At 69.5% G+C, this 115,343-nt stretch carries 93 protein-coding genes and 1 riboswitch (1 of these 94 only partly in view); of the genes, 37 read left to right on the plus strand and 56 right to left on the minus strand.

Translation table 11 applies throughout. The annotated features are described in order from the left end of the window. The first annotated feature begins 128 nt into the window (after nt 1-128). The 3 genes from DMC64_RS28855 to DMC64_RS28865 all read left to right on the plus strand — a co-directional run bounded on the left by DMC64_RS28855 (nt 129) and on the right by DMC64_RS28865 (nt 3,921). A complete protein-coding gene (locus DMC64_RS28855) occupies nt 129-1,118 on the plus strand; it encodes an alpha/beta fold hydrolase (RefSeq protein ID WP_125736071.1) in 990 nt (329 codons plus the stop codon). Between the two features lie 339 nt (nt 1,119-1,457). Further along, a complete protein-coding gene (locus DMC64_RS28860; RefSeq protein WP_016335166.1) occupies nt 1,458-2,648 on the plus strand; it encodes a helix-turn-helix domain-containing protein in 1,191 nt (396 codons plus the stop codon). 37 nt (nt 2,649-2,685) lie between these two features. Next, a complete protein-coding gene (locus tag DMC64_RS28865) occupies nt 2,686-3,921 on the plus strand; it encodes a CdaR family transcriptional regulator (RefSeq protein ID WP_125736072.1) in 1,236 nt (411 codons plus the stop codon). Nucleotides 3,922-4,162: 241 nt separating this feature from the next. Here DMC64_RS28865 and DMC64_RS28875 read toward each other — a convergent pair whose 3' ends face one another. The 10 genes from DMC64_RS28875 to DMC64_RS28920 are packed head-to-tail and all read right to left on the minus strand — an operon-like array spanning nt 4,163 to nt 13,284. Then, entirely contained in the window at nt 4,163-4,801 is a 639-nt protein-coding gene (locus tag DMC64_RS28875) for a hypothetical protein (protein ID WP_125736073.1), read from the minus strand. Nucleotides 4,802-4,812: 11 nt separating this feature from the next. Continuing rightward, nucleotides 4,813-5,316, minus strand: a complete 504-nt coding sequence (locus DMC64_RS28880; protein ID WP_125736074.1) for a hypothetical protein — start codon at nt 5,314-5,316, stop codon at nt 4,813-4,815. 5 nt (nt 5,317-5,321) lie between these two features. Further along, the gene (locus DMC64_RS28885) at nt 5,322-6,422 is read right to left on the minus strand and encodes an MCE family protein (protein WP_073844181.1); all 1,101 of its coding nucleotides are present in this window, start codon (nt 6,420-6,422) and stop codon (nt 5,322-5,324) included. Beyond that, complete coding sequence (locus DMC64_RS28890; protein ID WP_125736075.1) at nt 6,422-7,399, minus strand: MCE family protein; 978 nt, start codon at nt 7,397-7,399, stop codon at nt 6,422-6,424. Before DMC64_RS28890 ends, DMC64_RS28885 begins: the two co-directional genes overlap by 1 nt. Further along, on the minus strand, nt 7,396-8,400 hold the full coding sequence (locus DMC64_RS28895) for an MCE family protein (protein WP_125736076.1): 1,005 nt from the start codon (nt 8,398-8,400) through the stop codon (nt 7,396-7,398). Before DMC64_RS28895 ends, DMC64_RS28890 begins: the two co-directional genes overlap by 4 nt. Then, nucleotides 8,400-9,410 carry an MCE family protein gene (locus DMC64_RS28900; protein WP_199755131.1) on the minus strand — a complete coding sequence of 337 codons (1,011 nt, stop codon included), beginning with the start codon at nt 9,408-9,410 and terminating at the stop codon, nt 8,400-8,402. Before DMC64_RS28900 ends, DMC64_RS28895 begins: the two co-directional genes overlap by 1 nt. Then, nucleotides 9,407-10,420, minus strand: coding sequence for an MCE family protein (locus DMC64_RS28905; RefSeq protein WP_125736077.1), 1,014 nt, complete (start codon nt 10,418-10,420; stop codon nt 9,407-9,409). The genes DMC64_RS28900 and DMC64_RS28905 overlap by 4 nt, the downstream gene beginning before the upstream one ends. Beyond that, on the minus strand, nt 10,417-11,640 hold the full coding sequence (locus DMC64_RS28910) for an MCE family protein (RefSeq protein WP_125736078.1): 1,224 nt from the start codon (nt 11,638-11,640) through the stop codon (nt 10,417-10,419). Before DMC64_RS28910 ends, DMC64_RS28905 begins: the two co-directional genes overlap by 4 nt. Further along, nucleotides 11,637-12,476, minus strand: coding sequence for an ABC transporter permease (locus DMC64_RS28915; protein ID WP_007033208.1), 840 nt, complete (start codon nt 12,474-12,476; stop codon nt 11,637-11,639). The genes DMC64_RS28910 and DMC64_RS28915 overlap by 4 nt, the downstream gene beginning before the upstream one ends. A gap of 4 nt (nt 12,477-12,480) precedes the next feature. Further along, entirely contained in the window at nt 12,481-13,284 is an 804-nt protein-coding gene (locus tag DMC64_RS28920; RefSeq protein ID WP_037340326.1) for an ABC transporter permease, read from the minus strand. Nucleotides 13,285-13,699: 415 nt separating this feature from the next. Between DMC64_RS28920 and DMC64_RS28925 the strand changes: the two genes are divergently transcribed. Together DMC64_RS28925 and DMC64_RS28930 are read left to right on the plus strand one after the other, a co-directional pair. After that, nucleotides 13,700-14,644 (plus strand): ATP-binding cassette domain-containing protein, encoded by a 945-nt coding sequence (locus DMC64_RS28925; protein ID WP_125736079.1) that lies wholly within the window; start codon nt 13,700-13,702, stop codon nt 14,642-14,644. Then, nucleotides 14,641-15,495, plus strand: coding sequence for an ABC transporter permease (locus DMC64_RS28930; protein WP_037339489.1), 855 nt, complete (start codon nt 14,641-14,643; stop codon nt 15,493-15,495). Before DMC64_RS28925 ends, DMC64_RS28930 begins: the two co-directional genes overlap by 4 nt. 118 nt (nt 15,496-15,613) lie before the next feature. Here DMC64_RS28930 and DMC64_RS28935 read toward each other — a convergent pair whose 3' ends face one another. Genes DMC64_RS28935 through DMC64_RS28955 form a run of 5 tightly spaced genes read right to left on the minus strand, consistent with a single transcriptional unit; the run spans nt 15,614 to nt 28,168 of the window. Beyond that, complete coding sequence (locus DMC64_RS28935) at nt 15,614-16,747, minus strand: glycosyltransferase (protein ID WP_125736080.1); 1,134 nt, start codon at nt 16,745-16,747, stop codon at nt 15,614-15,616. Next, nucleotides 16,744-17,529 carry an alpha/beta fold hydrolase gene (locus DMC64_RS28940; RefSeq protein WP_125736081.1) on the minus strand — a complete coding sequence of 262 codons (786 nt, stop codon included), beginning with the start codon at nt 17,527-17,529 and terminating at the stop codon, nt 16,744-16,746. Before DMC64_RS28940 ends, DMC64_RS28935 begins: the two co-directional genes overlap by 4 nt. A gap of 4 nt (nt 17,530-17,533) precedes the next feature. Next, nucleotides 17,534-17,833, minus strand: coding sequence for a phosphopantetheine-binding protein (locus DMC64_RS28945; RefSeq protein ID WP_125736082.1), 300 nt, complete (start codon nt 17,831-17,833; stop codon nt 17,534-17,536). A 16-nt stretch (nt 17,834-17,849) separates the two neighbouring features. Beyond that, nucleotides 17,850-21,878, minus strand: coding sequence for a beta-ketoacyl synthase N-terminal-like domain-containing protein (locus DMC64_RS28950; protein WP_125736083.1), 4,029 nt, complete (start codon nt 21,876-21,878; stop codon nt 17,850-17,852). Continuing rightward, entirely contained in the window at nt 21,872-28,168 is a 6,297-nt protein-coding gene (locus tag DMC64_RS28955; protein ID WP_125736084.1) for a type I polyketide synthase, read from the minus strand. Before DMC64_RS28955 ends, DMC64_RS28950 begins: the two co-directional genes overlap by 7 nt. Nucleotides 28,169-28,471: 303 nt before the next feature. Between DMC64_RS28955 and DMC64_RS28960 the strand changes: the two genes are divergently transcribed. Further along, nucleotides 28,472-29,272 (plus strand): SDR family oxidoreductase, encoded by an 801-nt coding sequence (locus DMC64_RS28960; RefSeq protein ID WP_125736085.1) that lies wholly within the window; start codon nt 28,472-28,474, stop codon nt 29,270-29,272. 2 nt (nt 29,273-29,274) lie between these two features. Continuing rightward, nucleotides 29,275-30,240 (plus strand): aldo/keto reductase, encoded by a 966-nt coding sequence (locus tag DMC64_RS28965; RefSeq protein ID WP_125736086.1) that lies wholly within the window; start codon nt 29,275-29,277, stop codon nt 30,238-30,240. 185 nt (nt 30,241-30,425) lie between these two features. Here the strand turns inward: DMC64_RS28965 and DMC64_RS28970 are convergent, their stop codons facing one another. Together DMC64_RS28970 and DMC64_RS28975 are read right to left on the minus strand one after the other, a co-directional pair. Continuing rightward, nucleotides 30,426-33,002 carry an exo 1,3/1,4-beta-D-glucan glucohydrolase gene (locus DMC64_RS28970; RefSeq protein ID WP_125736270.1) on the minus strand — a complete coding sequence of 859 codons (2,577 nt, stop codon included), beginning with the start codon at nt 33,000-33,002 and terminating at the stop codon, nt 30,426-30,428. Between the two features lie 159 nt (nt 33,003-33,161). Beyond that, nucleotides 33,162-33,377 (minus strand): hypothetical protein, encoded by a 216-nt coding sequence (locus DMC64_RS28975; protein WP_073844200.1) that lies wholly within the window; start codon nt 33,375-33,377, stop codon nt 33,162-33,164. Nucleotides 33,378-33,518: 141 nt separating this feature from the next. Between DMC64_RS28975 and DMC64_RS28980 the strand changes: the two genes are divergently transcribed. Further along, nucleotides 33,519-34,325 (plus strand): NmrA family NAD(P)-binding protein, encoded by an 807-nt coding sequence (locus DMC64_RS28980; RefSeq protein ID WP_125736087.1) that lies wholly within the window; start codon nt 33,519-33,521, stop codon nt 34,323-34,325. A 189-nt stretch (nt 34,326-34,514) separates the two neighbouring features. On the opposite strand, the gene DMC64_RS28985 is transcribed toward DMC64_RS28980, so the two are convergent. Then, nucleotides 34,515-34,991 (minus strand): Rrf2 family transcriptional regulator, encoded by a 477-nt coding sequence (locus DMC64_RS28985; protein ID WP_125736271.1) that lies wholly within the window; start codon nt 34,989-34,991, stop codon nt 34,515-34,517. 113 nt (nt 34,992-35,104) lie between these two features. Between DMC64_RS28985 and DMC64_RS28990 the strand changes: the two genes are divergently transcribed. Continuing rightward, nucleotides 35,105-35,836 carry an SDR family oxidoreductase gene (locus DMC64_RS28990; protein ID WP_125736088.1) on the plus strand — a complete coding sequence of 244 codons (732 nt, stop codon included), beginning with the start codon at nt 35,105-35,107 and terminating at the stop codon, nt 35,834-35,836. Nucleotides 35,837-35,906: 70 nt separating this feature from the next. Here the strand turns inward: DMC64_RS28990 and glpD are convergent, their stop codons facing one another. From glpD to DMC64_RS29005, 3 genes are read right to left on the minus strand one after another with little or no spacing between them, the layout of a single operon-like run. After that, a complete protein-coding gene (gene glpD, locus DMC64_RS28995; protein ID WP_037339522.1) occupies nt 35,907-37,619 on the minus strand; it encodes a glycerol-3-phosphate dehydrogenase in 1,713 nt (570 codons plus the stop codon). Nucleotides 37,620-37,624: 5 nt separating this feature from the next. Next, entirely contained in the window at nt 37,625-39,142 is a 1,518-nt protein-coding gene (gene glpK / locus DMC64_RS29000; protein ID WP_125736089.1) for a glycerol kinase GlpK, read from the minus strand. Between the two features lie 11 nt (nt 39,143-39,153). Beyond that, entirely contained in the window at nt 39,154-39,975 is an 822-nt protein-coding gene (locus DMC64_RS29005) for an MIP/aquaporin family protein (protein ID WP_125736090.1), read from the minus strand. 151 nt (nt 39,976-40,126) lie between these two features. Between DMC64_RS29005 and DMC64_RS29010 the strand changes: the two genes are divergently transcribed. The 5 genes from DMC64_RS29010 to DMC64_RS29030 all read left to right on the plus strand — a co-directional run bounded on the left by DMC64_RS29010 (nt 40,127) and on the right by DMC64_RS29030 (nt 46,013). Next, nucleotides 40,127-40,894: an IclR family transcriptional regulator gene (locus DMC64_RS29010; protein WP_016335197.1), complete on the plus strand. Its 768-nt coding sequence runs from the start codon at nt 40,127-40,129 to the stop codon at nt 40,892-40,894. Between the two features lie 13 nt (nt 40,895-40,907). Then, the gene (gene glpK, locus DMC64_RS29015; protein ID WP_125736091.1) at nt 40,908-42,860 is read left to right on the plus strand and encodes a glycerol kinase GlpK; all 1,953 of its coding nucleotides are present in this window, start codon (nt 40,908-40,910) and stop codon (nt 42,858-42,860) included. A gap of 160 nt (nt 42,861-43,020) precedes the next feature. After that, nucleotides 43,021-43,290 (plus strand): hypothetical protein, encoded by a 270-nt coding sequence (locus tag DMC64_RS29020; protein ID WP_125736092.1) that lies wholly within the window; start codon nt 43,021-43,023, stop codon nt 43,288-43,290. A 301-nt stretch (nt 43,291-43,591) separates the two neighbouring features. Then, on the plus strand, nt 43,592-45,139 hold the full coding sequence (locus DMC64_RS29025) for a metallophosphoesterase family protein (protein ID WP_233629851.1): 1,548 nt from the start codon (nt 43,592-43,594) through the stop codon (nt 45,137-45,139). A gap of 67 nt (nt 45,140-45,206) precedes the next feature. Then, nucleotides 45,207-46,013, plus strand: coding sequence for a serine hydrolase (locus DMC64_RS29030; RefSeq protein ID WP_199755132.1), 807 nt, complete (start codon nt 45,207-45,209; stop codon nt 46,011-46,013). On the opposite strand, the gene DMC64_RS29035 is transcribed toward DMC64_RS29030, so the two are convergent. After that, nucleotides 45,970-46,605 (minus strand): MerR family transcriptional regulator, encoded by a 636-nt coding sequence (locus DMC64_RS29035; RefSeq protein ID WP_125736094.1) that lies wholly within the window; start codon nt 46,603-46,605, stop codon nt 45,970-45,972. The two genes, DMC64_RS29030 and DMC64_RS29035, sit on opposite strands and share 44 nt — an antisense overlap. Before the next feature lie 344 nt (nt 46,606-46,949). On the opposite strand from DMC64_RS29035, the gene DMC64_RS29040 reads away from it, so the two are divergent. The 5 genes from DMC64_RS29040 (at nt 46,950) to DMC64_RS29060 (ending at nt 51,196) form a co-directional block, all read left to right on the plus strand. Then, nucleotides 46,950-47,813 carry an alkaline phosphatase family protein gene (locus DMC64_RS29040; RefSeq protein WP_037339543.1) on the plus strand — a complete coding sequence of 288 codons (864 nt, stop codon included), beginning with the start codon at nt 46,950-46,952 and terminating at the stop codon, nt 47,811-47,813. A gap of 66 nt (nt 47,814-47,879) precedes the next feature. Beyond that, nucleotides 47,880-49,139, plus strand: a complete 1,260-nt coding sequence (locus DMC64_RS29045; protein WP_199755145.1) for an MFS transporter — start codon at nt 47,880-47,882, stop codon at nt 49,137-49,139. Further along, complete coding sequence (locus tag DMC64_RS29050) at nt 49,136-50,125, plus strand: PD40 domain-containing protein (protein WP_125736095.1); 990 nt, start codon at nt 49,136-49,138, stop codon at nt 50,123-50,125. The genes DMC64_RS29045 and DMC64_RS29050 overlap by 4 nt, the downstream gene beginning before the upstream one ends. Nucleotides 50,126-50,134: 9 nt before the next feature. Then, nucleotides 50,135-50,683, plus strand: a complete 549-nt coding sequence (locus DMC64_RS29055) for a cysteine hydrolase family protein (protein WP_125736096.1) — start codon at nt 50,135-50,137, stop codon at nt 50,681-50,683. A gap of 12 nt (nt 50,684-50,695) precedes the next feature. Further along, nucleotides 50,696-51,196 carry a VanZ family protein gene (locus DMC64_RS29060; RefSeq protein ID WP_125736097.1) on the plus strand — a complete coding sequence of 167 codons (501 nt, stop codon included), beginning with the start codon at nt 50,696-50,698 and terminating at the stop codon, nt 51,194-51,196. Here DMC64_RS29060 and DMC64_RS29065 read toward each other — a convergent pair. From DMC64_RS29065 to DMC64_RS29080, 4 genes are all read right to left on the minus strand, one after another. After that, nucleotides 51,160-52,851 carry an NAD(P)/FAD-dependent oxidoreductase gene (locus tag DMC64_RS29065; RefSeq protein ID WP_125736098.1) on the minus strand — a complete coding sequence of 564 codons (1,692 nt, stop codon included), beginning with the start codon at nt 52,849-52,851 and terminating at the stop codon, nt 51,160-51,162. The genes DMC64_RS29060 and DMC64_RS29065 overlap by 37 nt on opposite strands. Beyond that, nucleotides 52,848-53,603 carry a carbon-nitrogen hydrolase family protein gene (locus DMC64_RS29070; RefSeq protein WP_125736099.1) on the minus strand — a complete coding sequence of 252 codons (756 nt, stop codon included), beginning with the start codon at nt 53,601-53,603 and terminating at the stop codon, nt 52,848-52,850. The genes DMC64_RS29065 and DMC64_RS29070 overlap by 4 nt, the downstream gene beginning before the upstream one ends. 118 nt (nt 53,604-53,721) lie before the next feature. After that, complete coding sequence (locus DMC64_RS29075) at nt 53,722-55,758, minus strand: acyltransferase family protein (RefSeq protein WP_125736100.1); 2,037 nt, start codon at nt 55,756-55,758, stop codon at nt 53,722-53,724. A gap of 223 nt (nt 55,759-55,981) precedes the next feature. Continuing rightward, nucleotides 55,982-56,545, minus strand: a complete 564-nt coding sequence (locus tag DMC64_RS29080) for a DinB family protein (RefSeq protein WP_125736274.1) — start codon at nt 56,543-56,545, stop codon at nt 55,982-55,984. Nucleotides 56,546-56,637: 92 nt separating this feature from the next. On the opposite strand from DMC64_RS29080, the gene DMC64_RS29085 reads away from it, so the two are divergent. Beyond that, nucleotides 56,638-57,585: a YafY family protein gene (locus tag DMC64_RS29085; RefSeq protein ID WP_125736101.1), complete on the plus strand. Its 948-nt coding sequence runs from the start codon at nt 56,638-56,640 to the stop codon at nt 57,583-57,585. A gap of 130 nt (nt 57,586-57,715) precedes the next feature. Here the strand turns inward: DMC64_RS29085 and DMC64_RS29090 are convergent, their stop codons facing one another. Then, nucleotides 57,716-59,533, minus strand: coding sequence for an NAD(P)/FAD-dependent oxidoreductase (locus tag DMC64_RS29090; protein WP_125736102.1), 1,818 nt, complete (start codon nt 59,531-59,533; stop codon nt 57,716-57,718). Between the two features lie 157 nt (nt 59,534-59,690). Between DMC64_RS29090 and DMC64_RS29095 the strand changes: the two genes are divergently transcribed. Both DMC64_RS29095 and DMC64_RS29100 read left to right on the plus strand, forming a co-directional pair. Beyond that, a complete protein-coding gene (locus DMC64_RS29095) occupies nt 59,691-60,893 on the plus strand; it encodes a GAF domain-containing protein (protein WP_038511905.1) in 1,203 nt (400 codons plus the stop codon). A gap of 44 nt (nt 60,894-60,937) precedes the next feature. Then, nucleotides 60,938-62,209 carry a sodium:proton antiporter gene (locus tag DMC64_RS29100; RefSeq protein WP_233629852.1) on the plus strand — a complete coding sequence of 424 codons (1,272 nt, stop codon included), beginning with the start codon at nt 60,938-60,940 and terminating at the stop codon, nt 62,207-62,209. On the opposite strand, the gene DMC64_RS29105 is transcribed toward DMC64_RS29100, so the two are convergent. The 4 genes from DMC64_RS29105 to DMC64_RS29120 all read right to left on the minus strand — a co-directional run bounded on the left by DMC64_RS29105 (nt 62,206) and on the right by DMC64_RS29120 (nt 66,299). Then, nucleotides 62,206-62,715 carry an SRPBCC family protein gene (locus DMC64_RS29105; protein ID WP_125736104.1) on the minus strand — a complete coding sequence of 170 codons (510 nt, stop codon included), beginning with the start codon at nt 62,713-62,715 and terminating at the stop codon, nt 62,206-62,208. The genes DMC64_RS29100 and DMC64_RS29105 overlap by 4 nt on opposite strands. Nucleotides 62,716-62,800: 85 nt before the next feature. After that, nucleotides 62,801-63,259, minus strand: a complete 459-nt coding sequence (locus tag DMC64_RS29110) for a hypothetical protein (protein WP_125736105.1) — start codon at nt 63,257-63,259, stop codon at nt 62,801-62,803. Between the two features lie 3 nt (nt 63,260-63,262). Then, complete coding sequence (locus DMC64_RS29115; RefSeq protein WP_125736106.1) at nt 63,263-65,605, minus strand: molybdopterin oxidoreductase family protein; 2,343 nt, start codon at nt 65,603-65,605, stop codon at nt 63,263-63,265. A gap of 58 nt (nt 65,606-65,663) precedes the next feature. After that, complete coding sequence (locus DMC64_RS29120; RefSeq protein ID WP_125736275.1) at nt 65,664-66,299, minus strand: DUF4230 domain-containing protein; 636 nt, start codon at nt 66,297-66,299, stop codon at nt 65,664-65,666. A 111-nt stretch (nt 66,300-66,410) separates the two neighbouring features. Between DMC64_RS29120 and mptB the strand changes: the two genes are divergently transcribed. Then, a complete protein-coding gene (gene mptB, locus DMC64_RS29125; protein ID WP_125736107.1) occupies nt 66,411-67,850 on the plus strand; it encodes a polyprenol phosphomannose-dependent alpha 1,6 mannosyltransferase MptB in 1,440 nt (479 codons plus the stop codon). On the opposite strand, the gene DMC64_RS42770 is transcribed toward mptB, so the two are convergent. After that, nucleotides 67,754-68,299 carry an SRPBCC family protein gene (locus DMC64_RS42770; protein WP_158634270.1) on the minus strand — a complete coding sequence of 182 codons (546 nt, stop codon included), beginning with the start codon at nt 68,297-68,299 and terminating at the stop codon, nt 67,754-67,756. The two genes, mptB and DMC64_RS42770, sit on opposite strands and share 97 nt — an antisense overlap. Nucleotides 68,300-68,358: 59 nt before the next feature. Between DMC64_RS42770 and DMC64_RS29135 the strand changes: the two genes are divergently transcribed. Then, nucleotides 68,359-68,940 (plus strand): TetR/AcrR family transcriptional regulator, encoded by a 582-nt coding sequence (locus DMC64_RS29135; RefSeq protein ID WP_125736109.1) that lies wholly within the window; start codon nt 68,359-68,361, stop codon nt 68,938-68,940. Nucleotides 68,941-68,942: 2 nt separating this feature from the next. Here DMC64_RS29135 and DMC64_RS29140 read toward each other — a convergent pair whose 3' ends face one another. Continuing rightward, entirely contained in the window at nt 68,943-69,845 is a 903-nt protein-coding gene (locus DMC64_RS29140; protein ID WP_125736110.1) for a LysR family transcriptional regulator, read from the minus strand. A gap of 82 nt (nt 69,846-69,927) precedes the next feature. Here DMC64_RS29140 and DMC64_RS29145 point away from each other — a divergent pair, with 82 nt between their 5' ends. Together DMC64_RS29145 and DMC64_RS29150 are read left to right on the plus strand one after the other, a co-directional pair. Next, nucleotides 69,928-71,139: an MFS transporter gene (locus tag DMC64_RS29145; protein ID WP_125736111.1), complete on the plus strand. Its 1,212-nt coding sequence runs from the start codon at nt 69,928-69,930 to the stop codon at nt 71,137-71,139. Between the two features lie 79 nt (nt 71,140-71,218). Further along, a riboswitch (guanidine-III (ykkC-III) riboswitch) is annotated at nt 71,219-71,287 on the plus strand. Nucleotides 71,288-71,298: 11 nt separating this feature from the next. Then, nucleotides 71,299-71,613, plus strand: coding sequence for a multidrug efflux SMR transporter (locus DMC64_RS29150; protein WP_125736112.1), 315 nt, complete (start codon nt 71,299-71,301; stop codon nt 71,611-71,613). Nucleotides 71,614-71,828: 215 nt separating this feature from the next. Here the strand turns inward: DMC64_RS29150 and DMC64_RS29155 are convergent, their stop codons facing one another. Then, the gene (locus tag DMC64_RS29155; RefSeq protein WP_125736113.1) at nt 71,829-73,154 is read right to left on the minus strand and encodes an alpha-lytic protease prodomain-containing protein; all 1,326 of its coding nucleotides are present in this window, start codon (nt 73,152-73,154) and stop codon (nt 71,829-71,831) included. Between the two features lie 133 nt (nt 73,155-73,287). Then, nucleotides 73,288-74,271 carry a LysR family transcriptional regulator gene (locus DMC64_RS29160; protein WP_037339585.1) on the minus strand — a complete coding sequence of 328 codons (984 nt, stop codon included), beginning with the start codon at nt 74,269-74,271 and terminating at the stop codon, nt 73,288-73,290. Between the two features lie 162 nt (nt 74,272-74,433). Here DMC64_RS29160 and DMC64_RS43350 point away from each other — a divergent pair, with 162 nt between their 5' ends. Then, on the plus strand, nt 74,434-75,744 hold the full coding sequence (locus DMC64_RS43350) for a hypothetical protein (RefSeq protein ID WP_233629853.1): 1,311 nt from the start codon (nt 74,434-74,436) through the stop codon (nt 75,742-75,744). Nucleotides 75,745-75,831: 87 nt separating this feature from the next. Here the strand turns inward: DMC64_RS43350 and DMC64_RS29170 are convergent, their stop codons facing one another. From DMC64_RS29170 to DMC64_RS29185, 4 genes are all read right to left on the minus strand, one after another. Continuing rightward, nucleotides 75,832-77,025 (minus strand): sodium:proton antiporter, encoded by a 1,194-nt coding sequence (locus tag DMC64_RS29170; protein ID WP_125736114.1) that lies wholly within the window; start codon nt 77,023-77,025, stop codon nt 75,832-75,834. 91 nt (nt 77,026-77,116) lie between these two features. Further along, on the minus strand, nt 77,117-79,387 hold the full coding sequence (secD, locus tag DMC64_RS29175) for a protein translocase subunit SecD (protein WP_125736115.1): 2,271 nt from the start codon (nt 79,385-79,387) through the stop codon (nt 77,117-77,119). Nucleotides 79,388-79,442: 55 nt separating this feature from the next. Further along, complete coding sequence (locus DMC64_RS29180; protein WP_233629854.1) at nt 79,443-79,829, minus strand: hypothetical protein; 387 nt, start codon at nt 79,827-79,829, stop codon at nt 79,443-79,445. 30 nt (nt 79,830-79,859) lie between these two features. Beyond that, nucleotides 79,860-80,435 carry a TetR/AcrR family transcriptional regulator gene (locus DMC64_RS29185; protein WP_072026550.1) on the minus strand — a complete coding sequence of 192 codons (576 nt, stop codon included), beginning with the start codon at nt 80,433-80,435 and terminating at the stop codon, nt 79,860-79,862. 81 nt (nt 80,436-80,516) lie between these two features. On the opposite strand from DMC64_RS29185, the gene DMC64_RS29190 reads away from it, so the two are divergent. Then, nucleotides 80,517-80,846, plus strand: a complete 330-nt coding sequence (locus tag DMC64_RS29190) for a rhodanese-like domain-containing protein (RefSeq protein WP_016335231.1) — start codon at nt 80,517-80,519, stop codon at nt 80,844-80,846. Here DMC64_RS29190 and DMC64_RS29195 read toward each other — a convergent pair. Beyond that, a complete protein-coding gene (locus DMC64_RS29195) occupies nt 80,837-81,487 on the minus strand; it encodes a maleylpyruvate isomerase family mycothiol-dependent enzyme (protein WP_125736116.1) in 651 nt (216 codons plus the stop codon). The genes DMC64_RS29190 and DMC64_RS29195 overlap by 10 nt on opposite strands. A 106-nt stretch (nt 81,488-81,593) precedes the next feature. Here DMC64_RS29195 and DMC64_RS29200 point away from each other — a divergent pair, with 106 nt between their 5' ends. Then, nucleotides 81,594-82,007 (plus strand): RidA family protein, encoded by a 414-nt coding sequence (locus DMC64_RS29200; protein WP_125736117.1) that lies wholly within the window; start codon nt 81,594-81,596, stop codon nt 82,005-82,007. An 18-nt stretch (nt 82,008-82,025) separates the two neighbouring features. Here DMC64_RS29200 and DMC64_RS29205 read toward each other — a convergent pair whose 3' ends face one another. Continuing rightward, on the minus strand, nt 82,026-88,406 hold the full coding sequence (locus DMC64_RS29205) for a DUF11 domain-containing protein (RefSeq protein WP_125736118.1): 6,381 nt from the start codon (nt 88,404-88,406) through the stop codon (nt 82,026-82,028). A 237-nt stretch (nt 88,407-88,643) separates the two neighbouring features. Between DMC64_RS29205 and DMC64_RS29210 the strand changes: the two genes are divergently transcribed. After that, entirely contained in the window at nt 88,644-89,570 is a 927-nt protein-coding gene (locus DMC64_RS29210) for a hypothetical protein (protein ID WP_233629855.1), read from the plus strand. On the opposite strand, the gene DMC64_RS29215 is transcribed toward DMC64_RS29210, so the two are convergent. The 5 genes from DMC64_RS29215 to DMC64_RS29235 all read right to left on the minus strand — a co-directional run bounded on the left by DMC64_RS29215 (nt 89,557) and on the right by DMC64_RS29235 (nt 96,494). Then, a complete protein-coding gene (locus tag DMC64_RS29215; protein ID WP_125736119.1) occupies nt 89,557-90,411 on the minus strand; it encodes an alpha/beta fold hydrolase in 855 nt (284 codons plus the stop codon). The genes DMC64_RS29210 and DMC64_RS29215 overlap by 14 nt on opposite strands. After that, nucleotides 90,408-92,111, minus strand: a complete 1,704-nt coding sequence (locus tag DMC64_RS29220) for an ABC transporter ATP-binding protein (RefSeq protein ID WP_125736120.1) — start codon at nt 92,109-92,111, stop codon at nt 90,408-90,410. Before DMC64_RS29220 ends, DMC64_RS29215 begins: the two co-directional genes overlap by 4 nt. Beyond that, on the minus strand, nt 92,108-94,630 hold the full coding sequence (locus tag DMC64_RS29225; RefSeq protein ID WP_125736121.1) for an ABC transporter ATP-binding protein/permease: 2,523 nt from the start codon (nt 94,628-94,630) through the stop codon (nt 92,108-92,110). The genes DMC64_RS29220 and DMC64_RS29225 overlap by 4 nt, the downstream gene beginning before the upstream one ends. Next, nucleotides 94,630-95,328: a TetR/AcrR family transcriptional regulator gene (locus tag DMC64_RS29230; protein ID WP_125736122.1), complete on the minus strand. Its 699-nt coding sequence runs from the start codon at nt 95,326-95,328 to the stop codon at nt 94,630-94,632. Before DMC64_RS29230 ends, DMC64_RS29225 begins: the two co-directional genes overlap by 1 nt. A gap of 614 nt (nt 95,329-95,942) precedes the next feature. Next, nucleotides 95,943-96,494: a TetR/AcrR family transcriptional regulator gene (locus DMC64_RS29235; RefSeq protein ID WP_125736123.1), complete on the minus strand. Its 552-nt coding sequence runs from the start codon at nt 96,492-96,494 to the stop codon at nt 95,943-95,945. A 98-nt stretch (nt 96,495-96,592) separates the two neighbouring features. Between DMC64_RS29235 and DMC64_RS29240 the strand changes: the two genes are divergently transcribed. Continuing rightward, the gene (locus DMC64_RS29240) at nt 96,593-97,105 is read left to right on the plus strand and encodes a carboxymuconolactone decarboxylase family protein (RefSeq protein WP_199755134.1); all 513 of its coding nucleotides are present in this window, start codon (nt 96,593-96,595) and stop codon (nt 97,103-97,105) included. Then, on the plus strand, nt 97,102-97,587 hold the full coding sequence (locus DMC64_RS29245) for an HPP family protein (protein WP_125736124.1): 486 nt from the start codon (nt 97,102-97,104) through the stop codon (nt 97,585-97,587). The genes DMC64_RS29240 and DMC64_RS29245 overlap by 4 nt, the downstream gene beginning before the upstream one ends. A 2-nt stretch (nt 97,588-97,589) precedes the next feature. Here DMC64_RS29245 and DMC64_RS29250 read toward each other — a convergent pair whose 3' ends face one another. The 3 genes from DMC64_RS29250 to DMC64_RS29260 all read right to left on the minus strand — a co-directional run bounded on the left by DMC64_RS29250 (nt 97,590) and on the right by DMC64_RS29260 (nt 103,587). Beyond that, complete coding sequence (locus tag DMC64_RS29250; protein WP_125736125.1) at nt 97,590-99,128, minus strand: S8 family serine peptidase; 1,539 nt, start codon at nt 99,126-99,128, stop codon at nt 97,590-97,592. A 27-nt stretch (nt 99,129-99,155) separates the two neighbouring features. Then, entirely contained in the window at nt 99,156-100,613 is a 1,458-nt protein-coding gene (locus DMC64_RS29255) for a serine protease (protein WP_125736126.1), read from the minus strand. Between the two features lie 160 nt (nt 100,614-100,773). Beyond that, a complete protein-coding gene (locus DMC64_RS29260) occupies nt 100,774-103,587 on the minus strand; it encodes a LuxR C-terminal-related transcriptional regulator (protein WP_233629856.1) in 2,814 nt (937 codons plus the stop codon). Nucleotides 103,588-103,972: 385 nt separating this feature from the next. Between DMC64_RS29260 and DMC64_RS29265 the strand changes: the two genes are divergently transcribed. Further along, nucleotides 103,973-104,563 (plus strand): papain-like cysteine protease family protein, encoded by a 591-nt coding sequence (locus DMC64_RS29265; protein WP_125736128.1) that lies wholly within the window; start codon nt 103,973-103,975, stop codon nt 104,561-104,563. Between the two features lie 4 nt (nt 104,564-104,567). Beyond that, nucleotides 104,568-105,320 carry a hypothetical protein gene (locus tag DMC64_RS29270; RefSeq protein WP_125736129.1) on the plus strand — a complete coding sequence of 251 codons (753 nt, stop codon included), beginning with the start codon at nt 104,568-104,570 and terminating at the stop codon, nt 105,318-105,320. Nucleotides 105,321-105,366: 46 nt separating this feature from the next. Here DMC64_RS29270 and DMC64_RS29275 read toward each other — a convergent pair whose 3' ends face one another. The 3 genes from DMC64_RS29275 to DMC64_RS29285 are packed head-to-tail and all read right to left on the minus strand — an operon-like array spanning nt 105,367 to nt 108,637. Further along, on the minus strand, nt 105,367-106,848 hold the full coding sequence (locus DMC64_RS29275) for an NAD(P)/FAD-dependent oxidoreductase (protein ID WP_125736130.1): 1,482 nt from the start codon (nt 106,846-106,848) through the stop codon (nt 105,367-105,369). Further along, entirely contained in the window at nt 106,845-107,693 is an 849-nt protein-coding gene (locus DMC64_RS29280; protein ID WP_125736131.1) for an SDR family oxidoreductase, read from the minus strand. The genes DMC64_RS29275 and DMC64_RS29280 overlap by 4 nt, the downstream gene beginning before the upstream one ends. Beyond that, a complete protein-coding gene (locus tag DMC64_RS29285) occupies nt 107,690-108,637 on the minus strand; it encodes a patatin-like phospholipase family protein (RefSeq protein ID WP_233629857.1) in 948 nt (315 codons plus the stop codon). The genes DMC64_RS29280 and DMC64_RS29285 overlap by 4 nt, the downstream gene beginning before the upstream one ends. A 48-nt stretch (nt 108,638-108,685) precedes the next feature. Here DMC64_RS29285 and DMC64_RS29290 point away from each other — a divergent pair, with 48 nt between their 5' ends. Beyond that, nucleotides 108,686-109,318 carry a TetR/AcrR family transcriptional regulator gene (locus DMC64_RS29290; RefSeq protein ID WP_037339640.1) on the plus strand — a complete coding sequence of 211 codons (633 nt, stop codon included), beginning with the start codon at nt 108,686-108,688 and terminating at the stop codon, nt 109,316-109,318. Nucleotides 109,319-109,417: 99 nt separating this feature from the next. On the opposite strand, the gene DMC64_RS29295 is transcribed toward DMC64_RS29290, so the two are convergent. After that, nucleotides 109,418-110,362, minus strand: a complete 945-nt coding sequence (locus DMC64_RS29295; protein WP_125736132.1) for an AraC family transcriptional regulator — start codon at nt 110,360-110,362, stop codon at nt 109,418-109,420. Nucleotides 110,363-110,660: 298 nt separating this feature from the next. Between DMC64_RS29295 and DMC64_RS29300 the strand changes: the two genes are divergently transcribed. Next, nucleotides 110,661-111,443, plus strand: coding sequence for an alpha/beta fold hydrolase (locus DMC64_RS29300; protein WP_125736133.1), 783 nt, complete (start codon nt 110,661-110,663; stop codon nt 111,441-111,443). A gap of 377 nt (nt 111,444-111,820) precedes the next feature. Here the strand turns inward: DMC64_RS29300 and DMC64_RS29305 are convergent, their stop codons facing one another. Further along, complete coding sequence (locus tag DMC64_RS29305) at nt 111,821-113,056, minus strand: DUF222 domain-containing protein (protein ID WP_370325003.1); 1,236 nt, start codon at nt 113,054-113,056, stop codon at nt 111,821-111,823. A 54-nt stretch (nt 113,057-113,110) separates the two neighbouring features. Further along, nucleotides 113,111-114,163, minus strand: coding sequence for an NAD(P)/FAD-dependent oxidoreductase (locus tag DMC64_RS29310; RefSeq protein ID WP_125736134.1), 1,053 nt, complete (start codon nt 114,161-114,163; stop codon nt 113,111-113,113). A gap of 82 nt (nt 114,164-114,245) precedes the next feature. Here DMC64_RS29310 and DMC64_RS29315 point away from each other — a divergent pair, with 82 nt between their 5' ends. Then, nucleotides 114,246-114,809, plus strand: coding sequence for a TetR/AcrR family transcriptional regulator (locus DMC64_RS29315; RefSeq protein WP_125736135.1), 564 nt, complete (start codon nt 114,246-114,248; stop codon nt 114,807-114,809). On the opposite strand, the gene DMC64_RS29320 is transcribed toward DMC64_RS29315, so the two are convergent. Further along, nucleotides 114,806-115,343, minus strand: partial view of a TerC/Alx family metal homeostasis membrane protein gene (locus DMC64_RS29320; RefSeq protein WP_037339647.1) — the 3' portion only. It continues 458 nt past the right edge of the window; only the last 538 of its 996 coding nucleotides appear in the window; its start codon lies beyond the right edge, outside the window; the stop codon is at nt 114,806-114,808. The genes DMC64_RS29315 and DMC64_RS29320 overlap by 4 nt on opposite strands.

The raw sequence follows: 115,343 nt of genomic DNA on the forward strand, positions 1-115,343 counted from the left end.
CATCCGCCTCGGGGTCGGTCCCGGCATTCTTGTCATCCGGGTCGCAATCGCCGGACGTGTCCGGCGACACGCTGACGAACCCGGCGTTCCACACGTTATTTTGACGCCTGACAACGGAAAGGCGGGACATGGCCCTCCAAGCGCGCACACTGACCCTGCACGGCCGGGAAATCCGGCTGCGGGAATACGTTCCGTCCACAAAGGACGCAGCGGGCGAGCCGCTCGTGCTGCTGCACGGGATCTCGGGCAGCGGCGAGACCTGGGTCCCGTTGCTCGACCACTTCGAGCGAAGCGGGTTCGGGCGCCGCGTCCTCGTCCCGGACCTTCCCGGACACGGCGATTCGGCCGCCCCGCGGGCCGACTATGGCCTCGGCGCGATGGCGAGCGTGGTCCGCGACGTCCTCGCGCTCACCGGGAACCGGCACGCCACCATCGTCGGGCATTCCCTCGGCGGCGGGATCGCGATGCAGTTCGCCTACCAATTCCCCGAGATGTGCGCCCGGCTGGTTCTCGTGGGCAGTGCCGGGCTCGGCCCGCAGGTGACCCCGGTGCTGCGCGCGACGGCGCTGCCAGGGGCCAACGCGACGCTTTCCCTGGCGGTCAATCCCGCCACCGTCGCGATCGCGCGCGGGCTCGCCGCGGCCTGCCGGTCCCTCGGCGGGAAACTTTCCCCCGAGACCCGCGAGCTGACCCGTCACCTTGCGTCACTGGCCGACCCGGGCAGGCGGCGCGCGTTCCTGTTCATCGCCCGCAGCCTGATCGACCTCCGCGGCCAGCGCGCGAGCGCGATCGACAAGCTCTATCTCGCCAAGGAGGTGCCGACGCTCGTCGTCTGGGGCGCGCACGATCCGCTCATCCCGGTCGCGCACGGCCGGAAGACCGCCGAAGTGCTGCCGGACAGCCGATTGACCGTGTTCGAAAATGCGAAACACTTTCCACATGTGGCCGACCCGGCCCGGTTCGCCGGCGAGCTCGAACGCTTCCTCGCCGCGACCTCGCCCGCCAGGCTGAGCCTGGACGAGGTCGTCGAGGTGCTCATCCGCGCCAGCGAGGCGGCGGAAGCGCCCGAAAACGGCCCGGAAAAGTTGTCATCCGGACGCCATCTCAAGCCCGCCTAAATGTCACTCGCCGCCGGATCCGACCACCCGTTCGGGTGTAGTCCATCCAGGTGGCCGATCAAGCTCCCGCCAGCCGTTGACAGTCCTCTCGGCCGGATTTTATGTTGCGTGAGCCACAAAATCTGGATCGGCTTCACCGTTGAAGAGGCTGATTTTGTTGCCAGCAAGGATAAAAACATGACCGACTTGGATACCGGATTCTCGCGGCACGATCTGCGGACCGCACGACCCGACCCCGACGTGCGCCACCCCGCCACCCCGCACCGCCAGCCACCGGGTCCGGTCCAGCGACCGCGCGCCTTCACGCCGGCACCGAGAACCCCAGTGGAGAACCGACCTGTGCGCAGCACCGGTGCGAATGGACTGTGGGCGTCACTGCCCAGAGACCTGGGCGAGCGGTTCCGGCCGCGGGCCGACCCCTTGGCACGAGCGATCCTGCAGGAGGTGCAACGAGCCGTTCCCGAATACGCGCAGCCGTTGGAAGGCGCGTTCGGACAGATGATCACGCAGGGTATCCGGCAGGCGATCCTGCACTGCCTCGATACCGTCGGTCAGGGGACGGCACCGCTCGACAAGTGGTCGGCGGTGTTCCGCAACCTCGGGAAGGTCGAATTCAGCGAGGGCCGCAGTCTCGACTGCCTGCAGACGGCCTACCGCGTCGGCGGCCGCGTCGCGTGGCGGCACGTATCGGAATTCGGGCAGGCGATCGGAGCGGACGCCGATCTCCTGTGCACCGCGGCCGAAGCGATTTTCGCTTACGTGGACGAGATTTCCGCACTGTCCATCGAGGGCTACACGGCCGCTCAGGAACGGGCCGCGGGCACCAGGGCGAGACGTAGGCGCCGGTTGCTCGAACTGATGCTCTCCGATCCCCCCTCCTCACCGCAGTCGATCGCGTCGCACGCCGCGAACGCCCAGTGGGCACTGCCCACCGAAGTCACGGTCGTCGCACTGGAACGACGGCTCGGCCCGCTGGACCCCGACAGCGCCGATCTGGACGCCGACGTCCTGGTCGACTTCGAAGGTCCGAAGCCCTGTTTGGTGACCGGCGACCCGGACAAGCACCTGAAGGATCTCGCCGAACGGCTTCCCGGCTGGCGCGCGGTGATCGGCCCGGCCGTGCGGCTCACCGAAGCGCCGCGGTCCCTGCTGTGGGCGCGCCGCACCCTGCGGCTGGTCCAGCGCGGGGTCCTGCCGGACAATCCGGTCACGCGGTACAGCGATCACCTGTCCACCCTGTGGCTGCTCGCCGACGAGTTCCTGGTCCGTGAGCTGTGCACGCGCAGCCTCGCCCCGTTCGACGACCTCACGCCCAAACAGCGGGCGCGGCTCGGGGAGACGTTGCTGATCTGGCTCCAGTCCCGAGGCAGCGCTCCGGAGATCGCGAAGAAGCTCAAGGTCCACCCGCAGACCGTCCGGTACCGCATGCACCAGCTCATCGATCTCTTCGGCGACCGGTTGAACAACGCCGACGACCGGCTCGACATGGAGATCGCCCTGCGCGCGGAGGCCCTGCTCGCCGACGACTGACCAGCTCAGCGTTTCCCACTCACAACGAGGTGACGAGGTGACCCGACCGCAGGACGCCCGCAGCGGGGTCGAGGCGACGTACGGACCGCTGCTCACGCCCGCCCGGCCGGGTGGGCCGAGCGGGCGTCCGGTCCAGCTCTGGGCGCTGCTGCCGAGAGAACTGGCGACCGTGTTCCGGCCGGGGCTGGGCGATACGGCCGGGGAGGTGGTCCGCGAGATCCAGCGGACCATCCCCGAGTACGCGCGGCCACTGGACGGAGCGTTCGGGAAGGCGCTCAAGACCGGCGTGCAGATGGCGTTCGTGCAGTTCCTGGAACGCCTCGGAAACCCCGAGGCGCCATCGGAGGACCGGCGGAGCGTCTTCGTGAGTCTGGGCGTCCAGGAGTTCCATCAGGGCCGCAACGTCGATGTCCTCCAGGCGGCCTACCGGGTGGGCGCCAGGGTGACCTGGCGGCGGATGGCCGAAATCGGACGCCGCGCCGGGGTGCCTTCCGCGACGCTGTGCCTGCTCGCGGAGGCCATCTTCGCCTACATCGACGAACTTTCGGCGCTGTCGGTCGAGGGTCACGCGGAGGCACGGGAAAAGGCCGCCGGCGCACTGGAGCGCCGGCGGCACCGGCTCATGGAGCTCCTGCTCGCCGAACCCCCGTCGCCTCCCGAAGTCGTCAAACACGCCGCCGACCTGGGCCGCTGGCAACTGCCGGACCTGCTTGTCGCCGTCGCCCTCGACCAGCCGCCGGACGAGGCCCCGCCGGCCGCGCTCACCGACTTCGAAAGCACCTCACCCTGTCTGCTGCTGCCCGCGCCGGAAGCGGACGAACGGGAGCGATTCGCCGAAGCCCTGGCGGGCACACGGGCCGCGATCGGCCCCGCGGTCCCGCCCGCCTTCGCCGCCCGTTCCTTGCGGGCCGCCCGAGAGGCCCTGCGACTCGTCGACTCCGGCGCGCTCGTGGACGAACCCGTCACGTGGTGCGTCGACCATCTTTCGCGCCTGTGGCTGCTCAAGGAGCCGTTCCTGGCCGCCGAGCTCGTCCGGGAACGGCTCGGGCCGCTGGCCGGATTGACCGGTAAGCAGCATTCGCGGCTGGCCGGGACGCTGCTGGCGTGGCTGGAGACCTGCGGGAACGTGCGCGAGGTGGCCGAACGGCTGGCGGTGCATCCGCAGACGGTGCGTTCTCGCGCTCAGGAACTGGAGGCGCTGTTCGCGGACGGGCTGCGGGATCCTGAGCGGCGGTTCGAGATGATCCTGGCTTTGCGGGCTGCTCCTTCTTGACGGTTTGCGCGGCCGCGGCCGACGTTGCGAAAGCCACTTTCGCAACGTTGAAGGTTGCGAAAGTGGCTTTCGCAACCCCTCCAGCCAGCCACGACACCCGGCCGCGGGATGCCGGCAGGACGGGAATGTCACTCACGGAAGCGGTTGGGGACCTTGGTTGCGTTGAGTGAGGGGTGTGTGGAAATAGGGACGTTGAATGTCCCTATTTCCACACACCCCTCACCGAGGTGGCTCCCCGACCTCAGGCAGCCGCCAAAGCGGTCACCCGCCACTTCCCCTCGACCCGTTCCGCACTCACACTCAACTGAGCCGCCCCCGTACTCCGCTGCCCGTCCCCCCGAACACCGGTCTGGTCCAGGAACACCAGCAGCGAAGCCCGATCCCCGTCGAGGACCTTGACGCCCGAGACCACCGCGGTCGAGGTCACGACCAGCTTCTGCTCCGCCGCGAGACCCCGCACCTGCGCGAACAGCTGGTCGTACTGCCCCAGCGCCGGCCCGGTGAGGACCGCCTTCGCGGCTTGCTCGCTCTTGGCGGGATCGTCGTAGCGGTAGGAGAAGACCGTGCCGAGTGCCTTGCCGATCTGATCGCTCACCTCCGCGGTGGTGGCGACATCGGTCAGCGCGGTGTTGTGCGCCAGCGGTGCCGTCGCGTCCCGCGCCTCGATGGCGAACCACCCCGCGAGGCCCGCCATCACCAGCGCGACCGCACCGAACACCACCGCGCCCCGCCGCCGCACCGGAGCGGCGACGGGAGCAGCGGTGGGAGCATCGACAGGGGTCTCCTCGACAGGAGGTTCAAGAACCCGGGTGCTCCCGCCCATCTTCCCGGCCACCTTCACCGCGCGCCGCGCCGGTTTGTCGGCTCGTTTCGTGGTCATCGCGTCCTCCGTCAGGGCTTTCCGGTGTCGGTCACCGGCACCTGGCCGAGTGACGTGACGCGCCACCCGTCCGGCGTCCGGTTCAGGCCGGCGCGGAACCGGTTGTGTTTGGTCACGGCTTCCCCACCTTCGGGCCGCACCTCGAGTTCGACCGAAGCGATCACTTCGGCCGTCCCACCGCCACTGTCCACTTCGGTCACCGCGGCGTCGACGACCCGGCCGGTGGTGACGGTCTTCGCCTGGCCGATCCGGCCGAGGCCGCCTTCCCTGTCCCGCGCGAGCTCTTCGTGCAACGCGCCACCCGACAGGTTCAGCCAGTTCTGGTAGCCCTGTTCCGCCTGTCGATAGTCCAAAGTGGTCAGTGCGGCGACGGACTGCCTGCCCACCTGCAAGGCTTCGTCGCGGACCGTGGCCCGCGCGACACCGTCGTCGCGGCTCGCGTCCCACCACGAGTAGCCGAACCAGGCCGCGGCCGCGGTGGCGACGGCTGCGAGGAATGCGGCGATCCGAGTCATGGCCTTCACCTCCTGGGCACGTTCTGCGAGCCGCGCACGTTGGTCGGGTTACCCTTCGGCAGGGCACAGCGCGCCGCGGTGTTCAGCGGACGCGGCGAAGTGTCGAGTCCGTCGCGATAGCCGGTCCCGTAACCGGTGACGCACGGCGGCGGGTCGAAGAACGTCAGAGAGAGGCCGACGTGCGCGCCGTCCGGCCCCATGATCGCGTGTCCGGCGGCGACCGCTTTCGGTGCGGTGACCAGCAGCTGCTCGATGCCGTCCTGACGCGTCTCCAGTACGTCCGCGGTGGTCAGCAGGTTCGCCAGCAGGATGCCGAGGCTCGGGCCTGTTTCCCGCAGCAGCGTGCTGACCTCGTTCGCGGCCGCCGGGACGGCCGGGATCAGCCGGCGCAGATCGCCGTCGGAGCTCTTCAACGTCGCGGCGAGCAGTTTCGCGTTCGCACCGAACGAGCGGATCGCGTCCGCCTGCGAGACCTGGGTGTCGAGCACGGTCTGCGCGTCGGTCACGAACCTCGTCAGCGGGCCGACGTGCGCGCTCGCCGCCTGCACGAACTCGATCCCCCTGCCGACGAGCTGGTCCAGCGCCGGGCCAGCGTCGGACGTCGCGTTGTACAGCTCGTCGACCACGGTCCGCAGCGCCGGCTTCGGCACCGAGTTCGCGAAAGAGTCCACACTGGACAGGACGACGTCCACCGGCAGCGGGATCTTCGTATCCGCCTCGGCGATCACCGAACCGTCCCGCAGCATGGCTCCGTTGTCGCGGCGCGGCCGCAGGTCGACGTACTGCTCGCCGACGGCGGACCGGTTGGCGACGACGGCTTCGGTGTCCGCGGGCACCTCCGGGCCGCCGGGCTCGATTTCGAGGTCCACCTCCATACCGGAGGCGGTCAGCCGCAAGTCCCCGACCCGGCCGATCGGCACGCCCCGATAGGTGACCTCGGCGTTGCTGAAGATGCCGCCGCCGGTCGCGAGCCGCACTTTGACGGTGTATCCGCGATCGAGGACCAGTTTGTCCAGCCCCGCGTACGTCGCGCCGACGTACGCGACGCCGAGGACCGCGATGGTCACGAAGACCACCAGCTGCACGCGGACGAACTTGGTCAACATCAGCGGCCACCATTGTTCTTGAAGGTCAGGAACGTGTTCAGGTAATCACCGCGGATGGCTTCGAGCGCGGCGTCGGGGAACGGGAAGGTGAAGATCATCTCCATCGCCTTCGGCAGTTTGTCCCCGGACTCGGCCAGCTTCCGCAGCAACGGTTCGAGCGCCTTGAGGTCGGCGACGAGGTCGTCCTTGCTGCGATTCACCGTCTCGACCGCGACCGAAGTGAGCCCGTCCAACGACTTCAGCATCCCGACCAACGCCTGACGCTGCTGGTTCAGGACCTCGATCCCGGGGGTGAGCCCGTTCAACGTCGCCTTGATCTCTTCTGTGTTCGCGTTCAGCGTCGCCGCGAGCTTGTTGACGCTCTCGATGGCACGGGTGATCTCCGCCTTGTGTTCGTCGAGCCCGCGGACGAACACGTCCAAATTGGACAGCAGGCTGCGTGCCGCGCTCTCCTTGCCGCCGAGCGCGTCGTTGAGTTCACGGGTGATGTTCTGCACCTGCGCGACACCGCCGCCGTTGAGCAGCAGGGAAAGCGCGCCGAAGACCTCTTCGATCTCCGGGGTCAGCGAAGAACTGGCCAGCGGGATCACCGCGCCGTCGGCCAGCCGTCCGCTCGGCGTGCCCTCGGGCGGCGGCGCGAGCTCGACGAACTTCTCGCCGAGGATGCTCGCCTGCCGCAGCCTCGCGACGGCGTTGGCCGGCAGGTTCACGTCCCCGTTGATCAGCAGGCCGACCACCGCGCTGCGGCCGTCCGGCGCCAGATCGACGGTCCGCACCTGGCCGACCGGGACGTCGTTGACCTTCACCCCGGACTGCGGCACGAGGTCCAGCACGTTGGTGAAACTCGCCGTGACGTGGATCGGGCGCTGCCCCAGCGCGGCCCCGCCCGGAAGCGGGATGTCGTAGACGTCGACACCGTCGCTGCAGCCGGTGGCGGCCAGCACGAGGACGAGCACGGCGGCGATCCGGATCTTCATTTCGCCCCCGAGAATTCGGTGATGTTCCCTCGCCCGTCCAGCGTTCCAGCGCCCTGGTTGTACGCGCCGAGCACGTTCGCCAGCGCGTTCGGCGCGGCGTCGAGTGCCTCGCTCAACGACGCCTTCTGCTGGGTGAGGAGTTTGGTGATCTCGGCGAGTTTGTCCACATCGGACTTGACCTTGCCCCGGTTGTCCTTGATGAAGCCCTGCACCACGCTGAGCGCCTCGGTGAGTTCGGTCATCGCGCCGGAGAACTGGTCCCGCTGATCGGCCAAGATCTTGCTGAGCGAGGAGATCTGCTGGATCGCCTGTTTCACCTTGCCGTCGTTCGCGGCGAGCATCGCGGTGAACTTGCTGATGTTGTCGACCGAAGTGAACAGGTCGTTCTTGGAGTCGCTCGCCGTCCTGGCGAACTCGCCGAGGTTCTTGATCGCCTCGCCGAGCTTGCCGCCGTTGCCGTCGAGGTAGGTCGCGGCCTTGGTGAGGACGTCGCTGACGGCGCCGTCCCGGTTGGCGCCCTTCGGTCCCAGCGCGGTCATCAGCTGGTTGAGACTGCCCAGGAGTTCGTCGACCTCGACCGGGGTGACGGTGCGCTCAGGCGGGATCCGTGCGTCGCCGCCCAGCTCCGGTCCGCCGAGGTACACCGGGGTGAGCTGCACGTACCGGTCGGCGACCAGGCTCGGCGTGATCACGACGGCACCGACGTCCGCGGGCAACTTGACTCCCGCCCGCACCGTCATGGTCACTTCGACGTTCGTGCCGCGCGGTTCGACCTTGGTGACCGAACCGATCGGGACGCCGAGCACCCGCACCTCGGTGTTCGGGTACACGCCGACGGTCGCGGTGAAGAACCCGGTCACGACGCGGTCGGCCTGCCGGGTGAGCAGCGGCCAGGCCGCCGTCACCAGCAGGCCCGCGACGACGGCGACCGCGAGCCGCCGCAGCCAGGCCCGCCGCCGGGCGTGGGCGCCGAGATCCGTCAGCGTGAAGTGGCGTCCCATCAGCGTCCTCCCTGCCTCGAAGGCATGCAGCTGCCCGGCGTGCCGCCGGTCGGGACGAGCCCGCAGATGTAGGTGTCGATCCACCGGCCGTTGCCGACCGCGTTGCCGAGCAGCCGGTAGAAGGGACCGGCCAGCCGCAGGCTCTCGTTGAGCTTGTCCTGGTTGCGCAGCAGTACGGTGGCGACGTGATCGAGCTGGTCGAGCGCGGGCCCGAGGGTCTTCTGGTTGTCCGCCACCAGCCCCTTGAGCTGGATCGACAGGTTCTTCACCCCGCTGAACAGTTTCGCGATCGCGTCCTTGCGCGCGTTCAGCTCCGTGAGCAGCGTGTTGCCGTCGCGGATCAGCGCCTCGATCTGCTGCGAGCGGTCACCGAGGGTCTTGGACACCTTGTTCGTGTTCGCGAACAGTTTCACCAATTCCTGGTCCCGCGAGGCGAGCGTCTTGGACAGCGCGGTGATGCCGTCGAATGCGGTCCGGACGTCCTGCGGGGTGGAAGCGCCGAGGGTTTCCGACAGGGTGCCGAACGCCTTCGCCAGCTGATCGGTGTCGATCGCGCCCACCGTGTTCGCGAGGTCGTTGAAGACCGTGGTGACGTCGTACGGGGAGCTCGTGCGCTGCACCGGGATCGGCTCGTCCGGGTCCAGTTCCGCGTTGCCGACCGGATCGAGGACGAGATTCTTCTGCCCCAGCAGGGTTTTGATCTTGATCGCCGCGGTGGTGCGGTTGCCGACCCAGGTGTCCTTGACCCGGAACAGGACCTTGACCTTGGCGCCGTCCAGCAGGACGTCGGAGACCTCGCCGACCTTCACCCCGGCGACCCGGACCTCGTCGTTGCGTTTGAGCCCGGCCGCTTCGGTGAATTCCGCCGCGTACGTGGTGCCGCCGCCGATCAGCGGGAGATCGTCGGAGAAGAACACCGCCGAACCCGTGACGGTCATCAGCAGGGCCGTGACGGCGCCGACGACGATGGGGTTGCGGCTGCGGAACGGTTTGATCCTCGGCGCTTTCATCGGCACCGTCCCTGGGTCAGCGGGATACCGACCGGCGGGCCGCCGGGCGCGGGCGGCGCGTCCGACTTCACCGAACACAGGTAGAAGTTGAACCAGGAACCGTACGAGACCATCGCGCCCATCCGGTCCAGCTTCTTGGGCAGGTTCGCCAAGAACTGCTCGAACACGGGGGTGTTGTCCGCGAGATTCTTCGACAGGTCGCCGAGCGTGTTGATGCTGTCCTTCAACGGCTTGCGGCCGTCCTGGAGCAGATCCGCGGTGGCCGTGGTGAGTTCGCCGAGCCCGCCGATCGCCTGTCCGATCGGTTTCGCGTCACCGGCGAGCCCGGAGACCAGCTGCGCGGTGACGTCGACGAGCTTGTCGAACTGGTCGCCCTGCGAATTGAGCGTGTCGAGCACCGTGTTGAGGTTCCCGATCACCTGGCCGATCACCTGGTCCTTGCCCGCCAAGGTGTTCGTGAGCGACGCGGTGTGCTCGATGAGGCTGTCGATGGTGCTCCCCTCGCCCTGCAGCACCTGGACGATCTCGAACGACAACTGGTTGACGTCGCTCGGCGAAAGCGCCTGGAACAGCGGTTTGAACCCGTTGAACAACGCGGTGAGATCGAGCGCGGGATGAGTCCGTTCCGGCGGGATCAGCGCGCCTTCGTCCAGCGCGGCCGGGCCGTCCGGGCCAGGGTCGATCGAGAGATACCGCTGGCCGACGAGGTTGCGGTACCGGATGGTGACCGTGGCACCGGCCGTGAGACGGCGTTTGTTCTCGACCGAGAACCGCACGTCCGCCAGCCGCCGCTCGACCACGCCGACCGAATCGACCTGGCCGATGCGGACACCCGACATCCGGACCTCGTCGCCGGGGTTGACCGACGTCGCGTCGGTGAACCGCGCGGTGTAGCCGACCGTCGTGCCGACCCCGGAGTTGGCGATGGTGATGGCCAGGATCCCGGTCGCCACCGCGGTGATCACGAAGAAGATCAGGCCCTTGATCGCCGGGCCCGCGACACTCCTCATCGGACGGTCACCTCCGTACCGCGCAACGCCGGGCCCACGAGCACACTGCTCCAGTCCGGGACCTCGGCCGGCTTCATCCCGAGCGACGGCGCCAGGATCTCGGCGACCAGCCCCCGCTCCCCCTTCGAATTGGCCGGACCGAGGTCCCCATCGGCGGCGAACGCGACCGCCGCCGAAGACCCGCCGCCGCCATAGCAGCGCGGCCCGCCCTTCTGGTCGAACCGCGGATCGTCCCGGCCCGGCACGTATTTGTCGCGCGGGTCGTGGACGGACAGCGTCACGTGCAGCCCGGGTTCACCGGTGCCCTTGCCCAAGGCCTTCTCCATCACCGGTTTGAGCCGGTTGACCGCGTCGAACAGGCAGGGGAACTCGGGCGAGTACCGGGACAGCAGTTCCAGGGTCGGCCTGCTCTTCACACTGACACCGATGATGTTGTCCTTGTTCTGCACGAGGAACTTGTTCATGTCGCCGCTCGCGGTGGTGACGCTCGTGTACAGCTTGTCGAGGTCCGCGCGAGTGTCCACAATGGTCTTCGCGGTCGTCGAGAGATCCGAGAGGGCCTTGAGGATGTCCGGCGCCGCGCCGGTGTACAGATCCGCCACGTCGGCGAGACCGCTGATGTCGGCCTTGAACTGCGGCATGAGCGGGTTCACCTGGTTGAGCAGGTCGTTGAGCTGGACGATGCTGCCCCCCAAGGACTTCCCGCGGTTGTCGAGCGCGAGCGAGATCGCGCCCAGCGAACTGTTCAGCTTCTGCGGCTGCACCGCCCGCAGCAGAGGCAGCAGGTCGCCGAGCACGCGTTCCAGTTCGATCGCGTTGGCCGACCGGTCCTGCCCGATGACGTCGCCGTCCCGCAGCGATCCGCCGGCGGGCCGCTCCGGGAGCACGAGGTTGACGTAGCGCTCGCCGAACACCGTCTTCGGCAGCAGCCGGGCGGAGACGTTGCGCGGCAGCTGATCGATCTTCGCCGGGTCGATCGCCAGATCGATCTCCGCGCCTTCCGCGGTGCCCCGGACCGCCCTGACCTCGCCGAACGGGACGCCCCGGACCTTGACCTCGGCGGGCGGGGCCAGCTGGTTGCCGACCCGGTCGGCCTTGAGCGTGACCATTTCCGCCCGCTCGAAGTCCTTGTTGAAGATCGCGACGGCGAGCCAACCGAGTAGCACCAGGATGACGAGGAAGATCACTCCCGCCGCCTGTGTCCGTGCCCGCGCGCTCATCCGGAGACCTTCACCGTCGTCGTCGCGCCCCAGATCGCCAGGCTGAGAAAGAGATCGAGCACGCTGATCAGCACGATCGACGTCCGCACGGCGCGGCCGACCGCGACCCCGACACCGGCCGGGCCGCCGGCGGCGCGATAGCCGTAGAAGCAGTGCGTGAGGATGACTCCGACGCTGAACACGAGCACCTTGCCGAACGACCACAACACGTCTTCAGGAGGCAAGAACAGGGAGAAGTAGTGGTCGTAGGTTCCGCCGGACTGTCCGAAGAAGACCACCGTCGTCACCCGCGAGCCCAGGTACGAGATCAGCAGGCCGATCACGTAGAGCGGGATGATCGCGATGAACCCGGCCACGATCCGGGTGGTGACCAGATAGGGCATGCTGCGCACGGCCATCACTTCGAGCGCGTCGATCTCTTCGGAGATCCGCATGGCGCCCAGTTGCGCGGTGAATCCGGCGCCGACTGTGGCGGACAACGCGAGCCCGGCCGAGAGCGGCGCGATCTCGCGGGTGTTGAAGTACGCGGTGAGGAAGCCGGTCATCGCGGAGATGTTGATCTGGTTCAGTGCGCTGAAACCCTGCAACCCCACCGTGATCCCGGTGAACACGCACAGGCCGACCATCACCCCGACGGTGCCGCCGATCACCGCGAGCGCTCCGCTGCCGAAGGTCACTTCGGCGAGGAGGCGCACCACTTCGCGGAAGTAGCGGGTGACGGCCATCGGGATCGCCGCGAGCGCGCGGATGTAGAACAGCAACTGGTCGCCCAGCTCGAAAAGACTGTTGCCGGGGCGTTTGAACGCCTCGCGGGCCCGTTCGGGGACGCTGGTCACGGGATCAGGTTCCCTTCGCGGGGACGAGCTGCAGGTACAGCGCGGTCAGGATCGTGTTGACGAAGAACAAAAGCAGGAACGTGATCACCACCGACTGGTTGACGACGTCGCCGACCCCCTTGGGGCCGCCTCTGGGGTTCAGTCCCCGGTAGGCCGCGACGACACCGGCGAGGAAACCGAAGATGAACGCCTTGATCGAGCTGACGACGAGGTCGGGCAGCTGGGCCAGCGCGTTGAAGCTCGCGAGGTACGCACCCGGGGTGCCGCCCTGCACGATGACGTTGAAGAAATAGCCGCCGAGCACGCCGACGACGCTGACCAAACCGTTCAGCAGTACCGAAACGCCGATGGCCGCTTGCACGCGGGGCACGATCAGCCGGTGGATCGGCGAGACGCCGAGCACCTCCATCGCGTCGATCTCCTCGCGGATGGAGCGGGCGCCCAGATCCGCGCAGATCGCCGACCCGCCCGCGCCCGCGATGATCAGCGTGGTCACGATCGGGCTGGCCTGCTGCACCACCGCGAGAACGCTCGCGGCGCCGTTGAACTGCTGCGCGCCGATCTGGCTCGTGAGCGATCCCAGTTGCAGCGAGATGACCGCACCGAACGGAATCGACACGAGGATCGCGGGGGTGATCGACACACTCGCGATGAACCAGAACTGCTGGATGAACTCGCGAACCTGCACGGGACGGCGGAACATCGCGAGGACGACGTCGATCCCCATGGCGCACATGCGGCCGAATTCGCGCAGTCCCGCGGCGGCCTTCTCCGGCGCGCGGGCGAGCAGGGCGACTGGATTGGCCATCGTCAGGCTCCGCATCCGTCGACGGAAGCCGAGGAAAGCCCCTCCGGTCCCGGCATCGCCGGGCGCGGGAAGGCGCGCGGAACGCGCCCGGTCAGCACTGACATTCGGGCTTCCTCACTTCTACTTCTCCGGCCGAACGGCCAACTCTGGCTGCACGCTACTGGCGGAAGATCGGCGAGACAAGTAATTCGACAATGGCGCGGCGGTGAGGGGCCAAGGTTGTTATGGCGGTAACTGTTTTGCGTTGTGTCTCATGAGTGTCAATGACGGTTCTAACCGTCCTTTCCGCTCTTGAGACCGCAGGTGATCACTTTTGTCACCCCCGTCAGCCGCCGTGGTCGTGGAATTGTCACGCGCATCCTGAGTCCTCTTGCTTTCATTGCGGCCGTACCGAAAACCCCGCTACGTTCGGCGAATGGAGCAGGCTGCCATCGAGGTGACCGGCCTCGCCAAGCACTACGGTGAAGTGACGGCCCTCGCCGGCGTCAGTCTCCGGGTCGGCCGCGGCACCGTGCTCGCGGTGCTCGGCCACAACGGCGCGGGCAAGACGACGTTGATCGACATCCTCAGCACCCGCGTCAAGCCGACCGGCGGAAGTGCGAAGGTGTGCGGTTTCGACGTCGTCCGCGCTGGGCATCACGTCCGGCGGCGGATCGGCGTCACCGGCCAGTTCGCGGCGGTCGACGACGCGCTCTCCGGCCGCGGCAACCTCGAACTCGTCGCCAGGCTGCTGGGCGCGAACCGGCGCCAGGCCAGGGCCCGCGCGGCCGAACTGCTCGCCATGTTCGGCCTCGACGATGCGGCGGATCGCCCCGCACGGACGTATTCCGGCGGGATGCGGCGGCGGCTCGATCTGGCCGCCGGCCTGGTCGGCTCCCCCGACGTCCTCTTCCTCGACGAACCGACCACCGGGCTCGACCCGCTCAGCCGGGCGGGGCTCTGGGACGGCGTCGAACGGCTCGCCGCGCGCGGCACCACCGTCGTGCTCACCACGCAGTACCTCGAGGAGGCGGACAGACTGGCGGATCACGTAATCGTGCTGGGGCTGGGGCATGTCACGGTGTCCGGGCGGCCGTCGGAACTGAAGGCGCGGCTCGGGGAAAGGACCGCGACGCTGACCTTCGGCACCGACCTGGCCGCCCGCCGGGCGCTGGCCGCGCTGCACCGGCTCGGCATGGGCTGCACGACGTCGGCCTCAGGGCTCGTGGTCGGTGTCGCGCTGTCCGGGCCCGCCGACATCACCGTGCTGGTCCGCGCGCTCGACGCGGCGGGCGCGCCCATGAAGGACCTCACCGTCGCCGAGCCGACCCTCGACGACGTCTACCTTTCGCTGCACCGGAATCCGGCGGCCGCGCCATGACCGAGGCACGGCACCGCGCACCGTCGCAGCCGGTGCTGACCGATCCGGCGACCTGGCCGCCGAGCACTTTCACCACCCAGGTCCGGGTGCTCGCGGTCCGCTCGCTGAAGACGGCGTTCGGCGACCGCAGGCTGGTGTTCTTCGGGCTGTTGCAACCGATCGTGCTGCTCCTGTTGTTCAGCCAGGTCTTCACCGGGGTCAGCACGCTGCCCGGAGTCGCGGCGTACGAGGGATACGTGAACTTCCTCGTCCCGGCGACGCTGGTGAACATCGCGATGACCACGGCGATGAGTTCGGGCGCCGGCCTGCTCGCGGAGATCTACAGCGGTTTCACCGGACGTCTGCGGTGCATGCCCATCAGCCTGTCCGCCGTCCTGGTGGCGCGCACCATTTCGGATTCCGCCCGGCTCGGCGTGCAACTGCTGGTGACCACGCTCGCCAGCGTGGTGCTGCTGGGTTTCCGGCCGACCGGCGGCGTTTTCGGGATCACCGCGGCGCTACTGCTCACGCTCGTCGTCGGCTGGTGCCTGAGCTGGATCTTCGTCGCCATCACGACCTGGCTGCGCAAGGCCGAGACCCTGCAGATGGCGTCGTTCGTGGTGATGTTCCCGCTGATGTTCTCGTCCAGCGCGTACATGCCGCTGGAGACGATGCCGTCCTGGCTGCGGGTGGTCTCGGCGCTCAACCCGCTCACCTACGCGATCGACGCGACGCGGGCACTCGCGCTGGGACGGCCGTCGGGCTGGTCGATCCCGGTGTCGCTGGCGATCGCCGCCGTCGCCGCGGCCGCCGGTGGGTGGATCGCGGCCCGCACCTTCCGGACCCCGCGCGACGTCACCCCGATGACCTGACCCGAACCCGTCACTCGCGTGTTCAGGGGCGAAACTCACGTGATTGAAGGCGTAACTCGTGAGTTTCGCCTTCAATCACGCGAGTTACGCCTTCAATCACGCGAGATGCGGCTAGCCGTCAGTGCGGCAGGGACTCGAGGTGGTCCGCGGCGGCCACGACTCCCCCGGCCGCCGCGAACGAGGCCCGCACCCGTTCGGCCGCCGCGGCGTAGGCGGGATCGGTCAGTACTTCGGTGACCGTGCGGCGGATGTCGGGCGCCTTCACGCGGTCGAAGCGCAGACGCAGCCCGGCACCGGCCGCCTCGACCTGCTGAGCCAGCATCGACTGGTCGTCCCGGATCGGCGCGATGACCAGCGGCAGGCCGGAGGCCAGGGTCTCGCTGACGGTGTTGTGCCCGCCGTGGCAGAGGACCGCCGCCGCTTTCCGCACCACTTCGGCCTGCGGGATCCGCTTGACGATCAGCACGTCGTCGCTGAGCAGTTCACCGGTCGGGTCGACGACGAGGCCCTGGACTTCCGGCATCCCGGCGAGGGCCTCGACGCATTCGGACAGGAACCGGCGGCCCAGGGCGGCGTTGGCGGTGCCGAGGGTGGCGATGACGAGCGGGCGGCCGTCGAGCCGGTCCCACGAGAAACCCACCGGCGGCGCGGGAGCCAGCGCGGGTCCGACGAACCGGACCGCGCCGACGTCGGCGATCGGGCCCGTCAGGGACACGGTGGTGAACGCGAGGATGAGGTCCGGCGAGAAGCGCAGGTCCCCGCACGACACCTTGTGCCGGGCGCGCAGGCCCTCCTGCAATCCGTCCACCCAGGCGGCGATCTTCGGCATGGCGCCCAGCGGATCGCCGAGTTCGGTGGACGTCGACGCCGACGTCACCCACGGCACGGAACGGCGGCTCGCCACGAGAGCGCCCGCGAAGGCCTGCTGGTCGGCGAGCACGACGTCGGGCCGGAAAGCCTCCACCGCCTTCTCGACACCCGGGACCATCGCGTCCGCCAGCGGAACCAGGTACTGCTCCCACAGGTACTTCAGCGCCGCGAACCCACGCAGGCCCTCAGGACGTCGCTCGACGGCGAACTCCAGCGCGTCCCCCGCCGCGTACACCCGGCCCGCCCGGGTCAGTTCGGACGTCGTGGGTTCCGGACCGCACCAGGCGACGTCGTGACCGCGGCCCACCAGCTCGGCGGCCACCGCGCGCAACGGCGCCACATGTCCGGTGAGCGGCGGGACGACCAGCAGGAACCGGCTCATCCGCGTGGCCTCCCGTGCCGGTCGATCCAGTTCAGCAGCAGCTCCCGGACCTCGCGGTGCTGCTCGACGAGCACCGAATGCCCTTGGCCCTCGAACACGTGCAGCTCGCCGCGGGGCAGCAACGAGGTGAGCGCGGTGAGATCGTCGGCCTGGTAGCCGTGACTGCCCAAAATGGACAGTACGGGACAGCCGATCCCCGCGACCTGGTCCAGCGTCAGCAAGGGACCGAGCGGGACCTCCTCGGCCATCGACGTCGACATGATCCGCTCGGCGGCCATTCTCGCCAGCCGCCGGTGATGCGCGCTGTAGTTGGCCTCGATCCAGTCGAAGCTCTCCTCGACCTTCAAGAACCGCACGGTGTGTTCGAGGATCTGCGACATCTTGCCCGCCCACAGTTCGGTGGCGGGCTCCGACTCGATGCACACGATGCTGCGCACCCGTTCCGGTTTCGCGACGGCGTAGCTGTAGGCGAGGGTGCCGCCGAAACTGTTGCCGACCAGGTGCACGGGCCGGTCGAGGTCGAGCTGGTCGAGCAGGTCGTCGAGATCGGCGACGAAATCCGCGATCGTGTACCCGCGTTCGGGACGTTCGGTCTTGCCGTGGCCGCGCAGGTCGTAGCTGATCACGTCCACCCCGGCGGCGGCGACCGGTGGGGCGAGCGTGAGGTAGAAACTCGCGAGGCTGTCGGTGCCCATCCCGTGCAGGAACACCACGGTCTCCGTGCCCCCGCCGGGGACGAGCTGCACGTTGGTGCGCAGCCCGTTGACGGTCATGGTCGGCACCGGCTCAGCCCCGTTCGGCGAGGCGGGCGGCCACGTAGTCGGCGATGTCGCCGACCCGCAGCTCGATCACGTCGTCGAGATCCTTCTCCGCCAGGAACTCCGCGAGGTTGACGTCCGCGCCGAAGAACTCGGCGAGGATGCTCGCGAAGGTCACCAGATCGATGCTCTCGAGCTGGAGATCCTCGTGGAAGGTGGTCTGCGGGGTGATCTCGATGCCGAGGATGTCGGTGTCCCCGACCAGTTCCTTCAGCAACTCGGCCACGGTGCCGAAGACCGACGCCGGACTCTGCTGTTCGATGGTCATTGCTCTGCTCCTGTTCCTACCCGCGGTTCCAGGCCACCACGTGCCCGGGGATTCCGGCGAATTCCGCCCCGATACCGATCTCCTCGGCCAGCCCCGCCAGCTCGCCTTCGGCCCGGACCGCGATCCGGGGAGGCGTCGCGGACTCTTCCCGCACCAGTGCGACCGCGACCTCGCCCGCCGACGCGACGGCCACCGCCAGCGGCGGCACGACCAGGCCGTGCTGCCCGGTCACCTTGGTCCCGTCGGCGCTCACGCGGAGTTCCGCCGGATAGACGCCGTCCAGGCCGAGCTTCGCGCGGACCGCGTCCTTGATCGCGATCCGTTCCAGCAGCCAGCCGCGCTGCCGTCGCGGCGCGCAGGCGGCGAACTCGGCGCGTTCCTCGGTCCCGAGGTAGACGCCGGCGTAGATGTCCCGTGCGGCCGGGCTCGGCCACCGGTCCGTGACCACCGTCCAGCCGCCGTGGTGATCCTCGGAAAGCCGATTCCGGTCCGGGAAGGCGTAGACGCGGTGTGCGGGCCGGTCGCACGGGAACCGGATGTCCCGCCACTGTTCGATCCTGGCCAGCACGGCGCCGTCCAGCACCAGTTCCGCGTCCATCTCCAGCACGTCCGGCCGCGGCAGCCGGACCCTGACGACACAGCGCAGCTTGGTGCCCGGCGCCGGTTCCGGCCCGAACCAGGTGACCCGGCCCATCGACGTCGGGAACGCCAGCAACGCGTCCGCCTTGGTCGCCATCAGCCAGCAGCCCAGCAGCTGGCCGACGTTGTCCAGCAGCGCGCCGGGCGCCGGCGGTACGACGAGGTCGCCGCGGATGTGTCGCTCGCCGAGCCCGATCAGTTTGTCGAGCCCCTGGTACGCGGGGCCGTGGAACATCTCGCGGCGGGTGTAGATCTCGGCGGCGCTCAGCGGCGGCGCCGTTTCCGGACCCGGAGGCGGAGACGGCCGAGGAGCCGTGGGATAACGCTGCGCCAGGTGGACGTCCATACTGGCGTGCGGTCCGATTTGGACACTGATCCGGTCGCCCTCGCGGGTCATCGAAAGCGGTACGCGCACCGCCGGGGCGGCGATCAGCCATCTGGAGAACGCCGCGTTGCTCACCCCCGTCGCGATCGTGCCCGGCCAGGCCCGTTCCGCTTCCCGGCAGGCCAGGTCCACCAGAGTCGTCGCGGGCACGGTGGGACGGAAGTCCGCCTCCTCCGGCCAGTCCTCGCGCTGGCGGAAGAACCGGTGATCGACCAGATACGGCATCGTCGCGAGCGAGAAGTCCACAGTGGACTCGACCGTCCGCCTTGCCGCCGCGTTGGCGACACTCGCCGCGGCTTCCCGGGTTTCGGCCAGCAGCGCGGTGAACTCCGCGACGATCGCGTCCGGGATCCCGTCGGCCAGTTCGGGCAGGTCACCGGCGCCCGCGAACATGCCCTTGACGTCGCCCTCGACCGAGAGCAGCGTGCCCGCCGTGTCGATCCGGGTCCGGCGCGGCTCCAGCGCGTCGAACGCGGGGCGCCCGCCCTCCACCCAGACCGCGGTCGCGACCCGCCGCAACTGGGCGAGGCCCGCCCGCGTACCGGAGGACGCCGGGATGACCAGATGCGGCCGCGAGCCCAGCGTGTCCGACACGAACGAACCCAGCTGACCGGCACCCGCCTGCACGAAGACCCGGGCGCCGTCGGCGTAGAGCGCGTCGACGAGTTCCCGGAACCGGACCTTGCGCACCAGGTGGGCCAGGTAAAGCTCCCGGACCTCGACCGGATCCGCGGGATACGGCCGGGCCGTGGTCGCCGACCACACCGGGACGCGCGGGGGCTTCAGGTCCAGTTCCGCCGCGAGCCGGGTGAACGGGCCGAGCCGCGACCGCATCAGCGGGGTGTGGAACCCGGACCGGAACGGCAGCGTCCTGGCGACGACGCCGTGCTGGGCGCACAGTTTGGCGAGCCGCGCCGCGGCGGCCGGGTCACCGCAGACGATCGTCTGCCGCGGCGCGTTCTCGTGGGAGATCATCAGCTCCGGCTCGGCGGTGAGCAGCGCCTCGGCCCGCTCCGCCGAACAGCCGAGCACGAGGAACTCGGCGTCCGGCAGGGTGAATCCCTGCGGCCAGTACCGGTTCAACATGTCCTCTGTGGACTGTCCGGGGTACATCCCCGCCGCCTGCATCGCGGTCCATTCGCCGACGCTGTGCCCGGCGAGCAGATCCGGTTTGATCGCGAGCCGCCGCAGCGCGGTGTCGAGCAGCAACCCGACCTGGGACACACTGGAAGCGCGGGCGAGCACACTCGCCGTCGACCATTCCGGCCGCTCCAGGCCGAAATGCCGGGCGACGTCCGCGCAGCGCGGTTCCGCGTCCGCTTCGAGTCCCGGGTAGACGAACGCGGTCTTCGCCCCGTCCTGCTCCAGCAAGGGCGCCGTCGTGCACCAGATGTCGTTGGGCCCGTGCCAGGAACCGCCCTCGGCCGCGATCTTCGCCAGCACCCTCCGCGCGACTTCGAGCCGTTTCCCGGTCGGCCCGACGATCCCCATCCGGCACGGGCCGTGCCCGCCGGATTCCGGTTCCGGGCGATCGAGCAGGGTGCGCAATCCGTCGAGCGTGGGCGCCGCGAGCAGGAGGACCCGCTCGGGTTCCCCGGTCACCTTGGCCCGCCTCGGCCGCGACGGCGCGGGGTCGGCCTCCTCCAGCACCACGTGGGCGTTGACCCCGCCGAAACCGAAGGCGTTGACCGCCGCCCGCCGCGGGACGTCACCCGACCGCCACCGCTCGGCGTCGGACAGGGTACGGAAGCGGGTCTTGTCCAGCAGCGGACTCGGGTCGGCGCAGTTCAGCGTCGGTGGCAGGACCGCGTGATGCAGTGCGAGCGCCACCTTGACCAGACCGGCGGCGCCGGCGGTCGGCATGGTGTGCCCGATCATCGCCTTCACCGCGCCGATCGCCGCTCGAGGACCGTCCGGCGGGCCGAACACCTCGGCGAGGGTGGCCAGTTCGGCGGCGTCCCCGGTCGGGGTCGCGGTCCCGTGCGCCTCCAGCAGACCGAGCGCGCCGGGTGCGGTGGGATCGAGGCCCGCCGAGGCCCACGCGCGCCGCAGGGCCAGCGTTTGCCCCGCGACGGCCGGGCTGAGCAGGCTCGCGCCCTTCCCATCGCTCGATGTCCCCGAGCCGCGCAGCACCGCGTAGACCCGGTCGCCGTCGCGACGCGCGTCGTAGAACCGTTTCAGCACGACCATCGCGGTGCCCTCGCCGATCAGGAGACCGTCCGCGTCGCGCGAGAACGGGCTGATCCGCTGGCTCGGCGAGAGGGCGCCGAGCTGCGTGAACATCGACCACAACGTGTCGTCGTGGCAGTGGTGCACACCGCCGGCCAGCACGACGTCACAGCGGCGACGGGCGAGTTCGCCGATCGCCTGGTCCACGGCGAGCAGCGAAGACGCGCAGGCGGCGTCCACCGTGTACGCGGGCCCGCCGAAGTCCAGCCGGTTGGCGACCCGCGACGCAGCGAGGTTCGGCACCAGCCCGATCGCGGTGTCCGGCCGGAACTCGCCGAGCGGTTCCAGCAACGCGTCCCGGAGCCGGTCGAGCATCTCCGGACGCGCCGACGGCAGGAGATCCCGGACGGCGCCGGTGATCTGGCGGACCGACCGGACCCGCTGGTCGAACCGCTGGAGCCCCGGCGAGAGATAACCGCCCCTGCCCAGGATGACGCCCACGCGTTCGAGATCGCCCAGCCGCCGGAGACCGCCCGCGTCGTCGACCGCGGCGGCCGCCACGGCCAGCGCGACCAGCTGGTCCGGCTCCATCCCGGCGACCGTGCTCGGCGCGATACCGAGCGCCGTCGCGTCGAAGTCCAGGCTCTCGGCGACGAATCCGCCGCGCCTGCCGTAGGTGCGGTCCGGCGTGCGGCCGTCGCCGTCGTGGAAGCTCGGATCCCAGCGGTGCGGCGGGATCTCGGTGATCGCGTCGGTACCCGAAACGATGTTCTGCCAGTATTCGTCCACAGTGGACGAGCCGGGAAGGAAGACGCCCATCCCGACGATCGCGACCGGCTCCTGGTTCACCACAGCGACGCCGTGTACAGCACCGAGCGGACGTCGGCCGGGCCGTAGGCCAGCTCGCGCAGGAGCGCGGCGGTGCCTTCGTCCGGATCGATCAGCGCCACCTCGCGGCGCTCGTATTCGCGCGCGAGCTCCGGTGACACCATGCCCGCGTGATCGTCCGAGGGCGCCCATGGTCCCCAATGGACGGTCAGCGCCCGGCAGCCGGTGCGGTCCGCCCATTGCCCACCCAGGGTTTCGAGCGCGTCGTTCGCCGCCGCGTAGTCGGTCTGGCCCCGGTTTCCCAGCACCGCCGCGATGCTGCCGAAGAAGGTCACGAAACCGGGTCGCACGCCGAAATGCTCCAGCGCGTCGAGCAGTGCCCGCGCACCGTCCACTTTGGTCCCGTAGACCGTGCGGAACGACTGTTCGTCCTTGTCGGCCATCAGCTTGTCGTCGATCACCCCCGCCGCGTGGACGACGCCGTCGATGCGGCCGTAGCGGGTGTGCAGATCCTTGACCACCTGCCGAACGGCGGCGGCGTCGCGCACGTCGAGCGACCGGTACGCCGCCGTACCGCCCGCCGCGGCGATCTGGTCGAGCGTCCGCGCGATCTCACGCTGGGCCAGCACGGTACGCACCCGGCGTTCGATGTCCGCGAGCGAACCGCCCCGCGCGGCCAGCGCGGAACGCATGGCCGGCGCGTCACCGGGCAGGTCCTCATCGCCCGGTTCGGCGGGCCACGGGGTGCGGCCCGCCAGCTCGATCCGGCAGCCGCTCGCCGCCAGCGCGACCGCCGCCCGCGCGGTGATCCCGCGGGCGCCGCCGATCAGCAGCAGCACGGAATCCGCGTCGAGGCCGAGCGCCTTGACCTCTCCGCCACCGGGACCCGCGCCCGCATACGCGACAGAACCGAGGGAGCCCGCGGAAGGCTCGAACGCCGCGCGTCCCGCCGTGTCGTAGCGGACGGCGGACGGCCCGTCGGCGATCGCCTCCTCCAGCACGATCCTCCCGAGGTCCACAGTGGACTCCAGCTCGACCAGCCTGGTCGGCTCGCTCCGTTCCCGCGCGGCGGCGCGGACCAGACCGCGCAGCCCGGCGGTGTGCCCGGCACCCGTCTCCGCCACCACGACCACCGCGCCCTTGGCGCTCTTGACGAGGCCGAACACCTGCGCCGCGACGGGTTCTTCGGCGTCCGACAACGGATTCAGCACGACGAGGACGTCGGCCTCCTGCTCGGCGGGCAGGGCACCCGCGTCGGCGAACACCGCGCGGACCGACTCGGCCAAGTCCTCTTGGCCGGGCTCGAAGCTCACCGATACCGTTTTGCCCGCCACCTTGGCGAGGTCGGGCGTGCCGAGCGGCGCGGACACGCGATCGAGCAGGTACCGGCCTGGCGCGGTTCCGGCGGGGGCCTCGTCCGGCGTCGCCGCCACGGTGACCGGGGCGGCCGGTTCGAGCCACTTCCGCAGCCGCGCGGCCAGCGCGCTCGCCGTCCGGTCGCGGCTGAGCTGATCCTGGGCGTCGTCGTGCACCCGGCCGGAGAGGCCGAGTTTCGCGAGCAGCGAGCCCGCGATCTCGGTGCGTTTGATCGAGTCGATGGAGAGATCCGCTTCCAGATCCAGATCGGCGTCGATCATCTCGGCCGGATAGCCGGTGCGTTCGCTGATCGCGCCGATCACGGTGGCGAGGACATCCGTCACAGGGGCCTCCGCGACCGGTTCCGGCTCGGGCACGACGACCGGGGCTTCGACCGGCGGCAGCAACGCGGGCACGACCGGCGCCTGCACCGGAGCGGGGGCGAGCGGCGCGGTGCCGAGGTACCCCAGCATCACGTCCCGTTGCGCCGCCAGCAGTTCGCGGCTGGTGCGGAGGAATTCGACGACGGCCTGGTCACGACCGGGCGCGGGCTGGTTCATGGTCGTCCTCGGGATTCGTCGGGCGGGCACGAGCCCATGGGCGGGGACCTCTCCGCCGGGCGCGCGGACGGTCTGGCCGTCCACGGTCCAGGCGGGTTTCGGAAGCGGGCCGACGCGGACACGGCCGCGGAAGAGCCGTTCGGTACGCACATCGACGCCAGTGACCGCCAAGCGCGCGAGCGCGGTGAGGAACCCGCGCATCCCCGGACCGCCGGGGTCGCAGGCGATCACGGTATGCGGCCGGTCGCCGAGGATCTCCTTGGCCAGCCGGGAAAGCACCTGTCCCGGGCCCGCCTCGACGAACGTGCGCGCGCCCGCCGCGTACATGTCCTCGATCAGCTCCACGAAGCGCACCGGCGAGCCGATCTGCGCGGCGAGTTCGGTGCGCACGGCGCCGGCTTCGTACGGCCGCGCGGTGCGGTTAGACCACACCGGCGCCCCCGGCTCGCCGATCTCGGCGTTGTCGAGGTCGACGGCGAACACGTCGCTCGCCCCGGCCACCAGCGGACTGTGGAACGCGCACGCGACCGGGATGCGTTTGGCGCCGATCCCCTGTGCCCGCAGGTCGCGGACCGCCTCTTCGATGGCGGCCGTCGGTCCGGAAAGGACGGTCTGACCGGGTGCGTTGTGGTTGGCCAGTACGACATCCGGGTGGTCGAGGGCGGCGGCCAGTTCCTCACGGGACGTCTTGACCGCGGCCATCGCGCCCGGGTCGGCGCCCGCGACTTCGGCGATGGAGCGGGCCCTGGCCCGGCTGAGCGCCACCAACGTCGCGGTGTCGAACGCGCCCGCCACCGACAGCGCGGTCAGTTCGCCGTAGCTGTGCCCCGCCAGCAGATCCGGCCGGACGCCGAGGTCGGCGAGCAACCGGCAGACCGCCGATTCGACGAGGCCGAGCGCGGGCTGCGCGACCCGCGTGTCCTTGAGCGCCTCATCCTGCGCGGTACGGGCTTCCTCGGTGAAGGCGCGCGGCGGGAACGTGGTCGCGGCGACGTCGGGAGCGAGCCCCAGGACGTCCGCCAGTTCGGGGAAGTGCACGAACAGCTCCGCCAGCATCCCCGTCCGCTGGCTGCCCTGACCGGGGAACAGGAACGCGACCGCACCCGCTTCGGTGTCGTCCGCGACGATCCCACCGTTCGCGGCGGCCTCCCGCAGTTCGGCGAGATCGCTCGCGACGATCGCGAGCCGCACGGGCTCAGATCCGCCTCGTTCGGCGGCGAGGGCGGCGATCTCCCGCAGCGGACGTCCTTCGTTGGCCGCCAGCAGATCCCGCAGCGCGGCACGAGCGGACTCCACGTCGGCGCCGCGAAGCAGGAGCAGCTCGGCGTCCCAGTCGCGCGGGCCGTGCCGCCGTCCCGGCGGGATCCCCGGGGCGGCGAGCACCGCGTGGAAGTTGGTCCCACCGAACCCGAACGCGCTCACTCCGGCGAACTCTCGGCCGCGCGGCACCGGCGTCGGCCGGGCTCCGGTGGAGAAGGTGAAGGGACTGCTCTCGGCGTCCCAGGCGGGGTTCGGCCTGCTCAGGTGCAGCGTGGGCGGCACGACCTCGTGCCACAGCGCCAGCGCCGCCTTCATCAGGCCCGCCAGCCCCGCGGCGCATTTCGTGTGCCCGATCTGGCTCTTCACCGAACCCAGCGCGCAGGTGCCCGGCCCGGCACCCGCGGCGAGGAAGAACTCGGTGAGCGTGGTCAGTTCCGTGGCGTCGCCGACGACCGTGCCGGTGCCGTGCGCCTCCACCAGCGAGACGTCCGCCGGCGACACCCCGGCGTCGCGATAGGCCCGCTCCAGGGCCCGCCGCTGCCCCTCGGGGCGCGGCGCGGTGAGGCCGAGCGCCTTGCCGTCGCTGGCTGCGCCGACACCCTTGACCACGGCATACACCCGGTCGCCGTCGCGTTCGGCGTCGGACCGCCGCTTGAGCACGAGGCACGCGACGCCCTCGCCGAGCGCGATCCCGTCCGCCGACGCGTCGAACGGACGGCATCGCCCGGTCGGCGACAGCGCACCGGCCGAGGTGAACATGAGGTAGTCGTTGACCCCGTTGTGCAGGTCGACGGCGCCACACAGGACCATCGAGCTCGTGCCCGCCCGGAGTTCCTTCACCGCGAGGTCGAGCGCGGCCAGCGACGAGCCGCACGCGGCGTCCACGGTGTAGTTGGTGCCGCCGAGGTCGAGCCGGTTGGCGATCCGGCCGGAGATGACGTTGGCGAGCGTGCCGGGGAACGAGTCCTCGGTCAGTTCCGGCAACTGCGCGAGGAGCTCCTCCGGGACGTCTTCGAGGTAGCTGGGGAGCAGCGCGCGCAGGACACCGGCGTTGGCCAGGTCTCCCCCGGCCTCGGCGCCGAAGATGACGCTGGTGCGCTCGCGGTCGAAGCCACCTTCGCCGTAGCCCGCGTCTTCGAGGGCTCGCCGCGCCGTCTGCAGGGAGACCAGCTGGGCCGGGTCGATACTGCCCATCGACTTGGGCGGGATGCCGTACGCGAGCGGGTCGAAGTCCACCGGAGGCAGGAAGCCGCCCCATTTCGACGTCGACTGGTCGGCGTAGACCTCCTTGTCCCAGCGCTGATCCGGCACCTCGGTGACGGCGTCCGCGCCGTGCAGGATGTTCGACCAGAAGGCCGGGAGGTCGGGTGCGCCGGGGAACACGCACGCCATTCCGACGATCGCGATGTCACTGTCCACAACGGACTCTTCGGCGCGAACGCGGGCGGCGAGCAGCTCCGCCGCGCCTTCGGTGACTTCCCGGTGCAGGGCGGCGATGTCGGTGCGGTCCTCGCGCAGGACGGTCACCTGTCCCGCCATGTACATCCCCTCGGCGAGCTGGCCGAGCGTGTCGACCTCGACGAGCGCGTCGCCCTCCCGTTTGATTCCCTTGCTGGCGATCCGCAGCCGTCCGGTGTTCAGCTCCTCCAGCCGTTGCCACGTCTCCTGCGGTGGGACGCCGTCCGCGCGGAGCCCGACCTTCAGCGCGGCGAACTCGTCGGTGTACGGACTGGGCAGGCAGCGGGTGAGATGGCCGGGCGCGGTCTCCAGGGTGACCGTGGACCCGGCGTCGAGCACGCGATCCTGGAACGTTTCGGTGATGGCGCCGTGGGTCACGGCTTCTTCGGTGAACAGGTACGCGGTGCCCATCAGGACGCCGACTCCGCCGCTCAGGGGCTCCGCCATCGCCGAGACCATGGCGGCGGAGCGGGCGTCGTGGATCCCGCCCGCGAACAGGACCTCGACGTCGTCGGCGCCGTGTTCGCGCAGGACGTCCAGCTGCTGCTCCCACAGCACGAAACTCGACCGCGGGCCGATATGCCCGCCGCATTCGGCGCCCTCGAAGACGAACCGGCGGATCCCGGCGTCGAGGAACTGACGCAGCAGGATCGGCGACGGCACGTGGAGGAAGGTCGCGATGCCCTCGGCCTCCAGCGCCTTGGCCTGTGCGGGTTTCCCGCCCGCGATCAGCACGCAGCGCGGGCGCGCGGCCCGGATCGCCGCGAGCTGCTCGGTGCGCAGGGCCTCCGGGACGAACCCGAGGATGCCCGCTCCCCACGGCCGTTCACCGAGCGCTTCGGCGGTGCGGGCGAGCAGTTCGGCGGTCTTGGCGCCGTTCGCGGTGGCCACCGCGACGAACGGGAAGCCGTCGTGCGCGGCGACCGCGGCGGCGAAACCGGGCTGGTCGCTCACCCGCGTCATCGGCCCCTGCACGACCGGCAGCCGGGTCCCCAACGTGCGGCACAGCCGTGCGCCCTGGTCCGAGGAAATCGCCGACGGCGCCGCGAGCGAACGCACGACCGAGCGGACAGCGCTTTCCGCGTCCTCGAAGCGTTTCGCGAGCAACGCGCTGAGCCCGTCGTCCGCCCTGGCGAGCTCGGTCCGGGCCGCCGCGGGTACGTCGGCGTCGGGGAACAGGCCGAGCCCGTCGAGCACCACGCCCGCCGCGCCGCCCGCGATCGCGGCCACCGCCGTGCGCGGCCCGATGCCCCCGTACGCCCACACGGGGACGTCCTCGCCGAACCGCTCCAGCAACCGCTGCAGCAGGACGAACGTGGTGAGATCGGAGCCGCCCGCTTCGGCTCCCTTCGCCACCAGACCGGAGGCGCCGGCGTCGAGCATGCGGACGGCCTGGTCGACACCGGTCACCTCGGCCAGCACGGGGAGGCCGGCCCTGCCCCGCCAGACCGCCCCCTCGGCCAGCAGCACGAGCCCCGCGCCGCTTTCCCGCACTTCTTCGTCCCGCACGGTGCGACCGGCCGGGATCCGGACACCGAACGGGAAACGTCCGTCTACTGTGGACCCGATCTCCACGATCCCGAGGCCGCCGCCCCTGGCGACGGCGGCCGCCAGCCCCGGATCGGGCCGTCCGAGCGGGTTGACGCCGAGTACCCGCGTGCGCGCCGTCGCATGACTCACCGGCGGTCCTCCTGTTCGGCTGGGGCTGGTCGAACCTCGCCGGGTTCGGCGATCTTTCAGCGGGATTCCCAAGAAATAACCTACTTGCCGCAGAGAGCGCAATACTCTCGTGCGAAAACTCGGAAAACAAGGGAACACATGCTAAAGTCCGGCGCCGGAAACAAATATGTCGACACATCCAGAACGAGCCTCTGACCTGCACTTTTATCACACTCGTCGGCGATTTGAAGAAATCATTGCTCACCGGCATGACAAAACAGAAGAATTGTCATAGAACGCAGAATCGATAACCATGGAGCGCATGTGGAAGTGACAGGACGGGTCGTCGTGCTGACCGGCGCGGCACACGGTATCGGCGCCGCCATGGCCAGGAGGTTCGCTGCCGAGGGCGCCGCCGGGGTGGTGGTCTCGGATCTCGATCTCGAGGGCGCGGAGAAGGTGGTCGCCGAGATCACCGCCGCGGGCGGCACCGCGATCGCGCGCCACGCCGACGCGTCGTCCAAAGAGGACTTGAAGATGCTGGTGACCGAGGCCCGCGCGGTGTTCGGCCCGGTGGACCTCTTCTGCTCCAACGCCGGTGCCGCGTTCGGGACGGGAGTGCACGCCGCGGACGAGCAGTGGACGCGGTCGTGGGCGATCAACGTCATGCAGCATGTGCACGCCGCGCAGGTCGCGCTCCCCTCGATGCTGAGCCGTGGCCACGGATATCTGCTGATCACGGCGTCGGGCGCGGGCCTGCTGGGCACTCCCGGCGACGCGCCGTACTCGGTGACCAAGCACGCGGCCGTCGGGCTCGCCGAATGGCTGGCCATCACCTACCGGCCACGCGGGGTGCGGGTCAGCGCCCTGTGCCCGCTCGGCGTGCGGACCGCGTTGCTGGAGCCCGGCATCGCCGCCGGTCACCCCGCCGCGCTCGCGATCGCCGCCGCCGCGCCGCTGCTGGAACCGGAGGACGTCGCGGAGTCCGTCGTGCACGGGCTGGCGTCGGAGGAGTTCCTGATCCTGCCGCACGAGTCGGTGCGGGAGACCTACGCCCGCAAGGCGGCCGGGCTCGACGAATGGATCGACCGCACCATCCTCGAAACCGGCGCGCGGAAGAGGTGACCATGGAATACCGCAGGCTCGGCGCGAGCGGGCTGTCCGTCAGCGAGATCTCCTACGGCAACTGGCTCACTCACCCCGACGGCGCGGAATGCGTGCAGGCCGCGCTCGACGCGGGCGTCACGACGTTCCACACCGCGGCCGCCTGGGACGGCGGTGCCGCCGAAGAGAACCTCGCCGCGGCGCTGAGCCACGCGCGTCGCGACGATCTCGTCCTGTGCACCGGTGTCTTCTGGCCGGAAGGCCCGGGTGCCAACGACGCGGGCCTCAGCCGCAAGCACCTGGTGACCTCGGTGAACGGCTCGCTGCGGCGGCTGCGCACCGACTACATCGACGTCTACCAGTTGCTGCGGTTCGACTACCGCACGCCGTTGGAGGAGACGTTCCTCGCGCTGTCGGATCTGGTGCGGCAGGGGAAGATCCTCTACGCCGGTACCGCGGAATGGACGGCGGAACAGCTGCTGGAAGCGCGGCCGATCGCCGAACGGCACGGCGTCCCGCTGGTGGCGAACCAGCCGCATTACTCGATGCTCTGGCGGGTCGCCGAGGCCCAGGTGATGCCGGTGTGCGAACGGTCCGGCATCGGCCAGTTCGCGTCGGTCCCCCTCGCGCAGGGCGTGCTGACCGGCAAGTACCGGCCGGGCGAGATCCCGCCGGGCTCACGGGGCGCGAAGGCGGTCGAGACGCGGCCGCTGCTCCTGCCGGACCTCCTCGAACGCGTCGGCATGCTGCGCGGCGTCGCCGACGAAGCCGGGTTGACCATGGCCCAGCTGGCGCTCGCGTGGACGTTGCAGCACAACACCGTCGCTTCGGTGGTGATGGGCGCGAGCACCGCCGCCCAGGTGACCGAGAACGCGAAGGCGGCCGGGGTGGTGCTGGACCTCGACGCGCTGACGCGGATCGATCACCTGCTGGGCAGCTTCGTGCAGACGGATCCGCGGCTTACCTGGTCACCTCCGGCGACCACCTGACTCCCCGCTTCCCAAGTCCGTGAAGGCCTCCTTGCCTACCCTGAAGGTAGGGAAGGAGGCCTTCACGGACTACGCGATCGCCAGCTGCAGCCTCAGCAACAACACCGGCCCCAGCAGCCACAGCGACAGCGCGTGAAGGCCCCCCTTCCCTCGGCTGAGCCGAGGGAAGGGGGCCTTCACGTACTTCAGTTCAGGCTCGAGCAGGGTCTCGCGTCTGGATCCTGCGCCCCCTTGGGCACCCACCGCACATTCGCGAACGAAGCCGAGAACCGGCCGTCGGTGTACACCAGGAACGGCGTGTTGACGTTCTCCAGATCCAGCCCGTTCGCGAAGCACGACACCGGGATCTTCACCGTCGACTTCGGCGCGCCCGCGAGATCGGTGAACAGCTTGGTCGCGTTCACCTCGGAGAAGCACGGGTAGACGCAATGCATGCTGATCACCGTCCGGTTCGCCGGCGCCTCGTGCACCACCGTGTCGAACTCCAGCGCCGCGTCGGCGTTGAGGTAACCGCGCAGATCGTTGGTACCGGCCGGGTTCTGAAAGTAGATCTGCGCCGGGCCGGTGCCGGTCCAGGTCGACTTGAGCCCGTCCTGCTGCACGTTCACGTCCGACTGCACGACGTTGATCTCGGCGTGCGAAGCGGTGCCGTCGGGGCCGATCTCGGTACCGCCCCAGTTCTCCGCGGAACCGATGAAACCCTTGTACGGCGCGACATCGGTGCGGTTGAACACCTCGAGATCCTCAGTCGCGGTACCGCCGCCACCGGTCGAGCCACACGTCACCGGCCCGGCCGTCTCGTCGAGCTGCCCGACCGTGACGCGCTGCCCGGTCTTGAGCCCGTAGCCGAGTTTGAACAGCGGGTCGTAGTCCGCCGAACCCGCGTTCAGCGGAGTCTGGCACGCGCTCTTCGGCCACGAGTACGGCAGCGTGCCCTTGAAACCACCCTTGACCAGGACATCCGCGACTCCGCCGCCTTCGGTGCCCGGCAGCCAGGCCGCGACGAACGCGTCGGAGCGGTTGATCTCCTTGTTCATGTACAGCGGGCGGCCGCCGACGTAGACGGTGACGACCGGAGCACCCTTCCCGTGGACCTTGTCCAGCACGGCCAGGTCCTCGGGGTAGAGCTTCGAAGCCTCCAGCGTCTTGCGCGTCAGGTCGCCGACGCCTTCCGCGTACGGGGTTTCGCCGATGACGGCGATGACCGCGTCGTAGCCCTTCGGGTCGGTGTCGCCCTTCTCGTCGAAGGTGACGTTGACGTCGCCGAGCTGCTGCTTGAGCCCGGCGAGGATCGACGTGGCGTTCGGGAAGTCGGCGTTGGTGTTGCCGGTCCCCTGCCAGCTCAGCGTCCAGCCGCCGGTCTGGTTCTGGATGCTGTCCGCGCTCTTGCCGACCACGAGCACCTTCGACTTCGGCTTGAGCGGCAGCACGTTGCCGTTGTTCTTCAGCAACGTCTGCGAGGAGCGGACCGCGTCACGCGCCAGCCAGGTCTCCTTCAGCGCTTCGTCGGAGTTGGCGTAGGACCGGTCCGACGGCTTCTGCGACTCGAAAAGCCCGGAGCGCAGCTTGACGCGCAGGATGCGGGTCACCGCGTCGTCGATCCGCGAGACCGGGATCTGGCCGGAATTCACCTGGGCGACGGTGTTGGTGATGAACGCCTTCCAGTCGTTCGGCACCATCACGATGTCGATGCCGGCGTTGATCGCCTGCGGGCAGGAAGCGTTGGTACAGCCCGGAACCTGGCCGATACCGTTCCAGTCGGACACGACGAGGCCGTCGAAGCCCATCTTGCCCTTGAGGATCTGATTCAGCGCCTTGTCGCTGCCGTGCAGCTTGCCCTCGTCGATGCCCAGCTCGGCGTTGGTCCAGCTGTTGAACGACACCATCACCGTCTGGGAGCCCGCGGCGAGCGCGCCGTAGTAGCCCTGGCCGTGGACGTTGATCATCTCGGCCTCGGACGACGGGTTGACGCCCTGATCCTGTCCCTTGAGGGTGCCGCCGTCACCGATGAAGTGCTTGGCGGTGCCGATCACGCCGTTGTAGCCGATGCGTTTGGTCGAGCCGTCCTGGAGACCGTTGATCGCCTCGTAGCCGTAGGCCCTGGTGATCCGCGGGTCCTCGGAGAACCCTTCGTAGGTGCGTCCCCAGCGGTCGTCCTTCACGACGGCCAGCGTCGGCGCGAAGGCCCAGTCCTGGCCGGTGGCGCGGATCTGCCGGGCCGTCGCCGCGGAGATGTCGCGCACCAGGCACGGGTCGTGCGCCGCGCCGAGCCCGATGTTGTGCGGGAAGACGGTGGCGCCGTACACGTTGTTGTTGCCGTGCACGGCGTCGATGCCCCAGATCACCGGGATCTTCGTCCTGCTGCCCTTCGCGGCGTCCCAATAGGAATCGGCGAGTTTCAGCCAGTCCTGCTGGGAGGCGTGCTTGTCCTTGTTCGGCCACGAGCCGCCGCCGTTGAGGACCGAGCCGATCGAGTACTGCCGGACCTCGTCCGGGGTGATCGCGGCGATCTCGGGCTGCGTCATCTGCCCGACCTTCTCCTCCAGGGTCATTCCCTCGAGGATCCTGGCGATCCGCTGTTCGTCGCCGGCCTTGCCCTTGAACCGGCTCTCGACCTTCGGCCAGTCGGCGAGCGTCGGCAGGCTCTTCTCGATGCGGGCGCAGCCGTCCCGGTCGAGCGCGGGCTTCCCGATCACCGGCTGCTCGGCGGCGACGGCGGCGGGCGTGGCCACCACGGCCCCGCCGAGCAGGGTGAGACTCATCAAGGCGATCAGCGGACTTCGGCGCGCGCGAGCACGTCTTGCCATGGTCTGGTCCATTCTGCGGGAGGCGGGGACCGGCCGATCCTCACCGGCCCCGGCGGCGGCGTCAAGGGTTTCCGGCCGATAAGCCGCCTGTTAATTTTTGCCGTGAACTAAGAGTCACCCGGCCACCCGTCGCCGATTCCGCCGCTTGGCGGTGTACGGCAGCGCGAACAGGTACAGCCCGCTGAACATCAGCAGGAAGAGCGGCGGCAGCGGGGTGTAGAGCACCCACTGCGCCGGGTCGCCCTGCGCCACCACGACGAAGCAGACGATGACGGTGGCGACGAAGACGAGCGACGTCCACCGGTGGAACGTCCGGATCCGCTTGCTCACGAGAACCTCCTGGAGTCGTTTTGCCTGTGGCGAAGACGCTAGGGATCCCCTGGGCACCGATGCTTCTCGATTCCTGATCGGTCCGCTTGACCTCCACATTACTTGAGCTTTTACCTTCGCGGAAAACGAAGGGAATCACTCATGACCGTCTTGGTAACCGGAGCTACCGGGAACACCGGCCGCCACGTGGTGGCCGAACTCCTCCGCCGTGGGGAGCAGGTCCGGGCGCTCACCAGGAACCCCGCCGAAGCCCGGCTCCCGGCGGGTGTCGAACTCGTGAAAGGCACCCACACCGCGCCGGAGACGTTGACCGAGGCCTTGGCAGGTGTCACCAAACTGCACATCACCGTCACGGCGGGACTCGCCGACGTCGGCGCCGATCTGGTCAAACGCGCCGTGGACGCGGGCGTGCGCCGGATGACCGTCGTATGGGGCGGTTACGTCGGGCCGACGGAACAGGCCATGGTCGAGTCCGGGGTGGAATGGACGCGCCTGGAGCCGCAGGAGTTCATGTCCAACGCCCTGACCTGGGTCGACTCGGTCCGCGCCGAAGGCGTGATCCGCGAGCCGTTCGACCTTCCGAGCGCCGTGGTGCACGAGGGCGACATCGGCGCCGTCGCCGCCACCGCACTCGTGGAGGACGGGCATTCGGGCAAGGTCTACAACCTCACCGGGCCGCAGGCCCTGACCACGAGCGAACGGATCGCGATCCTCGGCTCCGCGGTCGGCCGTGACATCACGCTGGAGCCGATCACGCGGCAACAGGCGATCGACCGGCTGCTGGCCGAAGGCGTCTCGGTCGCGGACGCCGAGTACGTCGTCGGCTGGCACAGCGATCCGCCTGTCGAGGCGCGCACCGTCGTCGACACGATCGAGAAGGTGACCGGACGGCCCGCCCGCACCTTCGCGCAGTGGGTCGCCGAGCACGCCGACCGTTTCAGGCCGTGAGCGGTCCGACCGCCTTCACGATTTCCAGCACCGGCGCGGTGTGCACCGTGTGGATCGCCCGCAACGCGCCCAGCCGGTGCGTGAGGTAGATCCGCCGGCGCGCCGGTTGCGTGATTGGGTGGACGGCACGTGTGATTCCACGGACGACACGCGTGCCGTCCAAGCCGACCACCCGGACCGGCGCCCTCGCTACCCCTCGGCGGCCTTGAACCACGCGCCGATCCCGGCGAGCGCGCCCGGACCGTAGTCACCCCGGACGTCGTCGGCCAGATCCGCGATGGTGACGGCGCGCAACGCCGCCCGCCACTGAACCTCGGCGTTCGCCATCGCGCGGCTGATGGCGCACGGCGTCGTGCACGCCTCGGGCGGCGTCGCCATCGGGCCGCGCTGCCGGATCTCGGTGCAGATGAAGGCCGGGCCGGGCCCGTCGATGGCCTCGACGACGTCGAGCACCGTGATCTCCGAAGGCGGTCTGGTGAGGACGTAGCCACCTGCCTTCCCCTGCACCGACCGGATGAGATCGGCCCGGGAAAGCGCCTGGAGCTGCTTCGCGAGGTAGCTCGGCGAGACGTCGTGAAGCTGCGCCAAGCGCGCGGCGGGCGCGGGCTCGTCGACGGAGGTCAACACGACACAGCAGTGCAGGGCCCACTCGACCCCACCGGACATCTTCACCCGGATGACTCTAACCGGCCTCTTGACTCGGACACAATGTATCCGAGTAACATCTCGGACATTCGGTGTCCGGGTTTGCGGGCGCCACCGACGAAGGGCACTGGGTCATGAAATTCGCGATCATCGGCGGGACCGGGCTGATCGGCTCGCAGGTCGTGCGCAACCTGAACGAGGCCGGGCACGAGGCGGTGCCGCATTCGCCGTCCACCGGGGTCGACCTGCTCACCGGGCAGGGCCTGGACACCGCCCTCGACGGCGCCGACGTGGTCGTCAACCTCACGAACTCGCCGACTTTCGACGACGCCTCCCCCGCGTTCTTCCGGACGTCGATGGACAACCTCGTGGCGGCCGCGAAGAAGGCGGGCACCGGGCATTTCGTGATCCTGTCGATCGTCGGCGTCGACCAGGTGCCGCAGCTCGACTACTACCGGGCGAAGACCCTGCAGGAGGACATCCTCAAGGAGAGCGGTGTCCCCTACTCGATCGTCCGCGCCACCCAGTTCATGGAATTCGTCGACGCGGTGCTGTCCTGGACCTCGGACGAGACCGCCGTCCGCCTGCCCAGCACGCCGATCCAACCGATCGCCGCGGCCGACGTCGCCGCCGCGGTTTCCGAGGTCTCGGCGGGGAAGCCGTTGAACGGCACCCTCGACGTCGGCGGCCCGGACGTCTACCCGCTGGACGAACTGGGCCGGATCACCTTGTCCGCCAAGGGAGACACGCGTCCGGTGACCGTCGACGACACGGCGGGCATGTTCGCCGCCATCAAGGGTGACGTACTCACCACGAAGGACGGCGCCCGTATCGCCGAGACCCGCTATCTCGACTGGCTCAAGTAGACGACAAGTCCGTGAAGGCCTCCTTGAGGGACTCTGGGTCCCTCAAGGAGGCCTTCACGGACTGACGAGATCAGCTGGGCAGCAGCGCCGGAGCCGCGAGACGGCTGGCGTTCGCCGCTTCGTCGTCCGGCTGGGCCTGCGCGGACCGTTCCGCCTCGACCCGCGCGAGGTAGTTCGCGACCTCGCGTTCCTGCTTGTGCGAGTCCCAGCCCAGCAGCGGCGCCATCAGCTCCGCCACCACCGGCGCCGCGGTCACGCCGCGATCCCGCTCCTCGATGGAGATCCGGGTGCGCCGCGTCAGGACGTCCTCCAGGTGCAGCGCGCCCTCGTGCGAGACCGCGTAAACGACCTCCGCCTTCAGGTACTCCGCGGTCCCCGGGATCGCTTCGCCCAGTTCGGGACGCTCCGAGATCGACTCCAGGATGTCCTCGATCGCGGTGCCGTAGCGCTGGAGGAGATGCTCGATGCGGGCGATCGGCAGCCCCGTGCGCTGCACGAGCGAATGCCGCGCGCCCCACATCTCGTGATAGCCGGTCGCGCCGACGATCGGCAGCCGCTCGGTCCACGACGACGGCGCCGGGCGGCCGAGGTCCTCCACCGCGACGTCGACCGCGTCGGCGGCCATCACGCGGTACGTCGTGTACTTGCCGCCGGCCACGATCACCAGACCCGGCACCGGATGCGCGACGGCGTGCTCCCGCGACAGCTTCGTGGTCGACGTCGCCTTCGCGGCCAGCAGCGGCCGAAGCCCGGCGTACACGCCTTCGATGTCGTCGGCGGTGATCGGCGTGCGGAGGACGGCGTTGAGGTGGTCGAGCACGTAGTCGACGTCCGCCTGGCTGGCCGCCGGGTGCTCGCGGTCGAGGTCCCATTCGGTGTCGGTGGTGCCGACGATCCAGTGCCGCCCCCACGGGATGACGAACAGCACGCTCTTCTCGGTGCGCAGGATCAGCCCGGTGTCCAGGTCGATCTTCTCGCGCGGCACCACCAGGTGGATGCCCTTCGAAGCGCGCACGGTGAACGGCGCGGGGATGCCCGCCGCTTCCGCCATGTCGTCGCTCCACACGCCGGTGGCCGCGACGACCGTCTTCGCCCGGACCTCGATCTCCGCACCGCTCTCGCGGTCGACGACCTTGGCCCCGACGACACGTTCGCCGTCGCGGATCAGCGAGGTCACCCGCGCCCGGGTGAGGACGGAAGCACCCTGCTCGGCCGCGGTCCGCGCGATGGTCATCGTGTGGCGGGCGTCGTCGACCTGGGCGTCGTAGTACTGGATGGCGCCGATCAGGGCGTCGTCCGCGAGACCGGGAGCGACCTTGCCCGCGCCGCGCTTCGACAGATGCCGGTGCCGCGGCAGGGCGCGTGCTCCGCCGAGGGTGTCGTAAAGCGTGACACCCGCGCCGATGTAGCCGCGTTCCCAGACGCGGTGCTTGAGCGGCACCAGGAACTTCACCGGCCGGACCAGGTGCGGCGCGAGGGTCTGCAGGAGCAGGCTGCGTTCCTTCAACGCCTCACGGACCAGCTTGAAGTCCAGGTTCTCCAGGTAGCGCAGCCCACCGTGGATCAGCTTCGACGACCGGCTCGACGTTCCGGCGGCGAAGTCGCGGGCCTCGACGAGCGCGACGGAGAGCCCGCGCGAAGCCGCGTCGAGTGCGACGCCGGCACCGGTCACTCCCCCGCCGACGACGAGCACGTCGATCTCCTCACGAGCGAGCTTGCGCAGCGTCTCAGCACGGTAGACCGGGGAAAGCGGTACGGGTGTCACCTTGTTCCTCCTGTTCATCGGGCTCACTCGACCTCGACCCAGTCGAGCGTGCGGCCGACGGCCTTCTGCCAGCCCGCGTAGCCCTCGGCGCGCTGTTCGTCCGTCCACGACGGCTCCCAGCGCTTGTCCTCGTTCCAGTTCTGTTCCAGCTCGTCGGTGCTCTTCCAGAATCCGACGGCGAGCCCGGCCGCGTAGGCGGCGCCGAGCGCGGTGGTCTCCGCGACGACCGGCTTCGACACCGGCACGCCTAGGATGTCGGCCTGCAGCTGCATGCAGAGTTCGTTGGCGGTCACGCCACCGTCCACACGCAACACGTCGAGCGTGACGCCGGAATCGTTCTGCATGGCCTCGACGACGTCGCGGGTCTGGTAGCAGATCGCTTCGAGGGTCGCCCGCGCCAGATGCGCGTTGGTGGTGGCGCGGGTGAGGCCGACGATCGCGCCGCGCGCGTCGGAACGCCAGTACGGGGCGAAAAGCCCGGAGAACGCGGGGACGAAGTAGACGCCGCCGTTGTCCTCGACCTGACGCGCGAGGCTCTCGCTCTGGGACGCGCCACTGATGATGCCCAGCTGGTCGCGCAGCCACTGCACGGCGGAACCTGTGACGGCGATGGAGCCCTCCAGCGCGTACACCGGCTTCTCGTCGCCGAACTGGTAGGCCAGCGTCGTGAGCAGCCCGTGCTTCGACCGCACGACCTCGTGCCCGGTGTTGAGGAGCAGGAAGTTGCCGGTGCCGTAGGTGTTCTTGGCTTCGCCGGGGCGGAAGCACACCTGGCCGACGGTCGCCGCCTGCTGGTCGCCGAGCACGCCGGTGATGGCGACCTCGCCGCCGAGCGGGCCGTCCGCGCGGGTCACGCCGAAGCGGCCGTTGTTCGACGACGGCGCGATCGACGGCAGCATCTGCTTGGGGACACCGAAGAACGACAGCAGTTCGTCGTCCCACTCCAGCGTTTCCAGGTCCATGAGCATGGTGCGCGACGCGTTGGTCGGATCCGTCACGTGCACACCGCCGTCGGCGCCGCCGGTGAGGTTCCAGATGAGCCAGGTGTCGGTGGTGCCGAAGAGCGCGTCACCCTTTTCGGCGTCTTCGCGGACGCCCTCGACGTTCTCCAGGATCCACTGCAGCTTGCCACCGGAGAAGTAGGTGGCGGGCGGCAGACCGGCCTTGCGGCGGATGACGTCGCCCTTGCCCTCGCGTTCGAGCGCCGAGGCGATCCGGTCGGTGCGGGTGTCCTGCCACACGATGGCGTTGCAGTACGGGCGCCCGGTGCGGCGGTTCCACACGACGGTGGTCTCGCGCTGGTTGGTGATGCCGAGGGACGCGAGGTCGGCGGCGGTCAGCTTCGCCTTGTTGAGCGCGGTGGCGATGACCGAGCGGGTTCGCTCCCAGATCTCGGTCGCGTCGTGTTCGACCCAGCCCGGCTTGGGGAGGATCTGCTCGTGCTCGAGCTGGTGGCGGGCGATCTCGTTGCCGCCGTGGTCGAAGATCATGAACCGCGTGCTGGTGGTGCCCTGGTCGACGGCGCCGATGTAGTCAGGCATGGTTTCGCTCCTTAGGAAACGCGCTCGATGTCCTTGGCGGGCAAGGCTTCCGGTGCCGGTTCGGCGGGCAGGTAACGCTCGATGAAGTACTTGTAGATCGCCCCGCCGATGACCGCGCCGATCACCGGCGCCACGATCGGGATCCACCAGTACGGATAGCCGTATTGATCGGTGAACGCGGTGTCGTACCCGGTGAGCCAGGACATCAGGCGCGGACCGAAGTCGCGGGCGGGGTTGATCGCGTAGCCGGCGTTGGTGCCCCAGGCCATGCCGATGGCGACCACGAGGAATCCGACGACCACGGGCGCGAGATTCGCGGCCGGCGCGGTGTTGCGGAGGTCGGTGATGGCGAAGATCACCAGTGCCAGGATCGCGGTACCGATGATCTGGTCGCGGAAGGCGCCCCAGTCACCCACCGGCAGGGTTCCGTTACCCGGAAGAGTGGAGAACACGCCCTGCGTCTTGATCGTCAGGCCGGGGTCCGCGGCGTTGAGCACCTCGGTGTAGTTCCAGCGCACCAGCAGCGCGGCGAGGAACGCGCCGGCGGTCTGCGCCAAGGCGTACGGGGCGACCTTGCGCCACGAGAAGCCCTTGAACACCGCGAGCGCCACGGTGATGGCGGGGTTCAGATGCGCGCCACTGATCCGTGAAGCCACGTAGATACCCAGCGTGACACCGATTCCCCACGCCCACGCGATGCTGTCGTGGTCCCCGATGCCCGCGGCGACGACTTGGGCCACCACCCCGCAGCCGAACAGGATGAGGATCATCGTCCCGACGAACTCCGCCGCCAGTTCGCCCGCCAGTCCGCGAGCCTTGAGGTTTCGCACCATTGCTTCCTCCACAAAGGACACCGTTGCCCTGTTGAGGCCGAAGTTAAGTTCGCGGAAACGCGGGGTCAACGGACGCCGGTCGGCATTGTCGAACGCCCGGAGACGATGTTCGACATTGTCGAATCAGGGCCGGTCGGGCTACGGTTGGGCCGTGCCCGGTCCGATCCAGTCCATCGAGCGCGCCGCCGCGATCCTGCGGTTGCTGGCGCGCGGTTCCGGCCGTCTCGGGGTCGGCGAGATCGCCGATTCCCTCGAACTCGCCAAGGGAACGGCGCACGGGATCCTCCGTACCCTGCAAGGGGTCGGCTTTGTCGAACAAGACCGCGACACCGGGAAATACCAACTGGGCGCGGCGCTCCTGCACCTCGGCACGAGCTACCTCGACGTCAACGAACTCCGCTCCCGCGCGATCAACTGGGCCGACGCGCTGGCCGCGCGCAGCGGCGAGGCCGTCCGCATCGGCGCACCGCTGGAGGGCCGGGTCCTGGTGGTGCACCACGTGTTCCGGCCCGACGACAGCCTGCAGACGCTCGACGTCGGCACGCTTCTGCCGTTGCACGCGACGGCGCTCGGGAAAGTCCTTCTGGCCTACGACACCGGTCTCGTGGCATCGTTGCGCACCGGCGGACCGGAGGCCTACACGCGCCGGACCCTGGTCACCCAGACCGCGATCAAACGCGCCTGCGGCAAGGTGCGCGAGGCGGGCTGGGCGAGCGAGAACGGCGAGATGATCACCGGCGAGGCCGGGATAGCCGCGCCGATCCGCGGCCACGGCGGCATCGTGGTCGGCGCGATCGGTGTCTCCGGCGCGGCGGAACGGATCTGTGAAGCCGACGGCAGCCCGATCCCGCGGCTGCTCGGCCACGTGCGCGACGCGGCACGGGCGGTCTCCCGCGATCTCGGCGCGTCCCGATGGTGATGGAGGTGCTCGCGTGGTCCAGCGCTACGTGATGTCGATCGACCAGGGCACCACCTCGACGCGGTGCATCCTGTTCGACGCGCGCGGCAGACTGGTGTCGGTCGCGCAGCGCGAACACACCCAGCATTTCCCGCGGCCGGGCTGGGTCGAACACGACGCGACGGAGATCTGGCGCAACGTCGGCCGGATCGTGCCGCAGGCGCTGGCCGACGCCGGCGTCGAAGCCGGCCAGGTGGTCGGGCTCGGCATCGCGAACCAGCGCGAAACGACGGTGCTGTGGGACCGGCACACCGGCAACCCGGTCGGGCGAGCGATCGTCTGGCAGGACACCCGCACCGACGCGATGCTCGAACACCTCGCCCGCGAGCCGGGCGCCGACCGGGTCCGGCGGCTGTGCGGGCTGCCGCTGGCCACGTACTTCTCCGCGCCGCGGATCCGGTGGATGCTCGAACGCACCCCTGGCCTGCGGGAACGCGCCGAAAGCGGCGACGTCCTGTTCGGGACGGTGGAGAGCTGGCTGATCTGGAACCTGACCGGCGGCCCCGAGGGCGGCGTCCACGTCACCGACGTCACCAACGCCTCACGCACCATGCTGATGAACCTGCGCACGCTGTCGTGGGACGACGAACTGCTGGAGTTCTTCGACGTCCCGCGCGCGATGCTGCCGGAGATCCGCCCGTCGACCGAGGTGTACGGGACGACGTCGCGGGTGGTCCCCGGCATTCGGATCGCGGCGGCGCTCGGCGATCAGCAGGCGGCGCTGTTCGGCCAGACATGCTTCGCCCCCGGTGAGGCGAAATGCACGTACGGAACCGGCAGCTTCCTGCTGCTCAACACCGGTCCGACGCCGGTGCTCTCGGCGCACGGCATGCTGACCACCGTCGGCTTCAAGATCGGCGACGAGCCCGCCGTGTACGCGCTCGAAGGGTCGATCGCGGTCACCGGCTCGCTGGTGCAGTGGTTCCGCGACGGGCTCGAACTGATCGGCAGCGCGCCCGAGATCGAGACGCTGGCGCGCACGGTCGAGGACAACGGCGGCTGCTACATCGTGCCCGCCTTCTCCGGTCTGTTCGCGCCGCATTGGCACAGTGAGGCACGCGGCGTGATCGCCGGGCTGACGTCGTACATCACCAAGGGGCATCTGGCCAGGGCCGTGCTGGAGGCGACGGGCTGGCAGACCCGCGAGGTGGTCGACGCGATGAACGCCGACTCCGGGCTAGCGCTCTCGACGCTCAAGGTGGACGGTGGGATGACGGCCGACAACCTGCTGATGCAGTTCGTCGCCGACGTCCTCGACGTGCCGGTGGTGCGCCCGATGGTCGCCGAGACGGTGTCGCTGGGCGCGGCGTACGCGGCCGGATTGTCGGTCGGGTACTGGCCGGACCTGGAGGGTCTGCGGCGGAACTGGCACCGCGCCGGGCAGTGGCTGCCGACGATGGACCCCTCCCGCCGCGACAGTGAGTACTCGCACTGGCGTCAGGCCGTGGAGCTGACGTTCGGCTGGATGCGTCCCGGCCCGACGGCCGCTCCCCCGGGCTCCGACCTGGTGGAGGTCGTCCTGGCCGATCACCGCCGGATCGAACAGCTGTTCCGCGACCTCCGCAACGACGAGGCCGACCGTCCGGCGCTGATCGCGGAGCTCTCGGCGTCCTTGGTCGCCCATGCGACCGCGACGGAGCGGATCGTCCGTCCCGATGCGACGGAGAGCGGGCTCGCGGACGAGCTGCTGGCCGTGCTGGAATCCGCCGACTCCGAGAAGGCGTTGGCAGCGCTGGAGAATTCGGTGGACGCGCATATCCGCGCGGAGGAACGCGGGTTGCTGAACGAACTCCGGCGCACACTGTCCACTTCGGATCGCACCGGCCTCGGCCGGGCGTTCGTGGCCGAGCGGCAGCGGCAGCTGGACCTCGGCTGCGGCTCCGCCGCGCACGTCCGCGAGCAAGGTTCTCGGCTGCGCCTCTCGTGACGTGCTAGCCTGTCGCCGTGCGCCGCTGGACCCGACTCGTAGTCGAGCGCGCCGGCTGAACCAGGTCGTCGGCGCGCATTCCGGCGACCCCTCGATACGGGGCATCTCCCGGGACCTGGCCCTCCATGGCCTGTACGTTTTCCCGCCTTCGGAGACCACGATGTCGATCACCGCTTTCCAGGTTCCCGCCCCTCGCTCGTCCATGCTGGTCCGCCGCCGGATCGCCACGTACTTCGTCGGCGGCGTCGAACGGATCCCCGGCCTGCTCGACGCGCTCGACTGCCTGGTCCACGACCTGTCCGTCGACGTCCGCGACGGCGTCCGGGAAAGCACCATGACCTGCGCCGTCCTGATCGACGCCGCCGAAGTCGAGCCCCTGCTGGACCGGCTGCGCGAGCTGACCTCCGTCGTCTCGGCCGAGCTGGTCTGACAGTCCCGAAACCCGCAACACGCGTGATTGAACGGCGATCTCGCGTGATTGGACGGCGATCACGATGATCGCCGCCTGATCACGCGAGTTCCGTCTCTGATCACGCGTGATCGCCGTCTGATCACGCATGATCGCCGTTCGGGCACAAAGTCCCCTATGCCCGGAGTCACTTGCACGGTTCCATGCAGCCGGTCATCCAACGACCATCGGCCTCTTGACTTAGTTAAGAAGCCTTCTTAACTTCGATTTCATGGCCGAAACTCCCCGAAACAGCAGGTCCCAAGCCTATCGTCGGCTCAGCTTGGCCGAGAAACACGACAAGTTCGTCAATCAGTACTCGCGGCGGACCCTGTTCCGGGTGGGTGCGGTGAGCGGCGCGGCACTCGCCGCCGGCGGCGTCCTGCTCCCGGGCTCGGCCGCGGCCTCCCCCGGGCCGATGGTGCTGCTCAACGCCGACAAGGTCGCCGGTTCGGCGCTGCGACCGTTCGGACGGCACATCGCCTACGGGGCCGACCCGTCCCAGCAGGTCGTCGTCTCCTGGCAGGTACCCGCGGCGGTGACCGCGCCGTTCATCCGGATCGGCACCGTGCCCGGCGACTTCAGCCCGCCGATCCAGGCCGAGGTCCGGGCGCTGACCAGCCAGATGTCCTGGCAGCACCCGGTCGAGGAGGTACCGCCGAACAGCCCGAAGTCGATCACCCAGTACTACCTCCACGCCCGGATCGACCGCCTCCTGCCCAACACCACGTACTACTACGTCGTCGGACACGAGGGCTACGACCCCGCCGCCCGGCTCGGCGAGATGGCGAGCTTCCGCACCGCTCCCGCCCCGGGCGGCGACGGCACGTTCACCTTCACCGCTTTCGGCGACCAGGGTGTCGGCTACAACGCCGTCGCGACCAGCAGCCTGATCGCGGGCCTCGATCCGGCCTTCCACCTCGCCATGGGCGACCTGAGCTACGCGCTCGAAGGCGAGGGCGGACATCCGGAGGAAGACCAGTACGACGCGCGGCTCTGGGACTCCTTCTTCGTGCAGAACGAACCGGTCACCGCCGGCATCCCGTGGATGATGGCGCTCGGCAACCACGAAATGGAGGGCTGGTACTCCGAGGACGGCTACGGCGGCGTGCGGGCGCGTTTCACCATGCCGGACAACGCCTGGGACGGCTCCACCTGCATCTACTCGTGGCGCTATCAGAACGTCGGCATGATCAGCCTGGACGGCAACGACGTCTGCTACAACAGTCCGTCCAATCTGGACTACACCAAGGGCAAGCAGCTCAAATGGCTCGGCAAGACGCTCGCCGCCTTCCGCGCCGACCCCACGATCGACTTCATCGTCGTCTACTGCCACCAGTGCACGTATTCCACCTGCCATTCCAACGGCGCCGAACTCGGCGCGCAGAAGGACTGGGCACCGTTGTTCGACAAGTACCAGGTCGACCTGGTGCTCAACGGCCACAACCACATCTACGAACGCACCGACCCGATCCGGGCGGGCAAGGCCGTCAAGAAGGTGCCCTCGCGCGGGACCACCAACCCGGTCAAGGACGGCACCACCTACATCACCGCGGGCGGCGGTGGCGGCAGCGTCTCCGAGTTCCCGGCGCCCGACACGTACCTCGGTCATGAGACGAGCAACGACTCCCCCGTCCCGATGAAGTACTCGGAACGCGACGGCCAGGACCGCATCAAGAAGGTCACCTGGTCCCGGGTCCGGTTCCGCGGCTACAGCCTGGTCGCGGTCGACGTCGTCGCGGGGACGGGCACCACACCGCCCAAAATGGACGTTCGTGCGATCAGCGCCGACGGCACCCTCGTCGACCAGATCATCGTGCAGCGTTCCTGACCTCTCGTTACAGAGTCATGACACGAACAAGACGGGGCCACGATGATCGTCTCTGAACATCGGCACCATGTTCGACGAACGAACCAGGCCCATCGCAGTGCCCGGCACGAACCGGCGATCACGACTCCGCGTGACGATCGTGATCGTCGTCCCGGTCATCGTCGCGATCCTCGGCTACGTGATCTTCCAGTCCGTCGCGGAAAGCCGGCCTGCTCCGGAAAGACGCGTCGCGACCGTGGTCTTCGACCGCGCCGCGGGCGAGCAGGTGATCGAGGAGCGAGGCTCGGAGAGGTTCCGCACGGCGTCGGTGGTGAAACTGTTCATCGCGCTGGACGCCGTCACCCGCAAGACGAGCAAGGCCGACGAAGCCCAGCTCCACCGGATGCTGGCGAAAAGCGACGACGCCGTCGCCAACACGCTCTGGACCAGGAACGGCGGCCCCGCGATCGTCACCAGGACGGTGGCGGCCGCGGGACTGAAGAACACCACCCCGCCCACCGACGCGGGCCGCTGGGGCGACACATTGTCCACCGCGGACGACATCGCCGCGGTGTACCGGCGCGTCCTCAAGCTGCCGAAGGCCAAGCGGGACGTCATCCTCGCGCCCTTGCGCCAGGCGAGCCGCACCGCCGCCGACGGGTTCGACCAGCACTTCGGCATCCCTACGGCCTTCGGCGACCGGCCGTGGGCCGTGAAACAGGGCTGGGCGGCCGGACGGGGTTCGGTGGACGCGCACACGACGGGGCTCGTCGGTGAAGGCGACCGCTACATCGTCGTCATCCTGTCCGGTTCCGCCGAGGGAACCGGCCTCGACGCGGCGACGGCGGCAGTCACTTCGGCGGCCAGGTCCCTGGCTCCACGACTGGGAAAGTGACTTCGGCCGCGTTTTCCACGGCGATCTTGAAAGCGCTTACAAGGAGGTCCGCGAAACAGGCTCGGGGAGCCGCCGAGCCCCCTCCCGTCTGAGCTTTCAGCGCACCCAGCTGTTCACCGGCCAAGGGCGCGACCCGGTCCATGAACTGCCCGAGGAACCGCAGGGCGGCGACGGGCGGGATCCCGGCCACGGCGAGGTCCGTCACCGCGCGCGAAACGGACGGGCGCACGACCGCCGGGGCTCCCGTCTCGTCCCTGCCGAGCACGCCGTGGCGTTCCAGGCACCGGGCGACGGCGGGCTGGTCACGGGCGATGTCCGCCATCGCCGCGTCCAGCTGCTCGGCCCGGTCCACTGTGGTCGTTCCGAGCATCGCGGCGATGGACACCAGGTTGAAGCCTTGTTTCTGCAGCATCGTGATGCGTCGCAGCCGCCGCAGATGGGCCGGGCCGTAGTAGGCGGACCTGCCGTGCCGGACCGGCGGGGCGAGCAGGCCCCGCGTCTGATGGGCCCGGATATTGCGCGCCGACATGCCGACGATCGTGGAAAGTTCTTCGATCGTGTATCCGGCCGGCCTCGACGAAAAGGGCTTCACGCCGACAGCTTAACCAATGGTCGGATGAGTACACCACAGAGCTGGGGCAATGGCGGCGCCACTGTCAACCGGCTGAATCAGCGAGTTGCCATAAGTTCACCGGTTCCCGGCAACGAACGCAAGGTCGGCGGCCGGTTTACATGGTTTCGTGCCAAGCAATGCCGGATTTGGGGCGTTCCACCACCCCCGGTTACTCCAGTCAGGCGATCTTGATGGGCCGAGGACTTCTTTGCCGTTTAAATGCACCAGAGACATCCGATGTCTCAACTCTGTCGACGCCCGCGGAGCGCCGCTGAACCCGATGGTTGGTCGTCAAAGTTTCAACCTTTTCCCAGGAGGTTTCCATGTTCTGGAAACGGATCGCGGTCGCGGCCGTGGCCGCGACCGGTTTGGCCACGGCGCTGGTGGTGTCCCATCAGGACACTCCCGCCGCCGCGATAGAGCCCGCCGCGGCGAAAGTGCCCGCGTTCGACCACATCGTCCTCGTGATGTTCGAGAACAAGGACTACAAGGAGATCAGCGGGAGCTCCAAGGCGCCGTACTTCAACAAGCTCGCCTCGCAGGGCGCCAAGTTCACCAAGGCGTACGGGACGACGCACCCCAGCCAGCCGAACTACATCGCCCAGTTCGCGGGTTCGACGCACGGTGTCGACAGCAACAAATGCCAGGATCTCGGGAACAAGGAGAACATCGCGTCCCAGCTGGCGGGGATCGGCAAGAAGTTCGTCGGTTACGCGGAAAGCATGCCTTCCGACGGCTACACCGGCTGCACGAAGGGCAATTACGCCCGCAAGCACAACAGCTGGGTCAGCTTCAGCAATGTGCCGTCGTCGGCGAACAAACGGTTCTCGTCGTTCCCGAGCGACTTCACCAAGCTCCCCCACGTCGCTTTCGTGACCCCGGACCTGTGCAGCGACATGCACGACTGTTCGGTCGACACCGGCGACAAATGGCTGAAGAAGAACCTCGACGCGTACGCGCAGTGGGCCAAGACGCACAACAGCCTGCTGATCGTCAATTTCGACGAGGACAGCGGGACGTCGGTGAACCAGATCTTCACGACGTTCGTCGGCGCCCACGTGAAGCCGGGCAGTTACAGCGAATCCATCAACCACTACTCGATCCTCCGCACGATGGAGGCGTCGTTCGGCCTGCCGGGCATCGCCAACGCGGCCAACAAGGCGCCGATCACCAGCGTGTGGCAGTAATCGGGTGAACCCCGCGGGCGTGTCCACTGTGGACACGCCCGCGGGCGGAGAAGGGTGGCTCGTCGCGTGTACCTGTCCACGATCGGCCGCCGGGAGCATCCCGGTGGCGTGTCCAAGAAGTCCTTCGCCCTGCTGGGCGGGAACGTCTTCGCCCTGGGCACCGTCAGCCTCGTCACAGACGTCTCCTCCGAGATGGTGACGGCCGTGCTGCCGGTGTACCTGGTGCTCGGGCTGCACCTCGGCCCGGCGGCGTACGGCGTGGTGGACGGCCTCTACACCGGCGCGACCGCGCTGCTGCGCCTGGTCGGCGGTTACGTCGCCGACCGGGTGCGACGGCGCAAGGCGGTCGCCGGACTGGGCTACGCGATGTCGGCCGTGGCGAAACTGGGGCTCGTGGCCGCGGGGTCGTCGGCGACCGCGATCGGCGTGGTGCTGACCGCGGACCGCACGGGCAAGGGGTTGCGGACCGCGCCCCGCGACGCGCTGATCACCCTGTCGGCCCCCGAGCACATGCTGGGCCGCGCGTTCGGCGTGCACCGGGCGATGGACAGCGTCGGCGCTTTCCTCGGCCCGCTCGCCGCGGTCGCGGTGCTGGCCGTGGCGGGCTCGGCGACCGGGGTCGAAGGCTTCGACGCGGTCTTCGTGACCAGCTTCTGCATCGCCACCGCCGGAGTGCTGCTGCTGGCGTTGTTCGTCCGCGACCACCGCGCGCCCAAACCACCGTCCGGCACCGTGTCCCTGCGCGCGGCGGCGGGGCTCCTGCGGGGCGCCGGTGTACGGCGGCTGCTGACCGCCGCGTGCGTCCTCGGCCTGGCCACCATCGGGGACGGCTTCGTCTATCTCCTGTTGCAGGACAAGGAGGACATCGCCACCGGCTGGTTCCCGCTGCTGGCCGTCGGGACCAACCTGGGCTATCTGCTGCTGGCCGCGCCGCTCGGCGCACTGGCCGACCGTATCGGCAGGCTGCCGGTGATGCTCGGCGGTTACGGCGCCCTGATCGCCGTCTACCTGCTGCTGCTCAGCCCGCTCACCGGCTGGGCGTTGTTCGCGCTCACCCTCGGGCTGTACGGCGTGTTCTACGCGGCGACCGACGGTGTGCTGATGGCGCTCGCCGGACCGCTGCTGCCCGAGGCGTTGCGCACCACCGGTATCGCGATCGTGCAGAGCGGGCAGGCGCTCGCGTACTTCGTCTCGTCCGTCCTTTTCGGACTCTCTTGGCAGTTCTGGGGCGCGACCACGGCGATCACGATCGCCGCCGGGACGGTGCTCGCCGCCGTCGCCGCCACCTTCGTTCTCTTGGTTCCCCGCAGGAAGGCACGACCGTGAACACCCGCACCCGCGTCCTGATCGCCGTCACCGGAGTACTCACGCTGGCCGCGGCCGCCGTGATCTACGTCGGGGTGGCGGGCGCGCGCAACCAGGACACCGCGTCGGCGGGCACCAGCGGCGCCGTCACCCTCGAAGGCGGGCGGCTGCTCTTCCGCAGCACCGCCGACGCCGACCGCGGGCACGTGTCCAGTGTCAGCGCCGCGGACCCCGGCGGCGCACGGGCGGTGTCGACCGTCTCCTGCAGCCGGGTCTACGCGGCGGGCGGCACCGGGATCTGCCTGCGGCCGGAAACCGGGCTCACCACGTATCAGCTGGCCGTGCTCGACAACCGTCTCGCGGTCACGCAGGAGATCCCGCTGGTCGGCCTGCCCAACCGGGCACGGGTCTCGCCCGACGGGAAGCGGCTGGCGTGGACGGTGTTCGTCACCGGCGATTCCTACAACGGCGGCCGGTTCTCCACCCGCGCCGGCACCCTCGACCTCACCACCGACAACGTCGAGGGCACGCTGGAGGACTTCGCCGTGACCGTGGACGGCAAGCCGTACAAGGCGGCCGACTTCAACTTCTGGGGCGTCACCTTCACCCGTCAGCCGGGCCGGTTCTACGCCACCATGTCGACCGGCTCCCACCGGTACCTCGTCGAAGGCGACTCGACCGCCCGGACCGTGGAGACCTTGCGGGACAACGTCGAATGCCCGTCCCTCTCCCCCGACGAGACCCGTGTCGCCTACAAGGCCGCCATCGACGGCGATCCCGCGAAGGGCTGGCGGGTGTCGGTGCTCGACCTCGCGAGCGGCACCGTGACGCCGCTGGCGGAGACCAGGAACGTCGACGACCAGCCCGCGTGGCTGGACGACCGGACCGTCGCCTACGCCCTCCCCCGCACTCAAGGACACTCCGACGTCTGGGCCGTGTCCGCCGACGGCTCGGGCGCGCCGCGGCTGCTCATCCCGGAGGCCGAGTCACCCGCCGCACTGCCTTAGGCTGCGGGCATGAGGGCCGCGCTGCTGATCGTCGACATGCAGGAAATGCTCGTTCCCCTGGTCTGGCGTGGTGAGGAACTGGCGGCCCGGATCGCCACGCTAGCCAGGAAGGCCCGCGACAACGGGGTCCCGGTGATCGCGCTGCGGCAGATCGGGGCGCCCGGCACCGACTTCGACCCGGCGTCGCCGGGCACCCGCGTCAGCGCGCTGCTCGGTCTCGAACCGGTCGACTTGGTGGTCGACAAAACGGCGACGGATTCCTTTTACCGCACCGGGCTGGCGGGGCTGCTCGTCGACCGCGGCGTCGACACCGTGGTGCTGACCGGGCTGGCCACCGACTACTGCGTCGACGCGACCGCCCGGTCCGCGCAGAGCCACGGCCTGGACGTCGTGCTGGTCGCCGACGGCCACGCTCCCTCGTCCGACGGCGACCCCACCACCGGGCTGAGCGCCGAACAGGTCGTCGCGCGGCACAACCTGCTCCTGAGCACGGCGATCCATCCCGGCGGACGGCTGCGCGTGGTGCCGTCGGCGGAGGTCGAGTTCACCGGCCCGTAGGATCGGCCCGCCATGATCACGAACTTCCTGCTCGACCACTCCGCCCTCGTGCCGGTGGCGATCCTGCTGGTCGCGCTCGTCTGCGCCGTCCTGGGCCACCTGTTCGCGGGCAGGCATCGAGTCCTCTGGATGCTCACGGGAGTGGCGCTGGTACCGGTCGTCGCGCTGACGCTGGTGCCCAACCGGCACACGATCGACGAGATCCTGTGCACGGTCCAGTTCTCCCTGCCCACGCTCGGCTCGGTGGAACTCCTGGCCAACGTGGCGCTGTTCCTGCCGCCGGTCTACTTCGCCGCGCTGGCGTCCCGGCGGCCGGTGACGATGTTCGCGGCAGGCTCGGCGCTGTCCGCGGTGATCGAGTCGCTGCAGGCGGTCGTGCCCGCGATCGGCCGCGCCTGCGACACCAACGACTGGCTGATGAACACCATCGGCGCCCTCCTCGCGGCGGGTATGGCGTGGCTGGTGGGCCGCCGGGCTCAGTCGGGCAGTTCCACGGGCGCGATCTCGTCGTAGACGTCGCCGGGCCCGGGGTTCGCCGGATCCGTCTCCCCACCGAAGTGGTGCAGGACGCCCCAGACCGCGTTGAGAGCCGTCTGCACCGCACCTTCGGCCCAGCCCGCCGTCCAGGAGACGTCGTCGCCCGCCAGGAAGAGGCCGCGGTGACGTTCCTCCAGCCGGTCCTGCTTGAAGTGGGTGAACAGCCGGTGCTGGTAGCGGTAGTGACCGGGCAGGTTGGCCTTGAACGCGCCCATGAAATGCGGTTCGGCCTCCCAGGACACGGTCACCGGGTCGCCGATGATGTGCCGCCGGACGTCGACGCCGGGGTAGATCTCCTTCAGCGACTGCAGCATCACCTCGACCCGCTCGGACACCGAAAGCGGCAGCCACTTCAGCGAATCGTCGGCCCAGGTGTAGGACAGGCAGATCACCGCGGGCGCGTCCGGATCGTCGCCGAGCAGGTAGGTGCCGCGCGGCATGCGGTCGGTCAGCGTCATGCTCATCGTGTCGCGCCCGGTCTCCGGGTCCTTGTCCAGCCAGAACGGCCGGTCCACCGGGACGAAGACCTTCGAGGACTCCATGTAGTGCGTGCGCTCGATCGCCGTCCAGTGGTCGATCGGGAACAGCGCCTCGTCGCATGCGATCTTCGACAGCAGCATCCAGCTCTGCGCGGTGAACACCGCCGCCGGATAGGTACGGATGCGGCCTTCGGTGTCGGTCACGGTGATGTTGTTCGGCGCGGTCCGGTGCAGCCGGGCGACGCCGGGGTTCGGGCTCCCGCCGTGCAGCGAGCTCAAACTCGTTCCGGCGGGCCAGAAAGCGATGTCCTCGGGCGCGTGTTCCCACAGCCGCAACGGAAGCCGCCTGCTGCCGCCGACGATGCTGCGGTGCTCGTCGTCGGCGCCGGTGTAGACCACCCGCAGGATCTCCAGGATGGAGTTCGGGAAGTCGGTGTCCCAGCCGCCGGTGCCGAAGCCGACCTGGCCGAAGATCTCACGGTCGCGGAAGGAGGCGAACGCGGGCGAATCGCAGAGGAAACCGTAAAAGGTCTGGTTGTCCAGCTTCGGGACAAGTTCGTTCCACAGCCGCTTGATCGTCTTCACGTCGCGGTCGCGGATCGCCTTCTGCATCTCGGTGAACGCGGCCTGCTCGGACAGCGTGCTGTCCCACGCGGCCGCGACCTTGCCGAAGACGGCGGGGAGTTCGTCCGCCGTGCGCGCGTAGTGGCTCTCCCCCTTGAGATCGACGACGGTGCTCGGCGTGCCCGGCGCCAGCGGGTTCGGGAACGGCGTGGTCTCCAGGCCGACCTTGTCGATGTAGTGGAACAGCGCGGTCGACGCCGGCGGGAAGCGCATCGCGCCCATCTCCGCGACGACGTCGTCCGGGCAGCCGGAGAAGTTCACCGTGCGCAGGCGGCCGCCGATCTCGGCGATCTCGTACACGACCGGGCGCAGCCCGAGTTTCATCAGCTCGTACGCGGTGACGATGCCCGAGAGGCCGCCGCCGATCACCGCCACCTCGGTGCCGTGCCGCTCGGCCGGAAGGCTGCCGAGCCCGGCGGGGTGCGCGAGGAAATCGTCGTAGGCGAACGGGAAGTCGGGGCCGAACATGGTGATCGGGCGGCCCGCCGGTTCGTCGTGGTGGATCGCGGTCGGGAGGGCGGAGGTCATGCGGGAAGTCCTCGGTACAGATCGGGCCGTCGGTCGGCCAGGTGGGTGTTCTCCAGCCGCGACGCGACGAGCGCGTCACGGGTCACATCGGCGCTGATCAGCTCCGGACCGGCGCCCGCTCGGGCGAGCACCTCGCCGGTCGGGGCGACGACACAGGAGCGGCCGCAGTAGGTCAGTTCCTGTTCGGTGTCACACCGGTTCGCGTACGCGACGAACAGCTGGCTCTCGTAGGCACGAGCGGGCACCAGCGTGTCCGCGACCAGTTCGTACGGGCTCATCAGCGCGGTCGGCACCACGAGCAGTTCGGTCCCGGCCAGCGCGTGCGCCCGCACCAGCTCGGGGAACTCGACGTCGTAGCAGATCAGCAGGCCGATCCGGAGACCGTCGAGCTCCGCCTGCACGACCGCCTCGGCACCCGGCTCGAACCAGTCGCGGTCGATGTCGCCGAACAGATGCGTCTTGCGGTAGTTCGCCAGGCGTCGTCCGTCGCGGCCGATCAGCTGGACGCTGTTGTACACGCGGCCGCCGTCGGATTCGGGGTATCCGTAGGCCAGCGCGACACCGGATTCCCTTGCCAGCTTGGACATCCGGGCCGCCGTCGGACCGTCGGCGGGCTCGGCGAGCTCATGTGATCGAGCGCCGATGTGGTAGCCAGTGGTGATCATCTCGGCGGCGATCACGAGATCGGCGCCCGACGCCTCGACGGCGGACGGCAGCTCGGCGTACGAGCCCTGGTGGACGGCGACCCTCATACCGACGACGATATCCACCGTTTCGATGCACCGATAAGGGCGAATCGTTGCGCAAGAGATTGGCAGACCAGCGAGTCAGTGCGGCATCGCGCAATCCAGCGGCGATCTGTTGTCTGGATCACCCGCCCGGCGGCGGCTCCTCCGCGTGATCGTCCGCCCAGCCGAGCGCCTCGGTGATCGCCTTCTCCGCGATGGCCGACATCGTCGACATGTAGGTACCGCTGACGTGGTTGTCGTCGAGGTAGACGAGCACGTTGCCGATCACCGGCGGGCAGACCTCGGCCGTGCAGAAGTAGTCGCTGAAGTCGAGGAACCGCACGTTGGACGGCAGATCCTGCAGCGTCTCGTACGGCGGCTCCGCCGCATAGAGGTCGTAGCGCGGCGTGGCGCACTCGGGCGACTCCGCGCCGCGGCTCTCGACGCACGCCGACGGCGACTGGCCGAACCGCGGGTTGTCCCGCACCGCCAGCACCGGAATGCCCACTTCGTCGACCTTGCGCCACTGCGCGATGTAGCCGTCGGGAACCCGTTCTTCGACACCGACCTTCACGTCCCTGGTACCGATCGTCATCACCGCGTCGGGGCGGGTGGTGACGATTTCGTCCACCACGGCGCTGTTCCAGTCGATGCAGGATTGGTCACCCGGTACGGCGTCGGAGTCGGTCGAGAACGGGCAACCGCCGCGGAGGATCGACGTGACCTCCCAGTTCTTCTTTTCGGCGACCGGCAGCAGGGCGCCGAGGAACTGCCCGGCGTGCGAGTCGCCGGCGACGACGATCCGGCGAGTGGGATGCCCCGTGGTCTGCGACGTACAGACTTCGAGATCGGCGTTGCGCGGCGAGGTTCCGCACCGGGCCGGGTCGATCCCCGCCCAGTCTTCGGACACCGCGACGAACGACGGGACGAGCGCGGCATCGGCGGCGCCCCAGTACGTGAACCCTTCGGTGTGCGCGAGCGCGCCGGGATGGTCCGGATCGTCGACCGCGATCGAGTAGTTCTCCGCCTGGCTCACGCTCACCCACTGCCAGGCGCCGGTCGCGGCGAGCACGGCCGCGAGCGTCGCGGCACCGAACCGGTAGGCGCCCCACCGGTTCCCGGCGCCGATCGCGGAAACCCGGACCGGCTTCTCGACCAGGTGATGGGTCAGCACGGCGAGGCCGAACGCCAGCGCGATGATCACCGCGCCGCCGCGCAGGCCGACCTCTTCCCGGTCACGCGCGACGAGGTAGAAGACCAGGACCGGCCAGTGCCACAGGTAGAGCGCGTAACTCAAGTCGCCCAGGTACTTCAGCGGGCGGCTGCTGAGGAAACGGTCGGCGCCGGCCTTGAACGCGGTGTCGCCCGCGAGGATCACCAGCGCGGCCGACAGTGTCGGCCAGAGCGCGAGATAGCCGGGGAAGACCGTCCCGACCTGGAGCACCAGCCCGCAGGAAACGAGCCCGGCGACCCCGGCCCAGCCGAACACGACCCGCGCCTGCCGGGGCACCTGGATCCGGTCGATGAGCAAGGCGAGCAGGCCACCGAGCGCGAACTCCCAAACCCGCGTCAACGAATCGAAGTACGCCAGCGGCTGATCGACCGCGGTCAGCCACACCGAGTACGCGAGCGAGGCGGCGAACACCACGCCGAGCGCCGTGGCCAGCAGCGGAAGTACGTTGCGGCGCGCCCGCTTGGCGATCAGGAGCACCAGCCCGACCAGCAACGGCCAGACGACGTAGAACTGCCCCTGGATCGACAGCGACCAGAAATGCTGGACGACGCTCGCCGAGTTGTGCTGGGCGAAGTAGTCGGCGGAATCCGCCGCCAGCTGCCAGTTCTCCAGGTACAGCGCGGAGGCGACGACCTCCTTGATCGTCTGGAACCAGCGGTTCTGCGGCAGCAGCACCATGCTCACCGCGACCACCAATAGCAGCACGGTGAGCGCGGCCGGGAACAGCCGCTTGATCATCCGGCCCCACATCGGCCGGTACTCGATCCTCCCGCGCGACGCCGCGCGGTAGAGCTGACCGGTGACGAGGAACCCGGAGATCAGGAAGAACGCGTCGACGCCGCCGGAGATCCGGCCGAGCCACACGTGGTAGACGACCACCAGCACGCACGCGAGCGCCCGCAGTCCCTGGATTTCCGGGCGGAACCGCCGCTCCGTCTCCCGCACACAACCACCACCATGATCACCGGCCGCCGACGGGCCGGGACCCTACGGCAGGAAGCTGTGAGCAAGCTATGCCCCCTCGTGGTGTGGGTGGCAGTTGATCGCAAGTCCGTGAAGGCCTCCTTCCCTACCTTCAGGGTAGGCAAGGAGGCCTTCACGGACTACACGAGGCGAGCGAGCGTGGCAGTGGCGTGGTGGGGCACCACTCACGAGGGCGCGGGCAGGGTCAGGTCGACTTCTGGCCGTCGATGCTCTCCCGCAGGATGTCGGCATGCCCCGCGTGCTGCGCGGTCTCGGCGATGACGTGCGCCAGCACCCGGCGCACGCTGCGCACCGCGCCCGGCGGGTTCCAGGGCGCCTCCGGCAGCGGGTGTGTCGCGGAAAGGTCCGGGATCGACGAGACGATCTCCCTCGTCCGCGCGGCCACCTCCTCGTAGCGCGCGAGGATCCCCGCGAGGGTGTCGCCGGGCAGCATCCTGAAGTTGTTCTGGTGGTCGATCGCCCACTGCGGGAACTCGCGGGCGGTCCCGGCGCCGATGTCGGCCCAGGTGACGCCTTCCGGCAGGTCGTAGGTCATCGCGGACGGACCCTCGACCACGAAGCGCAGCCACATCTCCTCGATCGAAGCGACGTGTTTGACCAGTCCGCCGAGGCTCAGCTCGCTGACCGTCGGATGCTCGTCGAGCTGCTCGTCCGTGAGCCCCTGGACGGTGGTGGTCAGCGCGGCGCGGACGGTGTCGAGGGCTTCGAGCAGGTCGGCGCGCTCGGCGTCGAGGATGGTGGCGGTCATCGGGCCCTCCGGGTTGTCGTTTTCTGGCACGACATGACTCTCGCAGGGGTAGAGGACAGGTTGTGGCCGCTACTCCAGGCATTATGAAGAACATGCCGAAGACCTCCGCACGACTGCTGTCGATGCTCTCGTTGCTGCAGGCCCGCCGCGACTGGCCGGGGGCGCTGCTGGCCGAGCGGCTCGACATCAGCCCGCGCACCGTGCGGCGCGACGTCGAGAGGCTTCGAGAGCTCGGCTACCCCATCGCGACCATCAAGGGTCCCGACGGCGGCTACCGGCTCGACGCCGGATCCGAGCTGCCACCGCTGCTGTTCGACGACGAACAGGCGGTCGCGCTGGCCGTCGCGCTCCAGATCGCCACCACCAGCGGCGCGGGCATCGAGGAGGCGGCGATGCGGGCGCTGCACACCGTCCGCCAGGTCATGCCCTCCCGGCTGCGGCGCCGGATCGACACGGTGCGGGTCACGGCCGTCGAATCGCCCGCGAGCCGCTCGGAGCCCCGCGTCGACGGCGACGTCCTGCTCGCGCTCGGCGCGGCGGTGCATGCCCGCGAGATCCTGCGGTTCGACTACGCGGACGCGCGGCGCCGGGCCGAACCGCATCACCTCGTCACCTGGCACGGCCGCTGGTATCTCGTCGCCTGGGATCTGGATCGCGCGGATTGGCGCACCTTCCGAGCCGACCGGATCACTCCGCGCACCCCGACCGGCCCGCGGTTCACACCGCGTGAGCTGCCGGTCCCCGACGTCGCCACCTTCGTCGCGAGCCGGTTCCGTGGCGCGTCCGAGTCCGGCGAATGGCCGTGCCGCGGTGAAGTCATCCTCGACCTCCCCGCGGGCACGGTGTCCCACTACGTCCGCGACGGTGTCGTGGAGGAACTCGGGCCGGATCGGTGCCGTCTGGTGCTGGGGTCGTGGTCGTGGGCCGGGCTCGCGGCGAGTATCGGCCGGTTCGACGCCGACATCGAGGTCGTCGGGCCGCCCGAACTCCGGGAGGCTTTCGCCGTGCTGGCCCGCCGTTACGCGAAGGCCGCCCGCTGAACACGGGTACGGCGCCGGGAACCGCCCAGGGTCTGGAGGCGGTGCCCGACGCCGTCGACCGCCCGTGGTCCGGGGGCGGCGCCCTCCGGTGCCGGCCCGCCCGGGGTCCGGCACCGAAGCCTCTGGGCCGTCACGACTTGTGGTGCACCTCCTGGAGCCCGTACACCGGCGTCGGGATGCCCTCGTAGCGCGCTTTCAGTTGCAGCGCCAGGTAAAGGGAGTAGTGCCGCGACTGGTGCAGGTTCCCGCCGTGGAACCACAGGCCTTCCTTCTGCGTGGGCTTCCACATGTTGCGCTGCTCCCCCTCCCACGGCCCGGGGTCCTTCGTCGTGCCGGAGCCCAGGCCCCAGCATTTGCCGACGAGGTCCGCGGTCTCCTGCCCGACCAGGTCCGCTACCCAGCCGTTCATCGAGCCGTAGCCGGTGGCGTAGACGACGACGTCCGCCTTCAGCTCCGTACCGTCGGACAGCACCACCGCGTCGCGGGTCAGGTGGTCGACCTGGCCGTGGGCCAGTTTGATCTTCCCGTCGGCCACGAGTTCCGACGCGCCGACGTCGATGTAGTAGCCGGAGCCGCGCCGCAGGTACTTCAGGAACAGACCGGAACCGTCGTCGCCCCAGTCGTGCTGGAACCCGGCCGCCTCCAGCCGCGCGTAGAAGTCCTTGTCCCGCTCACGGATCGCGTCGTACACCGGGATCTGGAACTGCGGCATGATCCGGTACGGGATCGACGCGAAGATCATGTCCGCCTTGTCGGTGGTGACCCCGGAGCGCACCGCGCGTTCCGAATACAGGTCGCCGAGCCCCAGGTCCATCAGCGAATCCGACTTCACCACATGCGTCGACGAGCGTTGCACCATGGTGACGTCGGCGCCGTGTTCCCACAGCGCCGCGCAGATGTCGTGCGCGGAGTTGTTGGAGCCGACCACGACCGCCTTCTTGCCGGCGTACGAATCCGGGCCGGGGTGCTGGGACGAATGGTGCTGATCGCCCTCGAACTCGTCCATTCCCGGGAACGACGGGAGATTCGGCTTGCCGGACATCCCGGTCGCGAACACGACGTGCCTCGGGGTGAGCACCAGCTCCTCGCCCTCGCGGACGACGGTCACCAGCCACTGCTGCTCTTCCTCGTCCCAGGAGGCCGAGGTGACCTCGGTGCTCGTCCAGTACGGGACCTCCATGAGCCGCGTGTACATCTCGAGCCAGTCGGCGATCTTGTCCTTGGGCGCGAACACCGGCCAGTTGTCCGGGAACGGCAGATAGGGCAGGTGGTCGTACCAGACCGGGTCGTGCAGGCAGAGGTTCTTGTACCGCTTGCGCCACGAGTCGCCGGCCCGCTGGTTGCGTTCCAGGACGAGCGTGGGCACGTCGAGCTGCCGCAGCCTGGCACCGAGCGCGATCCCGCCCTGTCCGCCGCCGATGACGACGACGTATGGCTGCTGCTCGTAGCCGAGCCGGGTCTGTTCCTCCTCGCGTTTCTCCGCCCACGACTTCCGGCCGCGGACGACGCCGTGCTCGACACCCTTCGGCCGCTGTTCGTTGCGACGCTCCTCGAAGCCTTTGAGCTCACGCAGGCTGGTCAGCAGGGTCCACGCGCCTTCGTCCTTCAGCCTCAAGTGGCCCTTCGCGCGACCGGTCGCGGTTTCGAATTCCAGCCACGCTTCGGTCACGCCGTCGGCTTCGGTCGGCGTCTCGGTCGTGCGGAACCCGGAGGGGTCGATCCGGTCGAGGCAGTCGCCGAGCATCCCGGCCACCTCGTCGCGTCCTTCGACCGTCTTGATCGTCCAGGTGAAGGCGACCAGGTCACGCCAATAACTGTCGACGGCGAAAAGCGCTGCGGCGGCTTCGACGTCGCGGGCGGCGAGGGCCGATTCGAATCGGCTCAGCCAGGCGTCCACCCGAGCCTGCGGCGAGCCCGTCGCCTCGATCCGGTCCACCGTCTGTGTCATGGCCACTCCTGAACTTCGGCGTTCGGCTGTTACCCCGATCACACGCCGCGGGCGGGTGGAGCGGCAAGGGTTGCAGCGAGTTGCAGCGCGACTCCATGGCGCGCCTCGTCCGCCGGTCCTATGCTGGTCAGTCGACGCGATGGTGCGGAGGTGGCGTGTGGGCGTGCACAGCTCGGTCCCGCCAGGCGCCGACCTGCCGATGCACGCCCGCGACCTGATCCGCATGCACGAAGCCGTCATCGGCGGCGGCCGCCCTCGGGTCCGGCCGCGGCCGCTGGTGTCGCGCTCCTGGTCGCGGATGCTGAGCCTGGGGCTCGCCGCCGACGGCGTGAACACCCGGGATTCGGTGCCGCTCGACGAGGTCGCCCGCCGTCGACGCGCTTCCCCTTTGCGGCTGGTGGTGGACGATCTCGGGCAGGTGGTCGGCGCGACGGCCGACACCGCGAACATGCTGCTCGTGGTGACCGACGCCGACGGCATCATCCTCTGGCGGGTGGGTTCGCCCGCCGTGCGGCGCCGGGCCGACACCCTGGGCTTCACCGAAGGCGCCGTCTGGACCGAGACGAGGGTCGGCACCAACGCGATCGGCACCGCGCTCGCCGAGGCCGCGCCGGTGGAACTGCTCGCCGGGGAACATTTCGAACAGGGCCAGCATCCCTGGTACTGCACCGCGTCGCCGGTGCACGATCCGCGCACCGGCGAACTGCTCGGCGTGATCGACGTCAGCGGTCCCGCGCTCACCTTGCACCCGGCGATCGGGGCGCTGGTGGAGACCGGACGTCGGCTGGTCGAATCCGAACTCTGGCGGCACCACCAGCAGGGTCTCGACCGGTTGCGCCGGACCGCCGAACCGGTGGTGACCGGGGTGGGCGGCCCGGTCCTGCTGGTGGACGACGACGGCTGGGTGGCCCACTCCGCCGGGGTCGCCTCCGGCGCGCGGATCGCCGCGCCGTCGGAAGGACAGATCCTCGCCGTGCCCGGACTCGGCGCCTGCCTGCCCGAGCGGCTGGCCGAAGGCTGGCTCGTCCGTCCCGCCGACACCGCGCGCCAGGTGCGGCTGGAACTCGAACTCGGCCACGCGCCGATGCTGCGGATGGCGTCGGGTGACGTCGGCTGGGTCCGCACGGTGACACCGCGGCACGCGGAGATCCTGGTGCACCTCAACACGGCAGGCCTGTCCGGGCTTTCGGCCGAGGCGCTCAGCAGGGCGCTTTACGGCGACGCCGAACACCTCGTCACCGTCCGTGCCGAGGTTTCCCGGCTGCGACGACTGTTGGGGGCCATTGTGGACACCCGGCCGTACCGGCTCGCCGCGGGTGTCACCCTGACAGTCCATAAAGGACTCGAAGTCGGCGGCTGAACCTCGCCCGGTTGCCGGGCGATCGGTCCGGGTACTCCGCGCGCATGGAGATCTTGCTCGCCGGAGCGGGCGTTCTGGCGTTGTGCGCCGCCGTGCTGCCGAACCTGCTGCACGAACGCGCGTTGTCGATGCCGCTGGTCCTGTTGATGGGCGGGCTGGTCTTCGGGCTGCTTCCCTTCCCGCACCCGTACGGCCAGGGTGTCCTCGACCCGCGGTCGCAAGTGGGCGCCGTCGAGGTCATCACCGAACTCGGCGTCCTGGTGTCACTGGTCGGCGCGGGGCTGAAGTCCGACCGGCTGATCGGCTGGCGATCGTGGAGCTCGACCTGGCGGCTGCTGGCGATCACGTTGCCGCTTTCGGTCTGTGCGGTCGCCTTCCTCGGCTGGTGGGCGCTCGCCCTGTCCCCCGCCGCCGCGCTGTTGCTGGGCGCCGTGCTTTCCCCGACCGACCCGGTGCTGGCGAGCGACGTCCAGGTGCCCGCGCCGCATACCGGCGACGGGCGGGGCTCGGACAACGAGATCAGGTTCACGCTGACCTCGGAGGCCGGGCTCAACGACGGTCTGGCGATGCCGTTCGTGTTGCTGGCGCTCGTCTGGGCGGGGACGGCGAGCACGTCGCCGGTGCCGTGGCTGCTGACCGAGGTCGTCGTCCCGCTGGCGATCGCCGTCCTGGTCGGCTTCGTCTGCGGCCGGTTGCTGTCGTGGCTGATGTTCCGGGTGCGGCACGAAAGGCTGCGCCTGGGCGAATACTCCGACGGCCTGGTGGTGCTGGCCATCGCGTTCCTCCCGTTCGCGCTCTGCGAGTGGCTGGGCGGCATCGGCTTCGTCGCGGTGTTCATCGCCGCGGCGACCATCCGCGCCAGCGAACGGTCGCACGAGTACCACGGGGTGCTGCACGAATTCGGCGATCAGCTGGAACGGCTCTTCGTCGCGCTGGCCCTGCTCGGTCTCGGTGTCGCGCTGGGCGACGGGCTGCTGGCGGGTCTGACGCTCGCCGAAATCCTGGTGGCGGTCGCGGCGGTGGTCATCGTGCGCCCGCTGTTCGGCGGCCTGGCGCTGCTCGGCGGCGCCACCACCCGCCCGGCGGCGACGGCGATCGCGTTCTTCGGCATCCGCGGGATCGGCAGCCTCTACTACCTCTCGTACGCGCTGGGGCACGGCGATTTCCCGATGGCCGACTCGTTGTGGCGGGTCACGGCGCTGACAATCGCGGTTTCGGTGCTCGTGCACGGGCTGCTGTCCGGTCCGGTGATGCGCAGGCTGGAGGACCGGGGAATGCAGAACCTGGAGAACGGGCCCTTCAAGCACGAAACCTAGCGATGCCACTCCCGGCCCTCGAGCCGCGCCTTCACCCGCTGCAACGTCGTCGCGATATTCGCCTGATTCGTCCCGGCGCGATCCGGCTCACCGGTGATGAGGATGGCGAGCGGGACGAACCACGGCGGCACCCGCAGCCAGTTCGTCACGGTGAGCCGGCTGCCGTCGCCTTCGGGGACGATGTCGTACTCCCACCGCGAAATCGGCACGAAGAACGGCGTGCGCACCCGGTAGGCGAACCGCCGCCCTGGCTCGGCCTCGACGATCTCGGCGTGGGTCACCCAGCGCCGTCGTCCGTTGCGGTTGCTGCCGGCGAACCAGTTCCCGACGCGCGCTTCGGTCGCGCCGCGGATCCAGCGGGCCTTGCGCAGTTCCTCGGTGCACTCCGACATCGCGACCGGATCGCTGACGAGCCGGTACACCTGCTCGGGGCCGGCGCCGATCGTGACCTCCCCGGTCGCGATCGGTTCGCTGTAGGTCAGGGTGTCCCTCGGCTTCGTCGCCATCGCGCCTCCCAGTCGACTTCGCCAGCCCACCAGCAGGAGTCCCACCGGTCAAGCCCGGCGCGGGAAGCACCGCACGGACGCGGAATCATCGTGCGGCGATGAGTGCCTGAGGAGCGGCTTGCTTCATCCGCGTACGAAGCCAGGTCAGTTGCCGCACGGTCTCCTGCTCGTGGTCTTCGACGAGGTCGAGCAGTTCCCGATCGCGCAGTCCCTGGGCGGCCTGGCCGACCACGGTCCAGGTGATGTCGGTGAACGACGAGAGCGCGTAGAGGTCCTGCAGGTCCCGCAGCAGGCCGACACCACCGCTGCGGGTGCCTTCCAGGCCCGCGGCGTGCAGCCGCTCGGGCTCCTCTTCACGGTCTTCGCCGTACCGCTCGACGATCGGGGCGAGCGCCTCGGTCTGCCGGTCGATCCGTCCGGCGAGCAGCAGGCACGTGTGCTCGACGTCGGGCTCCTCGCCGTGGCCGCGGCCGACCTCACGGAAGGCGTCGGCGAGGGTGTTCAGCGAGGTGTGCAGAAGCCCGAGGTAGGTGGCGAGATGCATGGGTCAGCCCTCCACCTTCCGGACGCGGACGGCACCGATCTTGAACAACGGCTGTTTGGACACCGGATCCCATTCGGTCATGGTCAGTTCGTTGGCGGCGCGGGGATGCCCTTCGCCTCCGGTGTCCCAATAGCCGTAGTGGAACGGCAGGAACACGACGCCGGCCCGGACCCGGCCGATCCGGGCGGGCACTTCGACCCGGCCCCGCGCGGACTCGACCAGGACGAGATCTCCGTCCGTGACCCCGAGTTCGGCGGCGTCGGACGCGGCGATCTCCGCCCACGGTTCCGGCGCGGCCCGCCGGAGCTTCGGGGCGCGGCCGGTTTTGGTCCGTGTGTGGAAGTGGTACACCGTGCGCCCGGTCGTGCAGACGAACGGATACCGCTCGCCGGGCTCCTCCGGCGGTGCCGTGTACTCGGCGGCTTTGAGGAACGCGCGTCCGTCGGGGTGCAGCGCCTGGTGTTCCTTGGCCGAAACCGTCCCGCCGGTGAGCAGGTCGTGACCGAAGTCCTCGCAGGCGTCCGAACTCGTGGTGAACACGCCGTCCGCGTAGAGCCGTTCGGTACCGTCCGGGCGCTCGCCGTCGCAGGGCCATTGGATCCCGCTGCCGCCGCGGAGTTTGTCGTACGACAGCCCGGTGTAGTCGCACAACCGGCCCCGGCTGCACTCCTGCCAGGCACGGAAGGCGTCCTCGGGGGTCCGCCAGCCGATCAGCGGATCGCCGTCACGGTCACGGAAGTCCATCCGCCGCGCGTAGTCGAGGAAGATGTCCAGATCGGCGCGCGCCTCGCCGGGCGGCTCGACCGCCTTTTCCGACAGATGCACCGTGCGGTTGGCGTTGGTGAAGGTCCCCTGCTTCTCGCCCCAGAGCGCGGCGGGGAGGACGACGTCGGCGAACTCGGCGGTCTCGGTCCGGAAACCGTCCTGCACCACGACGAACAGGTCCTCCTTGCCGAGGATTTCGCGGATCCGCGGGAGTTCCGGCATGGAGACGGCGGGATTCGTCGCCGAGATCCAGAGGAACCGGATCGAACCCTGTTCGGCGTACCGCCAGATCTGCATGGCGTGCGTCGGCGGCGACCAGTGCGGGATGGTCAGCTCGTCGACGTTCCACAGTTCGGCCAGTTGCCGGACATGGTCGGGATTCTCCCAGTTCCGGAAGCCGGGAAGGTCGCCGTCGGCACCGCATTCGCGCGTGTTCTGCGCGGTGGGCTGGCCGTTCATCTGCAGCACTCCGCCGCCCGGCTTGCCGAGCATGCCCCGCAGCAGATGGAGGTTGTTGACCTGGCAGGCCGCGGCGGTGGCTTGATGCGACTGGTAGAAGCCCTGCAGCACGGTCGACAGCACCCGCTCGGACGTGCCGAAGATCTCCGCGGCCCGCACCAGCGCGTCCGGCTCGATCCCGCAGATCCCGCCGACGTGCGCGGGCGTGTACGGCTCCACGGTCTTTTCGAGTTCGGAGAAGCCGAGGGTGTGCGCCGAAACGTAGTCCTCGTCGATCCACTTGTTCACGATCAGCTCGCGGACCAGACCGTTCATCAGGGCCTGATTGGTACCGGGCAGCGGCGCGAGATGCAGGCCACCGGATTCCACCGCCGCCTCGGCGACCTTCGTCCGCCGCGGATCGACGGCGACGACCACGGGCGGCTCGGGTCCGGCGAGCCGGTCGAGGACCCGGCTCCACAGCACGGTCTGCGTCTCGGCCATGTTGTGACCGAAAAGGAAAAGCGCGTCGCAGTGGTCGATGTCGGCGTACGTCCCGGGCTGGCCGTCGGAGCCGAAGCTCTCCTTCATCGCGGCGGCGGAGGTGGCCGTGCACAGCCTGGTGTTGCCGTCCATATGCGGGGTTCCGAGACCGGCTTTGCCGATGACGCCGAGCGTGTAGTACTCCTCCAGGAACAGCTGCCCGCTGGTGTAGAACCCGTGCGACAGCGGCCCGGCCTCGTCCAGCAGTTCCTTGGAACGCCGCACGATCAGGTCCATCGCGGTGTCCCAGTCGGATTCCACCAGCTCTCCGTCGCGGCGGATCAGCGGCCGTGTCAACCGGTCCTTCCCGTTCCACTGCCAAGAACCGTAGAGCCCCTTGGGCCCCATCCGGCCGTGGTTGACCAGGTCGGTCTCGCGGCCGCGGACGCCGACCATCCTGCCGTCCTTCACCGCGATGTCGCACGCGCAGCCGTTGCTGCACAGGACGCAGGCCGAGCGGACCCAGCGGTCCACATCGGATTCACCGACGCCCGCCTCGAGGTGGATGTCCGCTCTGCGCGGCCAAGCGTCTCCTCGTCGGTACGGGGTCCGCGCGCCCCAGACCTCCGCGATTCGCTCCGGTACCGCGTCTGCGTTCATGCGGAAGCCGTACCACGCCGCTCACCAGCCGAAACACCGGACAAAGCGGGCGGCCGGGTCAGGTGGCCGGTTCCGCCGGGAACACGACCTGGAAGCCCAGCCCTCGCAGCAGCTGCGTGAGCATCGCCCTGGTGTTGGCCTTGGCGCGTTCGAGCAGACCGGAGTGCTGCGCGGCTTCACCGATCCGTTTCTCCGCGGCCAGATAGAACGGCCGCTGATCCTGCACGGACACCAAGGCGCCGAGCCGGTCGATCAGGCCGCGCTCCTGACCGAAGACGTAGCTGCGTCCGTTGTCCAGGTTGGGTTTCGCGAGCTTCGGTTCGGGCAGCCGCACCTCGACCGTCCGCCGGTCTTCGGACACGGTCAGCGAATTCTCCACCAGCGGCCCGAAGTCGACGTACGCGTCGACGGAACCGGCCGCGACGAACAGCGTGCGTTCCCCGGCGATGCTCGCGGGCACCCACGCGACGTCCTTCTCGATGTCGACGACGACCTGGTAGTCACCGACGGCCGCGTGGTACTGGCTCAGATCCCGCACCGCCTGGAGCACCGCGGGCTGCGATCGGTCCACAGTGGACGTTCCGAACGGGTCGAGCTTCGGCAGGAGTCCGGTGATCTGCAGGGCCGCCGCGACGACCAGCAGCCCGGCCAGCACGAACGCCCCGAGACGTACCCAGCGTTTCTTCACGCCCACCACCGCCTCTCGTCCGCGAGGAGTACCCGGCGGACGCGGTCCCGAAGCGTCGGCGGCGGATTCCCGTACGATCGGCGGAACCCGGTTCCGCACTTGGAGTAGTTTGGCCGCATGCAGAACGTCTTGCCCGCGCCGGAGAAGGCCGGGCTGAACATCTCGGCGTTGCACTGGGCGGGTTTCCTCGGAATCGCCGTACTCGTGCTGGTCACGTCCGGGATCGGCCTGCCCTCGGTGCTGGTGGTGGCGCTGGGCGTCGCCGGGATGGCCACCCTCGTGCTGTCCTGGCTCGGCATCGGACGGCTCGCCGCCGGGCTGCCCGAGCGGCGGCTGTACTGGATCGCGGTCTCGTGGTGCGCGCCGCTGCTCGTCGCGCGTCCCCTGTTCAGCGGTGACATCAACAGCTACCTGGCGCAAGGCCTGATCGCGGCCAAGGGGCTGGACACCTATCTCGTGGGGCCCGCCGACGCGCTCGGCGCCGATTCCCCGGTGACGATGGCCGTCAGCCATTACTGGCGGGACACGCCCGCGCCGTACGGTCCCGCGTTCGTCGCGCTGGCCCGCACGATCGCCCAGATCGCCGGTGACTCCTTCGTGCCGACGGTGCTGCTCCACCGGCTGCTGGGCCTGATCGGGATCGTGCTCATGGCGTGGGCGCTCCCCAGGCTCGCCCGCCGCGTCGGGGTCTCGCCGTCGATCGCGTTGTGGCTGGCCGTGCTCAATCCGCTGGTGCTCTGGCACGTCGTGGCGGGCGTGCACAACGACGGGCTCATGGTCGGGCTGATGGTCGCCGGGCTGGAGCTCGTCCTCATGGGCGCGGCGAAGACCGGCGCGGCCCGGCCCGCCCTGATCGCGGCAGGGGTGATCGCGGTGAGCGCGGCCGCGAACATCAAGATCGTGGCCGTCGCGGGCCTGCTGTTCGTCGGCGTCGACCTGTTCCGCCGGGCGACGCCCGCCGGCCGGGTGGCGGTGGCGCTGGGGCTGCCCGCCGGATTCGCCGCCGTCACCGCGGCGATCTCACTCGGCAGCGGGCTCGGCTTCGGCTGGGTCCGCGTGCTGTCCGGGGTCTCGGGCCAGGTCCACAGCTGGATGGCGCCCACCAACGAACTCGGCTTCCTCGTCGGCGGCGTCGGCAAGATCTTCGGTGCCGACCTGACCGACGGCGCGATCGAGGTGTTCTCGCTCATCGGCGCGATCCTCGGTCTCGCCGTCGGCGCCAGGCTGCTGTGGCTCACGTACCGGCAGAAGCTGCACCCGCTCTACGCCGCAGGGCTGACCTTCGCCGCGATGCTGGTCCTCGGGCCGGTCGTGCAGCCCTGGTATCTCCTGTGGACGGTCGCGCTGCTGGCCGTGAGCCTCACGACCGACCGCGGGCGGTGGATCCTCGCCGTGGTCAGCGCGGTGTTCGGCGTGCTGCTCCCGCCCGCGAACGGCGGCGCCGTGTCCTTGGCGCTGGGCTACTTGATCGCCGTCGTGCTCATCGGCGGCACCTTGTTCGTGCTCAAGCGGAAGGGCCTCTTGCCGGAGATCAGGTTCCGCAAGAGCCGGACGTAGAGGCTCCATCGAGCGGGTGTCTCGACCGTGCCGGTGAGTTCACGCTCGGCGCGGTCGAGGCAGTCCTCCAACAGGGCGTCGTGCATCGGCCGCCACAGCAGCGGATACGTCAGCCACGCGGGATGCCGGAGCCTCAGGACCATGAGATGCGCGAGCTCCGTCTTCCCGTTTTCGGCCGTCCGCAAGGTGAATTCGTGGAATCCGTCGAAGCCGCGCGGCGCGGTGAACCGGAACCTCACCGACTTCCCGGGTTCGTAGGACTCGACCCGATATCGCACCGGCCCGTGCCCGCCGGTCGCTCCCACCCCGAGCGGCCGGTCGAACCGCATCGGCGGCCACGCGTCGACGGGCCAGAGCCTGTCGCCGTCCGAGGCCAGTGTGTCGATCAGCGCGCCGACGCGTTCTTGTGCCACGTCGACGATCCGGTGATGTCTGTTCCATACGCGCATCGCGCCTCCCAGTTCTAGAGACCTTCCCCTAAAACTATAGTAGAGGATAGTCTCTGAAAATGGGACGACCACCGCGGCACACCGCCGACGACTTCCTCGACGCCGCCGTGCGGATCTTCGCCACCGAAGGGGCGGCCGGGGTGACCATGTCGGCCGTCGCCCGCGAGGTCGGCGCGCCGAGCGGGTCGATCTACCACCGCTTCCCCGGACGTCCGGCGTTGCTCGCCGCCGTCTGGCTCCGCACCCTGGAGGGCTTCCAGCGGGGTTACCTCGAAGCGCTCGAACAGGAACCGGCCGTCGAAGCCGCCGTCGAGGCCGCCGCGCAGGTCGTCCGGTGGTGCCGTGCCCATCCCGCCGAGGCGAAACTGCTCTACGGGGGTGACAGGGCACTCGGCGTTGACGACTGGAGCGCCGAGGATCGCGCTCGTGTCGAGGCCGCCAACCACCGGCTCGACACGGCGATCACCAAGGTGCTGCGGAAGCTGCGTCCGTTGACCGGCCGGAGCACCGACGAGCTGATGCTCGCCCTCGTGGACCTGCCCTACGCCGCGGCGAGGAGGCATCTCGACCGCGGCGAGGCACCGCCGCCGCGCACCGTTGACCTGGTGACGCGGACGACGCGCACGCTGCTGACGGGCTGAGCTCAGGTCCGGGCGGGGATCACGAGGGAGAACTCCCCGCTGTCGACGAGGTCCAGCAGCAGCCGGGCGGCTCGGCTCGGCGGCCGCTCTCCCCTGGTGGCGATGGTCAGCGGCCAGGTGAGGCCGGGCTCGTCGAGCGGGATCGTCCGGACCCCCGCGAGCAGCTTGAGATCGGGCACGACGGCGACGCCGAGCCCTGCCGCCACGTAGGAGGGCACGGCACGCAGGTCGGCGACCTCGACGATGACCCGGCGCGGCGCTCCGAGCGCCTCGAAAGCGCGGTCCAGGGCCACCCGGTTGCCGAAGCCGCGGGGATTGTCCACGAACGACTCACCCGCGAGGTCGGCCAACGTCAGTGAACGCCGTCCGCTCAGCCGGTGGCCGTCGGGCAGCACGGCGACGAACGGCGCCGAACCGAGCAGTTTGGCTTCGAGCCCGGCGAGATCGGATTCGGGCAGGCCGAGGAGTGCGACGTCGAGCCTGCCCTGACGCAGGTCCTCGGCCAGTCCGGTCGAGCCGGTGATCGACACCGAAACGTGCAGGTCGACCAGCGGATAACGGCGGTGGAACGCGCCGAGCAGATCGGGCAGGTCGAGATCGCCGACGCTGGTCAGCGTGCCGATGCGGAGGCTGCCCCGCAGGCCGGCGGAGGCGTCGGTGACCACCTCGCGCGCCCTGTCGAAGGCTTCCAGCGCGGCCTTCGCCTCGGGCAGGAACACCTTCCCCGCCGGGGAGAGCGCGACCCTTCGCGTGGACCGGTCGAACAGTTTGACCCCCAGTTCGCCTTCGAGGGCCTGGATCGTCGCCGAGACGGTGGACTGCACCGCGTACAACCGCTGGGCGGCGCGAGTGAAGCTGAGTTCCTCGGCGACGGCGACGAAACATTCGAGTTGGCGGGTCTCCACGCGTTTGATTATCGCATCCTCCGATAACTGTGACCAGGATTGTTCGTTGGACTTGGATGATCCGAAGATTCACAGTGGAGACATGCTGAACAGCGTCGCCCTCCCCCGTCCCGCGTTCCGGCGGATCAGCCACGGCCGCGGTTTCTGGATCATCGCGGCGGCCTACGCCGCCTCGCTCGCCTTCTCCACCGTCCCCACCCCGCTCTACGTGCTCTACCAGCAGCGCGACGGCTTCCCGACCTACGTCGTGACCATCGTCTTCGCGGCGTACGCCGTCGGCGTGATGGGCAGCCTGTATCTGGCCGGCCATGTCAGCGACTGGCTGGGACGACGGCGGGTGATCCTCGCCGCGACCTTGGCCCAGGCGCTTTCCGCGACACTTTTCCTGGCGTGGCCGGACGTTCCCGGCCTGATCCTGGCCAGGCTCGTCGGCGGCGCGGGAATCGGCGCGCTGACCGCGACCGCCACCGCGCACCTGTCCGAACTCCGTGCCGTCGCCCGGCCGCGGGAGGACCACGGCCGCGCGGGACTGATCGCGACCGTCGTCAACATGGGCGGGCTGGCGCTAGGACCGCTGTTCGGTGGCGTGTTCGCGAGCTATTCGGCCGAGCCGCTGACCACCCCGTTCGTGTTCTTCCTGGTCCTGCTGCTCGCCGCGGCCCTCGCCGTCGCGCTCGTGCCGGAAACCGTGGAGCGTGCCGAAGAACGGCCCGCCTATCGGCCGCAGCGCGTCTCACTGCCGTCGAGCGCGCGGCCCGCCTTCTTCGGCGCGGCGATCGGCGCCTTCGCGGCGTTCGCGATCACAGGCCTGTTCATGGCGCTGACGCCGACGTTGCTGGCGCAGGGCATGCACGAGAGCTCGCGGCTGCTGGCCGGCCTCGCGTCGTTCTCCGTGTTCCTCGCGGCGGCCGCGGCGCAGGTGCTCTTCGCCGGTCTGGCCAGGAAAACCCAGCTACGGCTCGGCCTCGGGCTGATGGTGAGCGGTTTGGTGGCGCTGCCGATCGCGGTGATGACGTCGCAGCTGTGGCTCTTCGTCGCGGGCGGGATCGTGGCGGGCGCCGGTGTCGGGCTGGGCTTCCGCGCGTCGGTGGCCACCGTCGCCGCCCTCGCCGAACCGCCGGTGCGCGGCGAGGTCCTCGCCGCCCTGTTCCTGGCCGCCTACGCCGGGCTGGTCCTGCCCATCCTGCTCGTCGGCATCGCGCTGATCTGGCTGCCGAGCGCGTGGGCGCTGATCGGATTCTCGGTGCTGGAACTGGGTTTGCTCGCCTGGTCGGCTCCCAAGGTGCTGACCTGACCGTCCACAATGGCGCGCCCGCGTGGTGACCCTCGTCAAACCGGCGGGCGATCCACACGGGCGATGTGCCATCCTGGTGACGGAACCTCCTCAACGAGGTCCCCGGACGAGTGGGTGCCGTACCCGGCCAGCGACAAGACGGCGCTCTGGGAGCGCGTCATGTCGTGGCTTGTCCTCGTCGTCTCGGGTGTGCTGGAAGCCGTGTGGGCCACCGCCCTCGGCAAATCCGAAGGTCTGTCCCGGCCGGTGCCGTCGGTGATCTTCGGCGTCACGCTGGTGGCCAGCATGGTGGGTCTCGCTTACGCGATGAAGGATCTCCCAGTCGGCACCGCCTACGCGGTCTGGGTCGGCATCGGGGCTTCGCTCACCGTCGCCTACGGCATGTGGTCCGGCGCGGAAACCGTTTCGGTGGCCCGGATCCTGCTGATCGTGGGGATCGTCGCCTGCGTGGTGGGCCTGAAGATCCTGCACTGACCCCGTAACTCACGTGATCAGACACGTAACTCACGTGACCGGACGCGTAACTCGGGTGTGCGGCGTCTGATCACGCGAGTTACGCCTTCAATCACGCGAGTTGCGTGCCCCGTCACGCGTGTTACGCCAAAAAGGGACCGCCCCCGACGCACGGACGACGTCGGGGGCGGTCGGGTCCGGGCGCACCCCTGCGTGTGGCCCGGACGGCTAGGTGGTCAGGCGCGCGCCCAGAGCGCTGGGACGTTCGGCGGCTCCCAACCGACCTGAGCGGTGTGGCCCTGCAGGGCCCGGTACGAAACGCCGTCGTAGGTCACGGTCGCGCCCGCGGCGTAGGTAGTACCGGCCGCCCAGGTTCCACCGGGCGGGTTGTTCGACGTCGTGGTGGTCGGCGTCGTGCTCGACGGCGGGTTCGAGCCCGAGGTCACCAGGCGGAGGCTGTAGACGCTCAGGATCTCCGAGATCGGCTGGAAGTAGAACGTGCCGCCCGAGCTGCAGTTGCCGGAGCCACCGGAGGTGACGCCCTGCGCCTGGTCGCCCGCGAGCCACGAGCCACCGGAGTCACCCGGCTCGGCGCAGGCGTTGGTCCGCGTGAGGCCGGATACGGTGCCCTGCGGGTAGTTCACCGAAGCGTTCTTCTGCTGGATCGTGCCGCAGTGCCAGCCCGTCGTGGAACCGGAGCGGCAGACCGACGCGCCGATCGCGGCCTCCTGCGAACCCGCCACCGGGACGGTGCCCGGGTACCGGTTCACCAGTCCGCGCGGGGTGTTGCCCGCGTCCACCCGGACCCACGCGTAGTCGTTGCCGGGGAAGCTGGAGCCCGCGACGGTCCCGCTCGGGTTCGACGTGCGCGTGCCGGTGGTGCCGCAGTGGCCCGCGGTGACGAAGCCGCCCTCGACCGAGAAACCGATCGAGCACCGGCCCGAGCCGAAGGTGTAGGCGTTGCCGCCGATGACGTCGATCAGCGGCACCGGGCTTTCGGTGCTGGTCTCGACCCGCACCGCGTCGGCACGCACACCGGAGGCGGTCGCCCACGACTTCGCGGCGGCCTCGCCACCGGCGTTGGCCAGGACGACGATCGAGTTGGTGGTGGCGTCGACGTACCAGCCGGGCACGGTCTTCGGCGCGCTGGTTCCCTTGGCGTCCAACGACAACTTCGCCGCGTCGAGTTGCGCGGCGCTCCGGGCGACCGTCTTCGGGGTCGCGCCGGCCGCACGGACGACACCTTCCAGGGCCGCGTCGGTGACCGCGACGGTCAACGTGGTCCCGGACGCGTCCAGCCACGATCCGGCGTAGGACGGGCCGAGCCGGGTCTTGAGATCGCCGTCGGCGCGGGCCGCCTTCTTCTCGCCGGCGAGCCGGGTCTTCGCCTGATCCGGGCTGATCTTCAGGTCGCGCGCCAGTGCGGCGACGATCTCCGACTGGACCTGGTCGGCCGCCGAAGCGGTCTGGCCGGCGCTGGCGCTCGGCGTCAGCGCGACGGCTGTGACCAGGCCCGCGCCGGTAAGGGCCGCCGCGGCGGCCGCTACGATCTTTCGGTTCATTTCAGGCGTTTCCTCACCGCGTTCCGGAAGAAGATCTCGTCCCAGACCGTACGAGGCACCTGCTACAAATGGTACATACCATTTAGGTCATATCCACCGAGTGGACTGGACCTTTCGATCGCTTCCGCGCTGGTCAGCCCACTCCCGCGTCCGTGTAGTCGACGCCGTAACCCGGATTCAACTCCAGGTACTTCGAGTAGGTCGGCCGCCGGTCGATCAGCTCGCCGTACACCGCGCGCGACAGCGCGATCATCTCCGCGGCGAAGGGCCCCATCTCGCCACGTTCCGACCAGCCGACGAGATTCCGCCAGCTCAGCGGATTCCCCGCGATCGGGACCGCGACGATCCCCGGGATCTCGTGGAACAGCGGCTGGCACAACACGACCGCGTGTCCCGACTCGACCATCTCGATACAGGTCAGCACATCGGTCTCGTACAACGATCGGGGCGTGAAGCCCGATCTCGCGCACGCGGACGCGAAACAGTCGCCGAAGCATCCGTCCCCCGGTGTCGCGCACCAGCGTTCGTCCGCGAGGGCGCCGAGTTCGACCTCGTTCTGCTGCGCGCGCTCGTCTCGCGCGGACATCAGCACGAACACCGGATGATGCGCGAGCGTCCGCCAGCGAAGACCGGGTTCCGGCGGTGGGCCCGCGTCGCCGCAGACGCCGACGAAGGCGAAGTCCAGCGCGCCCTCGGCGGTCATGTCCGCGAGTTTGTTGGCCGACCACGACGTATGCGTGGCGACGTGGATGTCGGGATGGGTGGTGCCGAGGCGTTGCAGGAGCGCCCCCAGCATCGGCCCCGTCGCCGAACCGAGCCGCAGGGTCACCGGCTCACCGGTGCCCGCGTGCTGGGCGAGACGTGCCGCTTCGTCGTGCAGCGACGACACGGCGGGCAGCACCATCTTGGCCCGGTCGAGGACGAGGAGACCGAGCGCGGTCGGCCTCGTGCCGGTGTGATCGCGGAGGAACAGCTTCCCGCCGAGGGTCCGTTCGATGCGCTTCAGTTGTGCTGTCAGTGCAGGCTGGGCCATTCCGAGCGTATTCGCCGCTTTGGTGATACTCCCGAGTTCGGCGATCGCGCACATGATGCGCAAGTGGCGCAGTTCCAGCTCCATCCCTCTACGTTAGTAGACATAACTGGACTGGACCAGACAAACGGTTGAGCCAAATGGCTTCGTATCGCTTGGTTCGCGGTATGCCATCGATGTCAGCAATCCCGGACATGCCGGGGCGTCCGGCCGATACTGTCTCCACGCAACCGACGACGAGGGGGTTCAGTGGCGGACGAGCGTGGACGGATCCGGCGATCGCTGGCGCGGGTGATCACCGACGACAACCTGGATCTCTACGTACTGGGCGCCGTCGCCTTGGCGTTCACCGTCCTGGGCGCGACCGGGATCTCGGACGTCAAAACGCTTTCCTCCGTGGTGACGGCACTGCTGGCCCTGCTCGCCTTCTCCCAGATCCGCTCGCGGCGGCTGACCGAACAGGTCCGGGATTCGAATCGCGGCGGCCCCGCCGCGCTCTTCGATCCGGAGTTCCCCGCGGATCTCATCTCCCGGCGCGCGGCGGCCTTCGACATCCTGCTCATCGGCCATTCGATGACCAGGACCGTGCAGGGCATGCGCAGCGATATCCGGTCGATCCTCGACTCGGGCGGACGAATCCGGGTACTCGTCCTGGATCCGACCGACGAAGAACTCGTCGCGGTGGCCGATCGCCGAATTTCCCAAAGCCTCGGACAAGGACGGCTGCGGCAGCGGATCCTCGCGACACTGGACGAACTGACGTCCTTGAAGAGCAGGACGAGCGGCAGGCTGGAGATCCGGGTTTCGTCACGGATCTCGTCCGCGGGCTTCAACTGTCTCGACGTCTCCACCAAACGGGGCCTGGTCTGCGTTCAGCACTACGAATACCGGCCGACCGGTGAAGCGTCTCCGGTGTTCACAGTGGAACCGAAGGACGCGCCCTGGTACCGGCACTTCGCCGACGAGGCGGAACGGCTGTGGGAGGACGGCACCCCCTGGCCCTTGTCCGCCGCGGACCGGCTCGCGCGGGCACGTCGTCCGGTGTTCAGCGAGGACTTCGGCGCCGGACTCGCCGAGGCGATCGACGGCACGAGCGAACTGCTGGTCACCGGGATGGCCCGCAACACCCTGGTGAACAACAGCTACGGCAAGTTCGAAGAACGGTTGCGCGCGGGTGCGAAGATCCGGTTCGTGCTGATCGACCCGCATTCGCCCGCGATCGACACGGCGGCCTCCCGCTACTACGCCGTGCGTTCGCCGGAAAGCGCGCGAGAGCGCGTGCTTCACACGCTGCGGGTGCTGGCCGAACTGCGCCGCTCGACCGGCGGCGACCTCTCCGTCCGGCTCGTCACGCATCCGATCGCGATCGGGGTCATCGCCACCGGCTCGGCGCTGTTCGCCGAGTACTACACCTACCAGGCCGCGGGTGAGCCGAAGTTCGTCCTGCAGCCCGCGGACGGTGCGGCGTACCGGACGTTCCTCGGCGAGGCGGAGGCGTTGTGGAACAGCGCCGAACCGTACGACCTGACCTTGGACGACGTGGAGACGCCGGGCAACTGACCCGGTAACGGTTCGGGAACGGCAGCCGGGCGATCGTGAGTGGGCTGAAGGCTCCCTTCACCGCATCTGATGCGGTGAAGGGAGCCTTCAGCCCAAGGTCCTCTTCGACTTCCGGTTCAGGAACGCCGAAGCCCCGACACCGTGCGCGACGACGCTCGCCAGCACGGTCACCGACATGACGCTCAGCGCGACGTCGGCCGCCTCCCCGTCGAGCGAGTTGAACGCCAGCAGCCCGAACACGATCGACGCCGCGCCGCGCGGGGCCAGCAGGCCGATGGTCATCCGGTCCTTCCACCGGAAGTCCGTCCGCAGCAAGGCGAGCAGCACCGGGATCAGCCGCGCGACCGTCAGCGCGACGACACTGACGAGCACGATGCCCCACGTCAGGCCGAAGGACAGCACCAGCACCGCGGTGCTGCCGAAGACGAACCACATCAGCAGCCCGCACAGCGAACTGACGTCCTCGGCGAGCCCGAGTTCCTCTTCACCGGGGTGCCGGGCCGTCTTGTACGCGATCCCGCAGATGAACGCGGCGACGAACCCGTTGCCGCCGATCGCGACGGCCGCGGTGTAGGTCAGCAGCGGCAGGGCGACGGCCGCGACCCGCGCGGAATGCCGGGTCGACCAGCCGTGTTTGCCCGTCACGTTCATCGCCACCGCGGCCACCGCCCCGATGACGGAGCCCGCGAGCACGGCCAGCAACGCCGCCGGGATCGCGGCCTGCAGCGCCTCACCTGGCGTGTTCGCCTGGTGGTGGCTCCCCGCGAGGGTCAGCGCGAAGATGAAGACCGGCGCGACGACGCCGTCGTTGTACCCGCTCTCGACGTTCAGCAGATGCCGCACGCGTTCGGGCACGCGCACGTCGTGCACCACCGACGTCGCCGGCGCGAAATCCGTCGGGGCGATGATGCAGGCGATCAGCAGCACCGCCGCCCAGCCGAGGCCCGGCAGCGTCAGCAGGCCGACGCCCATGACGATCAAGATCGTCAGCGGCAACGCGATCAGCAGCAGCCGTACCGCCGTTTTCGCGTCGTGGCCGAGGTAACCGCCCTTCACCGCGGTGGCGTCCACGAACAGCAGCAGCGCGAGGATCAGTTCCGCCGCGTTGAGCGCGATCTCGGTGTTGAGCCCGTTGCCGAGGTCGTTGCGGGTGGTGAACCCGATCGCCAGCCCGGCCGCGACCATCGCCATCGGCGCGGTGATCTGCCAGCGCTCCAGCCGTGCCGCGGTCATCGTCCAAGCCAGCACGACGACCGCGCCGACGAGCACGCTCTGGATCATCTACCCGCCCCTCGTTCCCGGTGGACTCCCCTGCCACCGGGAACGAGCATAGAGGCCGGGCGGAGCGCGGCGGTCCACAAAGGAACGTCGATCACACCACCGCGCCGTTGTCGTCCCGCTGCCGTGTCGGATTCGCCTTCCGGGCGGGACGTCCGGCCCCGGGCCACCGCTTGTCGAGGAGGATCGCGACGGGCCCGGCGGTGGCCACTGTGGACACCGTGCCGGCGACGAGACCGAGCAGGAGCGCCAGGGCGAAGTCGGCCAGCGAACCGTCTCCGAGGACCAGCAACGCCCCCAACACGAACAGCACCCCGATGCCGGTGTTGATCGTCCGTGGCAACGTCTGCAGTACCGCCGTGCCGACGACGCGCGGGAACGGTTCCTTGCGGCGTTGTCCCCGCACTTCCCGCACCCGGTCGAAGACCACCACCGAGTCGTTGACCGAATAACCGATCACCGTCAGCAGCGCGGCGAGGAAGACACCGTCCATGGACTTGCCCAGCCAGGCGAAGATCCCGAGGATGATCAGGACGTCCTGGGCGAGCGCGGCGACCGTGGCCAGGCCGAGCCGCCAATCGAACCGCACCGCCAGGTAGATCAGCTGCGCCAGCACCGCGAGGCCGAGCGCGATCACCGCCTTGGTGCGCAGTTCGGCGCCGAGACTCGGGCCGATCTTCTCGTCGCGGATCTCGGTGGCGTCGCCCGCGACCCCGGCGACGGCGGTCCGGATCCGTTCGGTGGCGTCCTCGTCGATCGGCTCGGTGCGGACCGAGATGTCCTTCTCACCGGACATCTGCACGACGGCGCGGGGGAATCCGGCGTCGGAGACGGCGTCCCGGACCCGCTCGACGTCGGCGGGCGCCGAAGTGCTGTATTCGACGACCCGGCCGCCGGTGAATTCGACGCCGAGGTTCGGCCCGGCCACGAACAGGCCCGCGATCGCGGCGATCACGACCGCGCCCGCCACCATCAGCCAGCGTTTCGGTTTCCCGAGGAATTCGGGATCGCGGCGGTTCACCCACTGCCGGACCCGGCCCTCGTGGGTCAGCCCGGACAGCCGCGGTTTGCGCGCGACCACACCCCGCATCGTGAGGTGCAGCAGCAAACGCGTGAGCACCAGCGAGATGAACAACGCGACGACGACGCCGATCGACAGCGTCACCCCGAAGCCGCGCACCGGACCGGACGCCAGCCAGAACAACAGGCCCGCGGCGAGCAGGGTGGTCACGTTCGAATCGACGATCGCCGACAACGCGCCACTGAACCCGCGGCTGACCGAGCGTGGCAGCGAGCCACCCCGTTTGACCGAGTGTTCCTCTCTCGCCCGTTCGAAGACGAGCACGGTGGCGTCGACGGCCATACCGATGGCCAGCACGAATCCGGCGAGCCCCGGCAGGGTCAGCGTCGCGCCGACGGCGAGCAGCGCGGCATAGGACACGCCCGCGTAGGCCACCAGCGCGCCCACGGCGATCAGCCCGGCCAGGCGGTACACCGCGAGCAGGAACAGCGCGGTCAGCGCCAGTCCGATCACGGCGGCGCGGGCGCTGGCGTCGATGGCGGCGGCGCCGAGGGTGGGCCCGACGGTGCGCTGCTCGATGATCTCGACCGGTGTCGGCAACGCGCCGGCGTTGATCAGCAACGCCAGATCCTTGGCCTCGGCCGGCGAGAACCGCCCGGTGATCTGCGTGCTCCCGCCGACGATCCCGACCCCGCAGGCGACCTGCGGGCTCACCTGCGGTGACGAGATCACCTTGTCGTCGAGCGCGATCGCCAGCCGGCGGGCGGGATCTCCCGGCGGTGAGCAGGCGGCCTGCCCGGTCAGCCGCTCCCAGGCACGGCCGGAATCCCCTTTGAAGTCAACCGAAACGAGCCAGCCGCCGCCCTGCGAATCGATCGACGAGCGTGCCTCGTCGACGCCTTCGCCGGTCAGCGCGGCGGGCCCCAGGGTGATCGGCTGCCCGCTCTCGTCGTTGAGCACACGGGAGTCCGCGGCGCCAGTGGCGAGCACGGGATGGAAGGACAGCTGAGCGGTACGGCCGATCACTTCGACGGCCTCGCGTGGATCCCGGACGCCGGGAAGTTCGACGATGATCCGGTTGTCCCCCGAGCGGGCCAGCATCGGCTCGGCGACACCGAGGGCGTCGACGCGGCGGCGCAGCACCTCGAGCGTCCGGTCGGTGGTCTCCGCGTCGGCGGTGACGGTGGGCGAATCCTTGGTCTCCAGCACGATCTGCGTGCCACCACGCAGATCGAGCCCCAGTCTCGGGGCGGTGGTCAGCAACAGGTACACGGTCGCGGCGAGAACGACCAGCGAGACGACGGCTCGCCCGGTCATGCCCCGCCGCGCGGTTTCGCGCGGCACGAAGTTCTCCTTGGTGATTTCCCGGTTCGGGCGCGCGAACACGCGCCCGTGAGCGTCAGACGGCTACCGGGAAAGGAGGAGCGCGATCACCGAGCGCGAGGCGGTTCGCGGTGCGCGAGGCGGGAGTGGCTTCGTCGTGGAGTTCGCTGAGGCGGAGCAGCGTCGTGGACGCGGGCCCGTGCGGGACGGTGCCGAAGAGAGGCAGATCACCGTGACCGTGCACACCCAGGAGCGCGGGTTCGGCGGCGAGCCTGCCCGCGGCGCGCACCGGCGCGACGGCCTTGGAGACCGAGGAATCGACCGTCGCGCTCGCCCCGCGCGACTCGTCCGCCGAAGCGGAACCGCCCGAGTGGAGCGCGAAGAACAGGCCGAGCGCGGTCAGCACGGCGGCGAGCAGCACCGGCACGGCCTGCCTGGCCGACCTTCGGCTCGCCACCATCATCGACACACTCCCGGGGTTCTCGCCGACACCCTACTGGGATCCGGCCGCCCGCCACAGGCGCGTGATCCCGGCGCGGACGCGGTCCTCCCCCAGTTCCGGCAGCAACGCGGTCAGATGTTCGGCCGCCAGCGGGGCCAGGAGGGCATGCGCGGCGTGCTCGGGGTCGGGGGTTCCGTCGAGCAGGATCGCGACGTGCCGGTGCCAGAACCGGTAGGCCCCGATGCGGTAGCGCGCGCCCGGCGCGGCGGTCTCCGACATCCGCACCAGCGGCAGATGTTCGAGCACATAGTCGACGTACGCGTCGGCGAAGGCCACCAGCCGGTCGGCCGGCGGAGCGCCCGGGCCCAGCGGCGGCGGCCCGTGCAGGATTCCTTCCTGGAGCAGGCGTTCCCGCGCGTCCAGCAGCGCGACGGCCAGCCCCGCCTTGTCTCCGAAGCGGCGGAAGAGCGTTCCCTTGCCCACCCCCGCGGCCGCCGCCACCTGATCCATCGACACCGCTTCGACCCCGTGCTCGGCGAACAGCGACGCCGCCGCGTCCAGGATCGCGGCCCGGTTGCGGGCGGCGTCGGCGCGCTCTTTGGGCGGCGGCGTGCGCAGAAGTTCCAACGAGGTTGCAAAAGCGGACTGCGGTCCGTTATGGTCGTGAGGCACATGCGGACTATAGTCCGATTAACTGGAGGTAGCGACATGACCGCACTCATCACCCGTGACGAGCTGAAGGCCGCGATCGACGCGAAGACCGTGACGGTGGTCGACGCGCTGGGTGGCGAGTACTACGCCAAGCAGCATCTGCCCGGCGCCGTTCCCCTCGTCCTCGCCGACGTCGACGCGCACGCCGCGACCGTGCTGCCCGATCGCGGCGCCGCCATCGTCACCTACTGCTCGAACCCCGCCTGCCCCAACAGCGGCCAGGTCGCCGACCGGCTCACCGCGCTGGGCTACACCGACGTCCGCAAGTACCGGGAAGGCATCGAGGACTGGGCCGGCGCGGGCCTGCCCCTCGAATCTCAGGTCTGAGCGGGGGCGCGCTCCCGCAGGATCGGAACCCCCTCGCCGTCGAGTTCGGCGAGGTAGGCCGTCCGTCCGGTCATGGCCATGATCAGGGCCAGTGTCGTGCCCGAGACGAGCGGCCCGGACCCGACGGCGAAGGGGCCATCGGTGGCTTGCAACCGCAGCCCGCCGATGCGCCCCTTCGCCGTCACCACCATGTCCGAGCCCCCGTAGTACCCGGCCAGTTCTGTGAGGACGGGGATCGGGTAGTCGCGGCGGAGGCCGAGCGGGCGGCGGATGTCCTCGGCGTGCACGATCGCCTCACCCAGCATCGCGATCTTCGGCAACGGCGGTTTCGTCGTGCTGGTGACCACGCCGCGGAAGCGCTCCAGCGTCTCGGCGCCGTCGGCGCCCATCTGCTCGGCGAGCCGCATGGCGACCTGCTTGTCGAAGTCCCATCGGCAGCGGATCACCCCGGCCATCCACCGCAACGGCGTGAGGCTCGCCCCCGCGGTGACATGCGCGAGCACCTGTCGCACCGTCAGCCCGGTACACAGCGACGGCGTCTCCCATTGCTCCTCGGTGAGCTCCGCGAGGTCGTCCGCCAGTGCCGCCCGCTCGGCGTGGACCAGCGGCCAGAGCTCGGTCTTCGTTCCCGTATCCGTCATTCGGAACCCTCCAGTCGTCATTCGTCGAAGGTGAGACTCCCGACGCGCCCCGGAATCATCGGTACGTTGGAGACGATTTTCCCGAGTGGACGAAAGAAGAGGACTGATGATCCAGCGGTGGAGTCCGGAGACCGTCGCGGCGCCGATCGGCCCGTACAGCCATCTGGTCCGCGTGCCCGCCGATCACGAACTCGTGGTCGTGTCCGGTCAGATCGGCGTGCTACCCGACGGCGAACTCGCCGGGCCCGACGCCGAATCCCAGACCCGCGCGTTGCTCGGCAACCTCGAGCGGCTGCTCGAAGCCTCGGGTGCCGGACCTGAGCACCTGGTCAAGGTGTTCAGCATGCTGTCCGGCACCGAACACCTCGCCGGGTTCCGCACGGCGACGCGCGAGACCTTCACCCGCTGGTACCCCGAAGCGGACTGGCCCGCCCAGTCGTTGATCGTCGTGGCGGCACTGGCCCGGCCGGAGCTCGTCGTCGAGGTGGAAGCCCTGGTCGCGGTGCCGCGTGCCGTTTAGCAGCGGCTCGGCCCCGACCTAGGACTCCCGGCGCCTCCGTCCGGCGAGGAGCAGCAGCGCGCCGATGGCCAGCATCCCGAACGCCAGCACCGTCATCGTCTTCACCGGTGAGCCGGTCACGGCGAGACCGGGCGGACGCGGGGTGGTCGGCGGCTGCGGGTTCGGCTTCTCCGGCGGCTGCGGGTTCGGCGGTGTCGGCGGCACCGGGGTGTCCGTGCCGCAGTCGGGGTTCGCCGAACCCGGCGGGCAGTTGCCGCCCGGCGTGTCCGACGTGACGACGTTGCGGAGGCGGTGGTCACCGGTCGCCGGCTTCCGCACGGTGACCGCGTAGGTGACGGTGGCCTTCTCCCCCGGCTTCAGCTCGCCCTTCCAGGTGAGCTTCGGCGCGGAGTAGCTGACCGTGCCCATGCTCGCCTTCGCGGTGCCGTCGAAGGTCGCGTCGTCCAGCACCTGGCTCAGGTCGTCGGTGAACGTCGCGTCGTCCACCACGGCCTGCCCGGTGTTCTCCACCGTGACGGTGTACGTGACGACCTCGCCCGGCTTCGCCTCCGTCTTGTCGACCGTCTTCTTGATCTTCAAGCTGGACAGCGGTGTCGTCGTGCCGCACTTCGGATCCTTGCTGCCCGGCGGGCAGTTGCCGCCCGGGGTGTCGGACGTGATCACGTTGGCGAGCTTGCCGTCGCCGTCGGTCTTGGTGACCTTGACGCTGTACGTGACCGTCGCCGTCTGCCCGATCTCCAGGTCGCCGGTCCAGGTCAGCTTCGGCTCCTCGTAGGTCACCGAACCGATCGTCGCCGCACCGTCCTTCTGGAACACGGCGTCGTCGAGGACCTCGCTGAGGTCGTCGGTGAACGTCGCATCGGTCAGCTTCGTCTTGCCCGTGTTGCGCACGGTCACCGTGTACTTCACGACGTCGCCCGGATTCGCCGTGGCCTTGTCCGCCTTCTTCTCCAGCGAGATCCCGGGCACCGGGGTGACGGTCGAACACGCCGGATCGTCGGACTGCGGCGGGCACGTGCCCGGCGTGTTGGTGCTGACGGTGTTCCGCAGTTCGTGATCACCCGTCACCGGGTTCTTCACCTTCACCGAGTACTTCAGCGTGGTCGTCGCTCCGACCGGCAGGTCGCCCACCCACACCAGGTTCGGCGCGGCGAAGGAGAACGTGCCGTCGACCGGGGCCGCGGTGGCGTCGTCGGAGTAGTCGGCGTCGTCGAGCACCTCGGACAGGTCGTCCGTGACCCGTGCGGCGTCCTCGCCGACCAGGGGGACCTTGCCGGTGTTGGTGACGGTCACGGTGTAGGTGACGACGTCGCCCGGGTTCGCGGTCTGCTTGTCCGAGGTCTTCTTGACCGTCAGCTCGCGCGACGGCACGTCCGCGACACAGTTCGGGTCGGTCGAATCCGGCGGGCAGTTGTTGCCCGGCGTGTCCGAGGTGACCGCATTGGACAGTTTCTTGTCACCGGGGTTCGGGTTCTTGATCTTGACCGTGTAGGTGATGACCGACGCCTGCCCGATGCCCAGCGAGCCGGTCCACGTCAGCTTCGGCGCCGCGTAGGTGACACCGCCGATGGTCGCCGCACCGTCGTTCTGGTAGTCGGCGTCGTCCAGGACCTCGGTCATGTCGTCGGTGAAGGTGGCGCCGACCTGTTCGGTCTGCCCGGTGTTGGTGACGGTGATCGTGTACTTCACCGTGTCGCCGGGGTCGACCGACTTCTTGTCGGCGGTCTTCTTGATGAGCAGCCCGGAGACCGGCGTCGTCGTGCCGCAATCCGGATCGGTCGAACCCGGCGGGCAGTTCCCGCCCGGAGTCTCCGAAGTGACCACATTGGACAGTTTCTTGTCACCGTCGCCCGGGTTCTTCACCTGGACCGAGTACGTCACCGTGGCGGTCGCACCGATTTCGAGGTCGCCGGTCCACGTCAGCTTCGGCGCCACATACGTGACACCGCCGATCGTCGCCGCGCCATCGTTCCGGTAGACGGCGTCGTCGAGAACCTGGGTCAGATCGTCGGTGAACGTGGCACCGGAAATCTTCGTCTGGCCGGTGTTCCGCACCGTGACCGTGTACTTCACGACGTCGCCGGGATTCGCCGACTGCTTGTCGACCGTCTTCTTGATCTCCAGACCCGAAACCGGGGTCTCCGTGCCACAGTCCGGATCGGTCGACCCCGGCGGGCAGTTCCCGCCCGGCGTCTCCGACGTCACGACATTCTTGAGCCGGTTGTCGCCGGTGTTCGGGTTCTTCACCTTGACGGTGTAGGTCACCGTGGCGGTCTCGCCGACGCCGAGATCACCGGTCCAGGTCAGCTTCGGCGCCGCATACGTGACGCCACCGATCGTCGCCGCACCGTCGTTCTGGTAATCGGCATCGTCGAGAACCTGCGTCAGGTCATCGGTGAACGTCGCACCGGAGATCTTCGTCTGACCGGTGTTGGTGACGGTGACCGTGTACTTCACGACATCGCCGGCGTTCGCGGATTTCTTGTCGACCGACTTCTCGATGTTCAAACCGGACACCGGTGTCGTGGTGCCACACTTCGGATCCGTCGAGCCCGGCGGGCAGTTCCCGCCCGGAGTCTCGGAAGTGACCGTGTTGATGAGCTTCTTGTCTCCTGGGGCGGGATTCTTGACCTTCACCGAGTACGTGACCGTCGACGTGGCGCCGACCTCCAGATCCCCGGTCCACGTCAGTTTCGGCGCCGCATACGTGACACCGCCGATCGTCGCCGCACCGTCGTTCTGATAGTCGGCATCGTCGAGAACCTGCGTCAGGTCATCGGTGAACGTCGCACCAGAGATCTTCGTCTGACCGGTGTTCCGCACAGTGACCGTGTACTTCACCACGTCACCGGGGTTCGCCGACTGCTTGTCCACGGACTTCTCGATCTTCAGACCGGAAACCGGCGTCGTGGTGCCACACTTCGGATCCGTCGAACCCGGAGGGCAGTTCCCACCCGGCGTCTCCGACGAGACCGCGTTCTTCAGCAGGTTGTCGCCCGGGTTGGGATTCTTCACCTTGACCGAGTAGGTCACCGTCGAGGTGGCACCGATTTCCAGATCGCCGGTCCAGGTCAGCTTCGGCGCCGCATACGTGACACCACCGATCGTCGCCGCACCATCGTTCTGGTAATCGGCATCGTCGAGAACCTGCGTCAGATCATCGGTGAACGTCGCACCGGTCAGCTTCGTCTGGCCGGTGTTCGTGACGGTCACCGTGTACTTCACGACATCGCCGGGGTTCGCCGACTGCTTGTCGACCGACTTCTCGATCGTCAGGCCCGACACCGGCGTGGTGGTCCCGCATTTCGGATCGGTGGAGCCCGGCGGACAGTTACCACCCGGCGTCTCCGAAGTGACCACATTGGACAGTTTCTTGTCACCGGGGTTCGGGTTCTTGACCTTCACCGTGTACGTGACCGTCGACGTGGCGCCGATCTCCAGGTCACCGGTCCAGGTCAGTTTCGGCGCCGCATAGGTGACGCCGCCGATGGTCGCGGCGCCGTCGTTCTGGTAGTCCGCGTCGTCGAGCACCTGCGTCAGATCATCGGTGAACGTCGCGCCGGAAATCTTGGTCTGGCCCGTGTTCCGCACCGTCACCGTGTACTTCACCACGTCACCAGGATTCGCCGACTGCTTGTCCACCGACTTCTCGATCAGCAACCCCGAGACCGGCGTCGTCGTCCCGCACTTCGGATCCGTCGAACCCGGCGGACAGTTACCACCCGGCGTCTCCGACGACACCGCGTTCTTCAGCACGTCATCGCCCGGGTTCGGATTCTTCACCTTGACCGTGTACGTCACCGTGGACGTCTCGCCGACGCCGAGATCCCCGGTCCACGTCAGCTTCGGCGCCGCATAGGTGACGCCGCCGATGGTCGCGGCGCCGTCGTTCTGGTAGTCCGCGTCGTCGAGCACCTGCGTCAGATCATCGGTGAACGTCGCACCCGAGATCTTGGTCTGGCCCGTGTTCCGCACCGTCACCGTGTACTTCACCACGTCACCAGGATTCGCCGACTGCTTGTCCACCGACTTCTCGATCAACAGCCCCGAGACCGGCGTCGTCGTCCCGCACTTCGGATCCGTCGAACCCGGCGGACAGTTACCACCCGGCGTCTCCGACGTCACTACGTTCTTGAGCCGGTTGTCACCGGTGTTCGGGTTCTTCACCTTGACCGAGTAGGTGAACTCCGCGCTCTGCCCCGCGGCGAGCGTGCCGGTCCAAGTCAGCTTCGGCTCCACATAGGACACCGAGCCGGGCGACGCGGTGGCGTCGTTCTGATAGACCGCGTCGTCCAGCACCCCGGTCAGATCGTCCACGACCTTGAGATCCGCCGCGGTCACCTTGCCGGTGTTGGCGACGACGACCTTGTAGCGCACGGTGTCACCGGGGTCGGCGGACTCCTTGTCCGCGGTCTTGGTCACCGTGTACGACGGCGGCGGCACCTTGGTCTTCGCGCACGCGGCCGCGGGATCGTCCGCGCAGCGGTTGTCCGGCGGGACGACCGGCGGCGGTCCGGTCGGGACGTTCGCGCGGTTCACCAGTTCCTTGCCGATGGCGGCTTCCTCGACCTTCACGCGCACGGTCAGCGTGGCGGTCTCCCCGACCGCGAGACCGTTCACGGCCCAGTCGATCGGCCCGGTCCCGGACGCGGTGCCCTTCGAGGGAGTGGACGACACGTAGGTCGTCCCCGGCGGCAAGGTGTCGCGCACCGTGAGCGCGGGCACGGGGATCACGCCGGTGTTCCGCAGCGTCACCCGGTAGGTCAGGGTGTCGCCGGGGACCGCCTCGGCGAGGTCGACCGTCTTCGTCAGCTGGTACCCGGGCGACGCGACCGTGTTCCGCACCGTGTTCGACGTGCGTTCCTGCGGCCGTCCGGTGTCCTCGCCGCGGAAGGTGAGCTTGCCGGTGTTGTCGAGTTTGGTTCCGTCGGGCACGTCGAGCCCGACCTTGACCTTGAAGGCGACCTTCTGCGACTGCCCCGGCCTCAGATTCCGGAGGGTGCACGTGACCACCTGCCCGGCGGCGGAACAGTCCGGATTGGACCCGGCCACGAACGTGACGCCGTCGGGCAGGGTGTCGGTGAGCACGACGTTCGTCGCGGTGTCGAGGTCGGTGGTGGAGCCGTCGGCGTGCCGGTTGGCGACGTCGAAGGTGTAGGTGACCTCGCCGCCCTTGGTCACGTAGCCCGGCGGATTGTCGTCGGTGTTGCCGACCGGGTCGTTGGCCTTGGTGATCTGCAGATCCGGTTCGAGCGCGTCGGTGACGAGCCAGATCGTCTGCGGGTACAGCGCGTCGCCGACGGTGCCGATCTTCACCTGGAGCGCGGTGGTCCCCGCAGGGACCTTGCCGGTGATGTCGATGCTGCGGGCGTCGTACCCGACGTTGTTCACCGGATTGGGATTCCGCGACGTGACGTTCGTGCCCGAACCGGTGGCCGTGACCCGGTCGATGCGGCTGCTGAAGGCGTTGTTGGTCGCCACCCCGCCGGGCGCGGGCATCGCGATCGTCTGCAGACTGGAGGCGTCCGGGCCGACCTGGAGATAGTCGCCGGTGATCGGCGCGTCGCCGTCACCCGCGACGATGCCGAGTTCGACGTTGGGCTGACGCGAGGTCGGGGCCTTGATACCGCTCAGCGCGATGGTCGCCGAACTCGGCGTGCTGCCGCCCGCGACCACCTGCATCCCGTCCCAGACCTGCAGGTACCGCAGCGGCTCGCTGGGCAGTTCGTAGGCGACCACCAGCGACCAGCCACCCCAGCAGCCGAGGTTCGTCCGGCTGATCGACTGGCCCTGGCAGGCCTGGATGTCGGCGACCGTGTACTCCCCGGTGCCGGCGTTCGTGACGAGGGACGTGACGTCGGCCGCGCCGCCGTAGGCGTACAGCGTCGGGGACCCGCCCGTGGTGGTCGCGGGGAACCAGTCGTAGGTTTCGGCGGTGACGCGCTGATACGCGCCGGAGCCCGGGGTCTTGATGGAGACCTGGTTGCCCCGGCTGCCGTCACCCGAGGTCCCGCTGCTCGCGACCGGGTTGAACTGCCAGTACAGCCGGGCGTTGAGCACCTTCGCGCCGGCCGGGACGTTCAGGTTCGCGGCGGACGCGGTGTTACCGGGCGCGGCCGGGTCGGTCTTGATCCACGACACCGGGCTCGCGTTGCTCGCGGACTCGTTGCAGACGACACCGACGCCGCACTGCACGACGGAGTTGGCGGCCATCGTGATACCGCCGTGCGCCAGCCCGGAGTACACCGGCTCCGGCCCGATCGGCCGCTCGGTGCCCGCTCCGCGCGGCTGGATCTGGGCGTTCGCGGGCAACGGGGCACCCATCAGCAGGGCCACGACGACCACCGAGAGCAGTGCCACGCCCCGGCGCCACCGATTCCGCCCACGACGTTCCGCCATGCCGTCTCCGCCTCACCCCTCGCTCCCGTCTGCCCAGGTCAGGACGGCGGGGACAGCGAGCCCAAGTGATGGTCATCCTGGGTCGGCAAGATCGTCGTCGGCAAGCGGGAGCAGCGGTGTCTCCTGGAGAAAACCCGTTTAGTGGCCCCGAAACCCCCGGACGGGTGATGAAACACCGTCCACAACGGACAAAGGCGAGGGTGGCGTTTCGGCGCGAAATCCGGCATCGTCGAACGCGTGATCGAAATTCCTTATCGCGGCTCCGGCCCCTATTGCTATACCCATTCCCTCGCGATGCTGCTCGGCGCGGAAGCTCCCGGCCCCGACGTGCTCGAAACCGTGACCGGCAGCCCCTTCGGCATGCAGTCGGTCGGCGGAACGCTGCCGTTTTTCGACGCCTTCGGCTGGGATCCCGATCTCGGCATCGGCGAAGCGCTCGACGCCCTCGGCTGGAGCGCGGAAACGACGAGCGAACCGGATCCGGACACCGCGTTCGCCCGGCTCGTCGAAAGCCTTTCCGACGGACCGGTCCTGATCGGCCCGGTCGAAATGGGGCACCTGCGCCACCAGCCGGGAATGACCGGACCGATCGGCGCGGACCATTTCCTGGTCGCGCTCGCCGCGGACGACGAGTCCGTCACCGCCCACGACCCGCAGGGATATCCGTACGCGCGGATCCCGCGGGCGGATTTCGCCGCCGCCTGGCTCGCCGAAACCGTCGCCTACGGCAAACCGCACACGATGCGGACGCGTTTCGCGCGGCACACCGCCGTCTCGGAAGAAGCCGCGATCGTCGCGGCGCTCCCCCGGGCGATCAGGCGGCTCGGCGGCGAAACGGACACCGGACTCCCGCCCGGCACGGTGGGCAACGGCGACGCCGCCCTCGCGCTCGCCGCCCGGATCGAAGGAGGACCCGACCCGGAACTGCGTGGGCTGCTCGTCCACTTCGTCGTACGCCTCGGCGCCCGGCGGACGAACGACGCCGCGACCTGCCTGCGCCGGGTCGGCCACGAAGCCGCGGCAGCCGTCCTCACCACGCAGGCGCGGCTGATCGGCTCCCTGCAGTACGACCTCGTCGTCGAGGACGACGCACGGGCCGCCGCGACGCTCCGGACGCTCGCCCCGACCTATGAAGACCTGCGGCGGGCGCTCACGTCATCCTGAGGATCTCGCGGACGATCACCTCGGGTTCGGTCTTCGGCACGTAGTGACCGGACCGCTCCGCGATCACGTGCCTGCCTGCGGGCGAAAGGGTCACCCGATGGGCGTGGGACGCGTTCGCCCGCGCTCTCATCGCACCGGACATCCCGCCTCCGCCGAGGCCGCCGGACACGACCGTGAGCGGGATGTCCCCGAGCACCGGTGGTTCGTGCCGCCAGAGGGCCAGTTCGTCGAGGAAGGTGCGGGCCTGCTCCCGGTGGGTCCGTGTCGTCCCGACGGTGAACGCCTCTCGTTCGAGGTCGCGGCGGACGTCGTCCGGGATGTCCCGCAGCAGACCGCGGAAGACGACCTTGAGCAGGCCCAGCCGCGCGAGCGCGGCGCTGACCCCGACCGCGACGCGTTCACCGGTGCGAAAGGCCCGGCCGAAGAGTACTTCGGCCGCTTCATCGGTCGGGTCGACCAGCACCAGTCCGGCGATCCGCTCCGGACGGCGGGCGGCGGCCTGCCGCACGATCGGCCCGCCCGCGCTGTGCCCGGCGAGGATGTACGGCCCCGGGCCGAAATGGTCGAGGACGTCGTTGAGGTCGTCGGCCATCCGGCGCAGCGTGCGGCCGCCGGGGTCGGGGGCGCTGCGGCCGAGCCCGGAGCGGTCGTAGGCGATCGCGCGGGTGTGGCGGCCGACCTCCGGCTGGACCGCCGCCCAGGACGACCGAGTGGCGGCCGCGCCCGCTTCGAACACGACCTTCGGCCCGGTGAAGCCCTCGGGTCCCGGGTGCACCATCGCGTAGAGCCGTCTGCCGTCACGGGTGACGACCCATTCGGGCTCGCCTTGGGTGTGGATCATCCCGCGGTGATCCTCCAGCCGGTGGCGTCGAGCTGCCGCCGCCAGAACTCGGCGAAACGTCCTTGCGCCGCAAGGAGTTCTTCGACCGTGCCCGATTCGGCGATCCGTCCGTCCTCGAGGAAGAGCACCCGGTCGGCGTGCCGGATCCCGGCGATCCGGTGGGTGACGATCACCCGCGTCCTCGGCACGGGATCGGCGCTGAGCGAGCGGACCACGGCGTCCTCGTTCTCGGTGTCCAGTGCGCTGGTCGCCTCATCGACGAGCAGCACGGGCGCGGGTTTGAGCAACGCGCGGGCGATGGACACCCGCTGCCGCTCGCCGCCGGAGAGGGCGGTGCCCGCCTCGCCGACGGCCGTGTGTTCCAGCAGTTCGCCGACTCTGGCGAGCCCGACGACCTCGGCGACCCGCTCGTCGCTCGCCGTGGGATCCCCGGCGAGCACGTTGTCCCGCACCGATCCCTCGAAGAGATACGGCTGCTGGAAGACGAAGGTGACGAGATCCCGGCGGAATTCCGCGACATCCTCGCCGTCGGCGAGCACCCGACCGCTCGTAGGCTGGTGCAGACCGGCGAGCAGCGCGAGCACGGTGCTCTTGCCCGAGCCGGACGGCCCGACGATCGCGGTCGTCGTCCCCGGTTCCAGGGTGACGTCGAAGTCCTCCAGCACGTGCTCGGTGTCCGGCGAGTAGCGGAAACCGACCTTCTCGAACCGGATCTGCGGTGCTTCGGCCGGTGCGGGCCATTCCCCGGCCGGGGCCACGGGCGCGGTGAGGACGGTGCGGATGCGGCCGAGCGTGGTGGTGGCGGTTTCGATACCGGGCGCGAGATCCCCGAGCGCGGTGAACGGTTCGAGGTACCGGGCGATCACGACGATCAGCGCGACGGCCTCGGGCACGCTCAGCTCGCCTCGTGTGGCGAGCAGGACCGTCGTCCCCGCGAGCAGGACCAGCGCCAGTTGACCGGCGACGCCGAACAGCACCTGCCCCGGGATCTGCAGGCGGAGCAACCGGACGGTCGCGCCGTGGTGCGCGGTGAGCGCGGCGCCGGCGTGACTGCGCGCGGGTTCGACGCGGCGGGCGGCCCGCAACGTCTGCTGGGTGCGGGCGAACTCGACGATCCGTTCGGTCAGCGTGGTGTTCGCCTCCGCCGTCGCCCGGTCGGCACGGCGGGTGATCCGGCCGGTCGCCCACAGCGCGCCCAGCAGCACCGGGACCCCGGCCAGCGCGGCGACACCGAGCGGCCAGGCGATCGGCAGCAGGGCCAGCGCGATCGCGATCGGCAGGAGGACCGCGCCGATGAGCGGGGTGAGCAGGTACCCGACCAGGCCGACGAGGTCGGGACCGGTGGCGGCGATGGCCTGCCGGGCGGTCTGGGTGTGTTCACCGTCCAACCAGGACAGCCGGACGTCCGTCAGCCGCTCGGCGACGTCGTGCTGGGCGTGGTCCAGCACCCCGAAGCCGAGTTCGAAGCCGAGCCGCCCCACGACGGCGTCGATCGCCCAGCCAGCCGCGGTGACGGCCGCGAGCGCACCGAGCCAGGGCAGCGCGTCCGAAGGCTCCGCGCCGAACAAGGCACCCACCAACGGCACCAGCAGGACGACACCGGTGGCACGCAAGAGCACCGAAAGCACGGCTAGCACGACATAGCGCCGGAAGGCCGGGCGTTTCGTCTCGGGGATCAGGTCCGGCAACGTGCGGATCACGCGGTCACCCCCGCACCGGCACCGGCCCGCCACAAGCGGGCGTAGCGCCCATCCGAGGCGAGAAGTTCTTCGTGGGTACCGCTTTCCGCGATCCGCCCGCGGTCGAGGACGACGATTCGGTCGGCGCCGGTGATCGTGTGCAGGCGATGGGCGATGACCAGGACGGTGCGGCCCGCGGTGAGCCGGTCGAGTGCTTGCTGCACGAGATACTCCGACTCGGGATCGGCGAAGGCGGTCGCCTCGTCGAGGACGAGGACAGGGGCGTCGGCGAGGATCGCACGAGCGATGGCCACCCGTTGGCGTTCACCGCCGGACAGCTGGGAACCTGCATCCAGGACGGTGTCATATCCCTGGGGCAGCCGGAGGATCCGCTCGTGGATCTGCGCGTCCCGGGCCGCGGCGAGGACGTGCTCTTCGGTGGCGTCCGGAACGGCCAGGGCGATGTTCTCCCGCACCGTCCCCTGGACGAGTTGCGGATCCTGGAACACGAATCCCACGCGGCCGTAGAGTTCGTCGGCGGCGAACGCGCGGACGTCCCGGCCGCCGACCCGGATCGCTCCCTCGGTGACGTCGTGGAACCGCGCGACGAGTGCGGCGAGGGTCGACTTGCCCGCTCCCGACGGTCCGACCAGCGCGGTCACCGTGCCGGGACGCAAGGTCAGGGAAACGTTCTCCAGCACGGGAACGCCGGAGCGGTAGGCGAAGCTCACCCCGTCCAGTTCCACAGCGCCCGGCTCGACGCTTTCGTTTGCCGCAAGCTCCACTGTGGACAGTTCAGGTTCGTCGAGCACGACCTGGATCCGCCGTGCGGCCAGCATTCCCTCGCGAACGCCGCCGAGGCCGTAACCGATGCCCAGCAGCCGCGCGCCGAAAGTGGTGCCCAGCACCAGGAACGGGATCAGTGTCACCGGCTCCATACTGCCGCCGACCACCATCAGCGTGCCGGTGCCGGTGATCAGGAGCAGGAAGGTGGCGGGCCGGGTGGCGAAGTCCAGCATGGTCTTCTTGCCGGTGAACGGGCGCTGCCAGTCGCCGAGGAAACCGAGGTACTCGTCGAGCCGCCGCCGGAACGACGAAGCCGCGGCGCCGCCGAACACGCGGATCACCGGCTGCCCTTCCAGATACGCGCCCGCCTCGCCTGCCATCCGCTCCGCCCAGCGCATCGCCTGGCCGGTCTTGGGTCCCGATTGGACGACCATGATCGACGTGGTGACGAGGTAGACGAGGATCGGGACGAGCAGGACGAGAGCGAGCCGCCAGTCCACCGCGAACAGGTACCCCAGCACCGCGACCGGCGCGACGACGGCCGCCACCGCGTCGGGGACGGCGTGCGTGACCAGGTAGTGGAGCGAGAGCGTGTCGCCCTGCACGAGTTTCGCGACCGTGCCCGAACCCCGCGCGGTGAACCAGCCCAGCGGCAGGCGCCCGAGTTTGCCCAGCAGGCGCTGACGCAGGTCGCGGGCGAACCGCGCGTCGGCCGCGTGCAGCCAGAGCACGACCGCGGACTCCAGCAGGGTGCCGACGCCGAGCAGGACCAGCGCCGAGACACCGAGCGCCCACAACGATTCGCCGCCCGCGAGCATCCGCCGGACCAATTCCACCAGCAGGACGAAGGGAGCGAGACCGATCAGCGTCACGACGGCCTGCAGGATCCCGGCGAAGATCAGTGTCCGCCGCACCGGCGCGAGCAGTCGTCCGGCCGCCTGTGCCCGCCATGCCCCCTTCGGCGCCGCTGCGACGGGCTTCGGGACTTCGGCGGCCGGCTCTTCCTTTTCCCCGCGGAAAGCACCCATGGCCCGGCCGTAGTACCAATACGCGCGGCCGTGCACCTCGGACTTGGGGAAGCCGAACGCCTCACGCAAACGCGTCTTCAGGTGTTTGAACGAACCGGCTTCCGTCGCGATCCACGCCTGCCAGTCCGACCAGTCGCGCGTCTTGATCGCCGCGGCCAGCGAAGTCGCGTCCAGGCGCGGCACCCAGTGCACGGTCAGCCGCGGGTGTCCGCCCAGCGGGATCAGCCGGTCGGTCTCGTCGTGCTCTTCGAGGTACAGCTCGATCGGGAGGTCGGCCGGGATCACCTCGAGGATCGCGTTGATCGCCGGGATCGAGGCGGAGTCGCCGATCAGCAGGTAACCGACGGGAGGTTCGGCGGGGACCGAGAAGGACGAGGAACCCAGTGACATCACCGGAACCTTCGCACCCGGGCGCGCGTCACGCAGCCAGCGCGACGCCGGACCGGCGGGCTCGTGCAGGACGACGTCGATCGCGAACGTGCCGGCTTCCGGGTCGGCCTCGGTGAGCGTGTACGCGCGCTGGAACTCCGTCGTGCCGCCTTCCGGATCCGGGAACCAGAACCGGAGCCAGGCCGCCGGCTCCACGACGACGTCCTCGAACAGCGTCGGCGAAACGAACCGCACCCGCACGAATTTCGGCGTGATCTCTTCCGTCTCGACGACGGTCGCTTCGTGGTCTCTGGCCCCGAAACCGCGCATCACCGCGCCCTGGAATCCGCGCGCCATCACAGCCCCTCCCCCGTGGCGGCCAGATCGGCCACCATCTCGGCGACCGGCCTGCCCGGCGGGCAGGACCCGATCAGCCCACGGATCGACGCGGTCAGCAGCAGCCGCACGTACTCGGGCCGCGGCACCTGCGGCAACGCGGCGGACGGTTCGGCGAGCCGGTCGTCGCGGGACAGCCGGTCGCGAACCGCCTCCCGCTCGCGGTCCAGCCCGTCGCCGTCGGCCTCCTCGGCGGCCGCGCTGTTCTCCTCGGACGCGGTCATCGCGATGGTCATCGACGCGACCGCGCCGCTGAGCACGATCGCCGCGCCGGGCTCGTAACCCCGGCGGACGAGGGCGTCGACCTCGATGTTCAGCAAGCGCTGACCGCCGTCCCCGCGCGGAAACAGCAGCTGCAGATAGCCGGCGAGGCCCGGGTGCTCCAGCATGAACGCCCGCATTTGCTGGGCGAAGGACAACAGGTGTCGTTCGAGGTCGTGCCGCGGATCGTCCCGGAGCCGCAGCTCGGCCAGGATGCTCTCGCCGACCAGCCGCTCCAACCCCCACCGGCTTTCGACGTGGCGATAGAGGGCGGTCGCGGTCACCCCCAGCCGGACCGCGACCGCCTTGACACTGAGCCCGCGCATCCCGAGCTCGCGACCGGCCCGCACGATGTCGTCCACCGCGACCATGGCCGGGCGGCCACCGATGTTCGGCATGTCGCCCCCCTTTGGGAAAGTTATAGGGGGAAACTAAGGGTGGGCTTACCTGATGTCAAGGGTGGCTTTGTGTTGGGGACAGTGGGCCGAGGGTGGTTCGGCGGATGCTCGGGCTCGGCGACGCGGTGTCGCCGAATTTCGGCGAGATCGGGTCTGCGTCGATCAAGGCCCCGAATGTGGCATTGGGGACACTCGACGGCCCCAATGCCACATTGGCGCACTGAGCCGCGGCTTGCCCAGCCCGGCGGGGATCCGTTTTGCGCGTCCGATGCGGTGTCGCCGAAATTCGGCGAGAACAGGCCAGCGATCTACCCGCGACCAGGGTTCCCAATGTCGCATCAGAGACACTCAGCGACCCAAACGCGACATTGGGAACCCTCAAGCCCGGCCACCCCAGGCGCACAGCAAGACGGCGATCACCTACCGCGTCCGGCGCGATCTCGCCGAAATTCGGCAACAACAGGCCCGGCGACCAGCGACCCAAACTCGACATTGGAAACCCCCGAGCCGCGGCCGCTCAACACAGCGAGGCGGCGACCGCCTTCCCGCGTACGCAAGATCTCGCCGAATATCGGCAAGAGCCCAAGCGCCGAACCCCAAACCGCAGCAAGCGCTCAGCGCAACAAAGCGGCAGCGATCGCCTTACCCCGAGCAGCCGCATCCGGCGCGTTCTCGCGCACCGCGGTCACGATCGCACCGTCCACGATCAAAACGAGCTGCGCGGCGAGTTCCCCCACATCGACCCGGCCCGCGTCGGCGAGCAGACCGGCCAGGTATTCGGTCAGCGCCGCCTTGTGCTCGGCCGCCACGGCGTGCACGGGGCTCGCCGGATCCGCCGTCTCGACCATGGTGTTGATGAAGGCGCAGCCGCGGAAGTCCTTGCGGGAGAAGCGTTCGAAGAGGGCGTCGAAGACCGCCAGGATCCGGTCCTCCGGAGCGAGACGGTAGCCGTCGACCGTGCTGGAGAGCCAGTGCCGCCAGGTGCGGTCCCGTTCCCGCAGCACGGCTTCGACCAGCGCGTCCTTGCTCGGGAAATGCCGATAGAGCGACGCCTTGCCGACGCCGGACTCCTCGAGGATGCGATCGATGCCGACCGCGCGGATGCCTTCGGCGTAGAACAGCTCTTCGGCCGTGCTCAGCAGCCGCTCGCGCGCTCGGGTTCCCACGGGCGAAACAGTACCACTCTGTACCGAATTGGTTGACCGCAGACGGTACAGATCGGTACCGTCCAACTCGGAACAGACCTGTACCGTTTGGAGCGATCGTGCCCCGCATCCCCCAGCTCACCGAGCATCCGTTGCTGACCGACGTCCGTGCCCAGCTCGGCCGGGTGCCCAACCTCTACGCCGCGATGGCCAACGGCCCGGCGGCGCTGAGCGGCTATCTCGCCTTGCGCGACGCCCTCACACGCGGCGAACTGACCGCACGCGAGCGCGAGTTGCTCGCGCTGTTCACCGCACAGCGCAACGAATGCGGCTACTGCCTCGCCGCGCACACCTTCCGCGGCGAGAAGATGCGCATCCCCGCCGAGGAACTGGACCAGGCCCGCGAGGCGGAAAGCCCCGACCCGCACACCCGCGCGGTGCTCCGGCTGGCGGACGCCGTCATGGCCCACCGCGGCCGCGTCCCCGACGAGCGGCTGGCCGAAGCCCGCGCCGACGGCGTCACCGACGCGCAGGTCGCCGAGGTGGTCGCGCATATCGCGCTCAACGTGCTGTCCAACTACTTCAACCACGTGGCCGAGCCCGACCTCGACTTCCCCGAGGTGTCCCGGTGAGACACGCGTCGCCGATCCTGTTGACCGCGGCGGGCGCGGGCGGAGTGGCCGCCGCGGGGATGGGCTCCGGTGTCGGGCCGGCGGCGTCGGCACCGCTCGCCGCCAGCCTCGCCCTGGTGCTGGCCAATCCGGTGCTCCCGTCCGCCCGGCCGGTCACGGTCTTCGGCGGCCACGCACTCGCCGTGGTGGCCGGGGTCCTCGCCGCGTTCGCGCTGCCGCCCGGTCCGGTGGCCGTCGCGGTCGCGGCGGCCACCGGATTCGGCGCCATGCTGCTCTTCCGGGTGGTGCATCCGCCCGCCGTCGCCTCCGGCTGCCTGATGGTCCTGCAGCCGTGGCCCACCGGCGTGTTCCTGATCGGTGCGGCGGCCACACTGGCCGTCGCGTTGCTCCTGCACGCCAGGTTCAGCCGTGACATCGGCGGGGCCGCCGAAAGCGACCCCGCCGATGGTTCCCTCCCCGCCCCTGCCGGCGAGTCTCAGTGATTTCAGAACGTGACGGTGAACCCGTCGACGCTGCCGGTGTCGAACCGGTAGACGTCCTGGGCGCTCAGCTTCCAGGTGCCGTTGGCCGTTTCGCCGGAGGCGTCGACGGTGAAGGTCTGGTGCACACCCTCGGCCGAGCCGACACCGCCCGGGTTCTTGAGGCGGTATGCCTTGCCGCTCGGCCCGATCAGGTCGAGCACGAGGTCGGCGCTGTAAGTGTGCGAAACGTCCACCTTGACCGACAACGACGCGGAAGCCTTGCCGTCACAGCCTTCCTGGGTCACGGAACTGGTCACGGCCGCCCCGGCGTCCGGAATGGACACCGGCGTGGTGTTCGACTTGGCCCCGCAGTTCGGGCCGGGGCCGCCGCTGCCGATGAACGACACGTTCAGCAGCTTGTTCGGCGATCCACTGCCCGCGTTCTTGATGACCCCCGCGGTCGCGCCGTTCACCAGCGCGTCCCGCACCTGTTGCGGCGTGGCTCCCGGGTTGGCCGACAGGTAGAGCGCGGCCGCGCCGACGACGTGCGGCGTCGCCATGGACGTCCCGCTCATCCCCGCGGAGCCGCCGCTGCTCGGGCTCAGCGACGTGATGTTCGTGCCGGGCGCGAAGATGTCCGTGCAGCTTCCGTAGTTGGAGAACGAAGACCGGTTGTCGGCGGAGTCCGAGGCGTTGACCGTGATCGCCTCGGGCACCCGGGCCGGGCTCGTGTTGCACGCGTCGGTGGAGGCGTTGCCCGCCGCCACCCCGTACACGACGCCCGACGCGATCGACCGCTTCACCGCGTCGTCCCCGACACCGGGGGCGTCCATGGTCAGGCTCATGTTCGCCACGGCGGGCTTCTTCGCGTTGGCCGTCACCCAGTCGACGGCGTCGATGATGCCCGAGTCCGGTCCGGAGTTGTTGCAGCCCAGCACCTTCAGCCCGACGATCTTGACCTTCTTCGCGACGCCGTAGGTCTTGCTGCCGATCGTGCCCGCGGTGTGGCTGCCGTGCCCGTGGCAGTCGGAGCCGTCCCCGCCCATGAAGTCCTTGCCGAGGCTGGCGCGGCCTTCGTACTCCGGGTTCGACGGGTTGATGCCGCTGTCGAGGTCGTACGCGGTGACACCCGCGCCGTCGTTGGGATAGTTATAGGCCTTGTCGAGCGGAAGGCTCTTCTGGTCGACGCGGTCCAGTCCCCAGGTCGGGTTCTGCTGGGTGCCGGTGCCGCGGGCGGTGCCGTCTTCGTACACCGCCTTGACCGACGGGTCCGCGGCCAGTTTGCGCGCCTCGGCCGCGGTCATGCCCTTGGCCGAGAACCCGCGGAGAGCCGCTGTCCAGACCGAACGGACCTCCCCGCCATATCGTTCGGCCAGATCGGCGGACGCCGTCTGTCCGGCCGCCGCGACGTCGTGGAGGACGACGATGTACTGGTCGCCGTAGTGCTCCTTGGCCGGGATCACCGTGCCTTCGGCTTCGGCGGCGACGGCCGATCCGGCGCCGAGTGCGAGCAGCGGGCTCAGCAGCCCGAGCGCCAGTAGCGTTTTCGTCTTGTCACGCATGGGAAATCACCTCTGTTTCGGCGAAGGTCACTGGACGGTGAGGGTGTACGTGGTGGTCGCGGTCTTGCCGCCGCCGTCCTTCGCGGTCACCGTGACCGGGTACGTGCCGGCCTTGTACGGCGCGAAGACCTGCATGGTCGAACTGCCGCCGCTCGAAACGCTCTGCGGCCAGAACATGGGGCTGAGCGGCAGCCCGGGACCACTGGCGGAGAACGTGATCGAACCGGTGCCGCCGGTCGCGGTGACGGTGGCGCTCACGAGCGTGCCCACGCGGCCCGACCCGGAAGACGGGTTCACGGTCACCTTCAAATCACCGGCGGGAGGTTCGCCCGCGCCGACGGTGAGCGAGAGCCCCGCGGTGGCCGTGTCGGTGGTCCCCTTGCCGGAAATCGTGACCTGGTAGGCCTTTTCCGGGGTTCCGGCGGCGGTCTCGATGGTCAGCTTGGCGACCTCGCCCGCCTTGATCGTCGCGGGCTGGAAGGTGGCCTTGGCGCCCTCGGGCAATCCGGACGCGGAAAGCGTGATGTCCTCGGCGCCGTTCTTGCCCGGTTTGCTCGTGACGCTCGCCGACACGTACTTGCCCGGCAGGACCTTCACCGACGACGGCGAAGCCGCGAGCGTGAAGGCGTCACCCGGCTGCTCGCCGCCGATCTGTTCGGCGACCCAGTCCCCCATGTCGTTGTTGAGCCTGCTGTAGACGCTGTACCAGCGGAAATCGCTGCGGCTCCAGGAAGCGAGGCCGGTGACCTTCCCGTTGACGACGAACGGGCCACCGCTGTCGCCGGGGAGGATGGTCTTGCGGCCATCGGAGTAGCCCGCGCAGATCATCGTCTTCGGGTCGACGCCGTTCTCCACGCCGGTGCACTGGCTCGCGTTCACGATCGGCAGGGTCAGCTTGTGCAGCGTGACGTCCTGGGTGGAGTCGTTGATGTCCTTCTTGCCGTAGCCGAGGCTGAACCCGTCCTTGCCGGGTGTCTCCAGACCGGTGTCGGCGGAGGTGGCGACCTTCGCGTAGCCGCCGGGCGGCACCGGGATGTCACCGTCGACGGTGATCACCGCGACGTCGTAGCCGTACCAGGGCTGGGTGAATTTGGGATGTGTCTTGTAGTCGACGGCCTTCAGCTGGGTGCCGCCCGCGCTCTTCAGATCGTCGAGTCCATAAAGGACACTCTTCTCGCCTGCCAGCTCCTTGCAGTGGGCCGCGACGAGGACCTTCCGCGGCGCGATGACGGAACCGGAACAGCTCTGGCCCTTCGGCCTCGAACCGCCTTCCCGCAGGGCGGCGATGACATACGGGTAGTCCTTGACCGACGCGGGCGAGCCGCCGATGCTCTGGCCGTGGACGCCTCCCGTCGGCAAGGGCGCGGCGTCGGTCGGGGAAATGGCGCGAAGGGTGTCGGCCGGTTCCGCACCGGCGAGACCCGCCGCCGGTGCCAGCGCGGCCAGGGTCAGGGCGACCACGCCTAAGATCCGTTTTCTGCTCACGGTGCTTCCTTTCCGGGAAATCGCGAACTGCCCGACAACCATCGATCGACGGCGGAAGCGGAACAATAGTGGAATACGGACCGCGCCCCACTATTTAAAGAAACCGCCTCTGACCTGCGGTTTCTCACCTTGTACCCAGCGAATCGCCGAGTACGTGCCCTTAGGGAATGTCGCTGAGCAGATCAGCGGTCAGGACGGTACGCGAAGGCAATCCCAATTTGCGCAGTGCTCGTCCGACGTGGATCTCGACCGTCCTCGGTGAGAGGAACAGCCGCTCCCCGATCTCCCGGTTCGTCAGGTTCTGGGCGGCGAGCCGGGCGACTTCGAGCTCCCTCGGGGACAACGCTTCGCCGTAACCCTTGCGCCCGCGCCGGGGCATCTCCGGATCGCAGCGGCGCAACGAACGACGGCAGCGCAGCGCGTCCACGGCGGCACCGAGGCTCGCGTACGTCGTCTCCGCGGTGGTGAAGGAAGCGACGGCACGCTCCCGCACCCCGGCTTCGGAAAAACATCCGGCGGCGAGTTCGTCGGCGTAGGCGGCGAAATACGGGAGTGGCAAGGCGCTGTAGGCCTGCGCGGCGCCCAGTAGCAGTTCACCGGCGGCCAATGTCTCGCCACGCGCCTGCGTGAGCATGCCCCGGCACAGCAGCGCCGACGCGTTGGCGACCGGCGCGTCCTTGCCGTCGATGCCTTGGCGGTACTCCGCCAGCAGCTCTCGCGCCTCGACGTGCTGCCCCAGCCCGATCATGGTGCGCACGGCGAACGGCATCAACTCGGCCGCCCAGACCCAGTTGTTCTTGCGGCGCACGGTTTCCAGGCCGAATTCGGCGAGGCGCCGGGCGGCTTGCAGATCCTTGCCCGCCTGATGGACGGCCACCCGCCCCGCGTACGCCGAAGCCTGCACCGGGACACTGCCCGCGGACAGCGCGAACGCCGCGTCGAAATTGCGCAGGGCCGCGGTCGGCCGGTGCTGCCCGTACTCGTACCAGCCGAGCACCAGCAGCGGCTCGGCCGCCAGCGAACTGTCCTTGTCGACCCGCGTCAGCATCGCGCGCGCCTTCTCCGCGACGCTCGCCCACTCCCCCATCGCCAGATCCAACCGCAACTCCGTGCCGTCGGCGAGCGCGTCGAGATAGGGCTGGTGGTCGTCGCGGATCAGCCGCCGCGCGGTCGCGAGGTAGGCCCGCGCGACCGGATAGTGCCCGTTCCACGCCACCGCGTCGGCCAGGTTGATGTAGGTGCGGGCCACTTGACGGCAGACCTCCGCCGACTCCGGGGCCCGCGGCAGATCCGCGATGTCCTCCCAGGCTTCGGGATCGGCGACCTGCATCCGTGCCGAAAGCCGGTTGGCGGCGATCGCGGCGAGCAGCCCGGCGTCGTGTTCCCCCTTGCTGACCTGCTCGGCCTCGTCGAGCCAGCGGAGGTTCTCTTCGACCGGGACGGTCCCGATATGCGGCAGCGCCAACGTCACCAGCCCCCTGGCGAGCAGCGCCTGGCGTCTGCCGAGGTCGGCCGCGCCCAGTTCGATCTCGAGCCTGCCCGCTTCGACCTTGCCCACCTGGTTGATCAGCACCTGTCCGAGGTGGACCCGGATCTCGCCCCGCGCGGCCTTGCTCAGCGGCCACTCACGCAAGATCTCCCGCAACAGCCGCACCGTGCCGGCGTGCGCGATACTGCGCGGCAGTTCCCTGCCGAGCCGGACGGCGAACGATTCGCGCGCGTTCCTCGGCAGGTCCGCGTCCCGCAGCGCCGTTTCGAGCAGGCGGCTCGCTTCTTCGGTCCGTCCGTCCTCGATGGCGTTGTCGACCGCGACGCCGGTCCACTGTGTCCACGCGGCGATGTCGCCCGCCAGCCGCGCGTGACGGGCGATGAGCGACGCGAAGGGTTCGGCGTCCGCGGAGAGCCGGGCGGCGGCGCGTGCGTGCATCGCGCAGCGCTGAGGCCCGGGGAGCAACGCGTAGACGGCTTCGGCGATCAGCGGGCTCCCCGAGACATAGCGACCTCGGCCGAGATCCCGCAGCAGGCCCGCTTCCACGGCTTCGGTGACCGCGCCCTCGATCTCCGCGCACGCCGCGACCGCGCTCAGCTCCGGCTCCCCGGCGGGCGCGCCCAGCACCGCGGCCGCGCGGACGACATCCCGGGCGGCCGGCCCGATGGCCGCCATCAGCCCGGAAACCCGGCTCCGCACGATCGGCGGCACGGTCGCCGACGCCAGTCTGTCGGCCGAAAGCGCTTCGGCCGTGTCGCCGACGCTCTGGACCAACGCCGTCAGGTCGACGGCGATCCCGGACGTCCGCCGGTGCGCCGCTTCGGCGAAATCCGGCGCGCAGCGACCGAAGGAGGCGTCCAGCAACGTCCGCACCTGGACGGCGGTGAACGCCGTGAGCGAGAGATGCGCGGCCGTCTCGCGCAACGGCGGGAATCGCCGCGGCCCGCCCGCCGTCGCGCTGACCACCACGCTCAGCGCCGCCGCCGGGGAAGCCGCGAGCCCGCGCAGGAACTCCCAGGTGTCGTCGTCCGCGCAGTGGACGTCGTCGAGTATCAGTACCGCCGGGCCGCAGCCGGTCAGCACCTCCCGTACGGCCCGGAACTCCTGCTGCCGGACGGTCTCCGCGTCCGCGTTCTCCGGGAACGGCGGCAGCCACGGCGACCATTCGGGAACGAGCCGCCGCAGGACACCGGTCACCGGGGAGAAGCCTGCCGCGTGGGCGGCGGCCACGGCGCTCTTCTCGAGCAGCGCGTCGACCAACGGTGCCAGACGGCAAGGCCGGGAGAACGAACCGCAGCGGGCGGACCACACCACACGCGAGGCGAGCACGGGATGGGCGGCCAGTTCTTCGAGCAGCCGGCTCCGGCCCACCCCCGGTTCGCCCTCGACGACGGCGACCGACGGCGGGCGCGAGGCGACGCGCACCAGTTCGGCCAATTCGGTGTCGCGGGCCACGAACACCGGTGCCGTACCGATCGTCGGCATGCTCGGGACCATACCGAGCGGACACCCGCCGAAAGGCGGGAACACGAACAGTGACCACGAGCCGCGCGCTTTCCGCTGGTCCACACCACCGGAGTCACGACTTCACCGCACTGTTAACTCGATCGGGCGACGACGACCTGCGGTGACACCGACCCCCGCATCGGCAATACGGACCCTTAGGTATTGCCGCGAACCTTGCCAGGAGTCCCACCGGAGGGTGAATCTCAGACTGTTCGCAGTGCCCCTCTGTTACCTCGCCACAGCGCAACTCCCCCGCACGCGCCGGTCTGCCACCCAGTCGGGTAGCCGAAGTCCCCACCTGTCCCTTACGGGTGGCCGCCGCGCTTGCTTCGCGTTCGACCATCCAGTTAGGAGTGTTCCGACGGTGAAAACCTCGTTCAGGCGCGGGCTGGCCACGGCCTGCGCCGGTGTCGCCGCGCTGGTCGCCCTGCAGGCGCCCGCCACCGCGGCACCCGCCATCACGGCGGCCACCACGATCCCGATCAAGATGCAGGCCCAGGAGAAGAGCAACTGGTGCTGGGACGCCAGTGGCAACACGATCGCCGCCTGGTGGGGCCACTCCCTCACGCAGACGAAGTTCTGCCAGGTCGCGCACAACGAGTCCGGTTCGGACTGCGCGAACAACCAGGGCTACCTGAGCGATCAGCAGCGCGTGTTCCGCTGGCTCGGGTTCAGCAACGTCGGCACCTACAGCTCCTCGGGGCAGACGCTGAGCTTCGCCTCCATCAAGAGCCAGGTCGACGCGCGGCAGCCGATCGGCACGCGGATCGGCTGGCGCAACGGCGGCGGCCACATGCACGTGCTCTACGGCTACGACAACACCAATGGCGCGACGACGGTGTACTACGGCGACCCGTGGGGCTCGAGCCCCCGTTACAACCAGATGAGCTACAACGCCTACCGGTCCAACAACTCGTTCACCTGGACCCACACCGTCTACGGGATCAAGGACTGAAACCATGAAGCGAACCTTCCTCGGCGCCACGATCCTCGCCCTCGGACTGTCGCTGGCGCTCGGCGGCCAGTCCTCCGCGGCCGACGCCCCCAGCGGCGCGCCCACCGCCGCCGACCTCGCCGCGGTGTCCACAGTGGTCACCAGCGACGCGACCACCCAGCGGCTCGCCAAGGCGCAGTTCCCCGGCGCCGCCAAGGCGGACACGGCCCTCGCGGCCAAGACCGCCAAGGCCGATCCGCGGACACCGGTGGCGGTCTACCAGCCGACGGCCGCCTTCATCGCCGGCACCTCCACCGTCCCGGCCGAACTCGCCTACGTCGCCACTCCGGCGACCCTGGGCAACGGTGACGCCGCGACCGTGTGGTCGCAGCGTGAGGGCTCGGGCTGGTCGGTCTACAACGTCGCCTCGGGTGACGTTGAGAAGCGCCTCGCGGCGCAGGTCGGCAAGGGCTACCTTCTGAGCGAACCTCAGGCGGGTGCCTGGTACGCCGTCGACGGGGACACCGTGACCGTCCTCGACGGCTCGTCGGTGGCGAAGACCGGCGAGAAGATGTCGCTCGCCGCCTACCGCGAAGCCCTGCAGAGCCGCTACGGCGACAAGCTGCCCGGCTCGACGTACGACCGCACCGGCGCCGCCGGTGGTTACGGTGCCGCCCCGGTGGGCGACACCGACGTGCCGTGGTGGCCGTACGCGCTCGGCGCGGTCTTCCTCGCCGCCGCGGGCACGGCCGTCACGCTGCGGCTCCGCAAGCAGTAAGCGCCAAGGGTGCCGGGACCGCGCGGGGTCCCGGCACCCTCGCCCACTAGGCGAACGTGTAGTCCTCGATGGGGAAGCTCTGCGCCTCCTTGATCGCGTTCAGCGTGGACGACGGCCGCAGCAGGGTCGCCTCCCCGTGCGGGTTGAAGTAGTAGCTGTTCGCCGGAGCGCAGTTCCCGAGCGTGAAGATCGAGTCGCCGAGGCGTTCGGTCATCCGGTCGAGGAACGCGTCGTTCGCCTCCTGCGTCACCTCGAACTCCGTCGCGCCACGCCGCCGCATCGCGCCGAAGAGCCGGTCCATATGCCGCATCTGGGTCTCGATGGTGGTGAAATAGGACAGTCCCGAGTAGGAATACGGGCTGTTGAGCGAAATGAAGTTGGGGAACTTCGGGATCGCGACGCCCTCGTAGGCCTGGAAACGGTTCTCCCGCCACCACTTCCCGAGATCCCGGCCGTCGCGCCCGATGATCTCGATCGCCGGGAAGTTCGCCTCCCACAGGTCGAATCCGGTCGCCAGCACCAGGACGTCGATGTCCCGCCGCCGCCCGTCCGCGGTCTCGATGCCGCGCTCGTCGATCTTCGCGATCGACGTCGTCTCCAGGTGCACGTGGTCCTTGGTGAAGGCCGGGTAGTACTCGTTGGAGAACGTCGGGCGCTTGCAGCCGAACGAATAACGCGGCGTCAGTTCCGCGCGCAGCCCCGGATCCCGCACCTGACGGCACAGATGCGCCTGGCACCACAGCTTGCCGAGCCGGTTCGCCATCGGCAGCTGCTTGTAGTGCAGCACACCGGAGACCATCATCAGTTCCAGCAGCGCGGTCCCGGTCAGCCGGGCGGCCCGCTGGGTGAACGGGAGCGCGGCGAACGCGCGCCGGACCGCCTTCGGCACCGGGAAATCCAGTTTGGGGCTCACCCAGATCGGCGTCCGCTGGTACACAGTGAGGTCCCGCGCGACCTTCGCGATCTCGGGGATCAGCTGGACCGCGGTCGCGCCGGTGCCGATCACCGCGACCCGTTTGCCCGCGAGGTCGTACTCGTCGTCCCAGGCGGTGGTGTGGATGACCTTGCCGCCGAAGGTGTCGATCCCGGCGATGTCGGGTTTCTTCGGCTGGGAAAGGAATCCCGTGGCGGTGAGGAGGTACTTGGCGGTGACCGGGTCGCCGTCGGCGAGCGAGACCTTCCAGTGCGCGTCCGCCTCGTCCCAGACCGCGCCGGTGACCACCGAGCCGAACCGCATGTAGCGCCGCAGCCGGTACTTGTCCGCGACGTGCTCGGCGTACCGCTTGAGCTCCGCGCCCGGCGCGAAGAGCCGCGACCAGTGTGGATTCGGCTCGAACGAGTACGAGTAGGTGGCCGACGGGATGTCGACGGCCAGCCCGGGATAGCGGTTCACATGCCAGGTGCCGCCGAGGTCGGACTCGCGTTCGAGGATGAGCAGGTTGTCGTAGCCGAGCCGGTTGAGCTGGATCGCCGCGCCCATCCCGCCGAACCCGGCCCCCACGACGACGGCGTCGTACTGCGTGGTCATGCGTTTTCCTCCCGGTGGGTGTCCTGGTCGAGGCGGGCGCGGTAGCCGTCCCGCTCGGGTGAATCGGGGCGCAGGGCCCGGTCGTCCCGTATCAGCCGCCGGAACGCGTTGAGCGCCGGTTCGGGGGTCACGGCCGCGAGGGTGGCGAGCGCGCCGACGTAACCGGGCACGGCGATCTCCGCGGCCCGGGTGCGGACGGAATCCACCACGGCGTCGGCGATCCGGCCCGGTTTCACCTTCGGGATCGGCCGCATGTCGAGCCCGGACGCGAGCGCGGTGTCGACCGCCGACGGCAGCACGGCCGAGATGCTCACTCCGTGCGGCGCGTACTCCAGCCGGGTCGCCGCGGTCAGCCCGACGACGGCGAACTTGCTGGCGTTGTAGATCGCCAGCCCTTTCACCGGGAACTTCCCGGCCAGCGACGCGACGTTGACGATGTGCCCGCGCCCGCGTTCCAGCATGCCGGGCAGCGCCAGGCGCATGCCGTGGACGACGCCGAAGACGTTGACCTCCATGGTCGCCCGGTTCAGCGCGTCGGAAAGATCGAGGAAGCCCCCGTTCGGCATGATCCCGGCGTTGTTGACGAGCACCGCGAGCGGTCCGTTCGCCTGTTCCGCCTCGCCGAGGAACGTGGCGAACGACGCCGGATCGGCGACGTCCAGATGATGCGCGGTACCGCCGATGTCGGCGGCGGTCCGTTTCGCGGCTTCGAGGTCGAGGTCGCCGATGGACACGCGGGCGCCGAGGGCGGCCATGCGTTCCGCGGTCGCGCGGCCGATGCCCTGCCCCGCACCGGTGATCGCCACGTGCGCGCGAGCGAGGTCGAGCCGCGGGTACTTGGTCATGCGCGTACTCCTTCTCGTTCGAAGGCTTCGGCGACCAGGCCGGGCGCCGTCCTCGACGCCGTGGCGAGCACGTGCTCCCGGCGCCGTCCGTCCATGAAGTTCGCGCCCATGGCGGCGAGATCGGCGGGCCCCGGCTCGATCCGCACCACTCGGACACCGGCCGCGCGCAGCCGTCGCGCCTCGTCGTCGACCCGCCTGGTCATCGCCGTCCGCAGCAGCCGTTCCAGCCGGGCCGCACCGCGGGCCGGTGCGCCGCCCTCGCTGCTCATCGGCGCGATCAGCACGACCTCGCCGACGTCGTGACCGAGCAGGAGATCGGCCGAGGTCGGGGAGACCGTGCCGCCGTCGAGCAACGGTCGTCCGTCCACAACGGACGGTGGGAACCAGCCGGGGATGGCCCACGACGCGGCGATCGCCTCACCGAGCCCGGCGGGCGGCGCGTCCGGGGAGCCGAGCGCGATCCGCTTCCCCGTCAGGTCCGCGGCCATCAGCCAGGTCGCGGGATGCGGGACCCAGCCACCGGGCGCCAGCGCGTCCCCGAGCTCGCGAAGCCAAGTCGCGTCGCCCCGGCCCCGGGGCAGGAGACCCGCGAGACCGGCGAGCGTGTCGACGTCCCGGCGCAATGCTGCCCGCACCAATCCGGCCGCCGGCCAGCGCGGGGACGGGACCGGCGGAAGCCTGCCCGGTGCCCGCCGGACGTGCGCGGCGACGACGGCGTCGCCGCCGGGCGCGCCCGCCACCGCGTCGAGGATCGCTTTCGCCGGGATGCCCGCCCCGAGCATGGCCGCCGCTTCGGCCCCCACCGACGTGCCGACCAGGACGTCCGCCTCTCGCGGATCCCAGCCGGCCTCGGCGTGCAGCGCGTCGAGGACCGCGGCCGTCCAGGCGAACCCCAAGGTCCCGCCGCAACCGAGCACCAGCGCTCTCGCGGAATGACGTGTCATTTCCGGAACGGTATGTCATTTGAACGCGTCAGGCAATAAGCTGGCGGAATGACGACGGAGATCCCGGTCAGCAGGGCCGCACGGAAGAAGCAGGAACTACGGCGCGAGATCGTGGAGACCGCGTTCGACTGCTTCGCCGAACGGGGCTACCACGCGACCGGCATCGCCGACATCGCCGCCCGGCTCGGCATCGGGCACGGCACCTTCTACCGGTACTTCCAGAACAAGCGGGACATCGTCGACCACGTCATCACGGACCTGGTCGAGAAGGTGGTCGGCGCGCTGGCCGCGGACAACGCGCCGGACGCGGTCAACAGCCTGGCCGAGTACCGCAAGCAGAGCGCGCGGATCGGCGACGCGCTCGCCCGGATCTTCGGCAGCGACCCGCGGATGGCCCGGTTCCTCCTGCTCGAGGCGGCGGGTATCGACGCCGAGATGCGGGAACGGGTGCTGGACTTCTACGAGACCGCCGCCGAGCTGACCGCGGGCTATCTGCACCACGGCGTCCGCCTCGGGTATCTGCACGAGGACCTGGACGTGGACTCCACCGCCCGCGCGATCAACGGGATGATCCTCGCGTCGGTGCTGTCCGAACTGCGCGATCCTTCACCGGAGCGGCAGGCCGCGATGAGCCGGGCGGTCCGCCGGGTGATGTACGACGGGATCGCGACACACCAGTAAGCGGGGTCTGGGCGATACTGGTGCCACGCTTATGGAACAGGGTCCGGACAGCCGGGTCTAGCGCCGGAAACGCATACCGGCACCGACGAAAACGAACCTTCACGGATTCCGCAGGGTGTGGCTGGGCGGTTCGCCGAACGCCGCGCGGTACTGCGCGCTGAACCGGCTTCCGTCCAGGAAACCCCACTTCGCCGCGACACCCGTCACCGTCGTGCCGTCGCCGGGCGCGGCGGCACGGAGGTCCGCTCTGGCCAGGTCGAGCCGGATCCGGCGCAGGTAGGCCATGGGCGTGGTGTCCAGATGCCGCCGGAACGCCAGTTGCAGGGCCCGCACCGAGACCCGGCAGGCCCGCGCGATGTCGGCGACCCCGAGGTCGAGGTCCGGATTCGCCTCCAGGAAGGCGACCGCGCGGCGCACCGTTTCCGGGACGGCGTCGCGGCGGTCGCCCGGGCGCTCTTCGCCCCTGCCCGTGGTGAAGGTGTCCAGTGCCATGGCGGCCATCAGCCTGCCCGCCGCGCCGAGTACCAGCGGGCCGTTCTCCACGTCCGGATCGGTGAACAAGGCGGTCATGTAGTCGACCGTCCGGCTCCATCGCCGAGCCTTCTCCGGGCTCACCGGCTCGTAGCACAACCGCTCCACCACGGGTTCCGGGTCGATTCCGCCGAACAGCGAGAGGTCGATCCCGGTGATCTGCAGCCGCGCGCCGTGCAGCCCCGTCCGGTACTCGCGGCCAGGATGCGGGCCGACGAACACGTCCCCCGGGCCGAGCCTGCGGTCGCTGACCCCGTCGTCGAGCTCCTGTTCACCGCCCAGCACCCGCAACAGCACCACCCTGCCCAACGGCTGGACGACGACCTCCGTGGTCAGCGTGTTGTGCAGGAAGTCGAAATGCACATCCCCGAGATCACAGCGGTGGTGCTCGAAACGGTAGCTCTCGACGCTGCCCCGGACCCGCAGGCGATTGTCCCGGTACGCCTCGGCGAGCAGAGCACACGCCTGTTCCGGATCGGTGGTCGCGAATTCCGTCACCTTCGGTTCGTGCACGCCGACCACGCCTCCTTTCCGTTCGCCCGTAACGAAAAGTCCGCCCGCCGGAACGCTACCGCCACCCGGCGGGCGCTACCAGGGCCGTCGGCGTCGTCCGGTTGGTCGGAATGGCTCACTCGCGCGCTGGAGGATCGCCCTGGGAAGCCTCGGTCAGGTGGCTATCATGAGCGGTCGCCGTGCTCGCCTCGAAAACCCGGGGTGGTCACCGGGATCGTCGCGGTCGGTCTGAGTCGGCGTCCGTCCGCTGGTCCGCGAACGGCTCCGGGCGGCTCCGGGAAGACCGAACAGGAGAAGAATGAGCACGCTCCCCCGCACCGGCCACGCCGTCGCCGCCGACGGCACCCGGCTGGCCTACCAGTGGCACGGCACGGGCCGGCCGCTCGTGCTGCTGGCCGGGCAGGCGAACGACCACACGTGGTGGGACCGCACGCGCGGGGATTTCCCGAGCACGATCACCATGGACTATCGCGGCACCGGCGCCAGCGACGCGCCCGATTCCGCTTACTCCACAACGGGCTTCGCGGACGACGTGATCGCGGTGCTCGACGACCTCGGGGTCGGCGAGGCCGACGTCTACGGCACGTCGATGGGCGGGCGCGTCGCGCAGTGGGTCGCCGCGCGGTATCCCGATCGGGTGCGGCGGCTGGTGCTCGGCTGCACCACGCCGGGCGGCAAGCACGGCGTCGAGCGATCGAACGACGTGCGGCTGGCGCTGGCGCGACGATCCTCGGCGGAAGCTCGCGAGACGCTGACGGACTTGATGTACACGCCCGCCTGGCGCGCGGCGAATCCCGGTCCGTACCGGGTGCTGGGCGCGCACGGTATGCCACCGCACGCGGTGCGCGGGCATCTCGTCGCGAGCAACAGCCACGACGCCTGGGACGCGCTTCCGGAGATCAGCGCGCCCACGCTGGTCCTGCACGGCGACGACGACCTGCTCGCGCCCGTGGCGAACGCGCCGTTGCTGACGGACCGGATTCCCGACGCGCGGATGCATCTCTTCGCCGGCGCGCGGCACGCGTACTTCGACGAATGCCGCCCTGTGTCGAGTGACCTGGTGAGCGACTTTCTCGGGTAGACCCTCGCGGATCTCTCTTTCCCAACCGCAGGGATCACGGCTCACGATGGTCGTCATTCCCGGAGCGGCGGGCTTTCGGAGCAGGCAGGACATGCCGGCGGCGTGACACCTTGGGGACGTAGCCATATTTCGGTAATGGGCAGGCGGCAGGGGCAACGTTTGGAGTCCCGTCCGCTCTGGCGGAGCGTTGCCGGATTCCGGCGACAGCCGTCTCGGCCACAGGAGACTGCGTGAGGACCTCCTCGGAGTTGAGCCGTGGTCGTTTTCCGGCGACGCCATAGCGACGCATGACGAGGTCGGCTACTCGTGAACCATCGCCGATTCCCGGCAACACAACCGTTGGGCATACAACACCGTGGTCATTTTCCGGCGAGGGCTCAGAACGGTGGTGCTTCGTCGCGGGGTTCGTGCAGCGGCGGAGGCGTGCTGTCGTAGCGCTGCCCCGTGGGCGTGGTGATCGTCAGAGTCCCGTCAGAACCCAACCGGTAGTTCCACCCAGGCTCGTCCTTCAACCGGTGGTCGCGGCGGCACAGATCGATCAGCTCGGTATCCGACGTATGGCCGCCGTGTTGCCAGGGCAGGGAATGGTCGAGGTCGCAAGCCTGTGCCACGCGGTGGCAGCCGGGTCTTCGGCACTCACGGTCCCGCACCCGCACGAACTCGTCCAGACCGGCAGTAGGTCGGTAGCGGTTCCGGCCGAGGTCGAGAACCTGCCCTGAGAGTGGGTCGGTGATGATCCGCCGCAACACCGTATTCGACCCACTGGCGATCTCCCGCGCCAGCGAGGCCGGGATATGCCCATGCCCGGCCATCTCAGCGGGATCATCGTTCAACCCGAGATAGGTGTTCAGGTCCATGTAGAGAAACACTTCGGACCGTTCGCTCTTCCCTCCCTGACCGCCCAGCAGAAGGTCGAGGGCGACGTCAGCGCGTAACTGATCCAGGGTGCGGGTTTCCCCGTCGGCTCGCAGGGCGCGGGCTTCGCGGTCGATGCGGGTGTAGGCGGCGGCGACCTTTTCGGCGGGCCCGTCTTCGACTTCGATGGAGGCCACGCCGGTGTCGCCGTGCCGTACGGTCAAGCGACGTCCGCCGCGGTTGCGTTCGGCGCGGCGGGAGGCGCCGTCGCGGTCGGCCATCATCGCCGCGTGGTTGGCGGCTTTCCGAATCTGGTCGGAGTTGCGGTCCGGGATCCGATCTTCCAGGACCGCGTCCACCGCACGGGCGTCCTCGTCCGAGAGCCAGGCAGTGGCTGTGGCGACTTTCATCGCACCATAGCCGCCCACCTTCCCGGCGTCCAGGAGCCCCAGTGTGCGTGGCAGGCGGGTGGTCAGTGCCTGAGCGGTGGAGACGAGCCCGGCGGCATGTCCGTCCACAACGGACAGAGCGAACGCGACCTCCTGCACGACACTGGAAGCTCCATCGCGATGACGGCTTAATCGCCCCAGAGCGCGGAACCGAATTGCCTCCAAGCGTGCGATGCCCTCTGACGCCGCGATGGCGGCATCCACGGCATCCTGATCCCCCAACGAATCCAGCGAAGCATTAACCTCCCGCAAAACTTCCGACGACGTGATTTCCTTCAATAGCGCCACAGTGGCGTTGAGTGTGTCCACACGCAGAACGTACAACCGACCACCGACAGTTTCTGAAACCGTTACACAGCAACACTAATCGGCATCAAGCAACCCCTGGGCACCATTCTCCAGCCGCCGCGCGACCTCCGCCGACCGCGGCAGCATCGTCGCCTCATAAACCCCGACAGCCTCACCCAAACTGGCCGAGCCGGCCAACGCCAGAGCGAGTTCGCAAGCGTCGAGCATCGCCAGGTTGACCCCGACACCCAGCGGCGGCATCAGGTGAGCGGCATCGCCGAGCAGGGTCACCCAAGGCTTGTGCTCCCACGTATGCGGGACCGGCAGCGCGAACAACGGCCGATCGACATACGGCCCGTCGTTGTCGGTGATCATCCGCAGCAACGACGGCGACCAGCCGGAGAACGCTTCGAGTAGCCGACCGCGGACGTCACCACCCGACCCGGCCCAGTCCGCGGGCATCCGCTGGACGATGTAGACCCGGATGTGGTCGCCACTGTTGCGCTGCGCGAACAGACACCGCTCGCCGTCGGCCGCCATCGCGCTGCCCTGGCCGACGAGTTCGGCGAGTTCGGGATGCGCGTTCCGGACATCGTCGAACCACGCCTCCAGGAAGGTGACCCCGACGTACTCGGGCACGGCCGCCGAAACCGCCGGACGGACCCGCGACCACGCGCCGTCGGCGCCGATGATCAGGTCCGTCTCGACCGTCTCCCCATCCGTGAACCGAAGAAGCCCGGGAGCCTCGACGCGCTCCAGGGTCCGTCCCCACTGGACAGTGTCCGGCTTCAGCGAGTCGAGAAGCAGACCACGCAACTGACCGCGGTCGATCTCCGGTTTGAACAGCTCCCCCTCGGCCGGGACATGGTGCGCCACGAGCCGTCCGGCGGGATCCAGTTTGCGCATCTCCTGCCCTTCCGGCCGGGCGAGCGCGAAGAACTCGTCGAGGAGGCCGGCTTCGCGCAGGGCCAGCTGCCCGTCGTCCGCGTGCAGGTCGAGGGTGCCGCCCTGGTTGCGAGCCGCGGGATGGGGGTCCCGGTCGTAGACCGTCACGGGAATGCCGTGCTGTTGAAGGATGCGGGCGCAGGTCAGGCCACCGGGACCCGCTCCGATGATGCTGATCGTCATGAACACCAGAAAAGCAGAACGAGTTAAAAAGTGCAACGAGTCAACTTAGTGACCGTGACAACCCTTGATGTAGAGTGCGCCCATGGAGACACCGGGACGGCGTGAACGCAAGAAGGCGGCCACCCGCCAGGCATTGGCGGACGCCGCGCTGAACCTGTTCCTGGAGCGCGGCTACGACCAGGTCAGCATCCGCGACATCGCCGAGGCGGCCGACGTCTCGACGACGACGCTGTTCAAGCACTTCCCCGGCAAGGAAGCGCTGGTCTTCGACGAATCAGAGGACCGCGAGGCGCGCCTGGTCGCCGCCGTCCGGGAGCGCGAAGAGGGTCAGAGCATCGTCGAGGCGTTGCGCGCCTACGTGCTCGCCACCTGGCTTCCGCTCACGACGCATCCCCAGTACGTCGAGTTCACCGCGCTGGTGAGCGGCACCCCGGCACTGCAGGAGTACGGCGAGCGCATGTGGACCCGGCACGCCGCGGCCCTCGGCGCCGCCATCGCCGAGGAGACCGGCGTGAGCTCCGAAGACATCGCTTGCCGCGCGCTCGCCCGCTTCGTACTGGACATCCCGGCCCTCACCCGAGGCCGAAAGGATCCGCGAGAGGACGTCGAGAGGATCTTCGATCTCCTCGAGGCGGGCTGGCGCTAGTCCTCTTCGGGGCGAGAGCCGCGCAGCGAACCCGGGTGCGCTTTGGCGGAAGGATCGTTGCGGGTCTTGAGCAGGCTCGCCACCGTCACCACCACGAGGATGCCGATGATCACCGCGAGGCTGACCGGCGTCGAGATCTCCGGAACGCTTTCGTCGATGTCCACGTGGGCCCAGTGCAGGATCAGCTTGATCCCGATGAACCCGAGGATCACCGCGAGCCCGGCGGACAGGTACACCAGGCGATCGAGCAGGCCCTTCACGAGGAAGTACAGCGCCCGCAGCCCCAGCAGGGCGAACGCGTTGGCCGCGAAGACCAGATACGGCTCGTCGGTGACACCGAAGACCGCGGGGATCGAGTCCAGCGCGAACAGCAGGTCGATCCCGCCGATCGCGAGCAGCACCACGACCAGCGGCGTGCCCACGCGCTTTCCCTCGACCCGGGTGAACAGCTTGCCGCCGTCGTACTCGGTCGACAGCGGCAGCAGACGGCGCGCGGTCCGCACCACCACGTTGTTCTCGACGTCCGGATCCTCG

The sequence above is a fragment of the Amycolatopsis sp. WAC 04197 genome (assembly GCF_003947475.1).
In the GTDB taxonomy this organism is placed as follows: domain Bacteria; phylum Actinomycetota; class Actinomycetes; order Mycobacteriales; family Pseudonocardiaceae; genus Amycolatopsis; species Amycolatopsis japonica.

Excerpts from the sequence above, each read along its gene's own strand:
- DMC64_RS28855 (WP_125736071.1), top strand. The coding sequence starts at position 129 with ATGGCCCTCCAAGCGCGCACACTGACCCTGCACGGCCGGGAAATCCGG.
- DMC64_RS28875 (WP_125736073.1), bottom strand. The coding sequence starts at position 4,801 with ATGACCACGAAACGAGCCGACAAACCGGCGCGGCGCGCGGTGAAGGTG.
- DMC64_RS28880 (WP_125736074.1), bottom strand. The coding sequence starts at position 5,316 with ATGACTCGGATCGCCGCATTCCTCGCAGCCGTCGCCACCGCGGCCGCG.
- DMC64_RS28885 (WP_073844181.1), bottom strand. The coding sequence starts at position 6,422 with ATGTTGACCAAGTTCGTCCGCGTGCAGCTGGTGGTCTTCGTGACCATC.
- DMC64_RS28890 (WP_125736075.1), bottom strand. The coding sequence starts at position 7,399 with ATGAAGATCCGGATCGCCGCCGTGCTCGTCCTCGTGCTGGCCGCCACC.
- DMC64_RS28895 (WP_125736076.1), bottom strand. The coding sequence starts at position 8,400 with ATGGGACGCCACTTCACGCTGACGGATCTCGGCGCCCACGCCCGGCGG.
- DMC64_RS28900 (WP_199755131.1), bottom strand. The coding sequence starts at position 9,410 with ATGAAAGCGCCGAGGATCAAACCGTTCCGCAGCCGCAACCCCATCGTC.
- DMC64_RS28905 (WP_125736077.1), bottom strand. The coding sequence starts at position 10,420 with ATGAGGAGTGTCGCGGGCCCGGCGATCAAGGGCCTGATCTTCTTCGTG.
- DMC64_RS28910 (WP_125736078.1), bottom strand. The coding sequence starts at position 11,640 with ATGAGCGCGCGGGCACGGACACAGGCGGCGGGAGTGATCTTCCTCGTC.
- DMC64_RS28920 (WP_037340326.1), bottom strand. The coding sequence starts at position 13,284 with ATGGCCAATCCAGTCGCCCTGCTCGCCCGCGCGCCGGAGAAGGCCGCC.
- DMC64_RS28925 (WP_125736079.1), top strand. The coding sequence starts at position 13,700 with ATGGAGCAGGCTGCCATCGAGGTGACCGGCCTCGCCAAGCACTACGGT.
- DMC64_RS28930 (WP_037339489.1), top strand. The coding sequence starts at position 14,641 with ATGACCGAGGCACGGCACCGCGCACCGTCGCAGCCGGTGCTGACCGAT.
- DMC64_RS28935 (WP_125736080.1), bottom strand. The coding sequence starts at position 16,747 with ATGAGCCGGTTCCTGCTGGTCGTCCCGCCGCTCACCGGACATGTGGCG.
- DMC64_RS28945 (WP_125736082.1), bottom strand. The coding sequence starts at position 17,833 with ATGACCATCGAACAGCAGAGTCCGGCGTCGGTCTTCGGCACCGTGGCC.
- DMC64_RS28965 (WP_125736086.1), top strand. The coding sequence starts at position 29,275 with ATGGAATACCGCAGGCTCGGCGCGAGCGGGCTGTCCGTCAGCGAGATC.
- DMC64_RS28970 (WP_125736270.1), bottom strand. The coding sequence starts at position 33,002 with ATGAGTCTCACCCTGCTCGGCGGGGCCGTGGTGGCCACGCCCGCCGCC.
- DMC64_RS28980 (WP_125736087.1), top strand. The coding sequence starts at position 33,519 with ATGACCGTCTTGGTAACCGGAGCTACCGGGAACACCGGCCGCCACGTG.
- DMC64_RS28985 (WP_125736271.1), bottom strand. The coding sequence starts at position 34,991 with ATGTCCGGTGGGGTCGAGTGGGCCCTGCACTGCTGTGTCGTGTTGACC.
- DMC64_RS28990 (WP_125736088.1), top strand. The coding sequence starts at position 35,105 with ATGAAATTCGCGATCATCGGCGGGACCGGGCTGATCGGCTCGCAGGTC.
- glpD (WP_037339522.1), bottom strand. The coding sequence starts at position 37,619 with ATGAACAGGAGGAACAAGGTGACACCCGTACCGCTTTCCCCGGTCTAC.
- glpK (WP_125736089.1), bottom strand. The coding sequence starts at position 39,142 with ATGCCTGACTACATCGGCGCCGTCGACCAGGGCACCACCAGCACGCGG.
- DMC64_RS29005 (WP_125736090.1), bottom strand. The coding sequence starts at position 39,975 with ATGGTGCGAAACCTCAAGGCTCGCGGACTGGCGGGCGAACTGGCGGCG.
- DMC64_RS29020 (WP_125736092.1), top strand. The coding sequence starts at position 43,021 with ATGTCGATCACCGCTTTCCAGGTTCCCGCCCCTCGCTCGTCCATGCTG.
- DMC64_RS29030 (WP_199755132.1), top strand. The coding sequence starts at position 45,207 with ATGTTCGACGAACGAACCAGGCCCATCGCAGTGCCCGGCACGAACCGG.
- DMC64_RS29040 (WP_037339543.1), top strand. The coding sequence starts at position 46,950 with ATGTTCTGGAAACGGATCGCGGTCGCGGCCGTGGCCGCGACCGGTTTG.
- DMC64_RS29055 (WP_125736096.1), top strand. The coding sequence starts at position 50,135 with ATGAGGGCCGCGCTGCTGATCGTCGACATGCAGGAAATGCTCGTTCCC.
- DMC64_RS29060 (WP_125736097.1), top strand. The coding sequence starts at position 50,696 with ATGATCACGAACTTCCTGCTCGACCACTCCGCCCTCGTGCCGGTGGCG.
- DMC64_RS29065 (WP_125736098.1), bottom strand. The coding sequence starts at position 52,851 with ATGACCTCCGCCCTCCCGACCGCGATCCACCACGACGAACCGGCGGGC.
- DMC64_RS29070 (WP_125736099.1), bottom strand. The coding sequence starts at position 53,603 with ATGAGGGTCGCCGTCCACCAGGGCTCGTACGCCGAGCTGCCGTCCGCC.
- DMC64_RS29080 (WP_125736274.1), bottom strand. The coding sequence starts at position 56,545 with ATGACCGCCACCATCCTCGACGCCGAGCGCGCCGACCTGCTCGAAGCC.
- DMC64_RS29085 (WP_125736101.1), top strand. The coding sequence starts at position 56,638 with ATGCCGAAGACCTCCGCACGACTGCTGTCGATGCTCTCGTTGCTGCAG.
- DMC64_RS29090 (WP_125736102.1), bottom strand. The coding sequence starts at position 59,533 with ATGACACAGACGGTGGACCGGATCGAGGCGACGGGCTCGCCGCAGGCT.
- DMC64_RS29100 (WP_233629852.1), top strand. The coding sequence starts at position 60,938 with ATGGAGATCTTGCTCGCCGGAGCGGGCGTTCTGGCGTTGTGCGCCGCC.
- DMC64_RS29105 (WP_125736104.1), bottom strand. The coding sequence starts at position 62,715 with ATGGCGACGAAGCCGAGGGACACCCTGACCTACAGCGAACCGATCGCG.
- DMC64_RS29110 (WP_125736105.1), bottom strand. The coding sequence starts at position 63,259 with ATGCATCTCGCCACCTACCTCGGGCTTCTGCACACCTCGCTGAACACC.
- DMC64_RS29115 (WP_125736106.1), bottom strand. The coding sequence starts at position 65,605 with ATGAACGCAGACGCGGTACCGGAGCGAATCGCGGAGGTCTGGGGCGCG.
- mptB (WP_125736107.1), top strand. The coding sequence starts at position 66,411 with ATGCAGAACGTCTTGCCCGCGCCGGAGAAGGCCGGGCTGAACATCTCG.
- DMC64_RS42770 (WP_158634270.1), bottom strand. The coding sequence starts at position 68,299 with ATGCGCGTATGGAACAGACATCACCGGATCGTCGACGTGGCACAAGAA.
- DMC64_RS29135 (WP_125736109.1), top strand. The coding sequence starts at position 68,359 with ATGGGACGACCACCGCGGCACACCGCCGACGACTTCCTCGACGCCGCC.
- DMC64_RS29145 (WP_125736111.1), top strand. The coding sequence starts at position 69,928 with ATGCTGAACAGCGTCGCCCTCCCCCGTCCCGCGTTCCGGCGGATCAGC.
- DMC64_RS29150 (WP_125736112.1), top strand. The coding sequence starts at position 71,299 with ATGTCGTGGCTTGTCCTCGTCGTCTCGGGTGTGCTGGAAGCCGTGTGG.
- DMC64_RS29155 (WP_125736113.1), bottom strand. The coding sequence starts at position 73,154 with ATGAACCGAAAGATCGTAGCGGCCGCCGCGGCGGCCCTTACCGGCGCG.
- DMC64_RS29160 (WP_037339585.1), bottom strand. The coding sequence starts at position 74,271 with ATGGAGCTGGAACTGCGCCACTTGCGCATCATGTGCGCGATCGCCGAA.
- DMC64_RS29170 (WP_125736114.1), bottom strand. The coding sequence starts at position 77,025 with ATGATCCAGAGCGTGCTCGTCGGCGCGGTCGTCGTGCTGGCTTGGACG.
- DMC64_RS29180 (WP_233629854.1), bottom strand. The coding sequence starts at position 79,829 with ATGATGGTGGCGAGCCGAAGGTCGGCCAGGCAGGCCGTGCCGGTGCTG.
- DMC64_RS29190 (WP_016335231.1), top strand. The coding sequence starts at position 80,517 with ATGACCGCACTCATCACCCGTGACGAGCTGAAGGCCGCGATCGACGCG.
- DMC64_RS29195 (WP_125736116.1), bottom strand. The coding sequence starts at position 81,487 with ATGACGGATACGGGAACGAAGACCGAGCTCTGGCCGCTGGTCCACGCC.
- DMC64_RS29200 (WP_125736117.1), top strand. The coding sequence starts at position 81,594 with ATGATCCAGCGGTGGAGTCCGGAGACCGTCGCGGCGCCGATCGGCCCG.
- DMC64_RS29205 (WP_125736118.1), bottom strand. The coding sequence starts at position 88,406 with ATGGCGGAACGTCGTGGGCGGAATCGGTGGCGCCGGGGCGTGGCACTG.
- DMC64_RS29215 (WP_125736119.1), bottom strand. The coding sequence starts at position 90,411 with ATGATCCACACCCAAGGCGAGCCCGAATGGGTCGTCACCCGTGACGGC.
- DMC64_RS29225 (WP_125736121.1), bottom strand. The coding sequence starts at position 94,630 with ATGGCGCGCGGATTCCAGGGCGCGGTGATGCGCGGTTTCGGGGCCAGA.
- DMC64_RS29230 (WP_125736122.1), bottom strand. The coding sequence starts at position 95,328 with ATGCCGAACATCGGTGGCCGCCCGGCCATGGTCGCGGTGGACGACATC.
- DMC64_RS29250 (WP_125736125.1), bottom strand. The coding sequence starts at position 99,128 with ATGCGTGACAAGACGAAAACGCTACTGGCGCTCGGGCTGCTGAGCCCG.
- DMC64_RS29260 (WP_233629856.1), bottom strand. The coding sequence starts at position 103,587 with ATGCCGACGATCGGTACGGCACCGGTGTTCGTGGCCCGCGACACCGAA.
- DMC64_RS29270 (WP_125736129.1), top strand. The coding sequence starts at position 104,568 with ATGAAGCGAACCTTCCTCGGCGCCACGATCCTCGCCCTCGGACTGTCG.
- DMC64_RS29275 (WP_125736130.1), bottom strand. The coding sequence starts at position 106,848 with ATGACCACGCAGTACGACGCCGTCGTCGTGGGGGCCGGGTTCGGCGGG.
- DMC64_RS29280 (WP_125736131.1), bottom strand. The coding sequence starts at position 107,693 with ATGACCAAGTACCCGCGGCTCGACCTCGCTCGCGCGCACGTGGCGATC.
- DMC64_RS29285 (WP_233629857.1), bottom strand. The coding sequence starts at position 108,637 with ATGACACGTCATTCCGCGAGAGCGCTGGTGCTCGGTTGCGGCGGGACC.
- DMC64_RS29290 (WP_037339640.1), top strand. The coding sequence starts at position 108,686 with ATGACGACGGAGATCCCGGTCAGCAGGGCCGCACGGAAGAAGCAGGAA.
- DMC64_RS29300 (WP_125736133.1), top strand. The coding sequence starts at position 110,661 with ATGAGCACGCTCCCCCGCACCGGCCACGCCGTCGCCGCCGACGGCACC.
- DMC64_RS29310 (WP_125736134.1), bottom strand. The coding sequence starts at position 114,163 with ATGACGATCAGCATCATCGGAGCGGGTCCCGGTGGCCTGACCTGCGCC.
- DMC64_RS29315 (WP_125736135.1), top strand. The coding sequence starts at position 114,246 with ATGGAGACACCGGGACGGCGTGAACGCAAGAAGGCGGCCACCCGCCAG.